Below are 99294 nucleotides of genomic sequence, written 5' to 3'. Positions count from 1 at the left end.
TGTCCAGACTTTCGTGCCCTTGGATCAGGGCACGTTCGATGGCGCCGATAACGGCCTCGATGCAGCGACCGAAACGGTGGCGGGAAGCATGGACCAGCCGGTCGACCAGATCGGGCTCGGCGGGCGGGTGCAGGCCGGCGCGCGCCCCATAAGCCGCGGTCCTGGGGGTGATAAGGGGGCGGTCCGCCACCGCCGCGGCCGGCGGGCGGGGGCGGCCGGCGGTCTCGGGATGGCCGTTCACGGTGATGTCGGCCAGGTAGACCAAGAGCTTCGTCGCCCGGTCGCGGCGCTTGCGGAACGCGAACAGGTCCGGCGTGGTGTCGATGAACTTGGTGGTATAGGTGTCGTCGAGGAAGGTCGGGTGCTTCAAGAGGTTGATGACGAATTCGATGTTCGTCGCCACCCCGCGCACCCGGAACTCGCGCAGGGCCCGGTCCATCCGCGCGATGGCCTTTTCCGGGGTCTGGGCATGGGCCGTGACCTTGACCAGCAGGCTGTCGTAATAGCGGGTGATGACGCCGCCGGAATAGGCGGTGCCGCCGTCCAGGCGAATGCCGTTGCCGGTGGCCGAGCGATAGGCGGTGATGCGGCCGTAGTCGGGGATGAAGCTGTTCAGCGGATCCTCGGTCGTGACCCGGCATTGCAGGGCGTGGCCGTTCAGGTGCACGTCCTCCTGCCGGGCGACGCCGGTGGCCTGCGCCAGCGTCGCGCCCTCGGCGACCAGGATCTGGGACTGCACGATGTCGATGCCGGTGACCTCCTCGGTCACGGTATGCTCGACCTGGACGCGCGGGTTCACCTCGATGAAGTAGAAGGCCTGGCTGTCCATATCCATCAGGAACTCGACGGTGCCGGCGTTCTGGTAGCCGACGGCGCGGCCGATCTTCAGCGCCAGGCCGCAGACTTCCTGGCGCTGTGCCTCGGTCAGGTAGGGCGCCGGGGCGCGCTCGACCACCTTCTGGTTGCGGCGCTGCACGGTGCAGTCGCGCTCATAGAGATGATAGAGCCCGCCATGGCTGTCGCCCAAGAGCTGCACCTCGACATGGCGGGCGCGCAGGATCATCTTTTCCAGGTAGCCCTCGCCATTGCCGAAGGCGGCCTCGGCCTCGCGCCGTCCCTCGCGCACCTTCTCGGGCAGCTCCTCGGGGCTCATGATCGGGCGCATGCCGCGCCCGCCGCCGCCCCAGGAGGCTTTCAGCATCAGGGGATAGCCGATCTCGGCCGCCTCGCGCCTGATCGCGTCGAAATCCTCGCCCAGCACCGCGGTCGCCGGGATCACCGGCACCCCGGCCGCGATGGCGACGCGCCGGGCGCTGGCCTTGTCGCCGAGCGCGCGCATGGTGTCGGCGCTCGGCCCGATGAAGGCGATGCCGGCGGCCTGGCAGGCATCGACGAAATCGGGGTTCTCGCTGAGCAGCCCATAGCCCGGATGGATGGCATCGGCGCCCGATTCCCTGGCGACGCGGATGATCTCGGCGATGCTGAGATAGGCCGCCACCGGCCCCAGGCCGCCGCCGATGCGGTAGGCCTCGTCCGCCTTGAAGCGGTGCAGGCTCAGCTTGTCTTCCTCGGCATAGACCGCGACCGTCTTCTTGCCCAACTCGTTCGCAGCCCGCATCACGCGGATCGCTATCTCACCACGGTTCGCTACCAAGATCTTTCGGAACATGCAGAGCCCTTTCGAAAGGTAGGTGCCCGGCGCGCAGCCGGGCACCCGGGGGAAGGGGCGAGGAGCGCCCCAGCCGATGCCGCGGGAGGGAGGCGGCAGCGGATTCTCAGGCCGTGACGGCCATCCACTGCCGCGTTGCGGAGGAGCGCTGGATCGTCTCGACCAGCCGCTGGATACGCAGACCGGCCGCGAAGCCGAAAGGCTCGGGGATCTCGCCGGCGATGGCGCGCAGATAGCCCTCGATCTCGATGGCCTTCAGGTCGTTGAAGCCGATCTGATGGCCGGGGGCGACGCAGAAGCGGCCATAGGGCGGGTGGTCGGGGCTCGCCTCGATGCGGCGGAAGCCGCGCCGGCCGGGTGCATCGGCGGTCGAATAGAAATGCAGCTCGTTGAAGCGTTCCTGGCTGAAGGCCAGCGCGCCCTTGGTGCCATGGACCTCGAAATCATGCTGCATCTTGCGGCCGGTGGCGATCCAGTTGCCCTCGACCGAGCCTTGCGCGCCATTCGCGAAGCGCAGGAAGGCGCGGCCGACATCGTCCACGGTCACGGCACGCATGCCGCCCTGGCCGTCGGGGCGCTGGCCGATCATCGTGATGCAATCGCCCATCACCTCGGTGATCGGACCCAGCAGGAATTCGGCCGTGGCCAGCGCATGGCTGCCGATATCGGCCAGCGCGCCGCCACCCGCCGGATCGTGGCGGAAGGTCCAGGGGTCGTCGGCATCGGCCATGTAATCCTCGGCATGCAGCCCGCGATAGCCGCGGATCTCGCCCAGTTCGCCCGCCGCGATCATCTCGCGCGCAAGCCGCAGCATCGGGTTGCAGAGATAGTTGAAGCCGACCTGGGTCTTGACGCCTTTGGCCGCCGCCGCATCGGCCATCTGGCGCGCATCCGAGGCCATCGGCGCCAGCGGTTTTTCGCAATAGACGTGCTTGCCGGCGGAAATGGCGGCCAAGGCCATTTCCTTGTGCAGCGCATTCGGGGCGGTGATGTCGATCACGTCGATCTGGGGGTTTTCGACCATGCTGCGCCAGTCGGCGGTGGCATGGGCGAAGCCGAAATCGGCGGCGGCACGGGCGGCGGCGTCCTCGGTGACGTCGGCGACCGCATGCAGTTCCAGCCGATAGGGCAGGTCGAAGACCTTCTGCGCGCTGGCGAAGCCGAAGACATGGGCCTTGCCCATGAAGCCGGTGCCGATCAGGCCGATACGCAGGACGGGTTTGTCAGACATGGACAGGATCCGGTTTGAAATGACGTTGCACTCAGCCGCCATCCAGATGGCGGACGAGACGGCTGATTGACGGGGTTTCGGCATGGCTGTGCGGTGGTGGGCCATTGCGCGGCGGTGCTGAAAGATCCTGCTCCAGGCGCCGTGGCAGGTCCGATATGAATGCGGCACCGCCGTAGCGGAGAACCGTCGCCTGCCCGACGACGGCTCCGAAAGCCGCAAGTCGGCGGTGCATCGTCTCAAGCATGGGCGAAAGCCGCATTGACGATGAGGCCGCGGTCGAGCGTGCCGTCCAGATAGTCGATCGCGTTCTGGATCGAGGCGATGGCCATGCGTTCGCCGCATTCGGCGGTCAGCCCGGCGATATGGGGCGACAGTACCGCGGTCGGCTGGTCGAACAAGGGCGAACCGCAGGGCGGCTCGTCGTCGAAGACATCGACCCCGGCAGCGCCGACCTGGCCCGAGGCCAGCGCCTCGGCCAGCGCCGCCTCGTCCACCACGCCGCCGCGCGCCGTATTGGCAAGGACGACACCCGGTTTCATCAGCGCGATCTCCCTTGCCCCCAGCACCGGCTTGTCGGCCCTGGGCACATGGATCGAGATGCAATCGGCCCAGGCCAGCCCCTCGTCCAGGTCGGCAATCTCTGCCACCGGACCTTCGGACCAGCCCTTGCGCGAGAGATAGGGGTCGTGGGCGCGGACCGTCATCTCGAACCCGGCGGCCATGCGCGCAAGGCGCTGCCCGGTGCGGCCATAGCCGATGATCAGCAGGTTCTTGCCCGAGATTTCCTGCTGTTCCAGCCGGTTGCGCCAGCCCCATTGGCCGGGCTCGCGCACCGCGCGGTCGGCCAGCAGCACGCGCTTGGCCCCGGCCAGCAATTGCATCATCGCATGTTCGGCGACCGAGATCGAATTCACGTCGCCGACGATGGTCAGGGCAATGCCGCGTTCGTTCAGCGCGGCGAGATCGACGGCATCGTAACCGACGCCGTGGCGCGAGACGACCTTCAGCCTCTCGGCCAGCGCCACGGTGGCGGCGGACAGCGGCTGGGTGCGGATCACAAGCGCATCGGCCTTGTGGATCAGCGGCGCGTAGGAGGGCTCCGAGATTTCCTCGACATAATCCACGGTGATGCCGCGGGCGGGGAGTTCGCGCAGCAGCGCCTCTCCCGCGGGATGCAGCTTTCCGGCAACAAGAAGATGCGGCATCAATAGGCTCCTTTCGTGGCGGAGGCGGGGGCGGAGGCGGTCAGGTCGCGCCAGGTCGCGACCGAGGCGCTGGCCGCGCCGGCCAGCAGGCGGGTGTCGCCGCCGACCGTGGTCAGGTCGAACCCCCAGCCGATGGCTTTCGCGGCATATTCCGGCGTGCCGCAATGCAGGCAGGCACGGATGCCGTTCGCCTTGCAGGCGTCCTTGATGCGTTGAAGCAGCGCGATCATCTCGGGCTCTTCGCGGTCGAAGCCGGGGGGCAGGCGGCCTTCCTGGGTGCCCAGCGTCAGGTCCGCGGGGCCGACATAGATGCCGTCGAGACCGGGGGTCGCCGCGATGGCGTCCAGGTTGTCCATGCCCTGCTGCGTTTCGACCATCGCCAGCGCGAGCACCTGCTCGTTCGCCGCCACGCCATAGCCGCCATAGGCGAAGGTGGCGCGGGTCGGGCCGAAGCTGCGCTGGCCATGCGGCGGATAGCGCATGTAGCTGACGAATTCCGCCGCCTCCTGGGCCGAGTTGACCATCGGGCAGATGATGCCCTGCGCGCCGGCGTCCAGCGCCTTCATGATCGCGCCCGGTTCGCGCCAGGGCACGCGGACCATCGGCGTCACGCCGGATGCCCGCATCGCCTGCAGCATGGGCAGCACGGCGCTGTAGTCCAGCGCGCCGTGCTGGGCGTCGATGGTGATGCTGTCATAGCCCTGCGCCGCCATGATCTCGGCGGTCAGCGGGTTGCCGATGGACAGCCAGCCGTTGATCGCGGGGCGGCCCTCGGCCCAGTGTTGTTTCAGCTTGTTGGTGAACATCACGTTTCCTCCCCTCAGAACACGATCTGCGCCAGCTTGGTGTCGAGGTAGTCCTCGATCCCTTCGATGCCGCCTTCGCGGCCCATGCCGGAGTGGTTGGTGCCGCCGAAGGGCGCCTCGGATGCGGCCAGCGCAAAGCTGTTGATGCCGACCATGCCGGCCTTCAGCCCCGCCGCCATGCGCCGCACCCGGTCGGGCGAGCGGGTGAAGGCGTAGGCGGACAGGCCCATGTCCGACGCGTTGGCGCGGGCGATCACCTCGTCCTCGGTCGAGAAGCGGGTGATGGCGGCGATGGGGCCGAAGTTCTCCTCGGCAAAGACCTTCATGTCGTCGGCGACATCGGTCAGCACCGTCGGCTCGAAGAAGAAGCCGCTGTTCAGATGCGCCGGGCGCTTGCCGCCATGGGCAAGCGTCGCGCCGTTGCGAAGGGCGTCGGCGACGGTGGATTCAATCTCGGCCAGTCGTCCGCCATTGATCAGCGGACCCATGCCGGTTTCGGGGTCCAGCCCGTCGCCCAGCTTGATCTGCGCCGTGCGCGAAACGAAGCCCTCGACGAAGGCGTCGTGCAGGCTGTCATGGACGAAGATCCGGTCCGGGGTCACGCAGACCTGCCCGCAATTGGCGAACTTGGTCGGCACGGTCAGGTCCAGCGCGGTTTCCAGATCGGCGTCGTCATGGATGATCAGCGGCGCGTTGCCGCCAAGCTCCATCGAGACCTTCTTTACCGTATCGGCGGCGTCTCGGATCATCTGCTGGCCGACGCGGGTCGAGCCGGTCAGGCTGACCTTGCGCACCCGGCTGTCCGCCATGATCGGCGCGTAGGTATCGGCGGTCGAGCCGGTGACAAGGTTCACCGCGCCGTCGGGCAGTCCCGCCGCACGCAGGCAATCCACCATCACCATCGCCACGCCCGGCGTCTGCGAGGACGGGCGCAGCACCACCGGGCAGCCGGCGGCCAGCGCCGGGGCCAGCTTGCGGGCGGGCAGGGCGGCCGGGAAGTTCCAGGCGGTAAAGGCCCCGACGATGCCCACCGGCTCGCGCGTCACCTCGAAACGACCTCCGGGCACGCGGCTGTCGACGATGCGGCCATAGATGCGGCGCGCCTCCTCGGCGAACCAGCGGAACTGGTCGCAGGCAAGGGTCCATTCCCGGCCGGCCTGCGCGATGGGCTTGCCGGTCTCGGCCGAGATCATCCGCGCGGCCTCATCCGCGCGGCGGATCATCTCGTCCGCGGCCTTGTGCAGGGCTCCCGCGCGGCCGAAGCCACCCATCTCGCGCAGCTTGGGCAGGGCGCGTGCGGCAGCATCCAGTGCCGCCTGCGTGTCCTCGGCGGTGGCAAGGGCCACCTGGCCGAGCGGTTTTTCGGTGACCGGAGAAATGACCTCTCCGCTGACGGTGCCGGGGGTCCAGCTCCCGTCGATGAACAATCCGAATTGCGAATACATGGCTTATCCGATTTCCCTGATTGCGACCGTGCGGCCTTCGGCGGCGGAAAGGATCGCGGCCTCGGCCAGCAGCAGCGCCTGCCTGCCGTCCTCGAACCCGACCGGCACCGGCTTGCCTTGTTCGATGGCATCGACGAAGGCGCCGATCTCGGCCGCGAAGGCATCGGCATAGCGGTCGATGAAGAAATTTTTCAGCGGCGCGGCCCGGTCGGTGAATTCCGCGCCATAGAGCCGCACCTGATCCAGCGTCCGGTTTTCCGAAATCGCCATGCCGGCGCTGCCGAAGGCCTCGACGCGCTGGTCGTAGCCATAGACGGCACGGCGCGAGTTGGTGATGATTGCCTGCTTGCCCGATTCGGTCTTCAGGACAACGGTGACGGTGTCGTAATCGTCGCAGCGCTGCATCAGGGCCGGGTCGACCAGGCGCGAGCCGGTGGCGCTGACCTCGGTCACTTCCTCGCCCAGGATGAAGCGGGCCATGTCGAAATCATGGATGGTCATGTCGCGGAAGATGCCGCCCGAGGCCTCGATATAGGCGTCGGGCGCCATGCCCGGATCGCGCGAGGTGATCGTGACTTGATGCAACTCGCCGATCCGGCCCGATTCGATGGCGTGCCGGACCCCGGCATGGCCGCTGTCGAAGCGGCGCACGAAGCCCAGCATGATCGGCAGGCTGGTGCCGGCAATTTTCGTTGCGCAGGCATTTACCCGGTCCAGCGACAGGTCGATGGGCTTTTCGCACAGGATCGCCTTGCCCGCCGCGACCGACTGCTCGATCAGATCGGCATGGGTGGCGGTCGAACTGGCGATCAGCACCGCATCCACCTCGGCCGAGGCCAGCGCCGCCTCGACCGAATCGAATTGCGGCACGCCCAGTTGGGCTGCGACTTCGGCGGCTGCGGGGGCATGGATGTCATAGACGCCTGCCAGCCGGGCGCGCGGATGGGCGGCGATGTTTTCGGCATGCATGCGGCCGATGCGGCCGGTGCCGAGGACGGCGATTCCTGTCATGGGTTCCTCCCGAAATTCGTTTCGCAATAATCATTGCAGAACTATTGCATTGTCAATCATCATTCCGTATCGTTCGGAAAACACCATCCGCAGGAGGAGGCGAGATGCCACGCAAGACCGTGCGCCTGACCATGGCCCAGGCCCTTGTTCGTTACCTTTGCAACCAGTTCACCGAGATCGAGGGCGCGCGTGTCCCGCTGTTCGCGGGCCTCTTCGGCATCTTCGGCCATGGCAACGTGACCTGCCTTTCCGAGGCGCTGGAGCAGGTCCAGGACCAGCTGCCGACCTGGCGCGGCCAGAACGAACAGTCCATGGCGCTGGCCGCCATCGGCTTCGCCAAGGCCAAGCGGCGGCGGCAGATCATGGTGGCCGCCACCTCCATCGGGCCGGGTGCGCTGAACATGGTGACGGCGGCGGGCACGGCGATGGCGAACCGGCTGCCGGTGCTGCTGATCGCCGGCGACACCTTCGCGAATCGCCTGCCCGATCCTGTGCTGCAGCAGGTCGAGCATTTCGGCGACCCGACCATCACCGCGAACGATGCCTTCAAATCGGTCGTGCGCTACTGGGACCGCATCACGCTGCCCGAGCAACTGATCCAGTCGCTGCCGCAGGCGGTGGCGACCATGCTGGATCCCGCCGATTGCGGCCCGGCCTTCATCGGGCTGGCGCAGGACACGCAGGAACTGGCCTATGATTACCCCGAGGTTTTCTTCGAACCGCGCGTCTGGTCGATCCCGCGCCCGCGTCCCGACCGCGACGCGGTTGCGGCGGCGGCCGAACTGCTGAAAACGGCATCGAGGCCGCTGATCATCTCGGGCGGCGGCGTGCGCTATTCGCTGGCCGAGGACGCCTTGACCGATTTCGCCGCCAAGCGCGGCATCCCGGTTGTCGAGACCATCGCCGGCAAGGGCGCGCTGACCCATGACCATCCGGTCCATGCCGGACCCATCGGCATCGTCGGCTCGACCTCGGCCAATGCGCTGGCGAAAGAGGCCGACGTGATCCTGGCCATCGGCACCCGGCTGCAGGATTTCACCACCGGCTCCTGGACGGCCTTCGCCGAGGATGCGCGGTTCATCTCGGTCAACGCGGCGCGCTTCGATGCCGTCAAGCATCGGTCGTTGGCGGTGGTCGGCGATGCGCTGGAAACCATCGGCGAACTGGACGCGGCGCTTGGCGATTACGCGGCCGATGCCGGGCTGATGAAGCGCGCCAAGACCCTGTTCGCCGAATGGAACAAGCTGCTGGACGACCATCAGGCGCCGACCAACGAACTGGTGCCGTCCTATGCGCAGGTCGTGGGCGTGCTGAACAGGGTCGCCGGGCCGAACGACACGCTGATCGCCGCGGCGGGCGGCACGCCGGGCGAGGTGACCAAGGGCTGGCGGGTCAAGAACCCGAACACCTTCGACTGCGAATTCGGCTTTTCCTGCATGGGCTACGAGATCGCGGCCGGCTGGGGCTGCGCCATGGCGCAGGAGGGGCCGGGCGCGACGGGCGGCACACCCATCGTCATGCTGGGCGATGGCACCTACATGATGATGAACTCGGACATCTATTCGGCGGCGCTGACCGGCCACAAGATGGTCGTGGTGGTCTGCGACAACGGTGGCTTCGCGGTCATCAACCGGCTGCAGCAGGCCAAGGGCGTGCCCGGTTTCAACAACCTGCTGGCCGATTGCCGGATCCAGGACCGCGACAACCCGCTGCATGTCGATTTCGTGAAACATGCCGAGGCGATGGGCGCCCGCGCCGTCAAGGCCGAAAGCCTGGCCGATCTGGAGGGCGCGATGCAGGATGCGCTTGCCCATGACGGGGTGACGGTGATCTCGATCGTCTCGGATGCCTGGAAATGGGTGCCGGGGGATGCGGATTGGGACGTCGGCGTGCCCGAGATCTCGAATTTCGAAACCGTCCGCGCCGCCCGTGCGGCGCAGGAAAAGATCCGCGAAGCGCAGCGCCTGGGTGTGTAAATGAAAGCGAAACTTGGCATCGCGCCGATCGCGTGGTGGAACGACGACCTGGCCGAACTGTCCGATGACGTCAGCCTGGAGGAATGCCTGCGGCAGGCGTCCGAGGCCGGCTTCACCGGCATGGAGACCGGCCGGCGCTTTCCGATGGACATGGCCGAACTGGGGCCGATCCTCGACCGTTTCGGCATCTCGGTCTGCGGCGGCTGGTTCTCGGGCCTGCTGCTGGACGGCGATATCGAGGTGGAAAAGGACCGCATCGCGCAGCAGATGGAATTCTTCATCGCGGCCGGCGCGCCCTGCATCGTCTATGGCGAAACCGCGCGCTCCATCCAGGGCGTGCGTTCCGCGCCGCTGGCCACCAAGCCGAAGCTGACCGAGGCCGAGATGGCCGCCTATGGTCGCAAGATCAGCGATTTCGCCGACTGGTGCGCGGGGCAGGGGATGCCGATTTCATACCACCACCACATGGCGGCAGCGGTCGAGACCGAGGCAGAGCTCGACCTGCTGATGAAGCATTCCTCGGTGCCCCTGCTGTTCGATGCGGGCCATATGGCCTTTGCCGGCGGCGACGTGATGCGGGTGATCGAGAACCACCATGCCCGCATCAGCCATGTCCATACCAAGGACATCCGCCGCACGGTCGTGGACGGGCTGGACCGGACGCGCGAAAGCTTCCTCGATGCCGTCATCAAGGGCGCCTTCACCGTTCCGGGCGATGGCTCGCTGGATTTCGAGGCCATCGTCAAGGCATTGGCGGCCAAGGGCTACGAGGGCTGGTTCGTGGTCGAGGCCGAGCAGGATCCCGTCGCCAATCCCCCGCTGGAGATGGCGAAAAAGGGGCACAAGGAGCTGCTGCGCGTGATGGCGGCGGCAGGCTATGAGGTGGTGAAATGAACCGCATCGATGGAAAGATCGCCGTCGTCACCGGCGGCACGCAGGGGCTTGGCGCGGCCATCGCGCGGCTCTTTGCCGAAGCGGGTGCGGCGGGCATCGTGATCGTCGGCCGAGGCGTCGAGAAAGGGCAGGCGGTCGCGACCGAAATCACGGCTGCGACCGGCGTTCCGGTCGAGATGGTTGCCGCCGACCTGGGCAGGATCGAGGACGTGCAGGCCATCATCCCCGCCGCTGACAAGCGCTTCGGCCGCGTGGACATTCTGGTCAACGCCGCCGGCCTGACCGACCGCGGCAATCTGTTGAACACCACGCCGGAACTCTTCGACCGCATGTTCGCGGTCAACACCCGCGCGCCGTTCTTCCTGATGCAGGACGCGGCCAAGGTGATGACCCGTGAGGGGATCGAGGGTCGCATCGTCAATATCGGCTCGATGTCCGCGCTTGTCGGGCAACCCTTTCTCGCACCCTATGCGGGTTCCAAGGGGGCCTTGGCGACGCTGACCCGCCATGCCGGCTTTGCGCTGATGCGCCATCGCATCCACGTCAACCAGCTGGACATCGGCTGGATGAACTCGGACCACGAACGCGCGCTGGTGCTGTCGGAGACGGGCGATCCCGATTTCATCGACCGCGCGGCGGCGCAGAAGCCCTTTGGCCGCATCCTCGACCCGAGAGAAGTCGCGCGCGCCGTCCTGTGGATGGCGTCCGACGACAGCGGCATGATGACCGGGGCGGTGATCCCCTTCGACCAGTCCGTCCATGGCGGCTATGAGGACGCGCCGGTCCCGGCGGCCAAACTGGAGGCATGACGATGCAGACCATCAAGGGGCCGGGCGTCTTCCTGGCCCAGTTCGCGGCCGATGACGCGCCCTACAACTCGCTGCCCAGCCTGGCGACATGGGCGGCCGACAAGGGCTTCAAGGGCGTCCAGATCCCGACCTGGGACACGCGCCTGATCGACATGGCGAAGGCCGCCGAAAGCGATGCCTATTGCGACGAGATCAAGGGGCTCCTGGCCGATAACGGCCTTCAGATCACCGAATTCGCCTCGCATATCACCGGCCAGCTGGTGGCGGTGCATCCGGCGCATGACGTCATCATGGACAGCTTCGCGCCTGAACAAGTGCGCGGCAACCCGACCGCGCGCCGCGCCTGGGCCGAGGAGCAGCTGCGTTTCGCCGCCCGCGCCTCGCAGCGGCTGGGGATCGACCGGCATGTCACCTTCTCGGGCGCGCTGCTGTGGCCCTACCTTTACCCCTATCCGCAATGGCCCGAGGGGTTGGTCGAGGAAGGTTTCGACGAACTAGCAAGGCGTTGGATGCCGATCCTCGATGATTTCGACGCGCATGGCGTGGATGTCTGCTATGAGATCCACCCCTGCGAGGATCTGCATGACGGCCATAGCTGGGAATATTTCCTGGAGAAGGTCGGGAACCATCCCCGCGCCAACCTGATGTATGACCCCAGCCATTTCGTGCTGCAGGCGCTGGATTACCTGGCCTTCATCGACCACTACCACGAGCGCATCAAGACCTTTCACGTCAAGGATGCCGAGTTCCGCCCGGACGGCAAGTCCGGCGCCTATGGCGGCTATCAGCCGTGGAGCAGGCGCGCGGGCCGCTTCCGCTCGCCCGGCGACGGGCAGGTCGATTTCGGGGCGATCTTCACCAAGCTGACGACCCATGGCTTCGACGGCTGGGCGGTGCTGGAATGGGAATGCTTCGTCAAGAACCCCGAGGACGGCGCCCGCGAAGGCGCGCAGTTCATCGCGGATCACATCATCCGGGTGTCGGACCGCGCCTTCGACGATTTCGTGAAATCCGGCGCCAATCGCAGCGCCAACCGGGCAATGCTCGGACTGGAGGAATGACCATGTTGCGTCTTGGAATGGTGGGCGGCGGGCAGGGCGCCTATATCGGCAATATCCATCGCCTTGCCTCGCGGCTGGACGGGCAATGGCAGCTGGTGGCCGGGGCCTTTGACGTCGATCCCGAGCGTGGCCGCGCCTTCGCGATCTCGCAAGGGCTCGACCCCGCACGCAGCTATGGCACCTATGCGGAACTGATCGCGGGCGAGGCCGGGCGCGAGGATCGCGTCGATGCCGTGGCGATCTGCACGCCGAACTTCACCCATTACCCGATCGCCAAGGCGCTGATCGAGGCGGGCTTCGACGTGATCTGCGAAAAGCCCCTGACCGCGACGCTGGAGGATGCCGTGGCGCTGGAAAAGCTGGCGCGCGAGAGCGGCCGTTTCGTCGGCGTGACCTATACCTATTCCGGCTATCCGATGGTGCATGAGGCCCGCGTCCGCGTCGCCCGCGGCGAGTTGGGCGCGATCCGCACGGTGCAGGTCGAATATCCGCTGGAATGGATGGCGACCGCCATCGAGCAGTCGGGCAATGCCCAGGCCGCCTGGCGTACCGATCCCAAAAAGAACGGCCGCGGCGGCTCCATCGGCGATATCGGCACCCATGCCTATCACCTGGCGGGCTTCGTCACCGGCTTGACGCTGGAAAGCCTGACCGCCGACCTGGCGACCTTCGTCGGCGGCCGGGCGCTGGACGACAACGCCCATGTGATGATGCGCTATCAGGGCGGGGCGCGGGGCTTGCTGTGGTCCTCGCAGGTGGCCATCGGCAATTCCAACGGCGTGCGGCTGCGGGTGTTCGGCGAAAAGGGCTCGCTGCAATGGTTCCAGGAGCAGCCGAACGAGCTGGTCTTCACCCCGCTGGACGGCCGGGTGCAGATCATCAAGCGCGGCGCGGACGACCTGTCCGAGGACGCCAGGCTGCGCATCCGCACGCCCCCCGGCCATCCCGAGGGCTATCTGGAGGCCTTTGCCAACCTTTATGCCGGTTTCGCCGAGGCGATCCGCGCCCGGCAAGAAGGGCGCGAGCCCAGCCTGCTGGGGCAGAACCTGCCGCTGGCCTATGACGGGCTGAAGGGCGTGGCCTTCGTCGAGGCGGTCGTGGACAGCCACGAGGCCGAGGGCCAGCCCTGGCTGACGCCCGTGGCGGTCTGACGGCTGCGGCCCCTGTTTGGGGGCCGCACATCGCGCCAAAGCGGTCGGGGGAGGGGGAACCATGAAGACGCTAGACTTAATCACGCTCGGCCGTTCGTCGGTCGATCTCTATGGCCAGCAGGTTGGCGGTCGTTTGGAGGACATGGGGTCGTTTGCGAAGTATATCGGCGGTTCTCCGACCAACATCGCCTGCGGCACGGCGCGGCTGGGGCTGCGCGCGGCGGTGATCACAAGGGTGGGCGACGAGCATATGGGCCGGTTCATCCGCGAGCAGCTGGCCCGCGAAGGCGTCGACACCCGCGGCGTCGCGACCGATCCCGAGCGGCTGACGGCGCTGGTGCTGCTGGGGATCCGCGACGAGGACAGCTTCCCGCTGATCTTCTACCGCGAGAACTGCGCCGACATGGCGCTGAGCGAGGCCGACATCGACGAAAGCTTCATCGCCGAGGCGCGCTCGGTGCTGGCGACCGGCACGCATCTGAGCCATCCGCGCACCGAGGCGGCGGTGCTGAAGGCGCTGGCGCTGGCGCGCAGGCACGGCGCGCGGACGGCGCTGGACATCGACTATCGCCCGAACCTCTGGGGCGTGGCCGGGCATGGCGCGGGCGAGAGCCGCTTCGTGGAAAGCGCCTCGGTGACCGCGAAGCTGCAATCCACCCTGCACCTTTTCGACCTGATCGTCGGCACCGAAGAGGAATTCCACATCGCCGGCGGCACCACCGACACCATCGCGGCGCTGCGCGCGGTCCGCGCGGTCAGCACCGCCACGCTGGTCTGCAAGCGCGGCGCAGCGGGCGCGGTGGCCTTCGAGGGCGCGATCCCGGACAGCCTCGACGAAGGCCAGGCCGGCCCCGGCTTCCCCATCGAGGTCTTCAACGTGCTGGGGGCGGGCGACGGCTTCTTCTCGGGGCTGATGAAGGGCTGGCTCGACGGCGAGGACTGGCCGCGCACGCTGGAATACGCCAATGCCTGCGGCGCCTTCGCGGTCTCGCGCCACGGCTGCACGCCGGCCTATCCGTCGCTGGCGGAACTGGAATTCTTCCTCAGGCGCGGGGTGCTGCGGCCGGACCTGCGCAACGATGCCGAGCTGGAGCAGATCCATTGGTCAACCAACCGCCAGGGCCGGATGGGCGGCGACTGGTCCACCATGCGGGTCTTTGCCTTCGACCACCGCGCGCAGCTGGAGGAGATGGAAGGCTACACGCCGGCAAAGGGCGGCGCGTTCAAGGAACTGTGCCTGCAAGCCGCCCTGAAGGTTGCTGACGGGCGGCCCGGTCATGGCATCCTCTGCGACGACCGCATCGGGCGGCGGGCGCTGCATGCGGCCTCGGGGACGGGGCTGTGGATCGGGCGGCCCTGCGAATGGCCGGGCTCGCGGCCGCTGCAGCTGGAGCCGGACCTGGGCCCGGATTGCGGCGGCCTGTCCGAATGGGCGCGCGAGCAGGTGGTCAAGGTGCTGTGCTTCTGCCATCCCGATGATGACGCGGAAACCCGCGCCGCGCAGGAGGCCACGGTCAAGCGCCTGTTCACGGCCGCCCGTCGCAACGGGCTGGAATTCCTGCTGGAGATCATCCCCTCCAAGGTCGGGCCGGTGGACGAGCAGACCACCGCCACGCTGATCCGGCAGTTCTACGCCATCGGCGTCTATCCCGACTGGTGGAAGCTCGAGCCGATGCAGAGCCGCGCGGCCTGGGCCAACGCCATCGCCGCGATCGAGGAGCACGACCGCCACACCCGCGGCATCGTCGTCCTGGGCCTCGACGCCCCCGAAGCGGAACTGGCCGCCAGCTTCCAGGTCGCGGCCGGCTTTCCGCTGGTCAAGGGCTTTGCCGTCGGCCGCACGATCTTCGGCGAGGTCGCGCGGGACTGGCTGAAGGGTGATATGGACGACGCAGCGGCGGTCGAGGAGATGGCCGAACGCTATCAAAACCTGTGCAAGATCTGGGACGAGGCGCGCGAAAAGGCGCGCTGACCTGATCTGAACCCAAAGGTCTGACGATGTTCGATCTTGACGACATGTTCTATCGCCCGTTCTGGATCCGGCTGCTGCTGGTCGCACTGGCCCTGGGCTGGGGGCTGTTCGAATTCCTCTCGGGCGCGCCCTTCTTCGGGGTGATCTTTGTCGCCATCGGGCTTTACGCGGGCTGGCGCTTTTTCGTGACATTCAACCCACTCGGGGGAGACAGATGAGCGACCTGCTGCTGAGACCGCCTGCCACGAAAGGCAAGATCTACGACGTCACGCCGCAATCCGCCGGCTGGAAATATGTCAGCTTCGGCCTTTACCGGCTGGGTCCCGGCGAGACCGCGACCGAGGATACCGGCGGCAACGAGGTCATCCTGGTCATGGTCGAGGGCAAGGCCAGGTTTCGGGCCGCCGGGCAGGACTGGGGCGTGCTGGGGGACCGGATGGATGTCTTCGAGAAGACGCCACCGCATTGCCTCTATGTCCCGAACGGCCAGGACTGGGCGGCCGAGGCCGAGACCGACTGCACCATCGCCGTCTGCTCGGCGCCGGGGAAAGGCGGGCACGCAGCGCGCCGCATCGGCCCCGAGGGCATCACCCTGACCCAGCGCGGCGAGGGCACGAACACCCGCTTCATCAACAACATCGCCATGGAGGCCGAGGATTTCTGCGACAGCCTGCTGGTCACCGAGGTCTTCACCCCTGCCGGCCACTGGTCGAGCTACCCGAGCCACCGGCACGACGAGGACGACTTCCCCCGCATCACCTATCTGGAGGAGACCTATTACCATCGCCTGAACCCGGCCACCGGCTGGGCGGTGCAGCGGGTCTATACCGACGACGGGTCGCTGGACGAGATGATGGCGGTGCGCGACGGCGACGTCACCCTGGTCCCCCGCGGCCACCACCCCTGCGGCGCCCCATACGGCTTCGAGCTCTACTACCTCAACGTCATGGCAGGGCCGCGCAGGAACTGGCGCTTTGTCCCGGCGCCAGAGGTCGCCCATCTATTTTAGGCTGGGTGATGGATGCCTGCAATGATCCTGGTCGCGATCCTGATCAATGTGGGGGGCGGCGCCGAGTGGCCTTGGCCGTCCACGCCGATGACGCCCAGTCCTGAACCCGGCTTGCGATGCGCGGGCGATCCTGCAATCCTGCGGCCATGACCGGGGATCTGCATATCCTGCGCCAGCATGTCCTGCTGGCGGCGCGGCTGTTTCGGAACTACGGCGCGGTGCTGGCCGCCACCTGGCTGGCGGGCGGGCTGCTGGGCACCGTGCTGATGATGCTGGCGGTCGAGATCGGCTTCGCCGACCGGCTGGCCGGGCTGATCGCGCTGGTGCCGGTGATCCTGCTGCAGCTGGTGCTGTTCGTCGCCATGTTCGTCATCCTGCGCGACGGGCTGCCGGTGCTGCGCTTTCGCGCAAGGCGCCGCCGCGAGGCGCCGCCCGCCGGGGAAGGCGCTGCCGAGGCTCCGGGCATCGGCATGCTGGCCGGGGCGCTTCTGGCGGTGCTGATCCCGTTCTACGGCTATTATGCCGGCTGGGGCCTGCTCGGGAACACGCTGCGCGACTATTCCAAGGCGTTCCTTTCCACCTCGATGGAGCGCATCGACTTCTCGGACGTCTCGCCCGAGCGGGCGCCCACCGCGCTCGAGGTGCAGAGCACGCTCTGGGTGGTGGTGGCCGTGCTGCTGATCTGGGCGGTCCGGCGTGGCGCCAAGGCCATGCACAAGCGCAGCGAGGCCGGGATCTGGCCGCTGCTGGTCGTGGCCTGCGAGGCGAGCTGGGCGGTGCTGGGCCTTTACGTCATCTCGGGCTGGCAGGAGGGCTTCGTCGCATGGCTGGCCCAGCTGCCCTCGCCGGGCGAATTCTGGCAGAACCTGTTTCCGCCGGCCGCGGCCGAGGTGGTCGATGCCGCGCGCCGCCCGGTGGACTGGCCGCCCGTCTTCCAGCCGTGGCCCTGGCTGGAGCGGCTGTTCTGGTATGCGCTGCTGCCGCTGATCTGGTTCAACCTCGGCGCCATCGTCTATGGCCACGACCTGAACATGATGGCCGAGGAAACGCGGCGATCAGCCGGCAAGGTGCTGGACCGCTGGCAGGGGCTGCCAAAGCCGCTGACCGACTTCCTCGGGCATTTCTGGGTCGGGCTGGTCAAGCGCTGGCATGCGGTGGCGAACGGCGTGCTGCTGGCCGGGTCGGCGGGCTTCGCGCTGACCGTCTCGGTGCTGGTGCTGTGGCGGCTGGCCGACTGGGCGGGCCGCTGGGCCTGGGTCGGGCTGGCCGAGCTGATCGGGCCGCAGGACCTGTCGGTCTGGCAGGTGGCGCAATATCCGCTGGGCCTGCTGTTCGGCGCGCCGGGCCAGCCGCAGCAGGGCGTGGTGGTCTGCGTCCTGCAGTTCTGCATCCTTGCCGCCGGGTTGGAGCTGGCCGGACGGGCGCAGGCGGCTCGCGCCGCTACTGCAGATCGCGCAGAACCGGCTTGACCGCGAATTCCAGCGCCTCGGGCCGCGTCCCCCAGGCCGAGACGCGCAGCCGCGCACCCTTCAGCAATTCGGAGGGCACCAGGAAAAGCTGGTCCGACAGGAATTCCTGCCCGTCCGGCGGCGCGTCATAGGGAATGGGGTTGCAGCGCCCCTTGCTCTCGCCATCGGGGGAAAGCACCCGGACGGCACCCTCGGAATCGGCGCTGATCAGCGGCAGCCAGACCCGATCCGCCGCGTCGCGCAGTCTGATGTCGCAACCGGCCCAGCCCTGCCGCGCCGCCTCGGGACCGCGCAGCGCCAGACGGACCAGCACCAGCGCCCGCTCGGACAGGTTGGGCGCGCTTCCCGCCCAGACCTGATCGACCCGGACATGCACGCCGCGCAACTCGGCCCCCGCCTCGCCGGCCTGCACCACCCGCCATTCGCGGGCGCGGCGCAGGTCGGTGATCTCGGTCCAGCCCCCGACCACCACGTTGGCGAGCAGCAGGACCGCGGCAAGGAGGATCCACAGCAGATGTCTCATGAGAGGTCTCATGGCTCGAACCGGATGATCGGCTGGCGCTCGGGCAGGGCCGGCGGGGCCAGGTGCAGGGCGCTGTCGAAAACCGCGGTGAAGCTGCCCGTCAACACCAGCGCGCCCCCCGCCACCTCGTCCTCGGGCAGCTCGAAGACCGCAACGGCGTGGTTGCCCAGGCCGGGCTGGAACCAGCGGCTTTCCAGCCCGCGCGGAATGTCCTCGGCGCGACGGGACAGCGCATAGCGCCGCCCGCTCGCGCCCTGCCAGACGGCGTCGAGGCGTTGCGAGATCCCAATGGCCTCGGCCTCGATCTCGGCGATCAGGAACACGCCGTCGCTGGCGCGGACCAGGTCGCGGCCATAGCGGCGAAAGGCGATGCGATCGGCCAGGCGCAGGCCGGTGAAGCGGGCGCGGAAGCTGCGCGCCTCGCCCGTCGCGCCCGCCGCGACGGCATTGGGAAACGGCTGCACGACGCTGTTGTAGTCGGGCGCGGTCTGCATCATCGCGCCCAGCAACGCGGCCCCGGCCAGCACGAGAGCGATGCTGCCGGCGCGGATCATGGCGCCCCCTCCGGGACCATGGACATGCGGGCGACAGGCTGGAACAGCAGCCAGCTCGCCTTGCCATAGAGATTGTCCCTGAGCTTGAAGGTCTGCCGGTGGAAGGTCAGCGAGACCGGGCCGGGCTGCCAGTCCGGCGGCACCTGCCAGGCCAGCGTCACCCGCTCGGCCAGGCGCGGATGCAGCTGCACCAGCAACTCGCCGTCGCGGTCCAGCGTGATCTCCGGCTCGGGCCAGGCGACGCCGCCGGCCGCAAGCGCGGGCGGGTGCGGCGGAAAGCCGAAGACGGCGACCTGGCTCTCTCCGGTCAGGTTCAGCAGCCGGGCGCGCAGCAGCAGCCGCTCGGGCTCGCCCTCGCGCCTGGGCGGTGCCAGCGTCAAGGCCAGCGGCGTGATCTCGACCCGGCCCAGATCGACCGGCTCGCCGGCCGCGACCTCGGGCGGATCCCGTGGCGCCCTTGCCTCCTCGACCTGGAGCCAGAGACCGACGAGCACCGCAGCCGCAACCCCGATCGAGGCGGCCAGTCGTAGCCTCAGACGCCGAAACAGAGAGGTCCGCCGCGTTTCCGTCATGCAGGGATTAAGGCCCAGGCCCCTGCGCCAACACAAGATTCATCGGCAGACGGTCGGCGGAATCCGGCCTTCCGGCATCGTCAACACGAGGCAGCGGGATGGCGTCGGGTCGCCGGATCGTCGCTGTCCAGCGAGACGACGGTAATGCCGGTCTTTGCGACAAAGGGGTTGTAATAGGCCTCTACCTGGTTGTGACCGTAGGTACCGCCCAGGACATGTCGGTCAGCCTACACAATGTGCTCCGGACGCTGGAAAACCCGCTCGAAGCCCTGCACCTGGCCGCCATATTAGCCGCCAGGATGCGTCGAGACTGATCCCAGCGAGAACCACGACCGCGCCTGTGCTTCCCAATGCGACGAAAAGAACCGCCTAGACGCGAACCTGGTGCACGGTAAGGTCTGCTTCCATGGACACCCCACCGGATGTCCTCTGGACAGCCAAGCGAGACATTGACCACGGGGGTCCGGCCGACCGTGCCCGTTCATCGAAGCTGAGATGCGAGGCCAAGAGGGCTTCTCCTTGAATTGCAACTGCCTGAAAACCATGGCTGGTCGCGATTCAAAATAGAATCCACCCCTTCTACATGAGCTTCACCCATAATCCGTATTATGTAAATAAAATCAGCCTAGAACCCAACCGCACAAGCCCATGCGACCTGCGACCTATTGGCCAGGTCCGGCGCAGGCACTTCCTTTCCGCTTTTCCGCATCATAGTCTGCCAGACGAATCCACCGCAAATTTCCACAGCCACCGCCCGCAAGACCCAGCGGCGGTCACGAGCAAGGAGAGCCCATGGCCGTTCGTCCTCCGGTTTGCGATTTCGGTGCCAGGGCGCCGGACTTCACCCTGCCTGATCCCGATGGGCGCATGTTCTCGTTCGGCGACATCGCCGGGCCGCGCGGCACGCTGGTCATGTTCATCTGCAACCATTGCCCCTATGTGCAGGCCGTCATCGACCGCATCCGGCGCGACGCCGCCGAATTGCAGCAGCTGGGCGTGGGCGTCGTGGCGATCTCGGCCAACGACGTCGGCGAATATCCCCAGGACGGGCCCGAGCAGATGAAGGCCGAGGCCCGGAAACACGGCTTCACCTTTCCTTATCTCTATGACGAAAGCCAGGATGTCGCGCGCGCCTATGGCGCCGAATGCACGCCGGATTTCTTCGGCTACAATGCCGCGGGCGAATTGCAGTATCGCGGCAGGCTGGACGCCTCGGGCCGCAATCCGGCACCGCCGGACGCCCCGCGCGAACTGTTCGCGGCCATGGCGCAGATCGCCGAAACCGGGCAGGGCCCGCGCGAACAGGTGGCCTCGATGGGTTGCTCGATCAAATGGAAGGCTTGAATGAACATCTGCTTTGCCCCCTGCCCCGTGGTTTTCGACCTTGACGGCACGCTGATCGACAGCGTGCCCGACATCCATGCCTGCGTGAACGCGGTCTTGCGCCTGCATGGCGTGGCGCCCCTGACGCTGGACCAGGTGCGCGGCTTCGTCGGCGGCGGCGTCGACCTGCTGTGGCGGCGCGTCATCGGCACCACCGCGCTGCCGGTCGAGGCGCATCGCGACCTCGTCGCCTCGTTCATGACCCGCTATCACGACGCGACCGGCCTGACCCGGCTTTATCCCAATGTCGCCGAGGCGCTGGGGATCCTGGCCGATCGCGGCTATCCCCTGGGGCTTTGCACCAACAAGCCGCTGGGGCCGACGCGGGCGATCCTGGACCATTTCGGCATCGCGCAGCTGTTCGGCGCCGTGGTGGGCGGCGATTCCCTGCCCCAGCGCAAGCCCGATCCGGCGCCCCTGCGCGCGGCCTTCGCCGGGCTGGGCGCCGACCCCGACAGGCTGCGCGGGGTCTATGTCGGCGACAGCGAATTCGACGAGGAATGCGCCAGCAACACCGGCGTGCCCTTCCTGCTATTCACCCGCGGCTATCGCAAGACCCCGGTCGAGCAGATGACGCATCACGGCACCTTCGACGATTTCGCCCACCTGCCGCTGCTGGTCGAAGAGACGTCCGCGGTCGGCTAGGCGCGGTCGGCTAGGCCCGTCCGGCGCCATGGCGCTTGACAGAACGGCAAAACGCAAGGAACCGTCGCCACATGCCGCCGTCGCGGCCCGACCGCAGCCAAGGGAACCCTGCATGGACCTTCGACAACTGACCCCCGACCTGGCCGTCGCGGCCCAGATCCGCCCCGAGGATCTGCCGGCCCTGGCCGAGGCCGGCTTTCGCGTGCTGATCAACAACCGCCCCGACGAAGAGGTCGGCCCGGACGAGGATCACGAGGCGATGCGCGCGGCGGCCGAGGCGGCGGGGATGGAATATCACTTCAACCCCTTCACCCCCGGCCAGATCACGCCGCAGATGATCTCGGCCCAGGCCGAGGCCCTGGCCACGCCCGGACCCAAGCTGGCCTATTGCCGGTCCGGCAACCGCTCGACCGTGCTCTGGGCACTGGCCCGCGCCGGGCAGGAGCCGGTTGCCGACCTGCTCGATACCGCGGCTCGGGCCGGCTACGACCTCTCGGGCATCCGGCCGCTCATCGAATCACTGGCCCCGCCGGATGCCTGATTGCCATCGGGCTGGAACCTTGGCCGCCGCGGCGGGTTTCCCATGCGACAGCCAGCGATCGGGCGGATATCCCGCCCGGCCGGCCCAGGGGAGGAATCCGTCATGAACTCGATCATCTATCTCGTCGGCCTTGTCGTCGTGGTGCTGTTCATCCTCGGGCTCCTGGGCCTGCGCTGACATCGGGCCTGCGATTGGCGCTGGCCTTTCGCGCCCCTCTGCGTTACCGGGGGCGCAAATTCTGAAAAAGGCCCCCTATGGACATCCGCAATATCGCGATCATCGCCCATGTCGACCATGGCAAGACGACCCTGGTCGATCAGCTTCTGAAGCAATCGGGCAGTTTCCGCGAAAACCAGGCCGTGGCCGAGCGGGTGATGGACAGCAACGACATCGAGCGCGAGCGCGGCATCACCATCCTGGCCAAGGCGACCTCGGTCGAGTGGAAGGGCACCCGCATCAATATCGTGGACACGCCCGGCCACGCCGATTTCGGCGGCGAGGTCGAGCGCATCCTGTCGATGGTCGATGGCGTCTGCCTGCTGGTCGATGCCGCCGAGGGCCCGATGCCGCAGACCAAGTTCGTGACCTCCAAGGCGCTCGCCCTGGGGCTGCGGCCCATCGTGGTGCTGAACAAGGTGGACAAGCCCGCCGCCGACCCGGACAAGGCGCTGGACGAGGTGTTCGACCTGTTCGCGAACCTGGGCGCAAGCGACGAACAGCTTGATTTCCCCCATCTTTACGCCTCAGGCATCGGCGGCTGGGCCGACGAGACGCTGGAAGGGCCGCGCAAGGACATGTCGGCACTGTTCGACCTGGTGCTGCGCCATGTCGAGGCGCCCAAGCAGATCGCGCGCCAGGACGAGCCCTTCCAGATGCTGGCGACCACGCTGGGCGCCGACCCGTTCATCGGCCGCATCCTGACCGGCCGGGTCGAGGCCGGCCGCGCCAAGGCCGGCGACACGATCAAGGCGCTGTCGCGCGACGGCGAGCGCATCGAGCAGTTCCGCATCTCGAAGGTGCTGGCCTTCCGCGGCCTGAACCAGCAGCCCATCGACGAGGCGGTGGCGGGCGACATCGTCACCATCGCCGGCATGTCGAAGGCGACCGTGGCCGATACGCTCTGCGCGCCCGAGGTGGAGACCCCCCTGCCCGCCCAGCCCATCGACCCGCCGACGATCAGCGTCACCTTCGGCATCAACGACAGCCCGCTGGCGGGCCGCGACGGCAACAAGGTGCAGTCGCGGGTGATTCGCGAACGGCTGATGAAAGAGGCCGAGACCAATGTCGCCATCAAGGTCGAGGACACGCCGGGCGGCGACGCCTTCGTCGTCTCGGGCCGCGGCGAATTGCAGATGGGCGTGCTGATCGAGAACATGCGCCGCGAGGGGTTCGAGCTGTCGATCTCGCGCCCGCGCGTGATCTTCCGCGACGAGGACGGCGTCCGGCTGGAGCCGATCGAGGAAGCCATCATCGACGTCGACGACGAATACACCGGCGCGGTCATCGACAAGCTGACCGGCGCCCGCAAGGGCGACCTGGTCGAGATGAAGCCCGCAGGCCATGGCAAGACCCGCATCGTCGCCCATGTGCCCTCGCGCGGGCTGATCGGCTATCAGGGCGAGTTCATGACCGACACCCGCGGCAACGGCGTGCTGAACCGCATCTTCCACAGCTGGGCGCCCTACAAGGGCCCGATCCAGGGCCGCCGGCAGGGCGTGCTGATTTCCATGGAGGACGGGGTTTCCGTCGCCTATGCGCTGTGGAACCTGGAAGAGCGCGGCAAGATGTTCATCGGCGCGCAGGAACAGGTCTACCAGGGCATGATCATCGGCGAGCATTCGCGCGACAACGACCTGGAAGTGAACCCGCTCAAGGGCAAGAAGCTGACCAACGTGCGCGCCTCGGGCACGGACGAGGCGGTGCGGCTGACGCCCCCGGTGCGCATGTCGCTGGAAGAGGCCATCGCCTATATCGACAATGACGAGCTGGTCGAGGTCACGCCGAAAAGCATCCGCCTGCGCAAGCGTCACCTGGACCCGCACGAACGCAAGCGCCAGTCCCGCGCCGAGGGTTGAGCTTCTTTCCGCCGCTTGGGATTACAGGCTTTCGCGGCGGAAAAACTCTGCTAGATTTGAGACGAATTGTTTCAGGAGCGGCTGATGGAAGGCCGGGGCAATATCTATCAAAGCTTGATCTTCGCCGCCCAGCAGCATCTGGAGGAAACCGGTCAGCTTCCCGTGGATCTCGCCGAGCTTGCCCCGCGCACCGAGGCGAGCGAGGACGAGATCCGCAGCATGTTCAGTTCGACCGAGGAACTGCATGAGGGGCTGATCTATCACGCCGTCACCCTGCTCAACGATGCGCTGCGCGAGGGCGTGATCCAGGCCAATACCAGCGACCCGATCGAACAGATGCATTCGATCGCCCACAGCTATCTGGGCTGGGCCGAGGCCAATCCGACGCTGTTCCGGCTTCTGGTCGATGGGCTTTGCGGCCCGATCAAGCCCGACAGCGCCTTGCATCGCTACACCAGCTCGATGCGCGACCTCTATCACCGCAAGCTGTCCGAGGCGCAGCGGCTGGGCATCCTGTCCCCCGATACCGACATCGAGATCTCGACCATGATGCTGCATTGCCTGGTCAAGGGCGGCAACATGATGTTCGTGACCCGCAGCACCGATCCCTGGTTCGACGGCGACGGCCGCTCGACGCGCGAACTTGCCGAACGGATATTCACCGAGTTCATGGGCAACCTGGTCCGGGCCAATGCGCCCGCATCCGCACCCGCCGCCAGCGAAAAGGCCTGAGCGGCGGGCCGGTCCGCTCAGATCTGGCGTTCGGGCAGGTTCACCACCAGGCCGTCGAGTTCCGGCGTCACCTTGATCTGGCAGGTCAGGCGCGAGCGCACCGGATCGGGCTGCCAGGCGAAGTCCAGCATGTCCTCTTCCATCGGATCCCTGGGCGGCAGCCGGTCCACCCATTCCGGCGCCACATAGACATGGCAGGTCGAACAGGCGCAGGCGCCGCCGCAATCCGCGTCGATGCCGGGTACGCCGTTGTCGCGCGCGCCCTCCATCACGGTCATGCCGGGTTTGACGTCGATTTCGTGGACGGTGCCGTTGTGCTCGATGTAAGTGATCTTGGCCATGGGTGCCTTCCTTGCGCTTCATGCCGCAGATAGGTCATCGCGCCGCCAGAGAAAAGCCCCGCCCGCGCGGCGGTTTCCCGCACCCGCCAGCGCCTGCCCGCACCTGCCCTCGGACCGGGCCGCCTAGAAAAGCGATTTCTGCCCCTTGGGTTCGGGCGGCTTGCGGGCGGGCTTTGCCGGGGGCGCGTCGGGGCGCGCCGCCAGCCGACCGTCCAGGAACTCGATCTCGAATCGCGGGGTCTGCGCCGCCTCGGCCGCCTGGGTCAGCAGGCCCGAGGGGCCATGCACGACGGCGAATCCGCGGCGCAGGGTCTCGCGATAGCCCAGCGTCTGGCGCAGGCGATCCAGCCGCTCCAGCGCCTCGCGGCGGGGCGGCAGCATGCGCGCGGCGGCAGCGGCAAGCCTTGCGGCCAGCCGGTCCAGCATGTCGCGGTCGCGCCGGGTCTGGCGCGCGGCATCGGCCAGCATCCGCGCGCGGGCACGCTCCAGCCGGTTGCCCAGCTCGGCCAGGCGCTCGGCCCGGCTCCGGCCAAGCCGCGCAAGGCAAAGCGGCAGCCGCTGCCCCTGCGCCTGCAACGCCTCGCGCCGGCTGCGCAGCATGGTGCGCAGCGCCGACAGCGACAGCGGCAGGGCGTTCAGCCGGTCGCGGCGGGCACGCACGAAACCGCGCAGCGCCGGCTCAAGCCGCTCGGCGAACAGGTCGAAGCGTTGCCGCGCCGGATCGGTCAGCGCCTGCGGCCGGCCAAGCGCGCGGCCCAGGTCGGTCAGCCGCTGGCGCTGGCGCTGGTTGCGGGCCTGGGCGGCGCGCATCATCCGGGCCCGGATCTCGGCCAGCCGGGCAGCCAGTTCGGCGCGCACCGGCACCGCCATCTCGGCCGCGGCGGTGGGCGTCGGCGCCCGGCGGTCCGAGGCGAAGTCGATCAGCGTGGTGTCGGTCTCGTGCCCCACGGCCGAGATCAGCGGGATCTCGCTGGCGGCGGCGGCACGGACCACCGCCTCCTCGTTGAAGCCCCACAGGTCTTCCAGGCTGCCGCCGCCGCGCGCGACGATGATCAGGTCGGGGCGCGGGATCGCCCCGCCCTGGGGCAGCGCGTTGAAGCCCTGGATCGCGGCCGTGACCTGCGGCGCGCAGCCCTCGCCCTGCACCGCCACCGGCCAGATCAGCACCCGCGTCGGGAAGCGGTCGCGGAGCCGGTGCAGGATGTCGCGGATCACTGCGCCCGAGGGCGAGGTGACGACGCCGATCACCCGCGGCAGATAGGGCAGCGGGCGCTTGCGCGATTCGTCGAACAGCCCCTCGGCCGCCAGCGCCTTGCGGCGCTTCTCCAGCATCATCATCAGCGCGCCGGCGCCGGCAGGCTCGATCTCCTCGACGATGAGCTGGTATTTCGACTGGCCGGGGAACGTCGTCAGCCGGCCGGTGGCGATGACCTCGATCCCCTCCTCGGGGCGGGTGGAGAGCCGCGCGGCCTGCCCCTTCCAGGTCACGGCGGCGATCACCGCGCGGTCGTCCTTGAGGTCGAAATAGACATGCCCCGACGAGGGGCGCGAGACGCGGCCGATCTCGCCGCGCACGCGGACGCGGCCGAACTCGCCCTCGAGCACGCGCTTCACCGCGCCCGAGATCTCGGAGACGGTGAATTCGTGGATATTGCTGGGGGCTGCGTCTTCGAAGAGTTCCATGTCCCCGGTTGTGGCGCGGGCCGCGGGCAGGATCAAGGGGCTTGGGGTATTGATCCGGCGCGGGCCAGTTCCTAGAAGGCGCGGGACCATTCGCAAAGGGGCCTTTCCGCATGAACATCCTGATCCTCGGCAGCGGCGGGCGCGAACATGCGCTGGCCTGGGCGATCCGGCAGAATCCGAAATGCGACCGGCTGTTCGTGGCGCCGGGCAATGCCGGGATGGAGCCGCTGGCGCGGCTGGCCGAGCTGGACATCCTGTCCGGCCCCGCCGTGATCGGCTTTTGCGAGGAAAACGCCATCGACCTGGTGGTGATCGGCCCCGAGGCGCCGCTGGCGGCCGGTGTCGCCGACGAATTGCGCGCGGCCGGCATCCTGGTCTTTGGCCCGTCCAGGGCGGCGGCGATGCTGGAGGCCTCGAAAAGCTTCACCAAGGAGGTCTGCGACGCCTGCGGCGCGCCGACCGCCGCCTGGGCGCGCTTCGACGCGGCCGAGCCGGCGCGCGCCTATATCCGCGGGAAAGGCGCGCCCATCGTCGTCAAGGCCGACGGGCTGGCCGCCGGCAAGGGCGTGACCGTGGCCATGACCGAGGACGAAGCCGTCGCCGCCGTCGACGACGCCTTCGGCGGCGCCTTCGGCGCGGCCGGGGCCGAGGTGGTGATCGAGGAGTTCATGGCCGGCGAGGAGGCGAGCTTCTTCGTCCTCTGCGACGGGACGGACTGCCTGCCCATCGGCACCGCCCAGGACCACAAGCGCGCCTTCGACGGCGATGCCGGGCCGAACACCGGCGGCATGGGCGCCTATTCCCCCGCCCCGGTGCTGACCCAAGACATCCAGGACCAGGTGATGGCCGAGATCGTGCGCCCCACCGTGGCCGAGATGGCGCGGCGCGGCACGCCCTTCCAGGGCGTGCTTTATGCCGGGCTGATGATCGAGGACGGCCGGGCGCGGCTGGTGGAATACAATGTCCGCTTCGGCGACCCGGAATGCCAGGTGCTGATGATGCGGCTGGGCGCGCAGGCGCTGGACCTGATCCTGGCCTGCGCCGAGGGCCGGCTCGGCAGGATGACGGTCAGCTGGGCCGACGACCACGCCCTGACCGTGGTGCTGGCCGCCAGGGGCTATCCCGGCAGCTATGAGAAGGGCAGCGTGATCCGCGGGCTGGATGCGCTGGCCGAGGACAGTTTCCGCATGGTCTTCCATGCCGGGACCGCGCGGAGTGACGGGCAGATCGTCGCCACCGGCGGCCGGGTGCTGGCCGCGACCGGGCGCGGCGCGACGCTGGCCGAGGCGCACGCCCGCGCCTATGCGCTTGTCGACGGCATCGACTGGCCAGAGGGCTTCTGCCGGCGCGACATCGGCTGGCGCGCGCTTTGAGCCGCCGCGCCAGCGGCACGGGGCGCATGGGTATTTGAAGAACGAAGAAGTTCGGGGGCGGTGCGGGGCGGCGGCGCCCCCCGAGGGTTTCGAGTCGGGAAAATGCCGGGGGCGTGTTTTTTGCCTTTCCAAGCCGGCGGGGCGGGTCTTATAGTCCGCGCCATGACTCGGATGCAGCAGATCATTGCCACGGCCCCGCACGCGCATGACCGCGCGCGCATCGCCGTGAACCGCCGCGGTCTCCTTCTTCTTACGCTGCGCTGAGCGGGTCTTCCGGGCCGCCGCTCAGTCAGGTTCGTGCCCGGTCTCCCGTGAGCACATGAAGAAGGATTCCCGAAATGACCGATCCGAACCGCGTATTGATCTTTGACACCACCCTGCGCGACGGCGAGCAATCGCCCGGCGCCACCATGAGCCATACCGAAAAGCTGGACATCGCCGAGATGCTGGACGAGATGGGCGTCGACATCATCGAGGCCGGTTTCCCCATCGCCTCGGAGGGCGATTTCGCCGCCGTTTCCGAAATCGCCAAGCGCGCGAAGAACGCGGTGATCTGCGGCCTGGCGCGGGCGCAGATCCCCGACATCGACCGCTGCTGGGAGGCGGTGAAGCACGCGAAGCACCCGCGCATCCACACCTTCATCGGCACCTCGCCCCTGCATCGCGCCATCCCCAACCTGGACATGGACCAGATGGCCGAGCGCATCCACGACACCGTGACCCATGCCCGCAACCTGTGCGACAACGTGCAATGGTCGGCCATGGACGCGACCCGGACCGAGCACGACTACCTGTGCCGGGTGGTCGAGATCGCCATCAGATGCGGCGCCACCACCATCAACATCCCCGATACCGTCGGCTATACCGCGCCGCGCGAATCCGCCGCGCTGATCCGCATGCTGCTGGAGCGGGTGCCGGGCGCGGACGGCGTCGTCTTCGCCACCCATTGCCACAACGACCTGGGCATGGCGACCGCGAACTCGCTGGCCGCGGTCGAGGCGGGCGCGCGCCAGGTCGAATGCACCATCAACGGTTTGGGCGAGCGCGCCGGCAACACCGCGCTGGAAGAGGTGGTGATGGCGCTGAAGGTGCGCCACGACATCATGCCCTATACCACCGGCATCGACACCACCCGGATCATGGGCTTGTCGCGTCGGGTGTCGCAGGCCTCGGGCTTCCTGGTGCAGCCGAACAAGGCGGTGGTGGGCAAGAACGCCTTCCTGCACGAATCCGGCATCCACCAGGACGGGGTGCTGAAGAACGTCGAGACCTTCGAGATCATGAAGCCCGCCGACATCGGCCTGAACGAGGCCAATATCGCCATGGGCAAGCATTCCGGCCGCGCCGCGCTGCGCGCCAAGCTGAAGGACCTGGGCTATGAGCTGGGCGACAACCAGTTGAAGGACGTCTTCGTCCGCTTCAAGGCCCTGGCCGACCGCAAGAAGGAGGTCTACGACGACGACCTGGTCGCGCTGGTCCAGGATGCGGCGGCCAATACCGAGGACGACCACCTGCAAGTCAAGCACCTGCGCGTAGTCTGCGGCAGCGACGGGCAATCGGCCGACCTGGTCCTGCTGGTCGGCGGCGAGGAAAAGGCCGTCCATGCCACCGGCGACGGCCCGGTCGATGCCTGTTTCAACGCCGTCAAGTCGATCTGGCCGCACCGGGCGCATCTGCAGCTCTACCAGGTCCATGCCGTGACCGAGGGCACCGATGCCCAGGCCACCGTCAGCGTGCGCATGGAGGAAGAGGGGCGCATCGCCACCGGCCAGGCCTCGGACACCGACACCATCCTGGCCAGCGTCAAGGCCTATGTGGGCGCGCTGAACCGGCTGAAGGTGCGTCGCGACATGGTCGGCGAAGGCGCCGACGCCAAGCAGGTCAGCATGTATTCGCACTGACCGCCGCGGCAAGGCGGGGGGCGGTCAGGCCGCCCCCTTGCGTTCGACGAAACCCAGGTCGATGCCTTGCAGGAAGGGAAAATCCTCGGCCAGTTCGCGCTGGAACTCGGCCGGATCGAGCTGCTGGAACCATTTCGGGAACCTGGCGACGATGGTGGCGACGGAATCGCCCTCGTCCCAGCGGGTCTGGACGTAGCCCAGGCCCCCGACGTCGGTGAAGGCCGGGAAATGCTTGGGCAACTGGAAATGGTTGTAGGCATAGATGCAGCGCCCCGGCCCGCGCATGCGCACCGCCGCCCCCGCGCCCAGGAAGGGCTGGTGCGCCCGCCAGTAGCTGATCGGCTCGCCCTGGTAGCTGCCCATGACCAGCCCCTGCGGATAGCTGATGGCAAAGGCCGGCAGGTCGGCAAAGCGCCGGGCGTGGCGGCGGATGCGGGCGACGTGATGGCGGCTGAAGGCGTCGTCGTCATCGACGCGGAACTGGATCACCGGCCGGCCCGCCGCCTCGGCCGCCTCGCGCAGGGGCTCGCGCAGCGCGTTCACCGTCTCGCGCTTGTCCGAGACGATCAGCCGGATCTGCGGCACGCCGGCGCACAGGTCGCGCAGCCGCTCCAGCCAGGGGCGCGGCATCTCGGGCGAGGTCAGCAGCCAGAAGCGGAAATCCCCGTCGGTCTGGGCCTTGACCGAGGGCAGGCACAGCGTCTCGAAGGCGGCGAAGCGGCGCTCCAGGCGCTCGGGCGAATAAAGCAGGGCGCCGCGCTGCGCCAGAAGCTCGGGCGCGCCGGCCCCCTGCCCCGCGGTCCCGGCCCAGTCGCACCGGCCCAGGAAGGAAAAGCGGCAGATCCCCACGATAACATCCTGCAAACCCTGCCCTTTCCTCGTGACCCGAACCGGCGGCAGCCTAGCAGCCCGCGCCGCCCGGTCAAGCGTGCGCGGCGCCTGCCCGCGAAACATCGGCGCGACCGGGCGGCGCATCATTTTCCGGTTTCCCCGAGCCGAGGCTCGGCCTATATGTCCAGCACCTTCGGCGGGGCGACTCGCCGGGGCAATCGGGCAATGGCCGCGCGCAAAAAGGGCGGCAGGAATGCCGTCTTGGCAGGGACGGCGGAAGGGGTAGTTCACATGGCCTTTGGCGGGTTGTTTTCCACCGATATCGCGATCGACCTGGGGACCGCGAATACGCTGATCTACGTCAAGGGCAAGGGCATCATCCTGAACGAGCCTTCGGTCGTCGCCTATCACGTCAAGGACGGCAAGAAGCAGGTGCTGGCGGTGGGCGAGGACGCCAAGCTGATGCTGGGCCGCACGCCGGGCAGCATCGAGGCGATCCGGCCGATGCGCGAGGGCGTCATCGCCGATTTCGACAGCGCCGAGGAAATGATCAAGCATTTCATCAAGAAGGTATTCCGGCGCACCACCTTCTCGAAGCCCAAGGTCATCATCTGCGTGCCCCATGGCGCCACCCCGGTCGAGAAACGCGCCATCCGCCAGTCGGTGCTTTCGGCCGGCGCACGCCGCGCCGGGCTGATCGCCGAGCCGATCGCGGCCGCCATCGGTGCCGGCATGCCCATCACCGAGCCGACCGGCAGCATGGTCGTCGACATCGGCGGCGGCACCACCGAGGTCGCGGTTCTGTCCCTGGGCGACGTGGTCTATGCGCGCTCGGTCCGCATCGGCGGCGACCGGATGGACGATGCGCTGATCAACTATCTGCGCCGCAACCACAACCTGCTGATCGGCGAATCGACGGCCGAGCGGATCAAGACCCAGATCGGCACCGCGCGCATGCCCGACGACGGGCGCGGCGCCGCGATCATGGTGCGCGGCCGCGACCTGCTGAACGGCATCCCGAAAGAGATGGAGATCACCCAGGCCATGGTCGCCGAGGCGCTGTCCGAGCCGGTGCAGCAGATCTGCGAATCGGTGATGGTGGCGCTGGAGGCGACGCCGCCGGACCTGGCCGCCGACATCGTGGACCGCGGCGTCATGCTGACCGGCGGCGGCGCCATGCTGGGCGAGCTGGACCTGGCGCTGCGCGAGCAGACCGGGCTGATGATCAGCCTGGCCGATCAGCCGATGAGCTGCGTGGCGCTGGGCACCGGCAAGGCGCTGGAGTTCGAAAAGCAACTGCGCCACGTGATCGACTACGACAGCTGAGCGGGTTCGGCCCATGGCGCGCAAGGGCCCTGATTACGCGGCTCCGGTCCGCCGCATCCTGGTTTCGCTGCTGGTGCTGGTGCTGCTGGCGGTGTTCCTGTTCTGGCAGATCGACAGCCCGCGCGCCGAGCGGATGCGGGCGGCCTTCATCGACCGCTTCGTGCCCAGCTTCGACTGGGTGATGGCGCCGGTGACGAAGCTGTCGCGCATGGTCTCGGGCTTCCAGTCCTATGCCCGGCTCTACGAGCAGAACCAGGAATTGCGCCGCGAATTGCAGAAGATGGCGGCCTGGAAAGAGGCGGCGGTGCAGCTGGAACAGGAAAACGCCAAGCTGCTGGCGCAGAACAACGTCAGGATCGACCCGGCCCTGACCTCGGTCTCGGGCGTGGTGCTGACCGACAGCGGCACGGCCTTTCGCCAGTCGGTGCTGCTGAACGTGGGCGCGCGCGACGGCATCCTTGACGGCTGGGCGACGATGGACGGGTTGGGGCTGGTCGGGCGCATCTCGGGCGTGGGGCAGACCACCAGCCGGGTCATGCTGCTGACCGATCCCTCCAGCCGCATCCCGGTGACGATCCTGCCTTCGGGCCAGCACGCGCTGCTGACCGGGGACAATACCGCCCTGCCGGCGCTGGATTTCATCGAAAGCCCGGAAAACCTGCGCCCCGGCGACCGGGTGGTCAGCTCGGGCGACGGGGGCGTGTTCCCGCCGGGCCTGCCGGTGGGCCAGGTGGCGCTGGCCAGCGACGGCCGGCTGCGGGTGCGGTTGGCCGCGGATTACGGCCGGCTGGAGTTCCTGCGCGTGCTGCGCAGCCACCCGGCCGAGCAGCTTTCCGATACCGGGCTGCTGATCCCGCCGCCGGCGGCGGATTTCATCGGCCCGCCCCTGCCGCCGCTGGCCGACATGCAGGCGGCCGGCGAGGATTCAGGGGCCCAAGCCGGGGCCGGGGATGATTGATCCCGCCCGCCGGCGCCGGTTCCTGGGCCAGGCGCTGTTCGTGGCGCTGTTCCTGGCGATCCTGTTCTGGCGGCTTCTGCCGCTGGCGCCGGGCCGCGTCGGCTGGCCGGGGCCGGACCTGGCGCTGTGCCTGGTGCTGGTCTGGGTGCTGCGCCGCCCCGAACAGGTGCCGGTCGCGACCATCGCCGCCCTGTTCCTGATCGAGGACATCCTGCTGATGCGCCCCATCGGCCTGGGCGCCGCCCTGGCCGTCATCGTGACCGAGGCCGCAAGAAAGCGCGAGCCGCATTGGCGCGAACTGCCTTTCATGGTTGAATGGCTGCGGGTCGCGACGCTTCTGGCGCTGATGATGGTGGCGAACCGCATATTGCTGGCGGTGTTCTTCCTGCCCCTTCCTCCGTTCGGGCAGGTGATCTTGCAATTCATCGCCACGGTCACCGCCTATCCGCTGGTCGCGGGCCTTGCCGGCTGGGCGCTCGGCCTGCCGCGCGGCCGCGCCGAACGAGACACGAGGCATCGCTGAGCCATGCGCAAGTCGGAACGCGAAATCGTCGAAAGCAGCCGGCTCATCACCCGCCGGGTGCTGATGCTGGGGGTGATCCAGGCGGCGGTGGTGTCGGTCTTGGGGCTGAAGCTGCGCTCGATGCAGGTCGAACATGCCGACGAATACCGCATGCTGTCGGACGGCAACTCGATCAAGATCCGCCTGCTGCCGCCGGCGCGCGGGCTGATCCTGGACCGCAACGGCACCATCATCGCCGGCAACGAACAGAACTACCGCGTCACCCTGACCCGCGAGGAGGCGGGCGACGTCTCGGCCGTGATCGCGCGGCTGCGCCACATCATCCCGATGAGCGACCGCCAGGCCGCCGAGATCCTGGCAGAGATCCACAAGCGCAGCGCCGTGACCCCGGTGCTGGTCGCCGACCGCCTGACCTGGGACGAGTTTTCCTCGATCGCGCTCAACGCCCCCGCCCTGCCCGGCGTGACGCCCGAGGCGGGGCTGTCGCGCAGCTATCCGCGGGCGGGCGATTTCGCGCATGTGCTGGGCTATGTCGGCCCGGTCTCGGACTACGACCTGTCCAAGATCGAGGATCCCGACCCGGTGCTGCGCCTGCCCGAGTTCCAGCTGGGCAAGGTCGGCATGGAGTCCAAGCTGGAAGAGGCGCTGCGCGGCAAGGCCGGCTCGCGCCGGGTCGAGGTGAACAGCGCCGGGCGCGAGATGCGCGAGCTGTCGCGGCAAGAGGGGCAGCAGGGCGCCACGGTGCAGACCACGCTGGACGCCGGGTTGCAGAATTTCTCCACCCAGCGGCTGGGCAGCGAAAGCGCCGCCGCGGTGGTGATCGACGTGACCAACGGCGACATCCTGGCGATCTCCTCCTCGCCGGTGTTCGACCCGAACAAGTTCGTGCGCGGCATCTCGGGGCCGGATTACCGCGCGCTGATGGAACACGACCACCGCCCGCTGGCCGACAAGACGGTGCAGGGCGTCTATCCGCCCGGCTCGACCTTCAAGATGGTGACGCTGCTGGCCGGGCTCGAGGCCGGGGTCATCAACGCCGGCTCGCGCTTCTATTGCCCCGGCTATACCCAGGTCGCCGGGCGCCGCTTCCATTGCTGGAGCCGCGGCGGCCACGGCATGGTCGATGCGCTGCGCAGCCTCGAGCATTCCTGCGACGTCTATTACTACGAGCTGGCGCAGCGCGTCGGCATCGACCGCATCGCCGCCATGGCGCGCAAGCTGGGCATCGGCGTGCGCCACGAGCTGCCGATGTCCGCCATCGCCGAGGGCATCGCCCCGGATCGCGCCTGGAAGAAGGCGCGCTACGACCAGGAATGGCAGGTGGGCGATTCGCTCAACGCCTCGATTGGCCAGGGCTATGTGCTGGCCTCGCCGCTGCAGCTGGCGGTGATGACGGCGCGGGTGGCGACGGGGCGCGCGGTCGCGCCGCGCCTGGTGCGCGCCATCGACGGCCAGGCCGAGCCGGTGCCGGAATGGCCGGAACTGGACATCAACCCGCTGAACCTGCGCACGGCGCGGGCGGGGATGGATGCGGTGATGAACGCGCCCCGCGGCACCGCGCGCCGCTCGCGCATCCTGGCGCCGGAATGGCAGATGGCCGGCAAGACCGGCACCAGCCAGGTGCGCAACATCACCGCCGCCGAACGCGCCCGCGGCGTGATCTCGAACGAGCAGCTGCCCTGGAACCGGCGCGACCATGCGCTGTTCGTCTGCTTCGCGCCCTATGACATGCCGCGCTATGCGGTCTCGGTCGTGGTCGAGCATGGCGGCGGCGGCGGCGCGGTCGCGGCCCCCATCGCCCGCGATATCCTGCTTTATGCGCTGGCGGACGGCCTGCCGCCGCTTTCGGCCTATCCCGAGGCCGAGCGCGCCAAGGTGCAGGAGATGTGGTCGCGCATGAACCTGACCCCCTCGGCCCGCAAGGGCGAGGGCCGCGCAAGGGCCTGAGCCATGAGCTATCTCGACTATCACGTCGCGCAGGTGCCGACGGGCTGGCGCAAGATCCTGTATCTGAACTGGCCGCTGGTCTTCCTGGTCACGGCGGTCAGCTGCATCGGCTTCCTGATGCTCTATTCCGTCTCGGGCGGCGACATCGACAAATGGGCCGGCCCGCAGATGGAGCGCTTCGCCGTCGGCATGGTGCTGATGTTCGCGCTGGCCTTCGTGCCGATCTGGTTCTGGCGCTCGATCTCGGTCGCATCCTACGTGATCTGCGTCGGCCTTCTGGTGCTGGTCGAGGTGATGGGCCATGTCGGCATGGGCGCGCAGCGCTGGCTGGTGCTGGGACCGATCCGCATCCAGCCGTCCGAGCTGACCAAGGTCGCCTTCGTGCTGACGCTGGCAGCCTATTACGACTGGCTGCCGGTGGAAAAGGTCTCGCGCCCGTTCTGGGTGCTGGTGCCGGTGGTGCTGATCCTGCTGCCGACGGCGCTGGTGCTGATGCAGCCCGACCTGGGCACCTCGATCATGCTGATCGCGGGGGGCGGCATCGTGATGTTCGCGGCCGGCGTCAGCCTGTGGTATTTCGCCGCCGTCATCGCCATCGTCGTCGCCGGCATCACCGCGGTCATGGAAAGCCGCGGCACCGACTGGCAATTGCTGCACGACTACCAGTTCCGCCGCATCGACACCTTCCTCGACCCCGGCTCGGACCCCTTGGGCGCGGGCTACAACATCGCCCAGGCGCAGATCGCGCTGGGATCGGGCGGCTGGTCGGGGCGCGGCTTCATGCAGGGCACGCAGTCGCGGCTGAACTTCCTGCCCGAGAAGCACACCGACTTCATCTTCACCTCGCTGGCCGAGGAATTCGGCTTCGTCGGCGCGGGATCGCTGCTGATCCTCTATGTGCTGATCCTGGGGTTCTGCATGTATTCGGCGCTGACCAACCGCGACCGCTTCGCCAGCCTGCTGACCATCGGCATCGCCGGGACGTTCTTCCTTTACTTTTCCATCAACATGGCGACGGTGATGGGCATGTTGCCGGCCAAGGGCTCGCCCCTGCCGCTGGTCAGTTACGGAGGAACCTCGCTGATGATCCTGCTGATGGCCTTCGGCATCGTGCAATCGGCCCATGTCCATCGGCCTAGGGGCTGACGGGATGCGGGTGCTGTTCGCCGCCCCCGCGCGGCTGTGGGATGCCTGGTCCCCCGCCCTGCGCGCGGCCTGCCCCGAGATGGAGCTGTGCCGGCAGGGCGATCCCGCGTGCTTCGACGCGCTGATCTATGCGCCCGGCTACCCCGAGGACGGCAGGGTGCTGGACTTCACCCCCTTCACCCGCGCCCGCGTGGTGCAAAGCCTCTGGGCCGGGGTCGAGCGCATCGTGACCAACCCCACGCTGACCCAGCCGCTCTGCCGCATGGTCGATCCGGGACTGGCGCAGGGCATGGTGGAATATTGCACCGGCTGGGCGCTGCGGGCGCATCTGGGCATGGACCGCTTTGCCCAGGACGGCGTCTGGCGCAACCAGCTGACCCCACCCCTGGCGCAGCGGCGCGGCGTGACCGTGCTGGGCATGGGCGAGCTGGGCCGGGCGGTGGCCTTGGCGCTGGCGGGCCTGGGCTTTCGCGTCGCCGGCTGGTCGCAATCGGGCCGCCCGGTGCCGGGGATCGAGGTGCTGGCGGGCGACGCCCTGCCCCAGGCCCTGAACCGGGCCGAGATCCTGGTCTGCCTGCTGCCCGACACGGGCGGGACGCGCAACCTGCTGGACGCCGCGCGGCTGTCCCTGCTGCCGCCGGGCGCCACGATCATCAACGCCGGCCGCGGCAGCCTGATCGACGAGGCGGCCTTGCTGGCGGCGCTCGATCAGGGCCTGGGCCATGCGGTGCTGGACGTGTTCCGGCAGGAGCCGCTGCCGCCCGAACACCCGTTCTGGACGCATCCGCAGGTGACGGTGACGCCGCATGTCTCGGCCGAGACCCGGCCCGAGAGCGCCGCCCATGTCGTGGCCGAGAACCTGCGCCGCGCCATGCGGGGTGCGCCGCTTTTGCATCTGGTGGACCGGGCGCGCGGCTATTGACCGGCCGTTTCCGGGCATCAGGCCCCGGAATCCTGCCGTTTTGCGCAACTTGCACGCGAAAGGAACCCGGCGGATAACGGGGCGGATGGTAACGGCCCCAGGCCGATGGAGCGATTTTCATGACGATCACCCCTGTTCTGCTGGCCGGCGGCTCCGGCACCCGTCTCTGGCCCGTCTCGCGCAAGAGCTTCCCCAAGCAATTCGCCCCGCTGGTGGGCGAGGAAAGCCTGTTCCAGGCCTCGGCCCGCCGCCTGTCGGGACCGCGCTACGCCGCGCCGCTGGTGATGACGAACGCGGATTTCCGCTTCATCGTCGCCGAACAGCTGGACCAGATCGGCATTGCCCCCGCGGCCATCCTGATCGAGCCCGCCGGCCGCAACACCGCCCCGGCGATCCTGGCCGCCGCGCTGGCCGCCGCCGAAAAGGATGCCGATGCGCTGCTGCTGGTCGCGCCCTCGGATCACGTCGTCCCCGATACCGAGGCTTTCGGCCGCGCTGTGGACCTGGGCCTCGCGGCCGCGCAGGCCGGCCGCATCGTCACCTTCGGCATCACCCCCAGCCGGCCCGAGACCGGCTATGGCTACATGGAGGCCGAGGGCGAGGGCGAAGGCCCGCTGGTGCTGAAGCGCTTCGTCGAAAAGCCCGACGCGGAGAACGCGGCGCGCATGATCGCGCAGGGCAATTTCCTGTGGAACGCCGGCATCTTCCTTTTCGCCGCCCGCACCATGATCGACGCTTTCAAGACCCATGCGCCCGACTACCTTGCCCCTGTCCAGGCGGCGCTGACCGAGGCGCGGCTGGACCTGGGCTTCCTGCGGCTTGCGCCCGAGCCCTGGGACCGGCTGCCCGACCTGTCGGTGGATTATGCGGTGCTGGAAAAGGCCCGGAACCTGTCGGTGGTGCGCTATTCCGGCCATTGGTCGGACCTTGGCGGCTGGGACGCGGTCTGGCGCGAGATCCAGGATGGCGAGCCGGCCGAGCGCGGCGCCGTCACCGACACCCGCTCGACCGCGATCGACTGCGACAACGTGCTGCTGCGCTCGCAGGACGAGGGGATCGAGGTGGTGGGCATCGGGTTGCGCGACGTGATGGTCGTGGCCACCGACGATGCCGTTCTGGTCGCCGGCATGGACCGCGCGCAAGAGGTGCGCGAGGCGGTCGGCGCGCTGAAGGCCAAGGGCGCGCGCCAGGCCGAGCATTTCCTGCGCGACCACCGCCCCTGGGGCTGGTTCGAGACGCTGGCGCTGGCCGACCGCTTCCAGGTCAAGCGCATCGTGGTCAATCCCGGCGCGGCGCTGTCGCTGCAATCGCATTTCCACCGCTCGGAACATTGGATCGTGGTTTCCGGCACCGCGCGGGTGACGGTGGACGAAACCGTGACGCTGCTGACGGAAAACCAGTCGATCTATGTGCCGCTGGGCGCCGTCCACCGCCTGGAAAACCCCGGCAAGGTGGCGATGGTGCTGATCGAGGTGCAGACCGGCGCCTATCTGGGCGAGGACGACATCGTGCGCTACGAGGATGTCTATTCCCGCGGCTGACCCCGCTCGCGGCATCGTGGGGCGCGCCGGCTTGCAGGGCCGGGGCCGGCCGTCTAACCATGGCCGGCGATGAGACGGATGACGAAACCCCTGTTTCCGGCCGCGGCCCTGGTCCTGGCCTTGATTTCGGCCCTGGTCCTTGCCGCGCCGACCGCGCGGGCCGAGGAACTGGCGGTGCAGTTGCGCGGCCGGACCCCGGCCGAATCCGCCGGCTTCCTGGTCGCCCAGGCGCGCGGCTATTACGCCGAGGAAGGGCTGACCGTGCGGCTGCTGCCCGCGGACGAGGCGGCCCCGCCCTTCGAGACGCTGGCGCGGGGCGAGGCCGACCTGGCGGTGGCCTGGATGCCCATTGCGCTGGTCGCCCGCGAAAACGGCCTGCCCGTGGTCAACATCGCCCAGGTCTTTGCCCGTCCGGCGCTACGCCTGACCTGCCTGCGCGAGACGGGGGTGGCGGGGGCCGCCGATCTGCGCGGCAAGACCATCGGCAGCTGGTTCGGCGGCACGGAATATCCGCTGCAAGCCTGGCTGAACCGGCTGGGGCTGGTGGCCGATGGCAGCCTGTCCGGCGTCACCCTGCTGGCGCAATGGCCGGGGGCCGAGATGCTGCGCCAGAAACAGGCCGCCTGCATCAGCACGCTCAGCCACGACCCGGCGACGGGCGAGGGGCTGGTCGAACTCGACCCGCAGGAGCAAGGCGCCGCGGTGCTGGAGGACGGGCTCTATGTCCTGCCCGGCACCCTTGCCGGGCCCGAGGCCAAGGCGCGGCTGGCCCGGTTCCTGCGCGCCAGCATGAAAGGCTGGCGCGAGGCGGTCGCCGCACCCGAGGACAGCGCCCGGCTGATCCTTGGCCCCGACCCCGATCCGGGCGCCTTGCAGCGGCAGGCGGGAATGCTGCGCGGCATCGCCGGGCTGCTGTCAGCCACCGGCGCGCTGGACGAGGCCGACTATCGCCGCACGGTCGAGACCCTGCGCAGCGGCGGCGACCGCGCGGTGCTGCGCCGCGACCCGCAGGGCGCCTTCACCGCCGCCGTCAGCGACCGCGCCGCGCCACCCGCAGCCGCCGCCCCAGACCGCGACGCCGCGCCGCTGCGCTGATCGCGATGCCCCCTTGCCGGTCCCGCCGGGCGCGGGCAAGAGGGGGCGCATGAGCGACGACACCCCTTCCCCACGCCACAGCCCCATCGAAGATGCCCAGGGCCTGGCCTATGGCAGTTTCATGGCCGCGGTCGGCGTGCTGCTGCTGACGCATCTGGGCTTCGTCACCGGCCAGACGGCGGGGCTGGCGATCCTGATCTCCTATGCGACGGGCTGGGGCTTCGCGCCGGTCTTCTTCGTGGTGAACCTGCCGTTCTACTGGCTGGGCTATCGCCGGCTGGGGCTGGGCTTCATGCTGAAATCCTTCATCGCCGTGGCGGCGATGTCGACGCTGGTCGCCATCCTGCCGGCGGGGCTGCAATTCGGCCATGTCCACCCGGCGGTCGGGGCGCTGCTGGTGGGGTTCCTGACCGGCTCGGCGCTGCTGGCGCTGTTCCGGCACGGCGCCTCGCTGGGCGGGGTGGGCATCGTCGCGCTGTATCTGCAGGATGCCACCGGCTTTCGCGCCGGCTGGACGCAGCTGATCTTCGACGCCTGCCTCTTTGCCTGCGCGCTGATGCTGCGCGACTGGCAGCTGGTCGCCTGGTCATTCCTGGGCGCGCTGGTGCTGAACCTGGTGATCGCGATCAACCACCGCCGCGACCGCTATGTCGTCTAGGTAAGGGGGCGGCTCAGGCCGCCACCCCCAGCGCGCGCTTGACATTCGCGGTCCAGCCCAGCAACCGCTGGTCGCCCTCGACGATCGCCGGCCGCTTCATCAGCGAAGGCTTGGCCGAAAGCATCTGCAGGGGCGTGCCCGCGCGTTCCTCATCGGACATGCCGCGCCAGGTCAGGCTGGCCCGGTTGACCAGCTTCTCGCCGAAATCGGCGATCATGCGCTGCCATTCGTCGCCATCCAGCGGCGCCTTGGAGACGTCGCGGAACTCCACCTGCCAGCCCGCCGCCTGCAACTCGGCCTGCGCCTTCTGGCAGGTCGAGCAATGGGCGAGGCCATACATCTGAAGCCGCCCCGCCATCACGAACGGCCCTGGGCAAGCGGGTGGGAAAGGAAAGGTGCCTGGGTCATGCGTTCTTCGCTCCTTCTTGGGGGGTGGACGGGCTAGTGGCCGGCGTCATGCAGCCGGGCGCGGATGCGCCGCATCCCCAGCCAGACGCCCAGCACGGCAACGGGGGTCAGGGCCGCGACCAGCACCGCCTTGTCGATATGCAGCGCCTGGGCCAGCGGGTAAAGCGCATAGCCCAAAAGGCCCACCGCGTAATAGCTGATCGCGACCACCGACAGCCCCTCGACCGTGTGCTGGAGCCGCAATTGCAGGTCGGCGCGCCGATCCATGCGTTGCATCAGCTCCTGGTTCTGGGCGCTGCGCTGGACATCGACGCGGGTGCGCAGCAATTCGCCCGCGCGTTCGCTGCGATCCAGCATCGCCGAAAGCCGCTTCTCGGCCGATTTCGCGGTGCGCATGGCGGGCAGATAGCGACGGGCCATGAACTCGGTCAGCATCTGCCCGCCCATGAAGCGGGTCTCGCGCAGCGAGGCGACACGGTCCATGACGATGGCCTCATAGGCCGCATTGGCGCCGAAGCGGAAGGCATGCTGGGTCGCGGCGCTTTCCAGCCGGGTCGAGACCGACAGCAGGTCCTGCAGCACCGCATCGGCCGGGCGGTCGTCGTCGCTCATGCCTTGGACGATGTCGCTGAGCTGCGGGTCCAGCGCATTCAGCTGCCGGGTCAGGTCGCGGGCGCGGCCCAGGCCCAGCATGGACATGGCGCGATAGGTCTCGAGGTCCAGAAGCCGCTGGACGATGCGGCCGATCCGGCCGGGCTGGGTGTCGGGCCGGACGAAAAGCGCAAAGCGCATCCAGCCGGCCGGGTCGATGCGGAAATCGCCGGCGACCACCGCCGCCTCCTCCAGCACCCAGACCGAGGCCATGCTGTCGGCCGCGAACCATTCCGACAGCCGCGGCAGGATCTCGGCCGGGTCGTCGGGCAGGAAATCGACCTGGATCATCGCTGCGGCGATTCGCTTGCCCGGCGCCTGGTGCTGCCAGTCCTCGGGAAAGATCGCTCCGGCCGAAGGGTCGAAGGGCCGCGGCGGCAGCCCCGGCGCAAAGGCGGCATAGGTGACGAACTCGGTATGGCTTTCCCAGCGCAGCTGGTGGCGGCCAAGCTGCGCCGTGTAATGGCCCGCGCTGGTGTCGGGTCGCGGCGCGCCGTGGCGGGCGCAAAGCTGTGCCAGATGCGCGACATCCCTGCGCCGGTCGCGGTTGGCGGCGTCGCGCGGCTCCTTGATCGCCAGATAGACCGCCGTGCAGGGCGCCCTGAGCCGCGGCGAAGGCCGGGCGTGCAATTCGTTCACCAGGGCATAGCGCTGGGGGTGTTCGTCTTCGTCGTTCATGGCCGCATGATTAGCCGCAGGCGCATTTCCCGCAACAGGAAAACCCAGCGATTCCGCGGCGCTGGCAAATCTGCCACGGCAAGCCGCGCCGCATCAGGATTTCGTGAACCCCCGCCGCATTGCCGGGCAGGCCGCAGCGGGGCAAAATGGGGCAAAACACCGGATCCGGGGGCGGGACATGATGACGGGCTGGCTGGGACGTATCGTCGCATTGGTGCTTGTGCTTGGGCTGGCGGCCTGCGGCCCCAGCAAGTTCAAGACCTATTCCGGCCCGCCCGTGACCCAGGTCGTGGTCAACAAGGGCGCGCGGCAGATGCTGCTTTTGAACGGCAACACGGTGCTGAAGGCCTATCGCATCGGGCTGGGCAACGAGCCCCTTGGCCACAAGCAGTTCGAGGGCGACGGCCGCACGCCCGAGGGGCTTTACTACATCGACCGCCGCAACCCCGACAGCCGCTATCACCTGTCCATCGGCATCTCCTATCCCAACCCGCACGACTCGGTGCAGGCGGCCGAACTGGGCCGCAGCGCCGGCAGCGACATCTTCATCCACGGCCAGGGCCCCGAGGGCCGCGTCCTTTCCCGGCAGAAGCTGGACTGGACCGCCGGCTGCATCGCCGTCACCGATGCCGAGGTCGAGGACGTCTATGCCATGGTCCGCGACGGCACGCCGATCCTGATCACGCCCTGACCGGCCGCCGCGGGGGCGATTCGGCCTATCGGGGCGGCCATGCCGATTCCTGGAGGCCGTGGCCTCGCTGCCTGATCTCGGCCAGGGCCCGAGGGTTGTCCCCTTTACAGGCAAAAGCTGGACTGGCCTGCCCGCTGCATTGCCGTCACCGATGCCAAGGTCGAGGACGTCTATCATGACGCGACGCAACGCCGATCCTGGCTGCGCCCTGGCCGGCCGCTACGGGGCGGCCGTGCCGATTCCTGGAGACCGTGGCCTCGCTGCTTGATCTCGGCCAGGGCCCGAAGGTTGTCCCCTTTACAGGCAAAAGCTGGACCGGACCGCCCGCTGCAGCGCCGTCACCGATGCCAAGGTCGAGGACGTCTATCGTGACGTGACGGAACGCCGATCCTGGCTGCGCCCTGACCGGCCGCTGCAGGGGGCGATTCTGCCTATCGGGACGGTTGCGCCGGTTTCTCGGGATGGGCGTTTCGCCGCGTAATCCGGCCTCTTTCGGCCGGGGGTCGAGCGGGGTGGCCGCCATACGCGCAGAGCTTGTATGGCAGACCTGTTCAAAAGGGCATATACTCATCGGCGGCGCCAAGGATTAACAATTTACATTAAAATGTTAACTCCAAGTTCCATCCCTTCATGTACCTGCCCCCCATCATCCATGACGCGCTGATCGATTCAGCCGAGACCGAGGGTTATGTGCCCGGCGCCATCGAAAGCGTCATGCGCTTCGGCCCGCATTCCCGCTGGTGTGCGGGGGTGATCGCCGCCTGTTCGACCAAGCGCTCGCAGGCCCTGGCCACGCGCTGCGCGCTGCTGATCCCGCGCAAGGGCAAGCGCACGCTCAAGCTGGCGGTGCATCCCTCGCTGCCGGCCGATGTGATAAAGTCGATGCTGAACGCGATCTGAACGCGATCTGATCCGGCAGCCGGCAGGGCCGCGCCGGCTTCAGATGCGGCCGATCTGCTCGGGCAGGATGACGGTGAAGCGGCTGCCCTGCCCGCGTTCGCTTTCGATGCGCAGCCGGCCGCGATGCCGGTTCACGATATGCTTGACGATGGCCAGGCCCAGCCCGGTGCCGCCCTGCTCGCGCGAGCGATGGGTATCGACGCGATAGAAGCGCTCGGTCAGGCGCGGCAGGTGCTGGGGATCGATCCCCTCGCCCTGGTCGGCGACGCAGACCGACCAGGCCGGGCCGCGCAGCACCGGCTCATGCGCCAGCCGCTCCAGCGTCACCGTGGCCACCCCGCCGGCGCCGCCGTATTTCACCGCATTCTCGATCAGGTTGTGAAACACCTGCACCAGCTGGTCGGCGTCGCCCGGCACCGGCACCTTGCCGGCCGGCGCCTGCAACTCCAGCCGCACCCCGGCAGCCGTGGCCGCGGGCGCCAGCGTCGCCACCACGCTGCGCAAGAGCCCGGCCAGGTCCAGGTTCTGCGCCGGGCGGCGGCGCTCGTCCTGCTCGACCCGGCTCAGCGACAGAAGGTCGGCGACCAGCCGGTTCATCCGCCCCGCCTCGCGCTCCATGATGTCGAGGAAACGGTCGCGCGCGGCCGGATCGTTGCGGGCCGGGCCGCGCAAGGTCTCGATGAAGCCCATCAGCGCCGTCAGCGGCGTGCGCAGCTCGTGGCTGACATTGGCGACGAAATCGCGGCGCATCTGCTCGGTCTCCTCGTCGCGCGAGCGGTCCTCGATCGCCACCGCCGCGCCGACCAGCCCCGGCGCCCGCAGGGCCGTGACCGTCACCTCGCAGAACACCCGCCGGTCGGCCGCGCCCAGGGTAACGGCCAGCCGCGCCCGCTCCTGCCCGGCCAGCACGGCATCCAGCGCGGCATTCACCTCGGGGTGGCGCAGCACGGTGACAAAGGGCCGCCCGCCCGGCACCGCGCCCAAAAGCGCCTCTGCCGCCTCGTTCGCGCCGATGATGCGCGCATGGCCGTCCACCGCCAGCATGGCCACCGGCACGCCGCGCAGCAGCGCGTGCAGCCGCTCTTCGATCATCCGCGGGCGACCTGCGCCAGCCCCTTGCGGAAGTGGGCGGCGTTGCGGTGATAGCCCTCGGCCGATTTCAGCAGCCGCTCGCGCGCCGCCTCGTCCAGCTCGCGCACCACCTTGCCCGGCGCGCCCATGACCAGAGAGCCGGGCGGGATCACCTTGTTCTCGGCGATGAGCGCCCCGGCGCCGATCAGCGAACCGGCGCCGATCCGCGCCCCGTTCAGGATGATCGCGCCCATGCCGATCAGCGCCCCGTCCTCGATGGTGCAGCCGTGCAGGATGGCGCGGTGGCCGATGGTGCAATTCGCACCGATGCTCAGCGGATAGCCGATGTCGGTATGGCAGACCGTCAGGTCCTGCACGTTCGAGTTGCGGCCGACGCGGATCTCCTCGTTGTCGCCGCGCAGCACGGCGCCGAACCAGACGCTGGCGCCCGGCTCCAGCACGATCCGGCCCATCAGCTGCGCATCCGGCGCCACCCAGGCGTCGTCGGCGATTTGCGGCGCGATGCCGTCCAGTTCCCAGATCATGCGCTTTCCTCCTCCATGAGCGCGCGGACGAAGGGGCCCAGCCCCACCTGCCGGGCGCGGCGCATCCGTTCGGCCCGCAGGATGGTCTTCAGCGCCTCGGCGCTGCGGTCCAGGTCGTCGTTGACGATGACATAGTCGTATTCCGCCCAATGGCTGATCTCGTCGCGGCTCTTGCGCATGCGGGCGGCGATGACCTCGGGCGCGTCCTGCTGGCGCCCGACCAGCCGCCGCTCCAGTTCGCGCAGGCTGGGCGGCAGCACGAAGATCGAGATGACATGCCCGCCCAGCGACGAGGCGCGGATCTGCTGGCCGCCCTGCCAATCCACGTCGAACAGCGTGTCGCGCCCGGCGCGCATCGCCTCTTCGACCGGGCCGCGGGGGGTGCCGTAGAAATTGCCGAAGACCTCGGCATGTTCCAGCATCTCGCCGGCGCCGACCATGGCGCGGAACTGCTCGGGGCTGCGGAAATAGTAGTGCTCGCCCTCGACCTCGCCATGGCGCGGCTTGCGGGTCGTGGCCGAGACCGAAAAGCGCAGGCCGGGATCCCAGTCCATCAGCCGCCGCGCCAGCGTCGATTTCCCCGCCCCCGAGGGCGACGACAGGATCACCAGAAGTCCGCTGCGCTCCATGCTTCTCCGCCTTGTTCCCCGCGTTCCAGCGCCGCCTGAATGACCCCGCCCGCCAGCGGGGTCAAGCCCCGCGCGGGGGCGCAGGTTTTTAACCACCGGCAAAGAAATCGCTCGGCAGCCGGGGGCGAAGGGGCTAGATTTGCGGCAGGGGCTGGTTTCACGGGTGGCAGGGTAAGGCCGGACGAATGTCGAACGACCACGGACAGGACGGGGATTCCCCGCACGGGGCCGATTCGCCTCGGGGCCGGCCCGGCAAGCTGCTGCACCTGGCCGATTACGAACCCGTCCAGGTCGAGCGCACCCTGGGCGAATTGCGCGGCTATTGGGAAGGGCTGCGCCATGGCCGCCCCATTCCCGACCGCGCCGATGTCGAGCCGCGCGGCATCCGCCGGTCGCTGGACTATGCCTTCATCCTGGAACGCATCGCGCCGGGCGCAGCCCGGTTTCGCCTGGCCGGGCGCCATCTCATCGACCTGATGGGGATGGAGGTGCGGGGCATGCCGCTTTGCGCCCTTCTGAACACCAGTTCGCGCGGCCGGCTGTCGGACGTGCTGGAAAGCGTGTTCCGCGCGCCCCAGATCGCCGAGATCGCGCTGGCCTCTCCCGCCGGCTACGGCCGTCCGGCGCTGGAGGGGCGGATGCTGCTCCTGCCGCTGCGCTCGGACCTGGGGGACGTGACGCGGGCGCTTGGCTGCCTGGTCGCCGAGGGCCGGATCGGCGAGGCGCCGCGCCGCTTCGACCTGCTTTCGGACATTGTCTCGCCGGTCATTCCCGGCGCCAGGGTGCTGGAGCCCTCGCCCTCGCGGCAGGGCTTTGCCGAGCCACCGCAGCGCTGGAAGGGCGCGCCGCCGGCCGACGCCGCCGCGCCCCTACCCCGCGACGCCAGCCCCGAGGAGCGCCGCGCGCGGTTCCACCTGATCCGCAATGACAAGCCGCCAAAACCGCCCGGCTCCCGTCCCTGATTGCGGAACGGGCCTCTGTCGGCGCCCATGGACCGGTGCGCCGCCTGATAATGCCGCCGCATCCTGCCCGCGATGCCAGGCCCGAGGAGCGCCGGGCGCGGTTCCGCCTGGCCCGCAACGACAGGTCGCCAAAGCCGCCCGGCACTCGCCCTGATCTCGGAACCGGCCTCTGCCGGCGCGCATGAACCGGCGCGCATGGACTGGCGCGCATGGACTGGCGCGCATGGACTGGCGCGCATGGACTGGCGCGCATGGACTGGCGCGCATGAAAAAGGGCGGCAGGGCCAAGGCCCGCCGCCCCTGTCATTTCCCGTCGCGCCGGGTTCAGCCGGCCTTGGCCTGCCGGCTTGCGCCGTTGACGCGGCGGCTGCGCAGCTCTTCAGCCACCAGGAAGGCCAGTTCCAGCGACTGGCTGGCGTTCAGCCGCGGATCGCAGGCGGTGTGATAGCGGTTCGACAGATCCTCGTCCGTGACCGCGCGCACGCCGCCGATGCATTCGGTGACGTCCTGCCCGGTCATCTCGAAATGCACGCCGCCGGGGATGGTGCCTTCGGCGCGATGGACGGCGAAGAACTCGCGCACCTCGCGCAGCACCGAATCGAAGGGACGGGTCTTGTAGCCCGAGGCCGACTTGATGGTGTTGCCGTGCATCGGGTCGCAGGACCAGACGACATTCGCCCCCTCTTCGCGCACCGCCTTGATCAGCCGCGGCAGGTGGTCGCCGACCGAGCCGGCGCCGAAGCGGGCGATCAGCGTCAGCCGGCCCGGCTCGTTTTCCGGGTTCAGCCGGGCGATCAGCGCCTTGAGGTCGCCCTCGCTGATCGAGGGGCCGCATTTCAGCCCGATCGGGTTCTGCACGCCGCGGCAGAACTCGACATGCGCGCCGTCGACCTGGCGGGTGCGGTCGCCGATCCAGATCATGTGCCCCGAACCCGCGACGGGCAGGCCGGTGGTCGAATCGATCCGCGCCAGCGCCTCTTCGTATTCCAGCAGCAGGGCCTCGTGGCTGGTGTAGAAATCCACCGTCCCCAGCCCATGCGCGGTTTCCGAGGTCACGCCCGCCGCCGCCATGAAGGCCATGGCGTCGCTGATCCGGTCGGCAATGTCGCGATAGCGCGCCGCCTCCTCTCCGCCGGTGAAGTCGCTGATCCAGCTTTGCACCCGGTGGATGTCGGCATAGCCGCCGGTCGAGAAGGCGCGCAGCAGGTTCAGCGAGGCCGCGGCCTGGGTATAGGCCGCCAGCATGCGCTGCGGGTCGGGGATGCGCGCCTCGGCGGTGAAGTCGAAACCGTTGATGATGTCGCCGCGATAGCTGGGCAGCTCCTGCTCGCCGATCTTCTCCATCGGGGCCGAGCGCGGCTTGGCGAACTGGCCCGCCATGCGGCCGACCTTGACCACCGGCAGCTGCGCGCCCCAGGTCAGCACGACGGCCATCTGCAGCATGACCTTGAAGGTGTCGCGGATGTTGTCGGCCGAGAACTCGGCAAAGCTTTCGGCGCAGTCGCCGCCCTGCAGCAGGAAGGCGCGGCCCGCCGCGACCTCGCCCAGCGAGGCTCTCAGCCGGCGCGCCTCGCCGGCAAAGACCAGCGGCGGGTATTTGGCCAGAAGCGCCTCGACGGCGGCGACGGCGTCCTGGTCGGGATAGTCGGGCATCTGGACGCGCGGATAGGCGCGCCAGCCACGCTTGTCCCATGCCTGTGCCGGGGTCGCGGAACTGGAATTCGTCGGTGCCATGATCCTATCCTTCATGCAAGCGGTGCCTGCCATATAGAGGGTGCAGGACCAAAGGAAAAGCCTTGCGCGCGCCGCGATTGCCTGCTGATCTGCCGCGAATTCCTGACGCGCGACCGACATGCCAGACCACGATCCAGCAGTCCCCCCCGCTCCGGGGCCGAATCCGGCCCCCGCGCTGCGCTATGTGTTTATGTTGCTGGACCGCTTCACCATGGTCTCATTCGCCGCCGCGATCGAGCCCCTGCGGCTGGCCAACCGGCTTTCCGGGCGCGAGCTTTACGAATGGCGGCTGATCGGCGAACAGGGCGAGACCGCGCTTTGCTCGAACGGGGCGCGCATCCTGCTGGACGGCCCGCTGGCCGAGACCCGGCGCGGCGACACGGTGCTGGTCTGCGGCGGGCTGGACGTGGCGCGGGCCGCGACGCGGCCGGTGCTGGCCTGGCTGCGGCGCGAGGCGCGGCGCGGCACCCGCATCGGCGCGCTTTGCACCGGCGCCTGGGTGCTGGCCGAGGCCGGGCTGCTGGACGGCCGCCGCGCCACCATCCACTGGGAAAACCAGGACGGCTTTGCCGAGAAATTCCCCGATGTCACCCTGATCCGCACCGTCTTCGTCGAGGACGGCAACCGGCTGACCGCCGCCGGCGGCACCGCCGCCATCGACCTGATGCTGCGCCAGATCGCCCGCGACCACGGCGCGGAACTGGCCAGCCGCGTGGCCGACCAGATGATCCACACCGCCATCCGCTCGGAAGAGGACCAGCAGCGCCTGTCCAGCCCCGGCCGGATCGGCGCGCACCATCCCCGGCTGGCGCAGGTTCTGGCCCGGATGGAGGCCAATATCGAGGATCCGGTCAGCCCCGCGCGGCTGGCCGCCGAGGCGGGCCTGTCGCCGCGCCAGCTGGAGCGGCTGTTCGCCCGCCACCTGGGCCGCTCGCCCAAGCGCTATTACATGGAGCTGCGGCTGGAACGGGCGCGCCACCTGCTGCTGCAGACCCCGATGAGCGTGATGGAGATCGCCCTGGCCTGCGGCTTCGCCTCGGCCGTACATTTCTCGAAATGCTATCGCGCGACCTATGGTTGCACGCCCTATCGCGAACGCGGCGCGGCCGGGGCGCATTAGCGGAACTTCCGCTGCGGCAAGTGCCCGATCGCGCGCCTTCCGCGGTCGCCAACACGCTTTTCTTTTCATTCGCGCGCTTATAACCTGTCAGACAGGACAATGTTCCACTCAGGGAGACGACTGATGAAAAAGCTTCTTCTGGCCAGCGCCGCCGGAGCCTTGCTTGCCGGTGCCGCCGGCGCCGAGGAAATCAAGATGGGCATTTCGCTGGGCCTGACCGGCCCCTTGGAATCGATCTCGCCGGCAATGCAGAAAGGCGCGGAACTGGCGATGAAGGAGGTCTCGGACAGCGGCAAGCTGCTGGACGGCTCGACCGTGACCCCGGTGGTCGCGGACAACACCTGCATCGACGCGGCCGCCTCGGTTGCCGCCGTCACCCGGCTGGTGACTGCCGAAGGCGTCAAGGGCGTCATGGGCGGCATGTGTTCGGGCGAAACCATCGCCTCGCTCGAACAGGTCGGCGTGCCGCAGGGCGTGGTGATGATCTCGCCCTCGGCGACCTCGCCCGCGCTTTCGACCATCGACGACAAGGGCTTCTTCTTCCGCACCTCGCCCTCGGACGCGCGCCAGGGTGAAGTCATGGCCGACATCGTGCTGGAACGCGGCATCAACAGCGTCGCGGTGACCTATACCAACAACGACTACGGCAAGGGCCTGGCCGACAGCTTCGCCGACGCCTACAAGGCCAAGGGCGGCACCGTCACCGTGGTTTCGGCCCATGACGACGGCAAGGCCGACTATTCGGCCGAGGTCGCGGCGCTTGCGGCCGCGGGCGGCGATGCGCTGGTCGTGGCGGGCTATGCCGACCAGGGCGGCTCGGGCGTCATCCAGGGCTCGCTCGACACCGGCGCCTTCGAGGTCTTCGTGCTGCCCGACGGCATGGTCAACAACGTGCTGGTCGAGAAGTTCGGCACCCAGCTGGAAAACTCGTTCGGCCAGAACCCCTCGGCCGAGGGCGAGGGGCATGACAAGTTCGACGCGCTCGCCAAGGAAGCCGGCTTCGACGGCACCTCGGCCTATGCCGGCGAATCCTACGACGCCGCCGCGCTGATGCTGCTGGCCATGCAGGCCGCCAAGTCCTCGGACCCCACGGTCTACAAGGACAAGGTGATGGAAGTCGCCAACGAGCCGGGCGAAAAGATCTATCCGGGCGAGCTGGCCAAGGGGCTGGAGCTGCTCGCGGCGGGCCAGGACATCGACTATGTCGGCGCCACCTCGGTCGAGCTGATCGAGCCGGGCGAAAGCGCCGGCGTCTATCGCGAGGTCGATTTCAAGGGCGGCAAGCTGAACGTCATAGGCTACCGCTAAGGCCCGCAGGTCGCGGAAAGGGTCCGGTCTCCGGGCCCTTTTCACAATCAAGAACAATCCCGTAAGGGAAATTCTTCATGCAACGCATGAAGCTGGGGAGCACTATGATCCAGGTCCACGACCTGCACAAGCATTTCGGAGGCTTCCGCGCCGTCGATGGTGCCAGCCTGACGATCGAGACGGGCTCGATCACCGGATTGATCGGCCCGAACGGCGCCGGGAAATCCACGCTTTTCAACGTCATCGCCGGCGTTCTGAAACCGACGGCCGGCCGCGTGACCATGGCCGGCGAGGACATCACCGGCCTGCCGCCGCACGAGCTGTTCCACAAGGGGCTGTTGCGCACCTTCCAGCTGGCGCACGAGTTTTCCTCGATGACGGTGCGCGAGAACCTGATGATGGTGCCCGGCGGCCAATGCGGCGAGACGCTGCTGAACACCTGGCTCCGCCGCGGCCGCATCCGCGAGGAGGAGCGCGCGCTTCGCAAGAAGGCCGACGAAGTGCTTGAGTTTCTGACCATTTCCCATGTCGCCGACGAAAAGGCCGGCAACCTGTCCGGCGGGCAGAAGAAGCTGCTGGAACTGGGCCGCACCATGATGGTGGATGCGAAGATCGTCTTTCTGGACGAGGTCGGCGCCGGGGTGAACCGCACGCTGCTGGGTACCATCGGCGATGCCATCGTGCGGCTGAACAAGGAGCGCGGCTATACCTTCTGCGTGATCGAGCATGACATGGATTTCATCGGCCGGCTTTGCGACCCGGTGATCGTCATGGCGGCGGGCAAGGTTCTGGCCCAGGGCTCCGCCGACAGCATCATGAAGAACGAGGCGGTGATCGAGGCCTATCTGGGCACCGGCCTGAAGAACAAGGTCGCGGCCGAGGTGGCCGAGGAAGCCGCCTTCGGCGAAAGCCACGGCGCCCAGCCCGGCCTGGGGGCCGAGGCCGGCCGTGGCGGCGACGGCAAGCCAGCGGGAGAGCTGTGATGGCAGAGCCCTATCTTTCCGCCACCGACATGCGCGGCGGCTATGGCAAGGCCGACATCCTGAACGGCTGCACCCTGACGGTCGAACGTGGCCAGATCGCCGTGATCGTCGGCCCGAACGGCGCCGGCAAGTCGACGGCGATGAAGGCCGTCTTCGGCATGCTGGCCCTACGCGAGGGCAAGGTCGCGCTGGCCGGCGAGGACATCACCCGGCTGACCCCGCAGGAGCGGGTGCGCAAGGGCATGGGCTTCGTGCCGCAGACCCACAACATCTTCCCGACCATGACGGTCGAGGAAAACCTGGAGATGGGCGCCTTCATCCGCGAGGACGATTACCGCGACACCATGGCCCAGGTCTATGAGCTGTTCCCGGCCGTGGCCGACAAGCGCAGGCAGAACGCCGGCGAATTGTCGGGCGGCCAGCGCCAGCAGGTCGCCGTCGGCCGGGCGCTGATGACCCGGCCCAGCCTGCTGATGCTGGACGAGCCGACCGCTGGCGTCAGCCCCATCGTCATGGACGAGCTGTTCGACCGCATCATCGAGGTCGCCCGCACCGGCATCTCGATCCTGATGGTGGAACAGAACGCCCGCCAGGCGCTGGAGATCGCCGACATCGGCTATGTGCTGGTGCAGGGCGCCAACCGTTACACCGACAGCGGGCAGGCGTTGCTGGCCGATCCCGAGGTCCGCCGCACCTTCCTGGGGGGCTGAAGATGGACATGCTGAACGCCCTCGTGGCCATCCTGAACTTCGTGGTGATCCCCGCCGCCTCCTATGGCGCGCAGCTGGCGCTTGGGGCGCTGGGGGTGACGCTGATCTACGGCATCCTGCGCTTTTCCAACTTCGCCCATGGCGACACCATGGCCTTCGGCGCCGCGCTGGTGATCCTGATCACCTGGGGGCTGCAGGCCATCGGCATCGGCCTGGGCCCGCTGCCCACGGCGCTGCTGGCCCTGCCCTTCGGCATCGCGCTGACCGCGGTCTTCATCCTGGGCACCGACCGCGTGGTCTATCGCTTCTATCGCAGCAAGCGCTCGGCCCCGATCATCCTGGTCATGGCCTCGGTCGGGGTCATGTTCATCATGAACGGGCTGACGCGGCTGATCATCGGCGTCGACGAGATCCGCTTCGACGACGGCGCGCGCTTCCTGGTCAGCGTGCAGCAGTTCCGCGCCTGGACCGGGCTGTCCGAGGGGCTGTCGCTGCGCGTCAGCCAGGCGCTGACGCTGGTGGTGACGGCGCTGGCCTGCTGGGCGCTGTTCCGCTTCCTGAACCGCTCGCGCGCCGGCAAGGCGATGCGGGCCTATTCCGACAACGAGGACCTGGCGCTGCTGTCGGGCATCGACCCCGAGCGGGTGGTGCGCCTGACCTGGCTGATCGCCACCGCGCTGGCGGTGACGGCGGGCACGCTTTACGGGCTGGACAAGTCCTTCAAGGTCTTCAACTATTTCCAGATCCTGCTGCCGATCTTTGCCGCCGCCATCGTCGGCGGCCTCGGCAATCCGCTGGGCGCGGTGGCGGGCGGCTTCATCGTCGCCTTCTCCGAGGTGGCCGTGACCTATCCCTGGCGCAAGATCGCGACCTACCTGGGCTTTGAGCCCCAGGGGCTGCTGCAGCTTCTGTCCACCGAATACAAGTTCGCGGTCAGCTTCGTGATCCTGATCGTGGTCCTGCTGTTCCGGCCGACCGGCCTGTTCCGCGGCAAATCCGTCTGAGGAGGGCGTTTATCCATGTCGAATACACGTCAAGCCGAAGCGGTCAGCCCCTGGCGCGCGCCGGTGCTGTTCCTGATCCTGGCCGCGCTGTTCCTGGCCGAGGGCAGCTTTCGCAACGCGCTGTTCTCGGGCAGCTGGAACACGGCGCTGGCCATCCTGAACATGGGGCTGATCTCGGCCGTCATGGCCCTGGGCGTCAACATGCAATGGGGCTATGCCGGGCTGTTCAACGCCGGCGTCGTCGGCTTCCTGGCGCTTGGCGGGCTGGCGCCGGTGCTGGTCTCGACCGCGCCGGTGCAGGGCGCCTGGGCCGCCGGCGGGCCGCGGCTGATCCTGGCGCTTCTGGTTGGGCTCGGCACGCTGGTGCTGGCGGCGCAGGTTTGGCGGCGCATCTCCGGGGCCTGGCGCGTCCCGGCGCTGGTCGCGGTGCTGGTGGCGGGCTTCGTGGCCTATCGCTGGCTGTTCGATCCGGCGGTGATGGCGATCGAGGCGAACAATTCCGCCCGCGCCGGCAATATCGGCGGGCTGGGCTGGCCAGTGCTGCTGTCCTGGCCGGTGGGGGCGCTGTTTGCCGCCGCGGCCGCCTGGGGCGTCGGCAAGGTGGCGCTGGGGCTGCGCTCGGACTACCTGGCCATCGCCACGCTGGGCATCGGCGAGATCATCGTCGCGGTGATGCGCAACGAGGAATGGCTGTCGCGCGGGGTCAAGAACGTCTCGGGCATCCCGCGCCCGGTGCCCTATGAGCTGGACCTGCAGGGCAATGCCGATTTCGTGGCCCGCGCCGCCGAATGGGGGATGAGCCCGGCCGTCGCCTCGGGCGTCTGGGTCAAGCTGCTTTACGCGGGCCTGTTCGGGGCGGTGCTGCTGGCGCTGATCCTGCTGGCGGAACTGGCGCTGAAATCGCCCTGGGGCCGGATGATGCGCGCGATCCGCGACAACGAGACCGCCGCCGAGGCCATGGGCAAGGACGTGACCCGCCGGCATCTGCAGATCTTCGTCATCGGCAGCGCGGTGATCGGCCTGGCCGGCGCGATGATGGTCACGCTGGACGGGCTTTTGTCGCCCAACAGCTTCAATCCGCTGCGCTATACCTTCCTGATCTGGGTGATGGTGATCGTCGGCGGCTCGGGCAACAACTGGGGCGCGGCGCTCGGGGCGATCCTGGTCTGGTTCCTGTGGATCAAGGCCGAGGTCTGGGGGCCCGAGCTGATGCGGCTTGTCACCGGGCCGCTGCCCGCGGGCGCATTGCGCGACCACCTGCTGGGCAGCGCGCCGCATATGCGCTTCATCGCGCTGGGGCTGGTGCTGCTGCTGGTGCTGCGCTTTGCGCCGCGGGGGCTGGTGCCGGAGAAGTGATGAAAGGACGTCGCGGGGGCTTTGCCCCCGCACCCCCAGGGTATTTGGAAAACGGAGAAAGGCGCAGACCCGCGCCTTTTCTCACGCTGCGGTGAGGGTGATCGGCGTCCGGTCGCCCTGGGCGAAGCGGCGCAGCACCGCGGGGTAGAGCCGGTGTTCCTGGACCAGGACGCGGGCGGCCAGCGTCTCGGCCGTGTCGCCGGGCAGGACCGGCACCCGCGCCTGGCCGAGGATCGGGCCGGCGTCGAGTTCGGGCGTGACCAGGTGGACGGTGGCCCCGGCCTCGGCATCGCCGGCCTCGATGGCGCGGCCATGGGTGTGCAGGCCGGGATATTTCGGCAGGAGCGAGGGGTGGATGTTCAGCATCCGGCCCTGGAAGCGCTGCACGAAATCCGGGGTCAGGATGCGCATGAAGCCGGCCAGGCAGAGGATGTCCGGTTCCGCCGCCAGCAGCGGTTCCAGCAGCGCCGCCTCGAAACCGGCGCGGTCGCCGGGATAGGCGCGGTGGTCCACCGCGAAGCTCGGCACGCCCAGGGCCTGCGCCCTGGCCAGCCCCGCCGCCTGCGGGTCGTTCGAGCCGACGATCACCGGGCGGGCCGGGTGGCTGCCGGTCATCGATTCGACCAGCTGGACCATGTTCGAGCCGCCGCCCGAGATCAGGATGGCGACGCGTTTCACCGCAGCCGGCCGGAGTAGCGCACGCCGGCGCCGGGGCGGACATGGCCCAGGCGGACCACCGTTTCGCCCTGCGCCTTCAGCAGCGCCTCGAGTTCGGCGGCGCGGTCGGCGGCCACGGCCAGGATCATGCCGATGCCGCAGTTGAAGGTCTTGAGCATCTCGGCATCAGCGATGTCGCCGGCCCCGGCCAGCCAGTCGAAGACCGGCGGCAGGCTGAAGCTGTCGCGGTCCACCTCGGCCCCGAGGCCCTGGGGCAGGACGCGCGGCAGGTTCTCGGTGATGCCGCCGCCGGTGATATGGGCCGCCGCATGCACGCCACCGGCGCGGATCGCCGCCAGGAGCGGGCGCACGTAGAGCCGCGTCGGCACCAGCAGCGCCTGGCCCAGCGTGCCCGCGGCAAAGGGCGCGGGCGCCGACCAGTCGAGCCCGGCGTGGTCGGCCACCCGGCGCACCAGCGAGAAGCCGTTGGAATGCACCCCGTCCGAGGCAAGGCCCAGCAGCACGTCGCCATCCGCGACGCCCGCCGGCAGGGCCGTGCCCCGCTCCATCGCGCCGACGGCGAAGCCCGCGAGGTCGAAATCGCCGCGCGCATACATGCCCGGCATCTCGGCCGTCTCGCCGCCGATCAGCGCGCAGCCGGACCGGCGGCAGCCCTCGGCGATGCCGTTGATGACCCGCGCCGCCTCATCGACCGACAGCTTGCCGGTGGCGAAATAATCCAGGAAGAACAGCGGCTCGGCACCCTGGCAAACCAGGTCGTTCACGCACATCGCCACCAGGTCGATGCCCAGCCCGTCAAGCTCGCCCGTGTCGATGCCGATGCGCAGCTTGGTGCCGACGCCGTCGGTCGCGGCCACCAGAACCGGGTCGTCGTAGCCGGCCGCGCGCGGGTCGAAGAGCGCGCCGAAGCCGCCCAGCCCTTCCATCACGCCGGGGCGGCGGGTGGCGGCGGCGGCGGGCTTGATCCGCTCGACCAGCGCATTGCCCGCGTCGATATCCACTCCGGCCTCGGCATAGGACAGGCCGCTCTTGCGCTGCTCGGTCATCTTCGGGATCCCCTTTGCTTTGACGCCCCGATAGCGCAGGCGGGCCGCGCAGGCAATGTGCCCGCTGCGACCGGGCGCGGATTTGGCCCCGGCGCCCCTGCCGCGATCCGGCGCGGCGGCTGTTGTCGGCCCCCGCCGCCGGGCATTAAGATCAATATGCGACCATAACGAAGCCATGCGGCGAATCAAATGCCTGCCACGCTGAGTCTGATGGGATCCGTGCGCCTGCGCGGCGCCGGCGGGGCGGATCTCACCCCCCGCAGCCAGAAGGCTCGTGGCGCGCTGGCATTGCTGGGCACGGCGCCGGACCTGCGGCTCAGCCGCGCCCGGCTGCAAGACCTGCTGTGGAGCGAGCGGGGCCGGCAGCGCGGTTCCGACAGCCTGCGGCAGATGCTGCGCGAGCTGCGCGCCGCGCTGGGTGCCGAAAAGGGCATCCTGCTGACCGGCGTGGGCTGGGTGGGGCTGGACGCCGAGCGGCTGCGCATCGACCTCACCCCGGTCTATGACGCCGGCGGCGCGCCGATCGAGTTCGCCGCCGATATCGACGTGCCCGACCCCGAGTTCGAGACCTGGTTGCGCGACATGCGCCTGCGGCTGACGCCGGATTGCGACGGTCCCAGCTTCCTGCAACGGCCCCTGCCGCCCCCGCCCCTGCCCGAGCCCTGGTGCGCGGGCGAGCCCGCCCCCGGCGATTACGTCGTGGCCTTGCAGCCGGTCGAAAGCAACGACGCCCGCGCCCATGTCATCGGCGAGATGATCCTGAACGAGGCCGCCGCCCGCGCCTGCGAGATGATCCCGGCGGTGCTGGCCGACCGGCACTCGGCCGGGGCGCCGCAGGCCGGCATCCAGATCGGCGCCATCTGCTATGCGGCGGGGACCGACTGCTCGCTGATGGTGGTGATGCGCGACCTGGCCACCGGCGCGCGCGGCTGGACGCGGCGCTTCACCATCCGCGCCGCCGACGAGACCGCGACCATGCGCCATGCGGTGGCGCAGATCGCGGTGGCGCTGCTTGACCGGGCGCGGCGGACCGCCCCGCCGGCGCAGGGGCTGACCTTCCCGGTCTGGGACGTGTTCAGCTATTCCCGCGACCGGCTGGAATCGGCCGACCGCATCCTTGCCGCGATGCCGCGGGAACGGCAGAGCGGCGTGGCGCTGGCGCTGCGTTCCTATCTGCGCAACACGCTGATCAGCGAGCGGCTGACCGAGGATCCGGCGCGCTGCTCGGACGAGGCCGAGGCCTTTGCGCGGCAGGCGCGCGACCTGGCGCCCGCCAACCCCTCGGTGCTGGCGGTGGCCTCGCTTTCCGCCTCGTGGCGGCGGGATGCGGTAGGGGCGCTGGAGCTGGCGCAGGCCGCCTGCCGCAACGATCCCGACAACGAGCTGGCCTGCCATGCGCTGTCCCAGGCGCTGACCGATGTCGGCCGCGACCTCGAGGCGCTGGAGGCGACCGAGCGCGGCGCCCGCGGCGCCCTGGCCGAGCTGGGCCCGGCCTCGTGGCTGATGCGCCGCGCCGTGGTGCAGCTGCGGCTGGGCCGGCTGGGCGATGCCGAGAACTCGGCCGCGGCCGCCTTTGCCTTTGCCCCGGACAACCGGCCCTCGCTGCGTTTCCTGGCGGCGCTGCGCTATCATCGCGGCGACGTGGCCGGCGCCGCCGACGCCCTGCGCCACCTGCGCCGGATCGAGCCGGATTTCTCGCTCGAGCTGATGGCCGAGCCGGATTATCCGGTCGCGCCGCTGCGCATGGCCCGGCTGATGGGGATCACCCGCTCGGGGCTTTGAGGCCGCGGCGGTCAGGGCGAGACCAGCACCTCCAGCACGATGGGCGCCCCGCCCCGGCCCGGCTCCAGCACCAGCCGGGCGCGGCCGGGGGCGACGGCGACAAAGGCCAGGACAAGGGGCGGGCCTGCATCCAGCCGGGGCAGTTCGGGGCCGGCAAGGATCGGGGCGCCCTGCAGCCGGGCCAGGCGGGGGTCGCGGGCCGCGGCCTCGGACAGGCTGTTCAGATGCACCTCCAGCCGGTCGCCGCAGCGCAGGGCCACGGGGCCCGAGATGTGGTCCTCGTGCAGCACGCAGGTCATGGGCCGGTGCCGCGGCGGATAGCGCAGCGGCGGCGCGCCCGTCGCCATCGCCCGCTGCATGCTGTCGAGCCAGGCGCCGCGCAGCCGCGCGGCCGTCAGGTCCGCGCGGTCCAGCCGCGCGCCGGTCAGGTCGGCGCGCTCCAGCACCGCGCCGCGCAGGTCGGCATCGGACAGGTCCGCCAGACCCAGGCTGGCCCGCGACAGGTTGGCGTTGCGAAACCGCGCCCGCGGCGCGCGGGCCGACCACAGGCTTGCATCCGACAGCTGCGCGTCGGTCAGGTCGGCCTCGGTCAGGTCGGCATAGGACAGGTCGGCACCCACCAGCGTCATGCCCGACAGGTCCAGCCCGGCCAGGTCGGACCCGGCCAGGTGCAGACGGCCCATCGTCGCGATGCGCCGGACGATCTCGGCGCGGGTGTATTCCGCCATGCTCCCTCTCTCGGACAGTCCTCGCCAAGAGTGTGCGGCCAGTCAAGTGCCCGGAGGCGGCTGCCTCCGCCTCCGGGCTACCGGATCGTCAGTCACCCAGGTCAGACTGGATCCAGTAACGCTTGCGAAAGCCGCGCACGCATTCGATCTCGATGCCCTGGCGGGCGACGAGACGGGCGGTGTTGCTGCGGATTCCGTATCCGATTTCCGTGGTGCCCGGCAGGGTGCGCAGGCTCAGCGGCGCCGCGCCGCGCGCGGCCAGGTCGCGCATCAGCCGCGCCGAATGCTGCGCCAGGATGCGGGTGATCGACTGCGGCTCGGGCTCGGGCAGGCCCTCGGGCCGCACAGGCGGCGGCGGGTCGTCGGGCAGGCCGTGGCGATGGGCGCGCACCGGCATCCGCTCGGCCACCCGGCGCAGGGTCGATTCGATGCGCAGCACGGTGCCGTCCGGCCGCATCGCCAGCCGCAGCGTGCCGGCATCCGGGGTCAGCACCGGGATGCCGTCGATCGCCTGGCGGAATTGCACGATGATCTCGTCCAGGCTTTCCGCCGCGGGCTCGTCCAGCCGGCGCAGGCTGGCCGTCGCCGAAAGCGCCAGCGAGACGCGGTCGAAGACCAGCTCGATCCCCGCCGGCAGAAAGCCGTATGACCGCAGCACGGACCGGGCGCGGCTGACCAGGGCGCGGCGCGGCGGCATCTCGCGCAGGCCGCGCCCCGGCGCGGCGGGCTCCAGCTCCAGCAGGATGTGCCCGTCCGGCCGGCGCTGGAAGCGCAGCGCCCCCTGGCCCACCGAAAGCGCGCCCTGCGCATCGAGGGCGGCCAGGGCCGGGTCCAGCCCCAGCCGCGACAGCACCGAGCGGGCCAGGGCGCGATCCTCGGACACCGGGACCAGCCGCACGGCGCCGAACTCGGCCGGGGGCTCGGTCAGCGCCGCCTCGCGCTGGTAAAGCGCCTGGGGCGCGTGCCAGCGCCAGGCCCAGCATTGCGCCGCGCCGCGCTGCGCCGCAAAGCGCCGCTCGCCGAACAGCATGGCCAGCGCCGCATCGCGGTCGGGCGCGCAGGCGCAGGCGACCGGGCTTTGGTCGGGGGCCACGTCCCAGGCCCCGTCCAGCCAGGCCTGGGCAAAGGGCTTGCCCATCTGCCAGTGGCGCCAGAAATTCGCGCCATAGCGGCCGGAATCCCAGCAGATCGAATCGAAGCCGAACAGCATCCGCAGCCCGGCATTGGCCCGCGCCCAGCTGTAAAGCGGGCTGAAGCCCCGCCCGACGCGCAGCGACTGGCTGGTGGACCAGAACAGATAGCGCAGGCCGTCGGTGCCAAGCCGCATCCGTTCGGCGGTCAGGCAGGCGTCCGTCCCGGTCCAGAGCGCCCCCATCGGCAGGTGGAACACCCCGTCGTCGCCCATCCGGCCATGGCCGGCGTGATAGAACACCCGCACCGAATCCATGTCCCGGCCCGGCGCATGTTCCATCGCCTGCCGGTCGTAGATCCAGGACTTCACCGCCGCGTCCCGGCGCCAGAAATCCGGCGTGGCGAACCGGTCCACCGCATCCAGAAACCCGCCCGCATCGCGATGGGCGGCATGCAGCGCACCGGCGGCGCGATAGGTCTCGACGCTGCAGGCGCCGTAAAGCCGGCTGGCGGGGCCGGGCATGTCCGCGGCTTCCGCAGGATCCGCCGCCGCCTCCGTTTCCCAACCCGGTCGGGGGTGCAATTGCTGCATCCCATCGAATCCGGGACCGGATCGGGAAACGAAATCTTCCATGCCGAAGCTCCTTGCAGGACACGCGCCGGATCCTTCGGACCCGGCAGGCGGACGCGGTCACAGGTTGCGTCGAAGCTAGGCCGGGCGGCGTGAACTGAACGTGAATCGACGGTTAATGCACAAATGGCCGGGAAATCCCCGCATCAGCCCGGAAAGAAAAGGTCCGGTCCGGGCGCAATTAGACGAATCAGCGCTCCTCGCCCGCCCCCGCATGCGGCGCCATGCCCAGGGAAAGCTCGCGCGCGGCCTCGATCACCGCCTCGGACATGGCCTCGAGCCGTGCGTCCGACATGCGTAGGCTCGGCCCCGAGACCGAGATCCCCGCCGCCGCCTCGCCGGCCAGGTCGAAGATCGGCGCGGCGATGCAACGCATGCCGGGCGTGCGCTCTTCGTTGTCCAGGGCATAGCCGCGGGCGCGGATGCGGGCCAGATCGTCCAGGAGCGCCTGGGGGTCGGTCAGCGTCATCTCGGTGAACCGCTCCAGCCGCATCTCGCGGATCATCCGCTTCAGGTCCGCCGGCCGGGCATGGGCCAGAAGCGCCTTGCCGATCCCCGAGGCATGCAGCGCCGAGCGCGTGCCGGGCGGAAAGAAGGCGCGGATCGTCTCATGCGTCTCGGCCTGGCTCAGGAACAGCACGGCATCGCCGTTCAGGATGCCCAGGTTCGCCGTCTCGCCCGTCACCTCCATCAGCCGGCGCAGCAGCGGCCGCGCCCGCTCGACCAGGCCCGAGCGGCGCATGAAGGCCGAGCCGTGGCGAAAGGCCGTCGGCCCGACATGCCAGGCCTGGGTCTGGCTGTCGCTTTCCGCCACGCCGCGCGCCGCCAGCGTCACCAGCACCCGATGCACGGTCGAGGGCGCCATCTCCAGGCGCTGCGCGATCTCGGTCAGCGTCAGCCCGCTGGAGACCGCGATCAGGTCGAGGATGTCGAGCGCCCGGTCCAGCGCCCGGATGCCGCCCGAATCCTCGGCGCCAAGGCCGCCGGCGCGGCCCCTGGGACGGCCCCTTTTGCGGATCTGAACCGACATTCAATTTTTCCTTTCGACAACTTTTCCATTTTCTTGAAAATCACGGCTTAGCTTTGGAAAAGACCAACCGGCTGATTCCACGTCACTTTAGGCCATTTTTCCGCGATTGCGAAATATTTTTCAGAAAAATTGCATCAATGGACAGCAAAACGTAGCTTGGTCCACAAGCGCAGGAGGAATTGCCATGACCAGTCAGAACCCGATCTTCATCCCCGGCCCCACCAACATCCCCGAGGAGATGCGCAAGGCCGTGGACATGCCCACCATCGACCACCGCTCGCCGGTGTTCGGCCGGATGCTGCATCCGGCGCTGGAGGGGGTGAAGAAAGTCCTCAAGACCACGCAGGCGCAGGTTTTCCTGTTCCCCTCGACCGGCACCGGCGGCTGGGAAACCGCGATCACCAACACGCTGTCGCCCGGCGACAAGGTGCTGGCGGCCCGCAACGGCATGTTCAGCCACCGCTGGATCGACATGTGCCAGCGCCACGGGCTGGACGTGACCTTCGTCGAGACCCCCTGGGGCGAGGGCATCCCCGCCGACCGTTTCGAAGAGATCCTGGCCGCCGACAAGGGCCACGAGATCCGCGTCGTGCTGGCCACGCATAACGAGACCGCAACCGGGGTGAAATCCGACATCGCCGCCGTCCGCCGCGCGCTGGACGCCGCCAAGCACCCGGCCATGCTGTTCGTCGACGGCGTTTCCTCGATCGGCTCGATGGATTTCCGCATGGACGAATGGGGCGTCGACATCGCCGTCACCGGCTCGCAAAAAGGCTTCATGCTGCCGCCGGGGCTGGCCATCGTCGGCTTCTCGCCCAAGGCCATGGCGGCGGTCGAAAGCGCGCGCCTGCCGCGCACCTTCTTCGACATCCGCGACATGGCGACCGGCTATGCCCGCAACGGCTATCCCTATACGCCGCCGGTCGGCCTGATCAACGGGCTGAACGCCAGCTGCGAGCGCATCCTGGCCGAGGGGCTGGAGAACGTCTTTGCCCGCCACCACCGCATCGCCGGCGGCGTGCGCGCCGCGGTCGAGGCCTGGGGGCTGAAGCTCTGCGCCGCCCGCCCCGAGCTTTATTCCGACAGCGTCAGCGCCATCCGCGTCCCCGAGGGCTTCGACGCCAACCTGATCGTCAGCCATGCGCTGGAGACCTATGACATGGCCTTCGGCACCGGCCTGGGCCAGGTCGCAGGCAAGGTGTTCCGCATCGGCCACCTGGGCAGCCTGACCGACGCCATGGCGCTGTCCGGCATCGCCACGGCCGAGATGGTGATGGCCGACCTGGGCCTGCCGATCAAGCTGGGCTCGGGCGTCGCTGCCGCGCAGGAACATTACCGCCAGACCACCGCCGCCGCGCAGAAGAAAGCCGCGTGATGAAGGACAGCGAGATGTATATCCCGACCTACGAGGACATGCTGGCCGCGCATGAGCGGATCAAGCCGCATATCCGCCGCACGCCGATCCGCACGTCGGACTATCTGAACGAGCTTGCCGGCGCGCAGCTGTTCTTCAAATGCGAAAACTTCCAGGAGCCGGGGGCCTTCAAGGTCCGCGGCGCCACCAATGCGGTCTTTGGCCTTGACGAGGCGCAGGCGGCCAGGGGCGTCGCCACGCATAGCTCGGGCAACCATGCCTCGTGCCTGAGCTACGCGGCCATGCTGCGGGGCATCCCCTGCAACGTGGTCATGCCGCGCACCGCGCCGCAGGCCAAGAAGGACACGGTGCGCCGCTATGGCGGCAAGATCACCGAATGCGAGCCCTCGACCTCGTCGCGGGAAGAGACCTTCGCCAAGGTGCAGGCCGAGACCGGCGGCGATTTCGTCCACCCCTATAACGACCCGCGGGTGATCGCGGGCCAGGGCACCTGCGCCAAGGAGCTCATGGAGCAGACCGACGGGCTCGACGCCGTGGTGGCCCCCATCGGCGGCGGCGGCATGATCTCGGGCACCTGCCTGACGCTGTCGACGCTGGCGCCCGAGGTGAAGGTGATCGCGGCCGAGCCCGAGCAGGCCGACGACGCCTATCGCAGCTTCAAGGCCGGCTACATCATCGCCGACGACGCGCCCAAGACCGTCGCCGACGGCCTGCTGGTGCCGCTCAAGGATCTGACCTGGCATTTCGTCAAGAACCACGTCCACGAGATCTATACCGCCTCGGACGCCGAGATCGTGGACGCGATGAAGCTGATCTGGAAGCACCTGCGCATCGTGATGGAGCCCTCCAGCGCCGTGCCGCTGGCCACCATCCTGAAGAACCCGGATGCCTTTGCCGGCAAGCGCGTCGGCGTCATCGTCACCGGCGGCAATGTCGATCTCGACAAGCTGCCCTGGAACTGAACCCGAATTGAGGAGAGCCCCATGAACGCGAAAACGGATTTCGCCGGCTACGAGGTCGGCTATGACATCCCCGCCCTGCCGGGCATGGACGAGGCCGAGATCCAGACGCCCTGCCTGATCCTCGACCTGGACGCGCTGGAGCGCAACATCAGGAAGATGGGCGACTATGCCAAGGCGCATGGCATGCGCCACCGCAGCCACGGCAAGATGCACAAGTCGGTGGACGTGCAGAAGCTGCAGGAGTCGCTGGGCGGCTCGGTCGGCGTCTGCTGCCAGAAGGTCAGCGAGGCCGAGGTCTTTGCCCGTGGCGGCATCGGGGACGTGCTGGTCACGAACGAGGTGCGCGAGCCGGCCAAGATCGACAGGCTGGCCCGCCTGCCCAAGACCGGCGCGACGGTGACGGTCTGCGTCGACGACGTGTCCAACATCGCCGACCTGTCGGCGGCGGCGCAAAAGCACGGCACCGAACTGGGCATCTTCGTGGAAATCGACTGCGGCGCCGGGCGCTGCGGCGTGACCACCAAGGAAGCCGTGGTCGAGATCGCCAAGGCCGCCGACGCCGCCCCGAACCTGGTCTTCAGGGGTATCCAGGCCTATCAGGGCGCCATGCAGCACATGGACAGCTACGAGGACCGCAAGGCCAAGCTGGACGCCGCCATCGCCCAGGTCAAGGAAGCCGTCGCGGCGTTGGAAGCCGAGGGCTTGCCCCCCGAATTCGTCTCGGGCGGCGGCACGGGGTCGTATTACTTCGAAAGCAATTCGGGCGTTTACAACGAATTGCAATGCGGCAGCTACGCCTTCATGGATGCCGATTACGGCCGCATCCACGATGCCGAGGGCAAGCGTATCGACCAGGGCGAATGGGAGAACGCGCTGTTCATCCTGACCTCGGTCATGAGCCATGCCAAGCCGCACCTGGCGGTGGTCGATGCCGGGCTCAAGGCGCAGTCGGTCGATAGCGGCCTGCCCTTCGTCTATGGCCGCGACGACGTGAAATACATCAAGTGCAGCGACGAGCATGGTGTGGTCGAGGACAAGGACGGCGTGCTGAAAGTCAACGACAAGCTGCGGCTGGTGCCCGGCCATTGCGACCCGACCTGCAACGTCCACGACTGGTATGTCGGCGTTCGGAACGGCAAGGTCGAGACGGTCTGGCCGGTTTCGGCGCGCGGAAAGGGCTACTGATGCTCGTCGTCGCCGAAAAGGAAATCGCGGGTCTGATGACCCCCGAGGCGGCCTTCGAGGCCATCGAGGCCATCTTCGCCTCGATGGCCCGTCGCAAGGCCTATAACTTCCCGGTGGTGCGCGAGGCCATCGGCCACGAGGATGCGCTTTACGGCTTCAAGGGCGGCTTCGACGCCTCGGCGCTGGTGCTGGGGCTGAAGGCCGGCGGCTACTGGCCGAACAACCAGAAGCACAACCTGATCAACCACCAGTCCACCGTCTTCCTGTTCGACCCGGACACCGGCCGGGTGACTGCCGCGGTGGGCGGCAACCTGCTGACGGCGCTGCGCACCGCGGCAGCCTCGGCGGTGTCGATCAAGTATCTGGCGCCCAAGGGGGCCAAGGTGCTGGGCATGATCGGCGCCGGCCACCAGTCCGCCTTCCAGATGCGGGCGGCGGCCAATGTGCATCCGTTCGAGAAGGTCATCGGCTGGAACCCGCATCCCGAGATGCTGTCGCGCCTTGCCGATACCGCGGCCGAGCTGGGCCTGCCCTTCGAGGCGGTCGAGCTGGACCGGCTGGGCACCGAGGCCGACGTGATCATCTCGATCACCTCGTCCTTCTCGCCCCTGCTGATGGACCAGCATGTGAAGGGTCCGACGCATATCGCCGCCATGGGCACCGATACGAAAGGCAAGCAGGAGCTGGACCCGGCGCTGGTCGCGCGCGCCCGGATCTTCACCGACGAGGTCGCGCAGTCGGTCAGCATCGGCGAATGCCAGCATGCCATCGCATCGGGCCTGATCCGCGAGGATCAGATCGGCGAACTCGGCGCCGTGGTCGCGGGCGACCATCCGGGACGCGTCGACGCCGAGGTGACGCTGTTCGACGGTACCGGCGTCGGGCTGCAGGATCTGGCGGTTGCGCAGAAAGTCCTTGAAATCGCAAAGGAAAAGGGACTGGCGCAAGAAGTCGAGATCTAAAGAGACATAACGTCCTGAAACTAGGGAGGTATAGGACGAATGCAAGCAATCGATACCAGCCCCGGCTTTGATCCGGTCGAGGAGCGCATCGTCGCGCCTCGGCTGCTCGCCCTGGGCTTCCAGCATGTTCTGGTCATGTATGCCGGCGCCATCGCGGTGCCGCTGATCGTCGGCCGCGCCCTGCAGCTGTCGCCGCAGGACGTGGCCTTCCTGATTTCCGCCGACCTCTTCGTCTGCGGCATCGTCACCATCATCCAGTCCTTCGGCGCCACGCAATGGTTCGGCATCCGCCTGCCGGTGATGATGGGCGTGACCTTCGCCGCCGTCGGGCCGATGGTCGCCATCGCCTCGTCCAATCCGGGGCAGGAGGGGGCGCGGATGATGTTCGGCGCCATCATGGCCGCCGGGCTCATCTCGATCTTCTTCGCGCCGCTGGTCAGCCGGCTGTTGCGCTTTTTCCCCAGCGTCGTCACCGGCACGGTGATCCTGGTGATCGGCGTCAGCCTGATGCCGGTGGGCATCAACTGGATCTTCGGCCTGCCGGTCGGCCCGACCGCGCCGCAACTGGTCGATCCCGCCGCCCAGGCCTGGCTGGAGGCCGCCCGCGCCGCCGGCGACGTCCCCGACAGCGTCAAGCTGATGCCGACCGTCGCCAATCCCGAATATGCCTCGCTGCCGCGCATCCTGATCGGCATCACCGTGCTGGCCGCGATCCTGCTGATCGCCCGCTACGCCCGCGGCTTCGTCGCCAATATCGCGGTGCTCCTGGGCATCGTCATCGGCGGGCTGCTGGCCGCCGCGCTCGGCATGATGCATTTCGAGGGCATCGCCGAGGCCGCCTGGTTCGCCCCGATCAAGCCCCTGCATTTCGGCATGCCGATCTTCGACCCGGTGATGATCCTGACCATGCTGCTGGTCATGTTCGTGACCATGATCGAATCGACCGGCATGTTCCTGGCGCTTTCCGACATCTGCGGCCGCCGCATGACGCCCAAGGCGCTTTCGGCCGGGCTGCGCGTCGACGGGCTCGGCACCGCAATCGGCGGGCTCTTCAACACCTTCCCCTATACCTCCTTCAGCCAGAACGTCGGGCTGGTGGGCGTGACCGGCGTGCGCTCGCGCTTCGTCTGCGTGGCGGGCGGCGCGATCATGATCGTGCTGGGCCTGATCCCCAAGATGGGCGCGCTGGTCGAATCGCTGCCGACCACGGTGCTGGGCGGCGCGGGGCTGGTGATGTTCGGCATGGTCGCCGCGACCGGCATCCGCATCCTCTCGACGGTGGATTTCAAGGGCAACAAGCACAACCTGTTCATCGTCGCCGTCTCGCTGGGGCTGGGCATGGTCCCGATGATCGCGCCCGACTTCAACCAGTGGCTGCCGCATTCCATGCACACGCTGATCCACTCCGGCATCCTTCTGGCCGCCGTGGCCGCGGTGCTGCTGAACTGGTTCTTCAACGGCGCGCCGCACACCAGCGACGAGGAAATCGCCGCCGCCGCCCACGCAGCCGAGGCGCATTGATGACGAAACGCCTGCTCATCAGGGGCGCCGAAGTGGTCGTGACCATGGACGGCGCCCGGCGCGAGATCGCCGGCGGGGACGTGCTGGTCGAGGGCGGGGTGATCTCCGCCGTCGGCCCCGGCCTCTCGGCCGAAGGCGCCGAGGTGGTCGAGGCGCGGGGCTGCGTCGTCACCCCCGGCCTCGTCAACACCCATCACCACCTGTTCCAGACCCTGACCCGCGCCGTGCCCGCGGCCCAGGACGCGGCGCTGTTCGGCTGGCTCAGGACGCTTTATCCGATCTGGGGCCGCATGGGTCCCGAGGACATCCGCCTGTCGACCCGGATCGGCCTTGCCGAACTGGCGCTCTCGGGCTGCACCTGTTCCTCGGACCATCTCTACCTGTTCCCGAACGGCGCCCGGCTCGACGACAGCATCGAGGCGGCGGCCGAGATCGGCATCCGCTTCACCGCCACCCGCGGCGCCATGTCGATCGGCGAGTCCAAGGGCGGCCTGCCCCCCGACGCCCTGGTCGAGGACGAGGCCGCGATCCTCAAGGACAGCGAGCGCCTGGTCGCCGCCTTCCACGACCCCAGGCCCGGCGCCATGGTGCAGGTCGGCCTCGCCCCCTGCTCGCCCTTCTCGGTCAGCCGGGAACTGATGCGCGACGCGGCGATCCTCGCCCGCGACAAGGGCGTGCGGCTGCACACCCACCTGGCCGAAAACGACGAGGATATCGCCTATTCGCTGCAAAACTTCGGCATGCTGCCCGGCGATTACGCCGAAAGCCTGGGCTGGACCGGCGAGGATGTCTGGCACGCGCATTGCGTGAAACTGTCGGACAAGGAAATCGACCTCTTCGCCCGCAGCGGCACCGGGGTCGCGCATTGCCCCTGCTCGAACGCGCGCCTCGCCTCGGGCATCGCCCCGGTGCGGCGGATGCGCGACGCGGGCGTGCCGATGGGCCTGGGCGTCGACGGCTCGGCCAGCAACGATTGCAGCCATCTGGGCCTCGAGGCGCGCCAGGCCATGCTGGTCGCCCGCCTCAAGGACGGCCCCGCCGCCATGGGCGCGCGCGAGGCACTGGAGATCGCCACGCTCGGCGGCGCCCGCGTGCTGGGCCGCAGCGACATCGGCGCGCTGGAACCCGGCAAGCGCGCCGACCTGGTGCTCTGGGACGTCTCGGAACTGTCCGCCGCCGGCCAATGGGATCCGGTGGCGGCGCTGGTCTTTTGCGCGCCGATCCGCCCGCGCGCGGTCTATGTGGAAGGCCGCGCCGTGGTGCAGGATCACCACCTGCTGACCGCAGACACGAATCGCCTGAACGAACAGGCCCGCGCCGCCATCGCCCGGCTCGCCGATTGACTAAGGAAAGGACCACAATGCCCGGCTATCTGACCACCCATGTGCTCGACACCGCCAACGGCACGCCCGCGCAAGGCATGCGGATCGAGCTTTACCGCCTCGACCCCGAGCGCCGGCTGATCGCCCAGACCGTCACCAACCACGACGGCCGCACCGACAAGCACATCCTGCCCGAGGCGGAGTTCCAGACCGGCGAATACGAACTGGTCTTCCATGTCGGCGCCTGGCTCGACGCCCAGGGACACCAGGCGGCCAAGCCCCGCTTCCTCGACCAGGTGCCCCTGCGCTTCGGCATGTCCGAACAGGACCATTACCACGTGCCGCTGCTGATCTCGCCCTACGGCTTTTCGACCTATCGCGGCAGCTGAGCCCAGGCTTTCTCCGTTTTCCAAATACCCTGGGGGTGAAAGGCCCGGCACGGGCCTGAGGGGGCAAAGCCCCCTCTTTTTCATTTCCGCAGCACCCCGCGAAAGATTTTCAACGCATCGTTAAGACAGCAAGGGGAAATGCGTGAATACTCGCAACCCCGCGAAGCGGCTAGTCTTTCCCCAGCTAGACAGGAGACAAAGTATGTCCGATTTCGCCGTCATCTGGGATTGGCTCGCCTTTGCCATCCGCTGGACGCATGTCGTCACCGCCATCTGCTGGATCGGCTCGTCCTTCTATTTCGTCGCCCTCGACCTCGGGCTGCGCAAGGTGCCGGGCCTGCCCCCCGGCGCGCATGGCGAGGAATGGCAGGTCCATGGCGGCGGCTTCTACCACATCCAGAAATACCTGGTCGCGCCCGAGCGCATGCCCGAGCATCTGATCTGGTTCAAATGGGAAAGCTACATGACCTGGATCTCGGGGGCGGCGCTCCTGATGGTCACCTATTGGGTCGGCTCCGAGCTGTTCCTGATCGACCCCGCCAAGATGGAGCTGGCGCCCTGGCAGGCGATCCTGATCTCGGCCGGCTCGCTCTCGATCGGCTGGCTGATCTATACCAACCTGTGCAAGTCCAGGCTGGGCGAGACCCCGACCCTGCTGATGCTGATCCTCTTCGCGCTGCTGATGGTCATGGGCTGGGCCTACAACCAGGTCTTCACCGGCCGCGCGGTCATGCTGCACCTGGGCGCCTTCACCGCCACGATCATGACGGCGAACGTGTTCTTCATCATCATGCCGAACCAGCGCATCGTCGTCGCCGACCTCAAGGCCGGGCGTCCCGCCGATCCGAAATACGGCAAGATCGCCAAGCTGCGCTCGACGCATAACAACTACCTGACGCTGCCGGTCGTCTTCCTGATGCTGTCGAACCACTATCCGCTGGCCTTCGCCACCGAATACAACTGGGTGATCGCCGGGCTGATTTTCCTGATGGGCGTGACCATCCGGCATTTCTTCAACACCATGCACGCCGGCGGCGGCATGAAGTGGTGGACCTGGGCCGCGACCACGATCCTGTTCATCATCGTCATGTGGCTCTCGACCGCGCCCATGTTCCGCCAGACGCTCGAGGAGGCCGAGGCCCGCGTCCTGACCCCCTCGCAACAGGCGATGCTCGACGCGCCGGGTTGGGATGACGCCTATAACGCGGTCATGGGCCGCTGCTCGATGTGCCATGCCAGGGAGCCCTCGTACGAGGGCATCCACACCGCGCCCAAGGGCGTGCTGCTGGAAACCCCCGACGACATCACCCGCGCCGCGCGCGAGATCTTCATCCAGGCCGGCGTGACCGATGCCATGCCGCCCGCCAATGTCAGCTTCATGGAGCCGCAGGAACGCCAGGCGATCATCGACTGGTATCGCGGCCTGCCCAAGACCTTCGCCTGGAACTGACCTGTTTGCCTCTGCCCGCCGGATCGGCTAGCTGCACCGTTCGGCAGCATCGAGGGAGGCAGGCATGGACCGCGGGAATGGCTGGGAGGATTCCGCCGAGGCCTGGATCGCCGACATGGGCGAGGAAGGCGATTTCTCGCGCCGCCACGTGCTCGACGCCCCGATGCTGGCCCGCATCCGCGGCCGCGGCTTTCGCAACGCCCTGGATGTCGGCTGCGGCGAGGGGCGTTTCTGCCGGATGCTTGCCGCTGAAGGCATCGCCGCGACCGGCATCGATCCCACGCCGAAGCTGATCGAGGCCGCGCGCAGCCGCGACGACAAGGGCCGCTACGTGCAGGCCCGCGCCGAGGCCCTGCCCCTGCCCGATGCCGGCTTCGACCTGGTGGTCAGCTACCTGACGCTCATCGACATCGACGACATCGGCGCCGCCATCGCCGAGATGGTGCGCGTCCTGCGTCCCGGCGGCAGCCTGCTTGTCGCCAACCTGAACTCATTCAGCACGGCGGGCGGCTGGAACGGCGATCCCGGCACCGGCTACCTGATCGACAACTACCTGGACGAGCGCGCGGAATGGGTCAGCTGGCGCGGCATCCTGATCCGCAACTGGCATCGCCCCTTCAATGCCTACATGCAGGCGCTGCTGGCGCAGGGGCTGCGGCTGGTGCATTTCGACGAGCCCGCCCCGCAGGGCGGCGATCCCGAGCGCGTCGCGCGCTATCGCCGCGCGCCCTATCTGCACCTCATGGAATGGGTGCGGGACTAGGGCTCAGGCAAACACCCCCCGCACCTCGCGCGCGATGAAATCGGCAAACAGCCGCACCTTGGGATCCTGCAGGCGGCGATGCGGCGTCAGCACGCCGAATTGCGAGGGGATCGGCGGATGGTCCGGCAGCACCTCGACCAGCCGCCCGGCGGCCAGATGCTCGGCCACCTCGTAGCGGGGACGGTTGACGATGCCCCTGCCCGCCAGCGCCCAGCCGCTCAGCACGTCGCCATCGTCGGCGTCGAACTTGCCGTTCACCAGCAGCTTCTGCGGCCCCTCGGAGCTTTCCAGCACCCAGTAGTATTCCGGGCTCCTCGGATAGCGCAGCAGCAGGCAATTATGCGCGGCCAGATCCTCGGGGCGCTGGGGATGGCCATGCTGCTCCAGATAGTCGGGGGTCGCCACCAGCGCGCGCCGGCATTCCGCGATCCGCCGCCATTTCAGCGCCGAATCCTGCGGCTCGCCCAGGAAGAAGGCCAGGTCGATCCCGTCGGCGATGATGTCGACGTTGCGGTCCGACAGCCGCAACCGCACCTCGACGCCGGGATATTCGTCGCAGAACTTCGGCACCAGGGGCGCGATCAGCCGCCGCCCCAGGCCCAGGGGCGCCGTCACCCGCAAGGCGCCATGCGGCATGCCGGAAAAGCCCGAGACCACCGCCTCGGCCTCGTCCAGCGTCTCGATCACCCGGCGGGCATTGTCGTAGAAGGCCCGCCCCACCTCGGTCGGCACCAGCTTGCGGGTGGTGCGGTTCAGAAGCCGCACCCCGTAGCGCGTCTCCAGATCCTTGATCCGGTTCGAGGCGACGGCCGGCGACATGCGCAGGTCGCGCCCGCCCGCGGTGATCGAGCCCAGTTCGACCACGCGGACGAAGACCCGCAGACTTTCAAGATATGGCATGGTCTCAACCCGCCTCTTTCAAGGAATCGCTGAAAGTCTTATGCTCAATCCGAGATTTCGCAAAGAGCAATTCGCATCTAGGCTTTTCCCATACCCAGCCATGCGAGCGAGGACCGAATGGGCCACGAATTGCGCTTTTTTCTGAACGACGCCGAGATCCGCCTGACCGAGGCCGGATCGCGCGACACACTTCTGGACTTCCTGCGGCTCAACCGCCGCCTGACCGGCACCAAGGAGGGCTGCGCCGAAGGCGATTGCGGCGCCTGCACCGTCCTGGTCGGCCGGCTGCACGAAGGCCGGCTGCATTACGAGCCGATCAATGCCTGCATCCGCTTCCTGGCCTCGTGCCATGGCTGCCATGTCGTCACCGTCGAGCATCTGCGCGGCGCGGACGGGGGCTTGCACCCGGTCCAGGCCGCCATGGTCGAGCATCACGGCAGCCAATGCGGCTTTTGCACGCCGGGCTTCGTCATGGCGCTTTACGGGCTGTGGATGTCCAAGCCGCGCCCCGACATGCTGGCGATCGAAACCGCGCTGCAAGGCAACCTGTGCCGCTGCACCGGCTACGAGCCGATCGTGAAGGCGGCCTTCGCGGCTTCCGAGGCCGGCGGGCAGCACATGGACGCGCTGAATGTCGAGCGCGACCGCATCACCGCCGCGCTGGCCGCGATCCCGCGCGACCGCGTCGAGGTGGCGCGCGGCGAGGATCGCGCCATCCTGCCGGCCGACGCCGCCGACCTGGCGCAGGTTCTGGCCCAGAACCCCAAGGCCACCATCGTCGCCGGCGCCACCGACGTCGGCCTGTGGGTGACGAAATTCCTGCGCGACATCTCTCCGGCGGTGTTCATCGGCCATCTTCAGGATCTCAAGCGGATCGAGATCGCCCCCGGCCATGTCACCATCGGCGCCGGTGTGACCTATTCCGAGTTCGAGCCCTTCCTGCGCCAGCATTTCCCCGAGGCGGTGGATTACTGGCTGCGCATCGGCGGCTGGCAGGTCCGCAATGCCGGCACCATCGGCGGCAATGTCGCCAACGGCTCGCCCATCGGCGAGACGCCGCCCCTGCTGATCGCGCTTGGCGCGACCCTGCGGCTGCGCAGCGCCGAGGGCACCCGCGAATTGCCCGTCGAGGATTACTTCATCGAATACGGCAAGCAGGACCGCCGCCCCGGCGAATTCGTCGAGGCGATCACCGTGCCCCTGAAGGGCGAGGCCAGGATCGCCGCCTACAAGGTCTCCAAGCGCCACCATGCCGACATCACCGCCTCGGCCGCCGCCTTCCGGGTGGAAACCGACGGGGCGACGATCATCGACGCGCGCGTGGCCTTCGGCGGCATGGCCGGCACGCCCAAGCGCGCCACCCAGGCCGAGGCGGCGCTGAAGGGCCAGCCCTTCACCGCCGAGACCTTCGAGGCCGCGGCGCGCGCGGTCGCCAATGACTTCCAGCCGCTCAGCGACTGGCGGGCCAGCAAGGAATATCGCCAGCAACTCGCCGCCAACTTCTTCCGCCGCTTCTGGCTTGAACAGCAGGGCGCAGACCACCGCCTGAGGAGGGTCGAATGAAACAGGACGTCTTCGTCAAGGGCGCCGCCCATACGCCCATCATCCACGATTCCGCCGAAAAGCACGTCACCGGCCGGGCCGACTATACCGACGACCTGATGGAGCCGGTGGGCACGCTGCACGCCTATCTGGGGCTTTCGACCGTGGCGCATGGCCGCATCGTCTCGATGGACCTCGATGCGGTGCGCAAGGCCCCCGGCGTGCATCTGGTGCTGACCGCCGCGGACATTCCCGGCCATAACGACATCTCGCCCACCGGCCTGCACGACGAGCCGCTGCTGGCCGGGGACGAGGTGCAGTTCCACGGCCAGCCGATCTTCGCCGTGGTGGCCGAGACCCGCGACCAGGCCCGCCGCGCCTGCCAGCTGGCCCGCGTGGAATACGAGGAACTGCCCTTTGCCATCGACGCGATCAGCGCCCGCGACGCCGGGCTGGGCTATGTGACCAAGCCCCTGAAGCTCAAGCGCGGCGACATGGCCGAAATGGACCGCGCGCCCCGGCGCATCGAAGGCCGGCTGACCGTCGGCGGGCAGGAGCATTTCTACCTGGAAAGCCAGATCGCCTTCTCGATCCCCGGCGAGGACGACGAGGTCGTGGTCAACGTCTCGACCCAGCATCCCAGCGAGGTGCAGCACATGGTCGCCCATGTGCTGGGCGTGCCCTCGAACGCCGTGGTGGTGAACGTGCGCCGCATGGGTGGCGGATTCGGCGGCAAGGAATCGCAGATGAACCCCTTTGCCTGCATCTCGGCGCTGGCGGCCAAGAAGCTCGGGCGCGCGGTCAAGCTGCGCCCCGACCGCGACGACGATTTCTCGATCACCGGCAAGCGGCACGATTTCGTCATCGACTACCAGGTGGGCTATGACGAGACCGGCAGGATCCACGCCGTGGACGCCGATTTCTACGCCCGCTGCGGCTGGTCCTCGGACCTGTCGGGCCCGGTGACGGACCGGGCGCTGTTCCACGCCGACAACGCCTATTATTACCCGGCGGTGGAACTGCGCAGCCATCCGATGAAGACCAACACCTGCTCGAACACCGCCTTTCGCGGCTTCGGCGGCCCGCAGGGCGTGGTCATGGCCGAGCGCATCGTCGAGGACATCGCCTATGCCCTCGGCCGCGACCCCCTGGAGATCCGCAAGCTGAACCTCTACGAGAACGGCCAGCTCACCCCCTATCACCAGGAGGTCGAGGACCAGATCCTGCCGCGCATCTTCGAGGAACTCGAGGCCAGCAGCGACTACCATGCCCGCCGCCAGGCGGTGCTGGATTGGAACGCCCGCGCCCAGGAACAGGGCGGCGCGATCCGCAAGGGCATCGCCCTGACCCCGGTCAAGTTCGGCATCAGCTTCACCGCGACCTGGTACAACCAGGCCGGCGCGCTGATCCACATCTACTCGGACGGCTCGATCCACCTGAACCACGGCGGCACCGAGATGGGCCAGGGCCTGAACACCAAGGTCGCGCAGGTGGTGGCCGAGGCGCTGGGGGTCAGCATCGACCGCATCCGCATCACCAAGACCACGACCGAGAAGGTGCCGAACACCTCGGCCACCGCGGCGTCCTCGGGCTCGGACCTGAACGGCATGGCGGCGCTGGACGCCTGCCGCCAGCTGATCGAGCGGCTGACCGCCTTCGCCGCCGAGGCCAAGGGCGTGCCGCCGGAACTGGTCAGCATCGGCGAGACGGTGCAGATCGGCACCGAGGAAATGCCCTTCCAGGATTTTGTCAACACCGCCTATCTGGCGCGGGTCCAGCTGTCGGCCGCGGGCTTCTACAAGACGCCCAAGATCCACTGGAACCGCGACACCGGGCAGGGCCGGCCCTTCTACTACTTCGCCTATGGCGCCGCCTGCTCCGAGGTCTCGGTCGACACGCTGACCGGCGAATACGTGATCGAGCGCGCCGATGTGCTCCATGACGTGGGCCGCAGCCTGAACCCGGCGCTCGACAAGGGCCAGGTCGAAGGCGCCTTCGTGCAGGGCACCGGCTGGCTGACCAGCGAGGAACTGTGGTGGGACCAGAAGGGCCGGCTGCGCACCCATGCGCCCTCGACCTACAAGATCCCGCTGGCCTCGGACCGGCCCAAGGTCTTCAACGTGCAGCTGGCCGACTGGTCGGTGAACCGCGAGGCGACGATCAAGCGCTCGAAGGCGGTGGGCGAGCCGCCCTTCATGCTGGGCATCTCGGTCTTTCAGGCGCTGAACATGGCGGTGGCCTCGTTCAACGGCTATGCCGAGAACCCGCGCATCGACGCGCCCGCCACCCCCGAGCGCGTGCTGATGGCCATCGAGCGGCTGCGGCCATGATCCGGGTCGAGATCACCCGCACCCGCGGCTCGTCCCCGCGCGAGAAGGGGGCGGCGATGTTCGTCACCCCCCAGGGCCTCAGCGGCACCATCGGCGGCGGCCAGCTGGAATACATGGCCATCGACCGCGCCCGGCAGATGCTGGCGCGCGGCGAGGCGCAGGCCGTGATGGACGTGCCGCTGGGCCCCGAGATCGGCCAATGCTGCGGCGGCCGGGTCGAACTCTCGCTGATCCGCGTGGCCGAGGCCCCGGCCGGGCCCGAATATCCGCAGGTGCTGATCTTCGGCGCCGGCCATGTCGGCCGCGCGCTCGCCAAGGCCCTGGCGCTGCTGCCGCTGCACCCGATCCTGATCGACCAGCGCATGGGCGAACTCGGGCAGGCCACGGGCGAAACCCGCCTGACCCCCCTGCCCGAGGCCGAGATCCGCAACGCCCCCTTCGGCACCAGCCATGTCATCGTCACCCATGACCACGCGCTGGACTTCCTGCTGGCGGCCGAGGCGCTGCGCCGCATGGACGCGCCCTATATCGGCATGATCGGCAGCCGGACGAAACTGGCGCAGTTCCGCCGCTTCGCCCGTGCCCAGGGGCTGGACACCGACCGGCTGACCTGCCCCATCGGCGCGGGATATTCGCGCGACAAGCGCCCCGAGATCATCGCCGCCTTCACCGCCGCCGAGCTCATCGGCCGCCTTACCGAAACCGCTTCTTCGTTGAAAAAATACCCATGCGACAGCTGATCCGGGGGCGCACGCTCTCCTTCCACGCCGACCCCGCCGAAACCGAGGACGCCTTCGCCTATCACGAGGACGGCGCCATCGTCACCGAAGCCGGCAAGATCGTCGCAATGGGCGATTACGCCGCCCTGCGCGAACCCGGCCTGCCGGAAATCGACCACCGCCCGAACCTGATCCTGCCGGGCTTCATCGACCCGCATATCCATTTCCCGCAGGTGCAGGTGATCGCCAGCTGGGGGGCACAGCTGCTCGACTGGCTCAACACCTATACCTTCCCCGAGGAATCGCGCTTTGCCCAGCAAGGCCATGCCCCGCTCATGGCCGGGAAGTTCCTCGACCTGCTGCTTTCGCACGGCACCACCACCGCCGTCGCCTTCTGCTCGGTGCATCCGCAATCGGCCGAGGCGCTGTTCGCGGCCGCCGAGGCGCGCGACATGGCGATGATCGCCGGCAAGGTGATGATGGACCGCAACGCCCCCGAGGCGGTCCTCGATACGCCGCAGCAGGGCTATGACGACAGCAAGCGGCTGATCGAAAAATGGCACGGCCGCGGCCGCCAGCGCTATGCCATCACCCCGCGCTTCGCCATCACCTCGACGCCCGAGCAGATGGCGATGGCCGGGCAATTGGTGCGCGAACATCCCGACTGCCACATCCAGACGCATCTGTCGGAAAACCGCGACGAGATCGCCTTCACCCTGGAGCTCTATCCCCAGGCGCGCGACTATCTCGACATCTACGAAAGCTACGGGCTGCTCTCGGACAAGCTGCTGCTCGGCCATTCCATCCATCTCGAGCCGCGCGAGATCGCCCGCATGGCCGAGACCGGCAGCCGGGCGGTGTTCTGCCCGACCTCGAACCTGTTCCTCGGCTCGGGGCTTTTCGACGAGGCGGGCCTGCGCGCCGCGGGCGTGACCAGCGGCATCGCCACCGATGTCGGCGGCGGCACCAGCTATTCCATGCTGCAAACCCTGGCCGAGGGCTACAAGGTGTTGCAGCTGCGCGGCCAGAAGCTGCATCCCCTCGCCGCCTTCCACTGGATCACCCGCGGCAATGCGCTGGCGCTCGGCATGGCCGACCGCATCGGCACGCTGGAGCCTGGCTCTGACGCCGACCTGGTGGTGCTGGACAGCCGCGCGACGCCGGCGATGGCGCTGCGCATGGAGCGGGCCGAGACCCTGGCCGAAGAGCTGTTCATCCTGCAGATTCTCGGCGACGACCGCGCCATCGCCCAGACCTATGTCGCGGGAAAACCCATGCTCGGCTGACCCCGGCGCAACTTTTTGCCGATTCGACCGCCGAAAGCCTTGGGCGGTCGGATCGGCATCGCCCCAGGCAGGAAACCCGCACCTGCCGAAGCCAACCGCATGCCGGGAGCGGCCTGCGCAACGGGGCGCGGCACGGGAAACCCCCGCATCCCACGGCAAAAACAATGGCCAGCCTGGAAGGATGGAGCGGGTGAAGGGAATCGAACCCTCGTCTTCAGCTTGGGAAGCTGCGGCTCTACCATTGAGCTACACCCGCGAGGCCCGGATTGCTTACTGTCTCGCGCTGGCCGCCGCAAGACCAATCTGCGCCCGGCGCTTCTTCGTTCCCCAAATACTCCATCGGCAGCGCAGCCGGGCGGCGGGCAGGCCCCCCTTGCCCCCAAGCCTGCGGCCGGGTTTCGCCGGTGGCGCAACGTCGCGGTCCGAAACGGTTTTGGGATTGATCATCCCGTGCGAAACTGTTCGTTATGCAACCGTCAGCAAATAGCCGGAGCAAAACGATGTTCGCGCTATCGCGCCGCATGGCGATTTCCGTGATCCTTCCGCTTGCGGCGGGGCTTGCCCCCATGGCCGCCCTGGCGCAGGATCCCTCGCAGATGCCGCCGCCGCCCGTCACCGTGGTGACGCTTCACGCCCAGGACGTGGCCCTGACCACCACGCTGCCCGGCCGCGTCACCGCCTCGGCCGAGGCCGAGGTGAGGCCGCAGGTCAACGGCATCGTCACCGAACGGCTGTTCGACGAGGGCAGCCATGTGAAGGTCGGCGATCCGCTGTTTCGCATCGACGCCACCACCTACCAGGCCGCCGTCGCCCAGGCCGAGGCCGCCGTGGCCCAGGCCCGCGCCCAGGCCGAGGCGGCGCGCCGCGAGGCCGAGCGCGTGGGCGCCCTGCGCGACCGCCGCGTCGCCAGCGAAAGCACGACCGACAATGCCATCGCCGCCCGCGATTCCGCCGAGGCCGCGGTCAAGGTCGCCGAGGCGCAGTTGCAGACCGCCCGGATCGAGCTGGAGCGCACCACCATCCGCGCCGAGCTGGACGGCGAGATCGGCCTGGCCCAGACCAGCCAGGGCGTGCTGGTGACGGCCAGCCAGCCGACGCCGCTGGCCGTGATCCGCAAGCTCGACCCCGTGCATGTGGACGTGACGCAATCGGCGGCCGAGCTGATCCGATTCCGCCGCGAGATGGCGGCGCAATCCGCCGAGAGCCAGTCGGACCGCAAGGTGACGCTGCGCCTGGCCGACGGCACCGAATACGACCAGGAAGGCCGGCTGACCGCCGCCGAGCCCTATGTGAACGAGACGACGGGCGTGGTGACGCTGCGCCTGGCCTTCGCCAATCCCGACCGCACCCTGCTGCCCGGCATGTATGTCCAGGCGGTCGTGCAGCAGGCCACGGCGCAGAACGTGATCCTTGCCCCGCAAGAGGGCGTCAGCCGCGACCGCCGCGGCCAGCCCATCGCGCTGGTGGTCAATGCCGACAACGCCGTCGAGCAGCGCCAGCTGACCATCCTGCAGGACATGGGCAACAGCTGGATCGTCAGCGAGGGGCTGCATGACGGCGACCGCATCGTGGTCGAGGGCCTGCAGAAGATCGGCCCGGGCATGACCGTGACCCCCGAGGAACGCCAGGCCGCCGCAGCCGAAGCCGCGCAAGACGGGGCCGCCGAGGGCGCTGCGCCCGAAGCCGGGACGGGCGCCGATGCCTCGGCAAGCGCCGGCGAACAGCCTGCGCCCGAAGCCGGGAACGCGGAACAGCCCGCAGAGGAATCCGCAGAGCAACCCGCAGACCAGCCCGCCGCCGAAGGCGCGGGTGCAGAGAGCGCAACCGAGACCGGCGCCGGACAGCCGGCGAACTGACCCGAACGCCGCGAGGGAACAGCACAGGAACCGCACATGGCCCGCTTTTTCATCGACCGTCCGGTCTTCGCCTGGGTGATCTCGATCCTGATCATGGGTCTGGGGCTCTTGTCGATCGTCTCGCTGCCGGTGGCGCAATATCCGCAGATCGCGCCGCCCTCGGTGACGATCCGCGCCACCTATCCCGGCGCCTCGGCCGATACGGTCGCCAATACCGTCACCCAGATCATCGAGCAGCAGATGACCGGGCTGGACGGGCTGCGCTATTTCTCGTCCAGCTCGACCTCGGCCGGAACCTCGACGACGACGCTGACCTTCGAGACCGGCACCGATCCCGACATCGCCCAGGTGCAGGTGCAGAACAAGCTGGCGCAGGCCACCGCGCTCCTGCCCGAGCCGGTGCAGCGCCAGGGCATCACGGTCGAGAAATCCGCCTCGGGCTTCCTGATGGTCGTCGGCCTGACCTCGTCGGACGACCGCTATGAACAGGTGGACCTGGCCGACTACCTGATCTCGAACCTGGTCAACGACCTCAGCCGGGTCGAGGGCGTGGGCTCGGTCCAGGTCTTCGGCGCGCAATATGCCATGCGGATCTGGTTGGACCCGTCCAAGCTGGCCGCCTATGAGCTGACGCCCTCGGACGTGGTGGCGGCGGTCTCGTCGGAAAACGCGCAGATCTCGGCCGGCTCCTTCGGCAGCCAGCCGGCGCCGCAGGGGCAGATGCTGAACGCCACCATCACCGCGCAATCGCTGCTCTCCACCCCCGGCGATTTCGAGCAGATCGTGCTGCGCGCGGAACAGGACGGCGGCCTGATCCTGCTGAAGGACGTGGCCCGCGTCGAGATCGGCGCCCAGGACTACATGACCAATGCCCGCTACAACGGCCAGCCGGCCTCGGGCATGGCGATCAGCCTGGCCTCGGGCGCGAACGCGCTGGACACGGCCGAGCGGGTCAAGGCGCGGATGGAGGAATTCGCCCGCTTCTTCCCCGAGGGCATGGATTACGTGATCCCCTTCGACACCACGCCCTTCGTGCTGATCTCGATCGAAGAGGTGGTCAAGACGCTGATCGAGGCCATCGTGCTGGTGTTCTTCGTCATGCTGCTGTTCCTGCAGAACTGGCGCGCGACGCTGATCCCGACGCTGGCGGTGCCGGTGGTGCTCTTGGGCACCTTCGGCGTGCTGGCGGCGCTTGGCTTCACCATCAACACGCTGACCATGCTGGCCATGGTGCTGGCCATCGGCCTTCTGGTGGACGACGCCATCGTCGTGGTCGAGAACGTCGAGCGCATCATGGAAGAGGAAGGGCTCGAGCCGCGCGAGGCCACCCGCAAGTCCATGGGCCAGATCACCGGGGCGCTGATCGGCATCGCGCTGGTTCTGTCGGCGGTCTTCGTGCCCATGGCCTTCTTCGGCGGCTCGACCGGGGTGATCTACAAGCAGTTCGCCATCACCATCGCCTCGGCCATGGGTCTGTCGGTGCTGGTGGCGCTGACGCTGACCCCGGCGCTTTGCGCCACGCTGCTGCGCAATGAACACGGCCACAAGACCCGCGGCTTCTTCGGCCTGTTCAACCGCGGCTTCGACCGCACCATGCAGGGCTATGGCAATTCGGTGAACTGGCTGGTCCGCCGGCCGCTGCGGATGATGCTGATCTATCTGTGCATCGGCGCGGCCATGGTGTTCCTGTTCCTGCGCACCCCCACCGGCTTTCTGCCCGACGAGGACCAGGGCATCATGTTCGTCCTGGTCCAGGGCCCGACCGGCGCCACCTCCGAGCGCACCGATGCGGTGATCGACCAGATCCAGCGCTACTTCGCGGAAAACGAATCCGACAATGTCGAATCCTTCTTCGGCGTCTCGGGCTTCAGCTTCGCCGGCTCGGGGCAGAACATGGGCATCGCCTTCCTGCGGCTGAAGGACTGGGACGAGCGGCCGGGCGCCGGGCAATCGGTGCAGGCCATCGCCGGGCGCGCCTTCCCGGCGCTGATGGGCATCCGCGACGCCATGGTCTTTCCCATCGTGCCGCCCTCGGTGATCGAGCTTGGCAACGTCTCGGGCTTCGACTTCTACCTGCAGGCCCGCGCCGGACAGGCGCACGAGCAATTGCTGGACGCGCGCAACCAGCTGCTGGGCATGTCGGCGCAGGACGGGCGCATCGCCTCGGCCCGGCCGAACGGGCTGGAGGACGCGGCACAATACAACCTCGACATCGACTGGCGCAAGGCGGGCGCCATGGGGGTCACGGCGACCGACGTGGGCAGCCTGCTCTCGGTGGCCTGGGCGGGGCGCTATGTGAACGACTTCATCGACCGCGGCCGCATCAAGCGGGTCTATGTGCAGGGCGAATCCGAATCGCGCGCGCTGCCGACCGACATCGACAAGTGGCGGGTCAGGAACAACTCGGGCGGGCTGGTGCCGTTTTCCAACTTCGCCGAGGGGCGCTGGAGCTATGGGCCGCAGGGCCTGGACCGCTATAACGGCGTGCCCGCCATGCAGATCCAGGGCAGCCCGGCGCCCGGCGTATCCAGCGGCCAGGCCATGGCCGCGATCGAGGAACTGGCCGGGCAGCTTCCAGCCGGATTCGACGTGGCCTGGACCGGGCTTTCGCTGGAAGAGCAGCAGGCCGGCAACCAGACCATGCTGCTTTACGGCCTGTCGCTGGCGGTGGTGTTCCTGTGCCTGGCCGCGCTTTACGAAAGCTGGTCGATCCCCTTCGCGGTGATGCTGGCCATGCCCATCGGCGTGTTGGGCGCGCTGGTCGGGGCCTGGCTGGGCGGCTTCGACAACGGCGTCTTCTTCCAGGTCGGCCTGCTGACGGTGATCGGCCTGACCGGCAAGAACGCCATCCTGATCGTCGAGTTCGCCCGCGAGCAGGCCGAGCAGGGCAAGCCGCTCTATGAGGCCGTGGTCGAGGCGGCGCGCCAGCGCTTCCGGCCGATCATCATGACCTCGGTCGCCTTCTCGCTGGGCGTGCTGCCGCTGGTGCTCTCCGCCGGCGCCGGCGCGAACGGCCGCAACACCATCGGCGCCACGGTGCTGGGCGGCACCGTCTCGGCCACGGTGCTGGGGGTGCTGTTCGTGCCGCTGTTCTTCGTGCTGGTGCGCCGCGCGCTCGGCCGCCCCGAACCGACCGAGCCCGCCGGCTCGCGCGCCTGAGCCGGGGTCGCGGGAAACGACAGGGGGGCCGGGGCCAGCACGCGTGCGCCCCGGCCCTTTCGCTTTGCCCCCGCAGCCCGCTTGCCCCGCCCCGATCCGCATCCTAGTCTTTCCCCGAGGAGCCGCCGCCGCCGGCAGGGAGAAAGATGGACGCAACCAGCCACATCGCGGCTGCCGATGACGCGCCTGCCCGGCGCGGGCGGTCGCATGGCGTGGCGTTGCGGCTTCTGGCGCTTGGCGGCTCGGCCTTGGCTTGGCTCGCGATGTGCGCCATCGTCGCCTCGGTGCTGATCCTCAATGCCCGCGGCTCGGTCAGCGACGAGACCGGCTCGGCCTTTCGCCTCGCCAATGCCTTTGCCACGCTGCACCTGCCCACCTCGTTCGAGCGGCGGGACATGATGGAGCAGGCCGCCCGCATCGCCGCCGAGATCGAGGCGCAGCGCCACCTGTCGGCCGAGCTGCGCGATGCGTCCGGCCAGCCGGTCGCGCTGGCCTTGCCGCCGCGCCTGCCGCCCGAGCGGGTGCCGGAATGGTTCGCCGCGCTGATCCGCCCCGAGCCGCAGCGCGAGCTGATCGCCATCGCGCAATATCCCAATGTGCTGGGCGTGCTGGAGATCCGCAGCGATCCCCGCGACGAGATCGCCGAGGCCTGGGCCGATTTCCGGCTGATCCTGCCGCTGCTGGCCGCCATGGCGCTGGCGGCGATCGGCGTGACCATGGCGATCACCGGGCTGGTGCTGCGGCGGCTGGGGCTGCTGGGTGCGGCGCTTGGCCGGATGCGGGCGGGCGACCTGGACCATCCCGCGCCGCAGACCGGGCTGGCGGAACTGGCGACGCTGACCGAGGGGGTCAACGCGCTGGCCGCCCACCTGGCCGCCGAGCGGGCCGAGAACCGCCGCCTGCAAGGCCGGATGCTGACCCTGGCCGAGGCCGAGCGCGCCCGCATCGCCAGCGACCTGCACGACGGCATCGGCCCGCAGCTCTTCGCGCTGCAGGCGGCCGTGGGCCAGGCCGGCCGCGCCGCCGACACCGCCCGCGACCCGGCGCTGGCCGAGGCGCTGGCCGCCGTCTCGCGCCACGCCCAGGCGATCCGGCAAAGCGCCCGCGCCGCCATCGACGACCTGCGCCTGGCCCCGGCCGAGGGCGCGAGCCTGGCCGAGATGCTGCAAGAGCTGCTGATCGAATTTTCCGAGATCGCGCCCGATACCGCCATCACGCTCGACTGCCCGCCGGACCTGCCCGAACCGGGCGAGGCCGGGCGGATCGCGCTTTACCGCTTCGTGCGCGAAAGCGTGCTGAACGCGCTGCGCCATGCCGCGCCGGCGAGGGTGCGGGTCCGGCTGGCGCGCGAGGGCCGGGGGATCACCGCCCAGGTCGCCGACGACGGCGGCGGCCCGCCGGCGCAGGACCGCGCCCGGCTGGGCCAGGCAGGGCTGGGCCAGACCGGGATGCGCGACCGCGCCGGCGCGCTTGGCGGGCGCTACCGGCCGCCCCGGCGCGAGGGCGGCTGGACCCTGACCGAATGCCATCTGCCCTGCCCGACCGACCAAGGACCAGCCCGATGAACGCAACCGCCCTTGCCCCGCCCAAGCCCCTGCGCGTGCTGATCGTGGACGACCACCCGGTCGTGGCCGAGGGCTGGGAATGGATCACCCGCGGCCGCCTGGATTGCCAGGTGATCGCCGCCGCCACCCCCTCGCAGGGCTGGCGGGCCTGGCGGCGGCAGGCGCCGGACGTGATCGTCGTGGACCTGACCATGGGCGAGGCCAAGCTGGCCGGCGCCCGGCTGATCGAGCGGCTGCGCGCCGCGGGCGCGACCCAGCCGATCCTGGTCTTCACCATGCATCGCAGCCCGCTGGTTGCCCGGCGCGCGCTGCAGGCCGGCTGCAACGGCATCATCATGAAGGATTCGCCCTCGGACGAGATCTGCGAGGCGCTGCGCGCGGTGGCGGGCGGCGGCGATTACGTCCCGGCCGACCTGGCGCGCCGCATCGCCCTGCTGGAACGGCCCGGCGCCACCCCGCCCCGCCCGCGCCTGACCCCGCGCGAGCTGGACATCCTGCGCGCCATCGCCGAGGGGCTGAGCTATCGCGAGATCGCCGAGCGGGCCAACATCAGCTACAAGACCGTCTCGAACGTCAGCCAGACGCTCAAGGACAAGCTGTCGGCGCAAAGCTTTGCCGACCTGGTCGTCAAGGCGATCCGCCACCTGGAGGAGACCCGCGACGGGATCTGAGCCATCATGCCACGTTCCTTGCCCCGCCATCCCGTCGCCCGCCCCCTGATCGGCACCCGCATCCGCGAGCGCCGCCTGTCGCTTGGCCGGCGCCAGACCGAGGTGGCGCGACGGGCCGAGATCTCGGCCGCATATCTGAACCTGATCGAGCATAACCGCCGCCCGGTGGGCGAGGAACTGCTGTCGCGGCTGGCCCAGGCGCTGGAGATCGACGCGACCGAACTGGCCTCGGACCGCGAGGAGGCACTGGTCGGCGCCCTGCGCGAGGCGGCGGCCCGCGCCGCCGACCAGCCCGGCGCCCCGGTCGAGCTGGACCAGATCGCCGAATTCGCCGCCCGCTTTCCCGGCTGGGCCTCGGCGCTGGCCGGGGCGGCGCGCCGCGCCGATGCGCTGGAGCGGCGGCTGGTCGCGCTGTCGGACCGCATGACCCGCGACCCCTATCTGCTGGCCACGCTGCACGAGGTGCAGTCGGCGGTGACGGCATTGCGCTCGACCGCCTCGATCCTGGCCGAAACGCCCGAGATCGAGCCGGAATGGCGCGACCGCTTCCATGCCAACCTGGACAGCGACAGCCAGCGCCTGTCGCGCACGGCGCAGTCGCTGGTGGCCTATCTGGACAGTTTCGAGGACGAGGCGGTGCCGATGTCGCCGCAGGAAGAGGTCGAGGCCTGGATCGCCGCCGGCCAGCCCGAGCCCTCCGAGGCGGCGGAGCTCGCCTCGGACGCGGCGCGGGCCATGGCGCAGGATCTGCTGGCGGCGCAGGCGCGCGACCGCGCGGCCCTGCCCGACGCGGCGCTGGCGGCGGCGGTAGACGGGGCGGGCGAGGCGGCCGACGACCCGGCGCTGATCGCCGCGCGGCTGGGACGGCCGCTGGACCTGGTGCTGCGCCGGCTGGGCATGCTGCGCCCCGGCCCCTGGGCGCAGGCCGGGCTGGTGGTCTGCGACGGCTCGGGCGCGACGCTGTTCCGCCTGGCCGCGCCCGGCTTCGAGCTTCCGCGCCCCGGCGAGGGCTGCGCGCTCTGGCCGCTGTTCGAGGCGCTGGCCCAGCCGCAGCTGCCGGTGGCGCGGCTGATCGAGACCGCGAACGGCAACCGCTTCGCCGCCTGGGCCGTGGCCGAGCGGCTGCTGCCCATGGGCTTCGACGGCCCCGCGCTCAGCCGGGCGCAGATGCTGATCCACCCCGCCGCCGGCCGCGACGCCCGGCCGGTGCTGGGGGTGGGGCCGGCCTGCCGCATCTGCCCGCGCCCCGCCTGCACCGCGCGGCACGAGCCCTCGATCCTGGGCCCCGTGTGATCTGGGGCGCCCCGTGATTTTGACAACGCCCCCGCCCGCCCGCATGATCGCCGCAAAACCCCAGGAGGGCCGCTCGTGACCACAGGTGTCGATGTGCTGCTGATCGAGGACGAGCCGAGCATCGCCGAGGCGGTGCGCTTCATCCTGTCGCGCGAGGGCTGGCAATGCGAGCAATGGCCCGAGGGCAGCGACGCGCTTCAGCGCATCCGCGCGCTGGCGCCGCGGCTGGTCATCCTCGACGTGATGCTGCCCGGCCGCAGCGGCGCCGAGGTGCTGGCCGACCTGCGCGCCGATCCCGATCTGCAGGCGCTGCCGGTGCTGCTGCTCAGCGCGCGCGGCATGGCCAACCTGCCGCAGGGCGCCGACCGGACGCTGGCCAAGCCCTTTGCCAATGCCGACCTGCGCGCCATGGTGCGCGAGCTTCTGGACGCGGGCTGAGGTCGCGCATGCGCCGCCTGTTCCTTGGCCGCGACGCCTATCGCCAGCGCCGCCTGGGCGACGCGATCCGCGTCCTGCCGGTGCTGTTTGCGGTGCTGGCGGTGCTGCCGCCGGTCTGGCTGCCGCAATATTTCAGCTATGCGCGCGGCGCGGTCTGGCTGGCGGCAAGCTGGGCGCTGACCATCGCGGCCACCGCCGTCCTGCATCGCGCCATCGGCCGCGCAAAGCCGGAGGACGAGGATGACGCCTGAAACCCTGGGCGCCGCCTCGGTGGTCTATGTCGCGCTGATGTTCCTGCTGGCCCATGCCGCCGACCGCGCCGCCGCGGCCGGCCGCTGGCGCTGGATGGACCGGCCGGTGATCTATACCCTGTCGCTGTCGGTCTATTGCTCGGCCTGGACCTTCTACGGCGCCGTCGGCTACGCCACCCGCTCGGGGCTGGAGTTCCTGACCATCTATCTTGGCCCCGGCATCGTCTTTGCCGGCGCCTGGTGGGGGCTCAGGCGGCTGGTGCGGGTGGCGCGGCTGCATCGCGTGACCTCGATCGCCGACCTGATCTCCAGCCGATTCGGCAAATCCGCCGCGCTGGCCGCGCTGGTGACGCTGATCGGCGTGCTGGCCTCGACCCCCTATATCGCGCTGCAATTGCAATCGGTCTCGATGGCGCTGTCGGCCTTCGCCACCAGCGGCCATCCGCTGCCCGGCAATATCGCGCTGTGGGTGGCGGTCGGGCTGGCCGCCTTTGCCATCCTGTTCGGCACCCGCAACCTGGCCGCGAACGAGCGCCACCACGGCGTCGTCATCGCCATCGCGGTCGAGGCGGTGGTCAAGCTCGCCGCCTTTCTCGCCGTCGGCGCCTTCGTGCTGTGGGGCATCGCCGACGGGCCGGCCGACGTGCTGGCGCGCATCGACCGCATGGCCGTCTCGGCCGGGGGCGAGGGCTGGCAGATCCGGCCCGAGCGCTGGTTCACGCTGATCGCGCTGTCGGGCGCCGCGGTCATGGTGCTGCCGCGCATGTTCCACGTCCTGGTGGTCGAGGCCAGCGACGAGAACCGCCTGCGCCAGGCCGGCTGGGCCTTTCCCGCCTATCTGGCCGCCATGTCCTTCCTGGTCCTGCCCATCGCCGTGGTCGGCATGGACCTGCTGCCCAGGGGCTCGAACCCCGACCTCTACGTCCTGGCGCTGCCCTTGTCGCAGGGCCGCGACACGCTGGCGGCGCTGGTGTTCCTGGGCGGCTTTTCCTCGGCCATGTCGATGGTGGTGGTCAGCGCCATCGCGCTGTCGACGATGATGGCGAACCATTGGCTGGTGCCCTTGTGGCTCTGGCTGCGCCAGACCGCGCTGTCCGAACCGGCGCAGGCGCGCGAGGATCTGGGCACGTTGATGCTGAATGCGCGGCGGCTGGCCATCGTCGCGGTGATCGGCGCGGGCTGGCTTTACCACCGCACCACCGGCGGCACCACGGCGCTGGCCGCCATGGGCACGGTCGCCTTTTCCGGCATGGCGCAGGTGCTGCCGGCCATGGTCGCCGGGCTGGTCTGGCGCGGCGCGACCCGGCGCGGCGCCATTGCCGGCATCGTCGCCGGCGCGCTGATCTGGGGCGGGGCGATCTTCCTGCCCTCGCTGGGCCTCGCTGCGCCGCCGGCCTTTCCGGCGGGAATCGACGCCTTCGCCGGCGCGGTGCTGCTGGCGCTGGCGGTGAACCTGCTGCTTCTGGTGCTGATCTCGCTGGTCGATTTCCCCGACCCGACCGAGCGGCTGCAGGCGCTGTCCTTCGTCCATGCCATCGCCCCCGATGCCGCCGCCAGCGAAACCGCCCCCGCGGTGCAGGCCGAGGCGCTGCTGACGCTGGCCGGGCGGATCTGGGGCAACGACCACGCGCTCGAGGTGTTCCGCAAGGCCGCCGAGAACCAGGGCAAGTCCGGCTATCTTCCCGACCTGACCCCGCGCTTCCTGGCGGATTTCGAACGCCATCTGGCCGGGACGGTGGGCGCGGCCACCGCCTCGGCGCTGATGGCGCGGGTCGGCGGGCGCGGCTCCGTCACCGTGGCCGAGCTGATGGAGGTTGCGGGCGAGGCCAGCCGCGCGCGCGAGGACAACCGCCGGCTGGAGCTGACCTCGGCCGAACTGGCCAGGACCGCCGCCATGCTGCGGGAAAGCAACGAGAAACTGACCGTGCTTTCGGCGCAGAAGGACGCCTTCCTGGGCCAGATCAGCCATGAATTGCGCACGCCCATGACCTCGATCCGCGCCTTTTCCGAGATCCTGATGGAGCCGGACCTGCCCGCCGCCGACCGCAGCCGCTTTGCCGGGATCATCCAGGACGAGGCCGCCCGCATGACCCGGCTGCTGGACGACCTGCTGGACATCTCGGTGCTGGAATCGGGCCGGGCGCAGCTGAAGCCCGGCGTCGTCAACCTGCACGACCTGATCGAGCGCGCGCTGGCCGCGGGCGGGGCAAGCGCCGCGGGACGCGATTTCGCCATCCGCCGCAACCCCCTGGCCGAGCATCTGCCTGTCATCACCGACCCCGACCGGCTGTTGCAGGTGCTCATCAACGTGATCTCGAACGCGCGGAAATATTGCGACGCCGGCGAGCCGGCAATCCGCATCGACACCCGCCGCAGCCCCCAGGGCGGGACCGAGATCGACATCCACGACAACGGCTCGGGCATCGGCCCCGAGAACCGCGCGCTGATCTTCGAGAAATTCGCCCGGCTGGACGATCCCTCGCGCGCCGGCGGCGCCGGGCTGGGGCTGGCGATCTGCAAGGAAATCATGGGGTTCCTTGGCGGCTCGATCAGCTATCTGCCGGGCCAGGGCGGCGCCTGCTTTCGCATCGCGCTGCCGCCCCGCCCGCCGCGCCGGGCGGAAAATGCCGAAAATGCGACGGGTTAAACCTTTCGGCAACCAGTCCGTGCCATCTTGCGCCAAAGGCAGCATCGATTCGGGCCGCAATGGAAAGCGTAGCAAGGCAACAGTCGGACGACCCCGGACAGGCCGGGGCGGATCGGGACGGGTCCGCCGCCCCGGCCCCCGGCCAGGTGCTGCGCCGCCTGATCGCCGAACGCGACCGGGCCCGCGCGGCGGCCGGCCCCTCGGCCCGGCAGGTCGCCGAATTCCGGCTGGAGCGTGCCGCCGCCACCGCCCTGGCCCGCGCGGCCGAGAAGCAGCTGCGCCTGCCGGTCTTTGTCGAAAAGGTGGAACGCTCGGGCATGGTGCCGGCCGAACTGCCCGAACTCCTGCCCGAGCGCGCCTTGCTGGCCGTGATCGGGGGGCGGCGCGACGCGCTTGGCGTGGTCGCAGTCTGCCCCGACCTGCTGGCCGCGCTGATCGAGATGCAGGCGATCGGCCGCGTGACCTCGCGCCCCGCCCCGCCGCGCAAGCCGACGCGAACGGATGCCGCGATCTCGGCCGATTTCGTGAACGTGCTGCTGGCCGAACTGGGCCGGGAATGCGCGGCGCAGCCGGGCTGCCCGGATTTCGGCGCCTTCCGCTATGCGACCTATCTGGACGATCCCCGCCCGCTGTTGCTGATGCTGGAAGAGGGCGAGATGGCGCGGCTGGACTTCCGCCTCCGCCTGGGCAGCGGCGGGCAGCGCGACGGCCGGCTGATGATCGCCCTGCCGGTCGAGCCGGGGACGCTTGCCGATCCGCCTTCGCCCGGCGCCGGGAACCAGGCGCAACTGCCCGCCCCGGCCGGGACCCCGCCCGTGCCGGCAACGCTGACCGGGCCGGTGCAGCAGGCGCCGGTGCGGCTGGCCGGCATTCTCTGCCGCCGCAGTCTGAGCCTGCACCAACTGCGCAGCCTGACGCCGGGATCGCTGTTGCCCCTGCCGCAGAACGTGCTGGACGAAGCCAGGGTGGAAACCGCGCGCGGCCAGCTGCTGGCCCGCGGACGGCTGGGCGAAAAGGACGGGTTCCACGCCATCCGCCTGCGCGACATCAGCCAGGACGCGGCGCCCGCCACCCCTTCGCCCGCGCAGGACGGCTGGCGGGCGGAAGGCTTCGGACCGCCGCCCGAGGGGATGACGCCCGCCGACCAGGCCGAATTGCCGCTCGCGGATCTCGACCACCCCGATGCCTTCCGCCCCGCCGAGCCAGAACCACCGATGGTCAAGGCCGGATGACCTGTCGTCGCACAGCCCTGCCCCATGGCCGCTCGCGGATCTTGGCCGCCCGGCGCATTCCGCGCTGCCGAGCCGGAGCCGCCGTTGCTCAGGGGGATAATCCTGGCGCGCAGTTCCGCCCGACTACCGCTCGCGAATCTTGCTCCTCGACGCCCCTGCGCTGCCGAGCCGCTGCCGCCCATGGTCAGCACCGGATGAACCACCGACACATAACCCTGCTCAATTGCCGTTCAGGGATCTTGGCCATCCGGCGCATTCCACACCCCCGAGCCAGAACCGCCATTGGTCAGGGAGATGATCCTGGCGCACGACCCCGACAGGTTGCCACTCGCAGATCTTGACCACATGATACCCCCGCACCGCCCAGCCGCTGCCCACCATGGTCAAGCCTGGATGACCTGTCGTCGCACAGCCCTGCCCCATGGCCGCTGGCGGATCTTGGCCGCCCGGCGCATTCCGCGCTGCCGAGCCGGAGCCGCTGTTGCTCAGGGGGATAACCCTGGCGCGCAGCCCCGGCCGACTACCGCTCACGGATCCTGGCCACCCGATCCTCCTTCGCACCGCCAAGCAGATGTCGGCCATGGTCAAGGCCGGCCAACCCATCCGGCGCAGCCTCGCCCCTATAGCCGCAATCGCGCAACTTTTCTGCGAAATAGCCACGCTGACAGGCCATCCGGCCCAGGAAAGCCCGCCCAGGTCCAGATTCCCCTTGAAAAACCGCCCGTCTGGACGCATGTAGCTTGCGCCCGCCCAAGGCGCGGGTCATCCTACAGGAGAGAACATGGCCAAGGAAGAAATGCTCGAATTTCCCGGTGTCGTGAAGGAACTCCTGCCCAACGCGACATTCCGGGTCGAGCTAGAGAACGGCCATGAGATCATCGCGCATATGGCAGGAAAGATGCGCAAGAACCGCATCCGCGTCCTCGCCGGCGACAAGGTCCAGGTGGAAATGAACACCTACGACCTGACCAAGGGGCGGATCAATTACCGCTTCAAGTAAGCCCGCCGACCGTCCGGGAGCCTAGGATGACGGCGCCGCAAGACCTGCGGGGCGCTGCCCAGTCCCCGCCGCAAAGCGCCGCCGCGCCGGCGCTGATCCTCGGCTCGGCCAGTCCGCGCCGGCTGGAACTGCTGGCCCAGATCGGCATCGTGCCGGACAGGATCCTGCCGGCGGAAATCGACGAATCCCCGCATCGCGGCGAAAACCCGCGCGACTATGTCCGGCGCATGGCGCGCGAAAAGGCCGCGGCGCTTGCCGGCCGGGCCGAGGACGCCGTCCTTTGCGCCGACACCGCCGTCGTGGCGGGGCGCCGGATCCTGGGCAAGCCCGCCGATGCCGCCGAGGCGCGGCGCTTCCTGCAGCTGCTCTCGGGTCGCCGGCACCGGGTGCTGACCTCGGTCGCGCTGGCCCATGGCGGCCGGCTGCGCGAACGGCTGGTGGACACCGCGATCCGCTTCCGCCCCCTTACCGCCACGCAGATCGAAGCCTATCTCGCCACCGGCGAATGGCTGGGCAAGGCCGGCGCCTATGCCATCCAGGGCCATGCCTCGGCCTTTGCCATCTGGATGCAGGGCTCCTACAGCGGCGTCGTCGGGCTGCCGCTGGCCGAAACCGCGGCCCTTCTGGCCGCCATCGGAATCCAAGGAAAAACGACATGAAGGGACGCCAGATCGTCCTGGGACGGATCTTCGGCCGCGATGCGGCGGCGCTGATGCAGGACGGCCGGCTGGAGGATCTGATCGTCGATCCGGCGGGCGCGACCCCGCTTGCCCCCGGCGCGATCTGCCGCGCCAGGGTGGACCGGCTGGTCAAAGGCCAGGGCGGCGTCTTCCTGCGCCTGCCGAACGGCGCCCGCGGCTTCCTGCGCGACCGCTCGGGGCTGCGCGAGGGCCAGTCGCTGCTGGTCCAGGTCAGCGGCTGCGCCGAGGACGGCAAGGCGGTCCCGGTCTCGGCCCGGCTGAATTTCCGCGGCCGGCACGTCATCGTGACGCCCGGCGCGCCGGGCGTGAACGTCTCGCGCCGGATTCGCGACGCCGCGCTGCGCGAGGGGCTGGTGCGCCTTGGCTCGTCCGCCCTGGACGGCCATGAGGATGCGCCCGGCATCGTCTTTCGCTCCGTCGCGGCCACGGCCCAGGAGGACGAGATCGCGGCCGAGCTTGGGCAGCTGCTTGAGCTGGCGCAAGCCGTCACGGCCGATTGCGAAGGGGCACCCGAGCTGCTGCTCGACGCGCCCGAGCCCGCCGAACAGGCTTGGCAGGATTGGGCCGACCCGGCGCCCGACGCCGTCGAGGACGGGCCCGATGCCTTCGCGGCGACCGGGGCCGAGGCGGCGGCGCTGCAACTGCTGCACCCGCGGCTGGACCTGGGCGGCGGCGCCTGGGCCGAGATCGAGGCGCTGCGCGCGCTGGTCGCCATCGACGTCAACACCGGCAGCGACCATTCGCCGGCGGCGGGGCTCAAGGCGAATATTGCCCTGGCGCGCGACCTGTCGCGGCAATTGCGGCTGCGCGGTCTTGGCGGCCAGATCGTGGTGGATTTCGCGCCCATGCCCAAGCGCGACCGCGGCACGCTGGATCAGGTGCTGCGCGCCGCCTTCCGCCCCGACCCGGCCGAGACGGTGCTGATCGGCTGGACCGCGATGGGGCTTTACGAGATCAGCCGCAAGCGCGACCGCGTGCCGCTGGCGCGCCTTGCCCGGCCGGAGGACATGGCATGAAATGCCCGATCTGCGGCAAGCCCGCCGCCGAGCGTTATCGCCCCTTCTGCTCGCGCCGTTGCGCGGATGTGGACCTGGCGCATTGGCTGCGTGGCGACTACCGCATTCCCGGCGAGCGGGTGCCGGATAATGACAGGGAAGAGTGAAAATTTTGTTTTTTGGCTCTGGACAGCGGAGCGGCCCTGCCATAACAACGCGCCAGTCCGAAGCAAGACGCTCGGCGCCCGGATAGCTCAGTTGGTAGAGCAGCGGATTGAAAATCCGCGTGTCGGTGGTTCGAATCCGCCTCCGGGCACCATTTAACTTCTTGAAAGAATAGCGATAATTTCAAGGCGTTTCTTGGCGCTTTCGTGGCGCAAGAGTGACACAAAGCCCCTCATCTGCTGTCGTTTGACACGAAGATCTGCAGGACGCGGAAGAGGGCGGATAGACCCAACAAGGCCGCGTGACACCAGCAGAAGCCGTCCTGAACGGCCGTGCAGCGAGTCATGCAAGGTAATCGGGACGGCCGATAAACTCGGCGATCCGACGCTGGCCCCGAGGCCGCACGAGGCTGGCGCCGCCCCCCAACCTGACATCGCAGACCCCGACCTCGGGACCACGCCGGCGGAGGGGAAAGTCCCGGCAGGGAACTGCAAACAGGGGGACCGACCGCTTTCCTAGCGGCCCGGCGGCAAGCGGGAACCGATCCGGGCAGGCGCAGGGTGGCGCCGGCCCGGCCGTTTCCGGCATTCGTCAGCCGCGGCGCAACTGCTCGAGCAATGCGGCCGAGGGCTCGCCCGTCACCGGCAGCCCGCGCGAGGCCTGATAGGCCCGGATGGCGCTGGTCGTGTTCGAGCCGACGTTGCCGTCCACCCCCTGCGTGTCGAAGCCGCGGGCCGTCAGCAGGCGCTGCATCTCCTTGCGCTGCTCGATGCGCAGGCCGGGATGGTCGGCCGGCCAGGGATTGGCCAACCCCGGATAGCCCTTGAGCCGGTCCGCCAGATGCGACACCGCCAGCGCATAGCTGTCGGCATTGTTGTAGCGCAGGATGGCGTGGAAGTTGCGGGTGATCAGGAAGGCCGCGCCCGAGGCACCGCCGGGAACGATCAGCTCGGTCGAGGTGCCTGCGGGCGGCAGCGGCCGCTGGTTGGCCTGGCGCACGCCCAGAGACTGCCATTCCGCGACGCTGCGCCGCTTGCCCTTGCCGGCCAGCGCGGTGTTGAAGCCGGGCGGCAGAGTGACCTCGACCGCCGCCGGCAGGCCGCGCTGCCAGCCCGATTTCGCCAGGTAGTTCGCGGCCGAGGCCAGCGCGTCGGACGGGTCGTTCGACCAGATGTCGCGCCGGCCGTCGCCGGTGAAATCGACCGCGAAGCTGAGATAGGTGGTCGGGATGAACTGGGTGTGGCCCATGGCGCCGGCCCAGCTGCCGGTCATGTGGCCGGGGTCGATGTCGCCCGATTGCAGGATCTTCAGCGCCGCCATCAGCTGGCTGCGGAAGAAGGCGCCGCGATAGCCCTCATAGCCCAGGGTGGCCAGGCTTTCGATCAGGGGCAGGTCGCCGCGCCGCTCGCCATAGGTCGATTCCATGCCCCAGACCGCCGCGACGACCTCCTTGTCGACGCCATAGGTCGCCTCGATCCGGCTCAGCACGCCGCCATATTGCGCCAGCGCCGCCCGGCCGTTGGTCTGGCGCTTTTCCGAAACCGCGTTCTCCAGGTATTCCCACAGGGATTTCTTGAACTCGGCCTGGTTCTGCGAACGGCGCAGCGCCTCGGGGTTGTAGGTCACGTCGCGGAAGGCGAACTCCAGCGTGCTGTCGCTGATGCCCTGGCCGCGGGCGCTGGCCTTGAAGCCTTCGACCCAGTTGCGCAGCCCGGCGACCTTTTCGGCCGGCGGGCTCTGGTAGCGGCCCCATTTGATCTCCTGGCTTTGCTGGGGAACGCCCGCGCCGGGATATTGGCCGGCGCAGCCGCCAAGCAGCAGAGCCATGGCCGTGAGCGTTGCCGAAAGTCGCAATGAAAGCCGCATTCCTGTCCCCTTGGTCGAGCCTTTTGTCCTAGCCTAGCGTCCGTTTTCCTGCGCCGAAAGCCGGAAAACCCGCGGCGGCAAGAGGCCGCCTTTCGGCAGGCTCGGGCGGCACCAGGGCCTTATTCGGCTTGCAGCGGGGTCCAGATCACCTCGTCGATCCGCGGCGCGCCGGTGGCCAGCATCACCAGCCGGTCGAACCCCAGCGCGCAGCCCGCGGCCGGCGGCATGAAGGCCAGCGCGGCCAGGAAATCCTCGTCCAGCGGGTAACGCTCGCCATAGATGCGGACCTTCTCCGCCATCTCCAGCTGGAAGCGGCGGCGCTGTTCGGCGGGGTCGGTCAACTCGCCGAAGCCGTTGGCCAGCTCGACGCCGCAGGCGTAAAGCTCGAACCGCTCGGCCTCGCGCGGCTCGTCCGCGGCAGGCCGCGCCAGCGCCGCCTCGGCCGCCGGGTAGCGGTCGAGGATCAGCGGGCGGCCATGGCCCAGATGCGGCTCGACCCGTTGCACCAGCACGCGCGACAGGATGTCGGACCAGCCGTCGTCCGCGGCCAGGCGCACCCCCTGCACCTCGGCCTGGGCGCGCAGGGCGGCCACGTCTGTCTCGGCCCCGTCGCAGGTCGCCAGCAGGTCGATGCCGGCAAATTCGCGGAAGGCCTGCGCCACGGTCATCACCTCGGGCGTGGCATAGGGATCGCATTCGGCGCCGCGAAAGCGCAGCATCTCGGCGCCCGCGACCTCGGCGGCATGGCGCAGGTATTGCGCGCAATCGTCGAAAAGCACGCGATAATCCTCGCCCGCGCGATACCATTCCAGCATGCAGAACTCGGGGCTGTGCAGCGGCCCGCACTCGCGGTTGCGCCAGACATGGCTGAAGGCGAAGATGCGCGCCTCGCCCGCTGCCAGAAGCTTTTTCATCGCGAATTCCGGGCTGGTATGCAGATACATCCGCCGCGGCACGCCGTCGTTGCCGATCTGGTCGGTGGCGAAGGCATGCAGATGCGCCTCGTTGCCGGGACTGACGGCCAGGGCCAGCGGATCGACCTCGACGAAATCCTGCGCGCCCAGCCAGTCGCGGATCGCGGCCTGGATGCGGTTTCGCGCCAGCAGCAGCGGCCGGCGCCCGGCATGGCGGCCCTGGTCCCACCAGGGGCTTTCGTCGGCGGGTTTCATGCGCGCACCTCTTGCATCTGTGTCGTTTTCCGCTTGCGGCTGGCGCAAAGCTGGGAAAAACGCTATGGGATGTCATCTGCCGGACTTGGTATCCGGCATCCCGGAATTTGAAAAGCAGGCAAGGGAACCGCCTTGAAAGTCATCGCCTCCAGCCTTCGCAAAGGCAATGTCGTCGAGATCGACGGCAAGCTCCATGTCGTCCTGACCGCGACCAACTTCCACCCCGGCAAGGGCACGCCAACGACCCAGGTCGAGCTGCGCCGCATCTCGGACGGCAACAAGGTCTCGGAGCGCTGGAAGACCACCGAACAGGTCGAGCGCGCCCATGTCGACGAACGCGCCTATAATTTCCTCTACGAGGACGGCGAGGGCTTCCACTTCATGGAGCCGGAAAGCTATGAGCAGGTCGTGGTCTCGCCCGACGTGGTCGGCGACGACAAGGTGTTCCTGGAAGACGGCATCAGCGTCTTCCTGCAGGTCCATAACGGCGTCGCCATCGCCATCGAGCTGCCGCAGAAGGTGACGGTCGAGGTGGTCGAGACCGAGCCGGTGGTCAAGGGCCAGACCGCCTCGTCCAGCTACAAGCCGGCGATGGCGCATAACGGCGTGCGCATTATGGTGCCGCCGCATATCGGCGTGGGCACCAAGGTCGTCATCAACACCGCCGACCTGACCTATGTCGAGCGCGCCAAGAGCTGATTCCTGATCCGGTGCGGGGCGCGCGTTCCGCCGCCCCACACCTTGCCTTTCACAGGGCCTTTCAAAAGGCATTTCACCGGGCGCTGCCGCGGGTCAATCGGCAGTCGCGGCCCCGATGGTTCCACCC

General features: G+C 69.0%; 89 protein-coding genes and 2 tRNA genes. 64 read left to right on the top strand and 27 right to left on the bottom strand.

Annotation, left to right across the window (positions count from 1 at the left end):
- The 6 genes from IT40_RS10075 to iolG form a co-directional block, all read right to left on the bottom strand.
- On the bottom strand, positions 1-1669 hold a 1669-nt coding region (locus tag IT40_RS10075), incomplete at its 3' end, for an ATP-binding protein (protein ID WP_244274010.1).
- Between the two features lie 106 nt (positions 1670-1775).
- Entirely contained in the window at positions 1776-2900 is a 1125-nt protein-coding gene (locus IT40_RS10070; protein ID WP_036754054.1) for a Gfo/Idh/MocA family protein, read from the bottom strand.
- Between the two features lie 236 nt (positions 2901-3136).
- Positions 3137-4105 carry a hydroxyacid dehydrogenase gene (locus IT40_RS10065; RefSeq protein ID WP_036754052.1) on the bottom strand — a complete coding sequence of 323 codons (969 nt, stop codon included), beginning with the start codon at positions 4103-4105 and terminating at the stop codon, positions 3137-3139.
- The gene (locus IT40_RS10060) at positions 4105-4911 is read right to left on the bottom strand and encodes an HpcH/HpaI aldolase family protein (protein ID WP_036754049.1); all 807 of its coding nucleotides are present in this window, start codon (positions 4909-4911) and stop codon (positions 4105-4107) included. Before IT40_RS10060 ends, IT40_RS10065 begins: the two co-directional genes overlap by 1 nt.
- A gap of 14 nt (positions 4912-4925) precedes the next feature.
- On the bottom strand, positions 4926-6356 hold the full coding sequence (locus IT40_RS10055) for an NAD-dependent succinate-semialdehyde dehydrogenase (protein WP_036754045.1): 1431 nt from the start codon (positions 6354-6356) through the stop codon (positions 4926-4928).
- Between the two features lie 3 nt (positions 6357-6359).
- The gene (gene iolG / locus IT40_RS10050; protein WP_036754042.1) at positions 6360-7367 is read right to left on the bottom strand and encodes an inositol 2-dehydrogenase; all 1008 of its coding nucleotides are present in this window, start codon (positions 7365-7367) and stop codon (positions 6360-6362) included.
- Positions 7368-7471: 104 nt separating this feature from the next.
- Between iolG and iolD the strand changes: the two genes are divergently transcribed.
- From iolD to IT40_RS10005, 9 genes are all read left to right on the top strand, one after another.
- Positions 7472-9343 (top strand): 3D-(3,5/4)-trihydroxycyclohexane-1,2-dione acylhydrolase (decyclizing), encoded by a 1872-nt coding sequence (iolD, locus tag IT40_RS10045; RefSeq protein ID WP_036754037.1) that lies wholly within the window; start codon positions 7472-7474, stop codon positions 9341-9343.
- Positions 9344-10237, top strand: a complete 894-nt coding sequence (iolE, locus tag IT40_RS10040; protein ID WP_036754035.1) for a myo-inosose-2 dehydratase — start codon at positions 9344-9346, stop codon at positions 10235-10237.
- Entirely contained in the window at positions 10234-11046 is an 813-nt protein-coding gene (locus tag IT40_RS10035) for an SDR family oxidoreductase (RefSeq protein ID WP_036754033.1), read from the top strand. The genes iolE and IT40_RS10035 overlap by 4 nt, the downstream gene beginning before the upstream one ends.
- Positions 11047-11048: 2 nt before the next feature.
- Positions 11049-12107, top strand: coding sequence for a sugar phosphate isomerase/epimerase family protein (locus IT40_RS10030; protein WP_036754031.1), 1059 nt, complete (start codon positions 11049-11051; stop codon positions 12105-12107).
- Between the two features lie 17 nt (positions 12108-12124).
- The gene (locus IT40_RS10025; RefSeq protein ID WP_036754028.1) at positions 12125-13258 is read left to right on the top strand and encodes a Gfo/Idh/MocA family protein; all 1134 of its coding nucleotides are present in this window, start codon (positions 12125-12127) and stop codon (positions 13256-13258) included.
- Between the two features lie 61 nt (positions 13259-13319).
- Positions 13320-15230 (top strand): bifunctional 5-dehydro-2-deoxygluconokinase/5-dehydro-2-deoxyphosphogluconate aldolase, encoded by a 1911-nt coding sequence (locus IT40_RS10020; protein WP_036754025.1) that lies wholly within the window; start codon positions 13320-13322, stop codon positions 15228-15230.
- Between the two features lie 26 nt (positions 15231-15256).
- The gene (locus IT40_RS10015) at positions 15257-15448 is read left to right on the top strand and encodes a hypothetical protein (protein WP_036754022.1); all 192 of its coding nucleotides are present in this window, start codon (positions 15257-15259) and stop codon (positions 15446-15448) included.
- Positions 15445-16239, top strand: a complete 795-nt coding sequence (iolB, locus tag IT40_RS10010; RefSeq protein ID WP_036754019.1) for a 5-deoxy-glucuronate isomerase — start codon at positions 15445-15447, stop codon at positions 16237-16239. Before IT40_RS10015 ends, iolB begins: the two co-directional genes overlap by 4 nt.
- Positions 16240-16385: 146 nt before the next feature.
- Positions 16386-17708, top strand: a complete 1323-nt coding sequence (locus IT40_RS10005; RefSeq protein ID WP_052095851.1) for a hypothetical protein — start codon at positions 16386-16388, stop codon at positions 17706-17708.
- Here the strand turns inward: IT40_RS10005 and IT40_RS10000 are convergent.
- The 3 genes from IT40_RS10000 to IT40_RS09990 are packed head-to-tail and all read right to left on the bottom strand — an operon-like array spanning position 17680 to position 19279.
- Positions 17680-18231 (bottom strand): hypothetical protein, encoded by a 552-nt coding sequence (locus IT40_RS10000; RefSeq protein WP_036754015.1) that lies wholly within the window; start codon positions 18229-18231, stop codon positions 17680-17682. The two genes, IT40_RS10005 and IT40_RS10000, sit on opposite strands and share 29 nt — an antisense overlap.
- Positions 18232-18239: 8 nt before the next feature.
- On the bottom strand, positions 18240-18785 hold the full coding sequence (locus IT40_RS26735) for a hypothetical protein (RefSeq protein ID WP_052095850.1): 546 nt from the start codon (positions 18783-18785) through the stop codon (positions 18240-18242).
- Complete coding sequence (locus IT40_RS09990) at positions 18782-19279, bottom strand: hypothetical protein (protein ID WP_052095849.1); 498 nt, start codon at positions 19277-19279, stop codon at positions 18782-18784. Before IT40_RS09990 ends, IT40_RS26735 begins: the two co-directional genes overlap by 4 nt.
- 870 nt (positions 19280-20149) lie before the next feature.
- Here IT40_RS09990 and IT40_RS09980 point away from each other — a divergent pair.
- From IT40_RS09980 to IT40_RS09960, 6 genes are all read left to right on the top strand, one after another.
- Complete coding sequence (locus tag IT40_RS09980) at positions 20150-20701, top strand: thioredoxin family protein (protein ID WP_036754006.1); 552 nt, start codon at positions 20150-20152, stop codon at positions 20699-20701.
- Positions 20702-21385, top strand: a complete 684-nt coding sequence (gene gph, locus IT40_RS09975) for a phosphoglycolate phosphatase (RefSeq protein WP_036754003.1) — start codon at positions 20702-20704, stop codon at positions 21383-21385.
- A gap of 112 nt (positions 21386-21497) precedes the next feature.
- Positions 21498-21926, top strand: a complete 429-nt coding sequence (locus IT40_RS09970) for a protein tyrosine phosphatase family protein (protein ID WP_036754001.1) — start codon at positions 21498-21500, stop codon at positions 21924-21926.
- Between the two features lie 42 nt (positions 21927-21968).
- The gene (locus IT40_RS30450; protein ID WP_255469680.1) at positions 21969-22103 is read left to right on the top strand and encodes a hypothetical protein; all 135 of its coding nucleotides are present in this window, start codon (positions 21969-21971) and stop codon (positions 22101-22103) included.
- Positions 22104-22180: 77 nt separating this feature from the next.
- Positions 22181-24001, top strand: a complete 1821-nt coding sequence (typA, locus tag IT40_RS09965) for a translational GTPase TypA (RefSeq protein ID WP_036753998.1) — start codon at positions 22181-22183, stop codon at positions 23999-24001.
- 84 nt (positions 24002-24085) lie between these two features.
- Positions 24086-24733 carry a TetR/AcrR family transcriptional regulator gene (locus IT40_RS09960; protein WP_036754071.1) on the top strand — a complete coding sequence of 216 codons (648 nt, stop codon included), beginning with the start codon at positions 24086-24088 and terminating at the stop codon, positions 24731-24733.
- A 17-nt stretch (positions 24734-24750) separates the two neighbouring features.
- Here IT40_RS09960 and IT40_RS09955 read toward each other — a convergent pair whose 3' ends face one another.
- Together IT40_RS09955 and xseA are read right to left on the bottom strand one after the other, a co-directional pair.
- Complete coding sequence (locus IT40_RS09955) at positions 24751-25074, bottom strand: 2Fe-2S iron-sulfur cluster-binding protein (protein ID WP_024844753.1); 324 nt, start codon at positions 25072-25074, stop codon at positions 24751-24753.
- Positions 25075-25197: 123 nt separating this feature from the next.
- On the bottom strand, positions 25198-26757 hold the full coding sequence (gene xseA / locus IT40_RS09950; RefSeq protein WP_036753994.1) for an exodeoxyribonuclease VII large subunit: 1560 nt from the start codon (positions 26755-26757) through the stop codon (positions 25198-25200).
- A gap of 110 nt (positions 26758-26867) precedes the next feature.
- Here xseA and purD point away from each other — a divergent pair, with 110 nt between their 5' ends.
- Both purD and IT40_RS09940 read left to right on the top strand, forming a co-directional pair.
- A complete protein-coding gene (gene purD / locus IT40_RS09945) occupies positions 26868-28130 on the top strand; it encodes a phosphoribosylamine--glycine ligase (RefSeq protein WP_036753992.1) in 1263 nt (420 codons plus the stop codon).
- 338 nt (positions 28131-28468) lie between these two features.
- Positions 28469-30031: a 2-isopropylmalate synthase gene (locus tag IT40_RS09940; protein WP_036753989.1), complete on the top strand. Its 1563-nt coding sequence runs from the start codon at positions 28469-28471 to the stop codon at positions 30029-30031.
- 24 nt (positions 30032-30055) lie between these two features.
- Here IT40_RS09940 and IT40_RS09935 read toward each other — a convergent pair whose 3' ends face one another.
- Complete coding sequence (locus tag IT40_RS09935; RefSeq protein ID WP_243700102.1) at positions 30056-30880, bottom strand: putative rhamnosyl transferase; 825 nt, start codon at positions 30878-30880, stop codon at positions 30056-30058.
- Positions 30881-31153: 273 nt separating this feature from the next.
- On the opposite strand from IT40_RS09935, the gene IT40_RS09930 reads away from it, so the two are divergent.
- The 9 genes from IT40_RS09930 (at position 31154) to IT40_RS09890 (ending at position 40978) form a co-directional block, all read left to right on the top strand.
- Positions 31154-32188 (top strand): rod shape-determining protein, encoded by a 1035-nt coding sequence (locus tag IT40_RS09930; RefSeq protein ID WP_036753983.1) that lies wholly within the window; start codon positions 31154-31156, stop codon positions 32186-32188.
- A 13-nt stretch (positions 32189-32201) separates the two neighbouring features.
- On the top strand, positions 32202-33146 hold the full coding sequence (mreC, locus tag IT40_RS09925) for a rod shape-determining protein MreC (protein ID WP_036753980.1): 945 nt from the start codon (positions 32202-32204) through the stop codon (positions 33144-33146).
- Entirely contained in the window at positions 33139-33669 is a 531-nt protein-coding gene (locus IT40_RS09920) for a rod shape-determining protein MreD (protein ID WP_036753977.1), read from the top strand. The genes mreC and IT40_RS09920 overlap by 8 nt, the downstream gene beginning before the upstream one ends.
- A gap of 3 nt (positions 33670-33672) precedes the next feature.
- Positions 33673-35616, top strand: coding sequence for a penicillin-binding protein 2 (gene mrdA, locus IT40_RS09915; RefSeq protein WP_036753974.1), 1944 nt, complete (start codon positions 33673-33675; stop codon positions 35614-35616).
- A 3-nt stretch (positions 35617-35619) separates the two neighbouring features.
- Complete coding sequence (rodA, locus tag IT40_RS09910; RefSeq protein ID WP_036753972.1) at positions 35620-36762, top strand: rod shape-determining protein RodA; 1143 nt, start codon at positions 35620-35622, stop codon at positions 36760-36762.
- Between the two features lie 4 nt (positions 36763-36766).
- Positions 36767-37684, top strand: coding sequence for a 2-hydroxyacid dehydrogenase (locus tag IT40_RS09905; protein WP_036753970.1), 918 nt, complete (start codon positions 36767-36769; stop codon positions 37682-37684).
- Between the two features lie 119 nt (positions 37685-37803).
- Positions 37804-39225 (top strand): mannose-1-phosphate guanylyltransferase/mannose-6-phosphate isomerase, encoded by a 1422-nt coding sequence (locus IT40_RS09900; RefSeq protein ID WP_036753967.1) that lies wholly within the window; start codon positions 37804-37806, stop codon positions 39223-39225.
- 78 nt (positions 39226-39303) lie between these two features.
- Positions 39304-40320, top strand: coding sequence for an ABC transporter substrate-binding protein (locus IT40_RS09895; RefSeq protein WP_243700103.1), 1017 nt, complete (start codon positions 39304-39306; stop codon positions 40318-40320).
- Between the two features lie 49 nt (positions 40321-40369).
- Entirely contained in the window at positions 40370-40978 is a 609-nt protein-coding gene (locus tag IT40_RS09890) for a YitT family protein (protein WP_036753965.1), read from the top strand.
- A 13-nt stretch (positions 40979-40991) separates the two neighbouring features.
- On the opposite strand, the gene IT40_RS09885 is transcribed toward IT40_RS09890, so the two are convergent.
- A complete protein-coding gene (locus IT40_RS09885; protein WP_036753962.1) occupies positions 40992-41336 on the bottom strand; it encodes an arsenate reductase family protein in 345 nt (114 codons plus the stop codon).
- Positions 41337-41419: 83 nt separating this feature from the next.
- Positions 41420-42715: a DUF3422 family protein gene (locus IT40_RS09880; RefSeq protein ID WP_036753961.1), complete on the bottom strand. Its 1296-nt coding sequence runs from the start codon at positions 42713-42715 to the stop codon at positions 41420-41422.
- A 181-nt stretch (positions 42716-42896) separates the two neighbouring features.
- Here IT40_RS09880 and IT40_RS09875 point away from each other — a divergent pair, with 181 nt between their 5' ends.
- Together IT40_RS09875 and IT40_RS09870 are read left to right on the top strand one after the other, a co-directional pair.
- Positions 42897-43406 carry a L,D-transpeptidase family protein gene (locus tag IT40_RS09875; protein WP_036754065.1) on the top strand — a complete coding sequence of 170 codons (510 nt, stop codon included), beginning with the start codon at positions 42897-42899 and terminating at the stop codon, positions 43404-43406.
- A 630-nt stretch (positions 43407-44036) separates the two neighbouring features.
- Positions 44037-44306, top strand: coding sequence for a hypothetical protein (locus tag IT40_RS09870; RefSeq protein WP_036753958.1), 270 nt, complete (start codon positions 44037-44039; stop codon positions 44304-44306).
- 39 nt (positions 44307-44345) lie between these two features.
- Here IT40_RS09870 and IT40_RS09865 read toward each other — a convergent pair whose 3' ends face one another.
- From IT40_RS09865 to gmk, 3 genes are read right to left on the bottom strand one after another with little or no spacing between them, the layout of a single operon-like run.
- Positions 44346-45398 (bottom strand): ATP-binding protein, encoded by a 1053-nt coding sequence (locus IT40_RS09865; RefSeq protein WP_036753955.1) that lies wholly within the window; start codon positions 45396-45398, stop codon positions 44346-44348.
- A complete protein-coding gene (locus IT40_RS09860) occupies positions 45395-45922 on the bottom strand; it encodes a gamma carbonic anhydrase family protein (RefSeq protein ID WP_036753952.1) in 528 nt (175 codons plus the stop codon). The genes IT40_RS09865 and IT40_RS09860 overlap by 4 nt, the downstream gene beginning before the upstream one ends.
- The gene (gmk, locus tag IT40_RS09855) at positions 45919-46551 is read right to left on the bottom strand and encodes a guanylate kinase (RefSeq protein ID WP_036753950.1); all 633 of its coding nucleotides are present in this window, start codon (positions 46549-46551) and stop codon (positions 45919-45921) included. Before gmk ends, IT40_RS09860 begins: the two co-directional genes overlap by 4 nt.
- A 185-nt stretch (positions 46552-46736) precedes the next feature.
- Between gmk and IT40_RS09850 the strand changes: the two genes are divergently transcribed.
- Positions 46737-47513, top strand: coding sequence for a PAS domain-containing protein (locus IT40_RS09850; RefSeq protein ID WP_036753947.1), 777 nt, complete (start codon positions 46737-46739; stop codon positions 47511-47513).
- 324 nt (positions 47514-47837) lie between these two features.
- Here IT40_RS09850 and IT40_RS09845 read toward each other — a convergent pair whose 3' ends face one another.
- Positions 47838-49247 (bottom strand): class II 3-deoxy-7-phosphoheptulonate synthase, encoded by a 1410-nt coding sequence (locus IT40_RS09845; RefSeq protein WP_036754062.1) that lies wholly within the window; start codon positions 49245-49247, stop codon positions 47838-47840.
- A 118-nt stretch (positions 49248-49365) separates the two neighbouring features.
- On the opposite strand from IT40_RS09845, the gene IT40_RS09840 reads away from it, so the two are divergent.
- The 6 genes from IT40_RS09840 to IT40_RS09815 all read left to right on the top strand — a co-directional run bounded on the left by IT40_RS09840 (position 49366) and on the right by IT40_RS09815 (position 55728).
- The gene (locus tag IT40_RS09840; RefSeq protein WP_036753944.1) at positions 49366-50367 is read left to right on the top strand and encodes a GlxA family transcriptional regulator; all 1002 of its coding nucleotides are present in this window, start codon (positions 49366-49368) and stop codon (positions 50365-50367) included.
- Positions 50368-50490: 123 nt separating this feature from the next.
- Positions 50491-51675, top strand: coding sequence for an ABC transporter substrate-binding protein (locus IT40_RS09835; RefSeq protein ID WP_036753941.1), 1185 nt, complete (start codon positions 50491-50493; stop codon positions 51673-51675).
- 104 nt (positions 51676-51779) lie between these two features.
- Positions 51780-52658: an ABC transporter ATP-binding protein gene (locus tag IT40_RS30780; protein WP_036753939.1), complete on the top strand. Its 879-nt coding sequence runs from the start codon at positions 51780-51782 to the stop codon at positions 52656-52658.
- Positions 52658-53368: an ABC transporter ATP-binding protein gene (locus tag IT40_RS09825; protein ID WP_036753937.1), complete on the top strand. Its 711-nt coding sequence runs from the start codon at positions 52658-52660 to the stop codon at positions 53366-53368. The genes IT40_RS30780 and IT40_RS09825 overlap by 1 nt, the downstream gene beginning before the upstream one ends.
- 2 nt (positions 53369-53370) lie before the next feature.
- A complete protein-coding gene (locus IT40_RS09820) occupies positions 53371-54372 on the top strand; it encodes a branched-chain amino acid ABC transporter permease (RefSeq protein WP_036753934.1) in 1002 nt (333 codons plus the stop codon).
- A 15-nt stretch (positions 54373-54387) separates the two neighbouring features.
- Positions 54388-55728 carry a branched-chain amino acid ABC transporter permease gene (locus IT40_RS09815; protein WP_036753931.1) on the top strand — a complete coding sequence of 447 codons (1341 nt, stop codon included), beginning with the start codon at positions 54388-54390 and terminating at the stop codon, positions 55726-55728.
- Positions 55729-55809: 81 nt separating this feature from the next.
- Here the strand turns inward: IT40_RS09815 and purN are convergent, their stop codons facing one another.
- Together purN and purM are read right to left on the bottom strand one after the other, a co-directional pair.
- Positions 55810-56406, bottom strand: coding sequence for a phosphoribosylglycinamide formyltransferase (gene purN / locus IT40_RS09810; RefSeq protein WP_036753929.1), 597 nt, complete (start codon positions 56404-56406; stop codon positions 55810-55812).
- Positions 56403-57452, bottom strand: a complete 1050-nt coding sequence (purM, locus tag IT40_RS09805) for a phosphoribosylformylglycinamidine cyclo-ligase (RefSeq protein WP_036753926.1) — start codon at positions 57450-57452, stop codon at positions 56403-56405. Before purM ends, purN begins: the two co-directional genes overlap by 4 nt.
- Before the next feature lie 210 nt (positions 57453-57662).
- Here purM and IT40_RS09800 point away from each other — a divergent pair, with 210 nt between their 5' ends.
- Positions 57663-59234, top strand: a complete 1572-nt coding sequence (locus IT40_RS09800; protein ID WP_244274008.1) for an SARP family transcriptional regulator — start codon at positions 57663-57665, stop codon at positions 59232-59234.
- A gap of 11 nt (positions 59235-59245) precedes the next feature.
- Here the strand turns inward: IT40_RS09800 and IT40_RS09795 are convergent, their stop codons facing one another.
- From IT40_RS09795 to bhcR, 3 genes are all read right to left on the bottom strand, one after another.
- Complete coding sequence (locus tag IT40_RS09795) at positions 59246-59962, bottom strand: pentapeptide repeat-containing protein (RefSeq protein ID WP_036753920.1); 717 nt, start codon at positions 59960-59962, stop codon at positions 59246-59248.
- 88 nt (positions 59963-60050) lie between these two features.
- Complete coding sequence (locus IT40_RS09790) at positions 60051-61616, bottom strand: DUF6345 domain-containing protein (protein ID WP_084197014.1); 1566 nt, start codon at positions 61614-61616, stop codon at positions 60051-60053.
- A 298-nt stretch (positions 61617-61914) separates the two neighbouring features.
- On the bottom strand, positions 61915-62754 hold the full coding sequence (gene bhcR, locus IT40_RS09785; RefSeq protein WP_036753914.1) for an HTH-type transcriptional regulator BhcR: 840 nt from the start codon (positions 62752-62754) through the stop codon (positions 61915-61917).
- A 184-nt stretch (positions 62755-62938) separates the two neighbouring features.
- On the opposite strand from bhcR, the gene bhcA reads away from it, so the two are divergent.
- The 9 genes from bhcA to IT40_RS09740 all read left to right on the top strand — a co-directional run bounded on the left by bhcA (position 62939) and on the right by IT40_RS09740 (position 72683).
- Positions 62939-64129 (top strand): L-aspartate--glyoxylate aminotransferase BhcA, encoded by a 1191-nt coding sequence (bhcA, locus tag IT40_RS09780; RefSeq protein ID WP_036753911.1) that lies wholly within the window; start codon positions 62939-62941, stop codon positions 64127-64129.
- The gene (gene bhcB, locus IT40_RS09775) at positions 64129-65091 is read left to right on the top strand and encodes a beta-hydroxyaspartate dehydratase BhcB (RefSeq protein WP_036753908.1); all 963 of its coding nucleotides are present in this window, start codon (positions 64129-64131) and stop codon (positions 65089-65091) included. The genes bhcA and bhcB overlap by 1 nt, the downstream gene beginning before the upstream one ends.
- Before the next feature lie 21 nt (positions 65092-65112).
- The gene (gene bhcC / locus IT40_RS09770; protein ID WP_036753904.1) at positions 65113-66276 is read left to right on the top strand and encodes a 3-hydroxy-D-aspartate aldolase BhcC; all 1164 of its coding nucleotides are present in this window, start codon (positions 65113-65115) and stop codon (positions 66274-66276) included.
- Entirely contained in the window at positions 66276-67238 is a 963-nt protein-coding gene (bhcD, locus tag IT40_RS09765; protein WP_036753902.1) for an iminosuccinate reductase BhcD, read from the top strand. The genes bhcC and bhcD overlap by 1 nt, the downstream gene beginning before the upstream one ends.
- Before the next feature lie 39 nt (positions 67239-67277).
- Positions 67278-68759, top strand: coding sequence for a nucleobase:cation symporter-2 family protein (locus tag IT40_RS09760; protein ID WP_036753900.1), 1482 nt, complete (start codon positions 67278-67280; stop codon positions 68757-68759).
- Positions 68759-70102, top strand: a complete 1344-nt coding sequence (locus tag IT40_RS09755; protein WP_036753897.1) for an 8-oxoguanine deaminase — start codon at positions 68759-68761, stop codon at positions 70100-70102. Before IT40_RS09760 ends, IT40_RS09755 begins: the two co-directional genes overlap by 1 nt.
- Before the next feature lie 17 nt (positions 70103-70119).
- The gene (gene uraH, locus IT40_RS09750) at positions 70120-70470 is read left to right on the top strand and encodes a hydroxyisourate hydrolase (protein ID WP_036753894.1); all 351 of its coding nucleotides are present in this window, start codon (positions 70120-70122) and stop codon (positions 70468-70470) included.
- Between the two features lie 202 nt (positions 70471-70672).
- Positions 70673-71920 (top strand): urate hydroxylase PuuD, encoded by a 1248-nt coding sequence (locus tag IT40_RS09745; protein ID WP_036753889.1) that lies wholly within the window; start codon positions 70673-70675, stop codon positions 71918-71920.
- Between the two features lie 64 nt (positions 71921-71984).
- The gene (locus tag IT40_RS09740; RefSeq protein ID WP_036753887.1) at positions 71985-72683 is read left to right on the top strand and encodes a class I SAM-dependent methyltransferase; all 699 of its coding nucleotides are present in this window, start codon (positions 71985-71987) and stop codon (positions 72681-72683) included.
- Between the two features lie 3 nt (positions 72684-72686).
- On the opposite strand, the gene IT40_RS09735 is transcribed toward IT40_RS09740, so the two are convergent.
- A complete protein-coding gene (locus IT40_RS09735; protein ID WP_036753885.1) occupies positions 72687-73583 on the bottom strand; it encodes a LysR family transcriptional regulator in 897 nt (298 codons plus the stop codon).
- Between the two features lie 117 nt (positions 73584-73700).
- Between IT40_RS09735 and xdhA the strand changes: the two genes are divergently transcribed.
- From xdhA to guaD, 4 genes are read left to right on the top strand one after another with little or no spacing between them, the layout of a single operon-like run.
- Positions 73701-75146: a xanthine dehydrogenase small subunit gene (gene xdhA / locus IT40_RS09730; protein ID WP_036753882.1), complete on the top strand. Its 1446-nt coding sequence runs from the start codon at positions 73701-73703 to the stop codon at positions 75144-75146.
- On the top strand, positions 75143-77455 hold the full coding sequence (gene xdhB, locus IT40_RS09725) for a xanthine dehydrogenase molybdopterin binding subunit (RefSeq protein WP_036753880.1): 2313 nt from the start codon (positions 75143-75145) through the stop codon (positions 77453-77455). The genes xdhA and xdhB overlap by 4 nt, the downstream gene beginning before the upstream one ends.
- Entirely contained in the window at positions 77452-78195 is a 744-nt protein-coding gene (gene xdhC / locus IT40_RS09720) for a xanthine dehydrogenase accessory protein XdhC (protein WP_036753877.1), read from the top strand. Before xdhB ends, xdhC begins: the two co-directional genes overlap by 4 nt.
- A complete protein-coding gene (gene guaD, locus IT40_RS09715) occupies positions 78183-79460 on the top strand; it encodes a guanine deaminase (protein ID WP_036753874.1) in 1278 nt (425 codons plus the stop codon). The genes xdhC and guaD overlap by 13 nt, the downstream gene beginning before the upstream one ends.
- A 182-nt stretch (positions 79461-79642) precedes the next feature.
- Here the strand turns inward: guaD and IT40_RS09710 are convergent.
- A tRNA-Gly gene (locus IT40_RS09710) sits at positions 79643-79716 on the bottom strand.
- Positions 79717-79960: 244 nt separating this feature from the next.
- On the opposite strand from IT40_RS09710, the gene IT40_RS09705 reads away from it, so the two are divergent.
- The 14 genes from IT40_RS09705 to IT40_RS09640 all read left to right on the top strand — a co-directional run bounded on the left by IT40_RS09705 (position 79961) and on the right by IT40_RS09640 (position 95587).
- Positions 79961-81316: an efflux RND transporter periplasmic adaptor subunit gene (locus IT40_RS09705; RefSeq protein ID WP_036753871.1), complete on the top strand. Its 1356-nt coding sequence runs from the start codon at positions 79961-79963 to the stop codon at positions 81314-81316.
- Between the two features lie 36 nt (positions 81317-81352).
- The gene (locus tag IT40_RS09700; protein WP_036753869.1) at positions 81353-84475 is read left to right on the top strand and encodes an efflux RND transporter permease subunit; all 3123 of its coding nucleotides are present in this window, start codon (positions 81353-81355) and stop codon (positions 84473-84475) included.
- A 146-nt stretch (positions 84476-84621) separates the two neighbouring features.
- Positions 84622-86040, top strand: coding sequence for a LapD/MoxY N-terminal periplasmic domain-containing protein (locus IT40_RS09695; RefSeq protein WP_036753866.1), 1419 nt, complete (start codon positions 84622-84624; stop codon positions 86038-86040).
- A complete protein-coding gene (locus IT40_RS09690) occupies positions 86037-86711 on the top strand; it encodes a response regulator transcription factor (RefSeq protein WP_036753863.1) in 675 nt (224 codons plus the stop codon). Before IT40_RS09695 ends, IT40_RS09690 begins: the two co-directional genes overlap by 4 nt.
- A gap of 6 nt (positions 86712-86717) precedes the next feature.
- The gene (locus tag IT40_RS09685) at positions 86718-88004 is read left to right on the top strand and encodes a helix-turn-helix transcriptional regulator (RefSeq protein ID WP_036753860.1); all 1287 of its coding nucleotides are present in this window, start codon (positions 86718-86720) and stop codon (positions 88002-88004) included.
- A 75-nt stretch (positions 88005-88079) separates the two neighbouring features.
- The gene (locus tag IT40_RS09680) at positions 88080-88442 is read left to right on the top strand and encodes a response regulator transcription factor (protein ID WP_036753857.1); all 363 of its coding nucleotides are present in this window, start codon (positions 88080-88082) and stop codon (positions 88440-88442) included.
- A gap of 8 nt (positions 88443-88450) precedes the next feature.
- A complete protein-coding gene (locus IT40_RS09675; RefSeq protein ID WP_036753854.1) occupies positions 88451-88693 on the top strand; it encodes a hypothetical protein in 243 nt (80 codons plus the stop codon).
- Complete coding sequence (locus IT40_RS09670) at positions 88683-91340, top strand: ATP-binding protein (RefSeq protein ID WP_036753851.1); 2658 nt, start codon at positions 88683-88685, stop codon at positions 91338-91340. The genes IT40_RS09675 and IT40_RS09670 overlap by 11 nt, the downstream gene beginning before the upstream one ends.
- A gap of 59 nt (positions 91341-91399) precedes the next feature.
- Positions 91400-92572 carry a FliM/FliN family flagellar motor C-terminal domain-containing protein gene (locus IT40_RS09665; protein ID WP_084197012.1) on the top strand — a complete coding sequence of 391 codons (1173 nt, stop codon included), beginning with the start codon at positions 91400-91402 and terminating at the stop codon, positions 92570-92572.
- Positions 92573-93353: 781 nt separating this feature from the next.
- Positions 93354-93572: a translation initiation factor IF-1 gene (infA, locus tag IT40_RS09660; protein WP_010397442.1), complete on the top strand. Its 219-nt coding sequence runs from the start codon at positions 93354-93356 to the stop codon at positions 93570-93572.
- 26 nt (positions 93573-93598) lie between these two features.
- Entirely contained in the window at positions 93599-94231 is a 633-nt protein-coding gene (locus tag IT40_RS09655; RefSeq protein WP_084197010.1) for a Maf family protein, read from the top strand.
- A complete protein-coding gene (locus IT40_RS09650) occupies positions 94228-95289 on the top strand; it encodes a ribonuclease E/G (RefSeq protein ID WP_036753849.1) in 1062 nt (353 codons plus the stop codon). The genes IT40_RS09655 and IT40_RS09650 overlap by 4 nt, the downstream gene beginning before the upstream one ends.
- Entirely contained in the window at positions 95286-95435 is a 150-nt protein-coding gene (locus IT40_RS09645) for a DNA gyrase inhibitor YacG (protein WP_036753846.1), read from the top strand. Before IT40_RS09650 ends, IT40_RS09645 begins: the two co-directional genes overlap by 4 nt.
- Positions 95436-95511: 76 nt before the next feature.
- Positions 95512-95587, top strand: a tRNA-Phe gene (locus tag IT40_RS09640).
- 437 nt (positions 95588-96024) lie between these two features.
- Here IT40_RS09640 and IT40_RS09635 read toward each other — a convergent pair.
- Positions 96025-97299, bottom strand: a complete 1275-nt coding sequence (locus IT40_RS09635) for a lytic murein transglycosylase (protein WP_036753843.1) — start codon at positions 97297-97299, stop codon at positions 96025-96027.
- Between the two features lie 119 nt (positions 97300-97418).
- On the bottom strand, positions 97419-98468 hold the full coding sequence (epmA, locus tag IT40_RS09630; RefSeq protein ID WP_036753839.1) for an EF-P lysine aminoacylase EpmA: 1050 nt from the start codon (positions 98466-98468) through the stop codon (positions 97419-97421).
- Between the two features lie 132 nt (positions 98469-98600).
- Between epmA and efp the strand changes: the two genes are divergently transcribed.
- The gene (efp, locus tag IT40_RS09625; protein ID WP_036753836.1) at positions 98601-99167 is read left to right on the top strand and encodes an elongation factor P; all 567 of its coding nucleotides are present in this window, start codon (positions 98601-98603) and stop codon (positions 99165-99167) included.
- The last annotated feature ends 127 nt before the right edge of the window (positions 99168-99294 follow it).

Source organism: Paracoccus versutus (assembly GCF_000763885.1).
Classification (GTDB): Bacteria; Pseudomonadota; Alphaproteobacteria; order Rhodobacterales; family Rhodobacteraceae; genus Paracoccus; species Paracoccus versutus.
The sequence above is the reverse complement of the archived record's forward strand: the minus strand, read 5'-3'. Positions and strand labels throughout refer to the sequence as shown.

Bases quoted from the DNA above. Each gene is read 5' to 3' on its own strand.
- IT40_RS09940 (WP_036753989.1), top strand. From the start codon at position 28,469: ATGACCGATCCGAACCGCGTATTGATCTTTGACACCACCCTGCGCGAC.
- IT40_RS09845 (WP_036754062.1), bottom strand. From the start codon at position 49,247: ATGGCACCGACGAATTCCAGTTCCGCGACCCCGGCACAGGCATGGGAC.
- IT40_RS30450 (WP_255469680.1), top strand. From the start codon at position 21,969: ATGCGACAGCCAGCGATCGGGCGGATATCCCGCCCGGCCGGCCCAGGG.
- IT40_RS10005 (WP_052095851.1), top strand. From the start codon at position 16,386: ATGACCGGGGATCTGCATATCCTGCGCCAGCATGTCCTGCTGGCGGCG.
- IT40_RS26735 (WP_052095850.1), bottom strand. From the start codon at position 18,785: ATGATCCGCGCCGGCAGCATCGCTCTCGTGCTGGCCGGGGCCGCGTTG.
- bhcD (WP_036753902.1), top strand. From the start codon at position 66,276: ATGCTCGTCGTCGCCGAAAAGGAAATCGCGGGTCTGATGACCCCCGAG.
- IT40_RS09970 (WP_036754001.1), top strand. From the start codon at position 21,498: ATGGACCTTCGACAACTGACCCCCGACCTGGCCGTCGCGGCCCAGATC.
- IT40_RS09840 (WP_036753944.1), top strand. From the start codon at position 49,366: ATGCCAGACCACGATCCAGCAGTCCCCCCCGCTCCGGGGCCGAATCCG.
- IT40_RS10025 (WP_036754028.1), top strand. From the start codon at position 12,125: ATGGTGGGCGGCGGGCAGGGCGCCTATATCGGCAATATCCATCGCCTT.
- IT40_RS10015 (WP_036754022.1), top strand. From the start codon at position 15,257: ATGTTCGATCTTGACGACATGTTCTATCGCCCGTTCTGGATCCGGCTG.
- IT40_RS09825 (WP_036753937.1), top strand. From the start codon at position 52,658: ATGGCAGAGCCCTATCTTTCCGCCACCGACATGCGCGGCGGCTATGGC.
- guaD (WP_036753874.1), top strand. From the start codon at position 78,183: ATGCGACAGCTGATCCGGGGGCGCACGCTCTCCTTCCACGCCGACCCC.
- bhcA (WP_036753911.1), top strand. From the start codon at position 62,939: ATGACCAGTCAGAACCCGATCTTCATCCCCGGCCCCACCAACATCCCC.
- IT40_RS09800 (WP_244274008.1), top strand. From the start codon at position 57,663: ATGGGATCCGTGCGCCTGCGCGGCGCCGGCGGGGCGGATCTCACCCCC.
- IT40_RS09705 (WP_036753871.1), top strand. From the start codon at position 79,961: ATGTTCGCGCTATCGCGCCGCATGGCGATTTCCGTGATCCTTCCGCTT.
- IT40_RS09695 (WP_036753866.1), top strand. From the start codon at position 84,622: ATGGACGCAACCAGCCACATCGCGGCTGCCGATGACGCGCCTGCCCGG.
- IT40_RS09905 (WP_036753970.1), top strand. From the start codon at position 36,767: ATGCGGGTGCTGTTCGCCGCCCCCGCGCGGCTGTGGGATGCCTGGTCC.
- IT40_RS09955 (WP_024844753.1), bottom strand. From the start codon at position 25,074: ATGGCCAAGATCACTTACATCGAGCACAACGGCACCGTCCACGAAATC.
- xdhA (WP_036753882.1), top strand. From the start codon at position 73,701: ATGGGCCACGAATTGCGCTTTTTTCTGAACGACGCCGAGATCCGCCTG.
- infA (WP_010397442.1), top strand. From the start codon at position 93,354: ATGGCCAAGGAAGAAATGCTCGAATTTCCCGGTGTCGTGAAGGAACTC.
- IT40_RS10060 (WP_036754049.1), bottom strand. From the start codon at position 4,911: ATGTTCACCAACAAGCTGAAACAACACTGGGCCGAGGGCCGCCCCGCG.
- IT40_RS10000 (WP_036754015.1), bottom strand. From the start codon at position 18,231: ATGAGACATCTGCTGTGGATCCTCCTTGCCGCGGTCCTGCTGCTCGCC.
- IT40_RS09740 (WP_036753887.1), top strand. From the start codon at position 71,985: ATGGACCGCGGGAATGGCTGGGAGGATTCCGCCGAGGCCTGGATCGCC.
- IT40_RS09685 (WP_036753860.1), top strand. From the start codon at position 86,718: ATGCCACGTTCCTTGCCCCGCCATCCCGTCGCCCGCCCCCTGATCGGC.
- IT40_RS09885 (WP_036753962.1), bottom strand. From the start codon at position 41,336: ATGGCGGGGCGGCTTCAGATGTATGGCCTCGCCCATTGCTCGACCTGC.
- typA (WP_036753998.1), top strand. From the start codon at position 22,181: ATGGACATCCGCAATATCGCGATCATCGCCCATGTCGACCATGGCAAG.
- IT40_RS09980 (WP_036754006.1), top strand. From the start codon at position 20,150: ATGGCCGTTCGTCCTCCGGTTTGCGATTTCGGTGCCAGGGCGCCGGAC.
- IT40_RS10065 (WP_036754052.1), bottom strand. From the start codon at position 4,105: ATGCCGCATCTTCTTGTTGCCGGAAAGCTGCATCCCGCGGGAGAGGCG.
- xseA (WP_036753994.1), bottom strand. From the start codon at position 26,757: ATGGAACTCTTCGAAGACGCAGCCCCCAGCAATATCCACGAATTCACC.
- IT40_RS09880 (WP_036753961.1), bottom strand. From the start codon at position 42,715: ATGAACGACGAAGACGAACACCCCCAGCGCTATGCCCTGGTGAACGAA.
- IT40_RS10020 (WP_036754025.1), top strand. From the start codon at position 13,320: ATGAAGACGCTAGACTTAATCACGCTCGGCCGTTCGTCGGTCGATCTC.
- mrdA (WP_036753974.1), top strand. From the start codon at position 33,673: ATGCGCAAGTCGGAACGCGAAATCGTCGAAAGCAGCCGGCTCATCACC.
- IT40_RS09690 (WP_036753863.1), top strand. From the start codon at position 86,037: ATGAACGCAACCGCCCTTGCCCCGCCCAAGCCCCTGCGCGTGCTGATC.
- IT40_RS09650 (WP_036753849.1), top strand. From the start codon at position 94,228: ATGAAGGGACGCCAGATCGTCCTGGGACGGATCTTCGGCCGCGATGCG.
- IT40_RS09735 (WP_036753885.1), bottom strand. From the start codon at position 73,583: ATGCCATATCTTGAAAGTCTGCGGGTCTTCGTCCGCGTGGTCGAACTG.
- IT40_RS09895 (WP_243700103.1), top strand. From the start codon at position 39,304: ATGACGAAACCCCTGTTTCCGGCCGCGGCCCTGGTCCTGGCCTTGATT.
- iolD (WP_036754037.1), top strand. From the start codon at position 7,472: ATGCCACGCAAGACCGTGCGCCTGACCATGGCCCAGGCCCTTGTTCGT.
- IT40_RS09645 (WP_036753846.1), top strand. From the start codon at position 95,286: ATGAAATGCCCGATCTGCGGCAAGCCCGCCGCCGAGCGTTATCGCCCC.
- IT40_RS09635 (WP_036753843.1), bottom strand. From the start codon at position 97,299: ATGCGGCTTTCATTGCGACTTTCGGCAACGCTCACGGCCATGGCTCTG.
- IT40_RS09820 (WP_036753934.1), top strand. From the start codon at position 53,371: ATGGACATGCTGAACGCCCTCGTGGCCATCCTGAACTTCGTGGTGATC.
- xdhB (WP_036753880.1), top strand. From the start codon at position 75,143: ATGAAACAGGACGTCTTCGTCAAGGGCGCCGCCCATACGCCCATCATC.
- IT40_RS09655 (WP_084197010.1), top strand. From the start codon at position 93,599: ATGACGGCGCCGCAAGACCTGCGGGGCGCTGCCCAGTCCCCGCCGCAA.
- iolG (WP_036754042.1), bottom strand. From the start codon at position 7,367: ATGACAGGAATCGCCGTCCTCGGCACCGGCCGCATCGGCCGCATGCAT.
- IT40_RS09890 (WP_036753965.1), top strand. From the start codon at position 40,370: ATGAGCGACGACACCCCTTCCCCACGCCACAGCCCCATCGAAGATGCC.
- IT40_RS09865 (WP_036753955.1), bottom strand. From the start codon at position 45,398: ATGATCGAAGAGCGGCTGCACGCGCTGCTGCGCGGCGTGCCGGTGGCC.
- gph (WP_036754003.1), top strand. From the start codon at position 20,702: ATGAACATCTGCTTTGCCCCCTGCCCCGTGGTTTTCGACCTTGACGGC.
- xdhC (WP_036753877.1), top strand. From the start codon at position 77,452: ATGATCCGGGTCGAGATCACCCGCACCCGCGGCTCGTCCCCGCGCGAG.
- IT40_RS09815 (WP_036753931.1), top strand. From the start codon at position 54,388: ATGTCGAATACACGTCAAGCCGAAGCGGTCAGCCCCTGGCGCGCGCCG.
- rodA (WP_036753972.1), top strand. From the start codon at position 35,620: ATGAGCTATCTCGACTATCACGTCGCGCAGGTGCCGACGGGCTGGCGC.
- epmA (WP_036753839.1), bottom strand. From the start codon at position 98,468: ATGAAACCCGCCGACGAAAGCCCCTGGTGGGACCAGGGCCGCCATGCC.
- IT40_RS09670 (WP_036753851.1), top strand. From the start codon at position 88,683: ATGACGCCTGAAACCCTGGGCGCCGCCTCGGTGGTCTATGTCGCGCTG.
- IT40_RS09920 (WP_036753977.1), top strand. From the start codon at position 33,139: ATGATTGATCCCGCCCGCCGGCGCCGGTTCCTGGGCCAGGCGCTGTTC.
- IT40_RS09870 (WP_036753958.1), top strand. From the start codon at position 44,037: ATGTACCTGCCCCCCATCATCCATGACGCGCTGATCGATTCAGCCGAG.
- IT40_RS09835 (WP_036753941.1), top strand. From the start codon at position 50,491: ATGAAAAAGCTTCTTCTGGCCAGCGCCGCCGGAGCCTTGCTTGCCGGT.
- IT40_RS09850 (WP_036753947.1), top strand. From the start codon at position 46,737: ATGTCGAACGACCACGGACAGGACGGGGATTCCCCGCACGGGGCCGAT.
- IT40_RS10030 (WP_036754031.1), top strand. From the start codon at position 11,049: ATGCAGACCATCAAGGGGCCGGGCGTCTTCCTGGCCCAGTTCGCGGCC.
- IT40_RS09930 (WP_036753983.1), top strand. From the start codon at position 31,154: ATGGCCTTTGGCGGGTTGTTTTCCACCGATATCGCGATCGACCTGGGG.
- bhcB (WP_036753908.1), top strand. From the start codon at position 64,129: ATGAAGGACAGCGAGATGTATATCCCGACCTACGAGGACATGCTGGCC.
- IT40_RS10070 (WP_036754054.1), bottom strand. From the start codon at position 2,900: ATGTCTGACAAACCCGTCCTGCGTATCGGCCTGATCGGCACCGGCTTC.
- IT40_RS09755 (WP_036753897.1), top strand. From the start codon at position 68,759: ATGACGAAACGCCTGCTCATCAGGGGCGCCGAAGTGGTCGTGACCATG.
- IT40_RS09795 (WP_036753920.1), bottom strand. From the start codon at position 59,962: ATGGCGGAATACACCCGCGCCGAGATCGTCCGGCGCATCGCGACGATG.
- IT40_RS30780 (WP_036753939.1), top strand. From the start codon at position 51,780: ATGATCCAGGTCCACGACCTGCACAAGCATTTCGGAGGCTTCCGCGCC.
- IT40_RS09700 (WP_036753869.1), top strand. From the start codon at position 81,353: ATGGCCCGCTTTTTCATCGACCGTCCGGTCTTCGCCTGGGTGATCTCG.
- gmk (WP_036753950.1), bottom strand. From the start codon at position 46,551: ATGGAGCGCAGCGGACTTCTGGTGATCCTGTCGTCGCCCTCGGGGGCG.
- IT40_RS10035 (WP_036754033.1), top strand. From the start codon at position 10,234: ATGAACCGCATCGATGGAAAGATCGCCGTCGTCACCGGCGGCACGCAG.
- uraH (WP_036753894.1), top strand. From the start codon at position 70,120: ATGCCCGGCTATCTGACCACCCATGTGCTCGACACCGCCAACGGCACG.
- bhcC (WP_036753904.1), top strand. From the start codon at position 65,113: ATGAACGCGAAAACGGATTTCGCCGGCTACGAGGTCGGCTATGACATC.
- IT40_RS10055 (WP_036754045.1), bottom strand. From the start codon at position 6,356: ATGTATTCGCAATTCGGATTGTTCATCGACGGGAGCTGGACCCCCGGC.
- iolB (WP_036754019.1), top strand. From the start codon at position 15,445: ATGAGCGACCTGCTGCTGAGACCGCCTGCCACGAAAGGCAAGATCTAC.
- IT40_RS09675 (WP_036753854.1), top strand. From the start codon at position 88,451: ATGCGCCGCCTGTTCCTTGGCCGCGACGCCTATCGCCAGCGCCGCCTG.
- IT40_RS09745 (WP_036753889.1), top strand. From the start codon at position 70,673: ATGTCCGATTTCGCCGTCATCTGGGATTGGCTCGCCTTTGCCATCCGC.
- IT40_RS09760 (WP_036753900.1), top strand. From the start codon at position 67,278: ATGCAAGCAATCGATACCAGCCCCGGCTTTGATCCGGTCGAGGAGCGC.
- IT40_RS09860 (WP_036753952.1), bottom strand. From the start codon at position 45,922: ATGATCTGGGAACTGGACGGCATCGCGCCGCAAATCGCCGACGACGCC.
- IT40_RS09790 (WP_084197014.1), bottom strand. From the start codon at position 61,616: ATGCCCGGCCCCGCCAGCCGGCTTTACGGCGCCTGCAGCGTCGAGACC.
- purD (WP_036753992.1), top strand. From the start codon at position 26,868: ATGAACATCCTGATCCTCGGCAGCGGCGGGCGCGAACATGCGCTGGCC.
- iolE (WP_036754035.1), top strand. From the start codon at position 9,344: ATGAAAGCGAAACTTGGCATCGCGCCGATCGCGTGGTGGAACGACGAC.
- IT40_RS09900 (WP_036753967.1), top strand. From the start codon at position 37,804: ATGACGATCACCCCTGTTCTGCTGGCCGGCGGCTCCGGCACCCGTCTC.
- IT40_RS09960 (WP_036754071.1), top strand. From the start codon at position 24,086: ATGGAAGGCCGGGGCAATATCTATCAAAGCTTGATCTTCGCCGCCCAG.
- IT40_RS09875 (WP_036754065.1), top strand. From the start codon at position 42,897: ATGACGGGCTGGCTGGGACGTATCGTCGCATTGGTGCTTGTGCTTGGG.
- bhcR (WP_036753914.1), bottom strand. From the start codon at position 62,754: ATGTCGGTTCAGATCCGCAAAAGGGGCCGTCCCAGGGGCCGCGCCGGC.
- IT40_RS09665 (WP_084197012.1), top strand. From the start codon at position 91,400: ATGGAAAGCGTAGCAAGGCAACAGTCGGACGACCCCGGACAGGCCGGG.
- purM (WP_036753926.1), bottom strand. From the start codon at position 57,452: ATGACCGAGCAGCGCAAGAGCGGCCTGTCCTATGCCGAGGCCGGAGTG.
- mreC (WP_036753980.1), top strand. From the start codon at position 32,202: ATGGCGCGCAAGGGCCCTGATTACGCGGCTCCGGTCCGCCGCATCCTG.